Origin of the sequence: Faecalimicrobium dakarense, from assembly GCF_000499525.1 — a bacterium.
In the GTDB taxonomy this organism is placed as follows: domain Bacteria; phylum Bacillota; class Clostridia; order Peptostreptococcales; family Peptostreptococcaceae; genus Faecalimicrobium; species Faecalimicrobium dakarense.
Genome location: NZ_HG529233.1, coordinates 1 through 85,074 on the forward strand (window position 1 = coordinate 1; position 85,074 = coordinate 85,074).

At 27.9% G+C, this 85,074-nt stretch carries 90 protein-coding genes and 4 pseudogenes; 91 read left to right on the top strand and 3 right to left on the bottom strand.

What is annotated here, in order from left to right:
* Nucleotides 1-189 precede the first annotated feature (189 nt).
* The 5 genes from rsgA (at nucleotide 190) to BN899_RS01175 (ending at nucleotide 3,363) form a co-directional block, all read left to right on the top strand.
* The gene (gene rsgA, locus BN899_RS01155; RefSeq protein ID WP_042271766.1) at nucleotides 190-1,071 is read left to right on the top strand and encodes a ribosome small subunit-dependent GTPase A; all 882 of its coding nucleotides are present in this window, start codon (nucleotides 190-192) and stop codon (nucleotides 1,069-1,071) included.
* 1 nt (nucleotide 1,072) lies between these two features.
* The gene (rpe, locus tag BN899_RS01160) at nucleotides 1,073-1,729 is read left to right on the top strand and encodes a ribulose-phosphate 3-epimerase (RefSeq protein WP_042271769.1); all 657 of its coding nucleotides are present in this window, start codon (nucleotides 1,073-1,075) and stop codon (nucleotides 1,727-1,729) included.
* A 9-nt stretch (nucleotides 1,730-1,738) separates the two neighbouring features.
* Nucleotides 1,739-2,380 (top strand): thiamine diphosphokinase, encoded by a 642-nt coding sequence (locus BN899_RS01165; protein WP_042271773.1) that lies wholly within the window; start codon nucleotides 1,739-1,741, stop codon nucleotides 2,378-2,380.
* Between the two features lie 147 nt (nucleotides 2,381-2,527).
* Nucleotides 2,528-3,070, top strand: a complete 543-nt coding sequence (locus BN899_RS01170; protein WP_042271775.1) for a flavodoxin domain-containing protein — start codon at nucleotides 2,528-2,530, stop codon at nucleotides 3,068-3,070.
* A 143-nt stretch (nucleotides 3,071-3,213) separates the two neighbouring features.
* Nucleotides 3,214-3,363: a hypothetical protein gene (locus BN899_RS01175; RefSeq protein WP_042271777.1), complete on the top strand. Its 150-nt coding sequence runs from the start codon at nucleotides 3,214-3,216 to the stop codon at nucleotides 3,361-3,363.
* Between the two features lie 235 nt (nucleotides 3,364-3,598).
* On the opposite strand, the gene rpmB is transcribed toward BN899_RS01175, so the two are convergent.
* Nucleotides 3,599-3,787 (bottom strand): 50S ribosomal protein L28, encoded by a 189-nt coding sequence (gene rpmB, locus BN899_RS01180; RefSeq protein WP_042271781.1) that lies wholly within the window; start codon nucleotides 3,785-3,787, stop codon nucleotides 3,599-3,601.
* A 366-nt stretch (nucleotides 3,788-4,153) separates the two neighbouring features.
* Between rpmB and BN899_RS01185 the strand changes: the two genes are divergently transcribed.
* From BN899_RS01185 to BN899_RS01210, 6 genes and pseudogenes are all read left to right on the top strand, one after another.
* Complete coding sequence (locus BN899_RS01185) at nucleotides 4,154-4,504, top strand: Asp23/Gls24 family envelope stress response protein (RefSeq protein ID WP_042271783.1); 351 nt, start codon at nucleotides 4,154-4,156, stop codon at nucleotides 4,502-4,504.
* Between the two features lie 14 nt (nucleotides 4,505-4,518).
* Nucleotides 4,519-6,144, top strand: coding sequence for a DAK2 domain-containing protein (locus tag BN899_RS01190; RefSeq protein ID WP_042271786.1), 1,626 nt, complete (start codon nucleotides 4,519-4,521; stop codon nucleotides 6,142-6,144).
* Nucleotides 6,145-6,283: 139 nt separating this feature from the next.
* Complete coding sequence (gene recG, locus BN899_RS01195; RefSeq protein ID WP_042271789.1) at nucleotides 6,284-8,344, top strand: ATP-dependent DNA helicase RecG; 2,061 nt, start codon at nucleotides 6,284-6,286, stop codon at nucleotides 8,342-8,344.
* A gap of 39 nt (nucleotides 8,345-8,383) precedes the next feature.
* Nucleotides 8,384-8,937: pseudogene (gene rsmD, locus BN899_RS20735) on the top strand (16S rRNA (guanine(966)-N(2))-methyltransferase RsmD).
* A gap of 7 nt (nucleotides 8,938-8,944) precedes the next feature.
* On the top strand, nucleotides 8,945-9,454 hold the full coding sequence (gene coaD, locus BN899_RS01205) for a pantetheine-phosphate adenylyltransferase (protein WP_042271793.1): 510 nt from the start codon (nucleotides 8,945-8,947) through the stop codon (nucleotides 9,452-9,454).
* Nucleotides 9,445-9,969 (top strand): hypothetical protein, encoded by a 525-nt coding sequence (locus tag BN899_RS01210; protein WP_042271797.1) that lies wholly within the window; start codon nucleotides 9,445-9,447, stop codon nucleotides 9,967-9,969. Before coaD ends, BN899_RS01210 begins: the two co-directional genes overlap by 10 nt.
* Before the next feature lie 69 nt (nucleotides 9,970-10,038).
* Here BN899_RS01210 and BN899_RS01215 read toward each other — a convergent pair whose 3' ends face one another.
* Nucleotides 10,039-11,244 (bottom strand): nucleoside recognition domain-containing protein, encoded by a 1,206-nt coding sequence (locus BN899_RS01215; RefSeq protein WP_042271800.1) that lies wholly within the window; start codon nucleotides 11,242-11,244, stop codon nucleotides 10,039-10,041.
* Between the two features lie 108 nt (nucleotides 11,245-11,352).
* Complete coding sequence (locus BN899_RS01220; protein WP_042271803.1) at nucleotides 11,353-12,621, bottom strand: nucleotidyltransferase; 1,269 nt, start codon at nucleotides 12,619-12,621, stop codon at nucleotides 11,353-11,355.
* 309 nt (nucleotides 12,622-12,930) lie between these two features.
* Here BN899_RS01220 and BN899_RS01225 point away from each other — a divergent pair, with 309 nt between their 5' ends.
* From BN899_RS01225 to BN899_RS01610, 80 genes and pseudogenes are all read left to right on the top strand, one after another.
* Nucleotides 12,931-14,127 carry an acetate/propionate family kinase gene (locus BN899_RS01225; protein WP_042271807.1) on the top strand — a complete coding sequence of 399 codons (1,197 nt, stop codon included), beginning with the start codon at nucleotides 12,931-12,933 and terminating at the stop codon, nucleotides 14,125-14,127.
* A gap of 189 nt (nucleotides 14,128-14,316) precedes the next feature.
* Complete coding sequence (locus tag BN899_RS01230; RefSeq protein ID WP_042271810.1) at nucleotides 14,317-14,844, top strand: YceD family protein; 528 nt, start codon at nucleotides 14,317-14,319, stop codon at nucleotides 14,842-14,844.
* Between the two features lie 13 nt (nucleotides 14,845-14,857).
* Nucleotides 14,858-15,034, top strand: a complete 177-nt coding sequence (rpmF, locus tag BN899_RS01235; RefSeq protein ID WP_042271813.1) for a 50S ribosomal protein L32 — start codon at nucleotides 14,858-14,860, stop codon at nucleotides 15,032-15,034.
* Nucleotides 15,035-15,246: 212 nt separating this feature from the next.
* The gene (gene fapR, locus BN899_RS01240) at nucleotides 15,247-15,804 is read left to right on the top strand and encodes a transcription factor FapR (RefSeq protein ID WP_042271817.1); all 558 of its coding nucleotides are present in this window, start codon (nucleotides 15,247-15,249) and stop codon (nucleotides 15,802-15,804) included.
* Between the two features lie 11 nt (nucleotides 15,805-15,815).
* Nucleotides 15,816-16,826 (top strand): phosphate acyltransferase PlsX, encoded by a 1,011-nt coding sequence (gene plsX / locus BN899_RS01245; RefSeq protein ID WP_042271819.1) that lies wholly within the window; start codon nucleotides 15,816-15,818, stop codon nucleotides 16,824-16,826.
* A gap of 34 nt (nucleotides 16,827-16,860) precedes the next feature.
* A complete protein-coding gene (locus BN899_RS01250) occupies nucleotides 16,861-17,865 on the top strand; it encodes a beta-ketoacyl-ACP synthase III (RefSeq protein WP_042271821.1) in 1,005 nt (334 codons plus the stop codon).
* Nucleotides 17,858-18,787 (top strand): enoyl-[acyl-carrier-protein] reductase FabK, encoded by a 930-nt coding sequence (gene fabK, locus BN899_RS01255; RefSeq protein WP_042271823.1) that lies wholly within the window; start codon nucleotides 17,858-17,860, stop codon nucleotides 18,785-18,787. Before BN899_RS01250 ends, fabK begins: the two co-directional genes overlap by 8 nt.
* A 15-nt stretch (nucleotides 18,788-18,802) precedes the next feature.
* Nucleotides 18,803-19,753, top strand: coding sequence for an ACP S-malonyltransferase (gene fabD / locus BN899_RS01260; protein WP_042271825.1), 951 nt, complete (start codon nucleotides 18,803-18,805; stop codon nucleotides 19,751-19,753).
* Entirely contained in the window at nucleotides 19,753-20,502 is a 750-nt protein-coding gene (fabG, locus tag BN899_RS01265) for a 3-oxoacyl-[acyl-carrier-protein] reductase (protein WP_042271827.1), read from the top strand. The genes fabD and fabG overlap by 1 nt, the downstream gene beginning before the upstream one ends.
* Before the next feature lie 85 nt (nucleotides 20,503-20,587).
* On the top strand, nucleotides 20,588-20,812 hold the full coding sequence (acpP, locus tag BN899_RS01270; protein ID WP_042271830.1) for an acyl carrier protein: 225 nt from the start codon (nucleotides 20,588-20,590) through the stop codon (nucleotides 20,810-20,812).
* Nucleotides 20,813-20,827: 15 nt separating this feature from the next.
* The gene (gene fabF, locus BN899_RS01275) at nucleotides 20,828-22,063 is read left to right on the top strand and encodes a beta-ketoacyl-ACP synthase II (RefSeq protein WP_042271833.1); all 1,236 of its coding nucleotides are present in this window, start codon (nucleotides 20,828-20,830) and stop codon (nucleotides 22,061-22,063) included.
* A 216-nt stretch (nucleotides 22,064-22,279) separates the two neighbouring features.
* Nucleotides 22,280-23,263, top strand: a complete 984-nt coding sequence (locus tag BN899_RS01280; RefSeq protein WP_042271836.1) for a LacI family DNA-binding transcriptional regulator — start codon at nucleotides 22,280-22,282, stop codon at nucleotides 23,261-23,263.
* Nucleotides 23,264-23,474: 211 nt separating this feature from the next.
* Complete coding sequence (locus tag BN899_RS01285; protein WP_052356486.1) at nucleotides 23,475-24,857, top strand: PTS transporter subunit EIIC; 1,383 nt, start codon at nucleotides 23,475-23,477, stop codon at nucleotides 24,855-24,857.
* Nucleotides 24,858-24,960: 103 nt separating this feature from the next.
* Entirely contained in the window at nucleotides 24,961-26,436 is a 1,476-nt protein-coding gene (locus BN899_RS01290; protein ID WP_042271839.1) for a glycoside hydrolase family 32 protein, read from the top strand.
* Entirely contained in the window at nucleotides 26,429-27,409 is a 981-nt protein-coding gene (locus BN899_RS01295) for a carbohydrate kinase family protein (protein ID WP_042271842.1), read from the top strand. Before BN899_RS01290 ends, BN899_RS01295 begins: the two co-directional genes overlap by 8 nt.
* 16 nt (nucleotides 27,410-27,425) lie before the next feature.
* The gene (locus BN899_RS01300; protein ID WP_081712125.1) at nucleotides 27,426-27,935 is read left to right on the top strand and encodes a PTS sugar transporter subunit IIA; all 510 of its coding nucleotides are present in this window, start codon (nucleotides 27,426-27,428) and stop codon (nucleotides 27,933-27,935) included.
* A 126-nt stretch (nucleotides 27,936-28,061) separates the two neighbouring features.
* Nucleotides 28,062-29,030 carry a stage III sporulation protein AA gene (spoIIIAA, locus tag BN899_RS01305; RefSeq protein ID WP_042271844.1) on the top strand — a complete coding sequence of 323 codons (969 nt, stop codon included), beginning with the start codon at nucleotides 28,062-28,064 and terminating at the stop codon, nucleotides 29,028-29,030.
* On the top strand, nucleotides 29,020-29,541 hold the full coding sequence (locus tag BN899_RS01310) for a stage III sporulation protein AB (RefSeq protein ID WP_042271846.1): 522 nt from the start codon (nucleotides 29,020-29,022) through the stop codon (nucleotides 29,539-29,541). Before spoIIIAA ends, BN899_RS01310 begins: the two co-directional genes overlap by 11 nt.
* A gap of 9 nt (nucleotides 29,542-29,550) precedes the next feature.
* Nucleotides 29,551-29,748, top strand: coding sequence for a stage III sporulation protein AC (spoIIIAC, locus tag BN899_RS01315; protein ID WP_042271848.1), 198 nt, complete (start codon nucleotides 29,551-29,553; stop codon nucleotides 29,746-29,748).
* 24 nt (nucleotides 29,749-29,772) lie between these two features.
* Nucleotides 29,773-30,150 (top strand): stage III sporulation protein AD, encoded by a 378-nt coding sequence (gene spoIIIAD / locus BN899_RS01320; RefSeq protein ID WP_242824042.1) that lies wholly within the window; start codon nucleotides 29,773-29,775, stop codon nucleotides 30,148-30,150.
* A gap of 14 nt (nucleotides 30,151-30,164) precedes the next feature.
* Nucleotides 30,165-31,349 carry a stage III sporulation protein AE gene (gene spoIIIAE, locus BN899_RS01325; protein WP_042271854.1) on the top strand — a complete coding sequence of 395 codons (1,185 nt, stop codon included), beginning with the start codon at nucleotides 30,165-30,167 and terminating at the stop codon, nucleotides 31,347-31,349.
* Nucleotides 31,350-31,361: 12 nt separating this feature from the next.
* Nucleotides 31,362-31,946, top strand: coding sequence for a stage III sporulation protein AF (locus BN899_RS01330; protein WP_042271858.1), 585 nt, complete (start codon nucleotides 31,362-31,364; stop codon nucleotides 31,944-31,946).
* Nucleotides 31,947-31,960: 14 nt separating this feature from the next.
* On the top strand, nucleotides 31,961-32,506 hold the full coding sequence (locus BN899_RS01335) for a stage III sporulation protein AG (protein ID WP_042271861.1): 546 nt from the start codon (nucleotides 31,961-31,963) through the stop codon (nucleotides 32,504-32,506).
* A gap of 29 nt (nucleotides 32,507-32,535) precedes the next feature.
* The gene (locus BN899_RS01340) at nucleotides 32,536-33,204 is read left to right on the top strand and encodes a SpoIIIAH-like family protein (RefSeq protein WP_042271863.1); all 669 of its coding nucleotides are present in this window, start codon (nucleotides 32,536-32,538) and stop codon (nucleotides 33,202-33,204) included.
* A gap of 140 nt (nucleotides 33,205-33,344) precedes the next feature.
* Nucleotides 33,345-33,707, top strand: a complete 363-nt coding sequence (locus tag BN899_RS01345; protein WP_042271866.1) for an Asp23/Gls24 family envelope stress response protein — start codon at nucleotides 33,345-33,347, stop codon at nucleotides 33,705-33,707.
* A 78-nt stretch (nucleotides 33,708-33,785) separates the two neighbouring features.
* The gene (gene nusB, locus BN899_RS01350) at nucleotides 33,786-34,289 is read left to right on the top strand and encodes a transcription antitermination factor NusB (protein ID WP_042271869.1); all 504 of its coding nucleotides are present in this window, start codon (nucleotides 33,786-33,788) and stop codon (nucleotides 34,287-34,289) included.
* Nucleotides 34,270-35,250: a Kae1-like domain-containing protein gene (locus BN899_RS01355; protein WP_042271872.1), complete on the top strand. Its 981-nt coding sequence runs from the start codon at nucleotides 34,270-34,272 to the stop codon at nucleotides 35,248-35,250. Before nusB ends, BN899_RS01355 begins: the two co-directional genes overlap by 20 nt.
* Before the next feature lie 2 nt (nucleotides 35,251-35,252).
* Complete coding sequence (gene xseA / locus BN899_RS01360; RefSeq protein ID WP_042271875.1) at nucleotides 35,253-36,458, top strand: exodeoxyribonuclease VII large subunit; 1,206 nt, start codon at nucleotides 35,253-35,255, stop codon at nucleotides 36,456-36,458.
* 2 nt (nucleotides 36,459-36,460) lie between these two features.
* Nucleotides 36,461-36,676, top strand: a complete 216-nt coding sequence (gene xseB, locus BN899_RS01365; RefSeq protein ID WP_042271876.1) for an exodeoxyribonuclease VII small subunit — start codon at nucleotides 36,461-36,463, stop codon at nucleotides 36,674-36,676.
* A 2-nt stretch (nucleotides 36,677-36,678) separates the two neighbouring features.
* On the top strand, nucleotides 36,679-37,566 hold the full coding sequence (locus BN899_RS01370; RefSeq protein ID WP_042271879.1) for a polyprenyl synthetase family protein: 888 nt from the start codon (nucleotides 36,679-36,681) through the stop codon (nucleotides 37,564-37,566).
* A gap of 9 nt (nucleotides 37,567-37,575) precedes the next feature.
* Nucleotides 37,576-38,013: a divergent PAP2 family protein gene (locus BN899_RS01375; RefSeq protein WP_042271882.1), complete on the top strand. Its 438-nt coding sequence runs from the start codon at nucleotides 37,576-37,578 to the stop codon at nucleotides 38,011-38,013.
* A gap of 185 nt (nucleotides 38,014-38,198) precedes the next feature.
* Nucleotides 38,199-40,055, top strand: a complete 1,857-nt coding sequence (gene dxs / locus BN899_RS01380) for a 1-deoxy-D-xylulose-5-phosphate synthase (protein ID WP_042271885.1) — start codon at nucleotides 38,199-38,201, stop codon at nucleotides 40,053-40,055.
* 17 nt (nucleotides 40,056-40,072) lie between these two features.
* Entirely contained in the window at nucleotides 40,073-40,882 is an 810-nt protein-coding gene (locus BN899_RS01385) for a TlyA family RNA methyltransferase (RefSeq protein ID WP_042271888.1), read from the top strand.
* Between the two features lie 95 nt (nucleotides 40,883-40,977).
* Nucleotides 40,978-42,641, top strand: a pseudogene (recN, locus tag BN899_RS01390) (DNA repair protein RecN).
* A 107-nt stretch (nucleotides 42,642-42,748) separates the two neighbouring features.
* On the top strand, nucleotides 42,749-43,165 hold the full coding sequence (locus BN899_RS19470) for a PDZ domain-containing protein (protein WP_242824038.1): 417 nt from the start codon (nucleotides 42,749-42,751) through the stop codon (nucleotides 43,163-43,165).
* 29 nt (nucleotides 43,166-43,194) lie between these two features.
* Nucleotides 43,195-43,788, top strand: a complete 594-nt coding sequence (locus BN899_RS19475; protein ID WP_242824043.1) for a SpoIVB peptidase S55 domain-containing protein — start codon at nucleotides 43,195-43,197, stop codon at nucleotides 43,786-43,788.
* A 115-nt stretch (nucleotides 43,789-43,903) separates the two neighbouring features.
* Nucleotides 43,904-44,731 (top strand): sporulation transcription factor Spo0A, encoded by an 828-nt coding sequence (spo0A, locus tag BN899_RS01400; RefSeq protein ID WP_042271891.1) that lies wholly within the window; start codon nucleotides 43,904-43,906, stop codon nucleotides 44,729-44,731.
* Nucleotides 44,732-44,860: 129 nt separating this feature from the next.
* Nucleotides 44,861-45,925 carry a CCA tRNA nucleotidyltransferase gene (locus BN899_RS01405; protein WP_052356488.1) on the top strand — a complete coding sequence of 355 codons (1,065 nt, stop codon included), beginning with the start codon at nucleotides 44,861-44,863 and terminating at the stop codon, nucleotides 45,923-45,925.
* Nucleotides 45,926-45,987: 62 nt separating this feature from the next.
* Nucleotides 45,988-46,134 carry a hypothetical protein gene (locus BN899_RS18850; protein ID WP_154658870.1) on the top strand — a complete coding sequence of 49 codons (147 nt, stop codon included), beginning with the start codon at nucleotides 45,988-45,990 and terminating at the stop codon, nucleotides 46,132-46,134.
* A gap of 183 nt (nucleotides 46,135-46,317) precedes the next feature.
* Nucleotides 46,318-47,439: a putative cytokinetic ring protein SteA gene (steA, locus tag BN899_RS01410; RefSeq protein ID WP_042271894.1), complete on the top strand. Its 1,122-nt coding sequence runs from the start codon at nucleotides 46,318-46,320 to the stop codon at nucleotides 47,437-47,439.
* A 27-nt stretch (nucleotides 47,440-47,466) separates the two neighbouring features.
* Nucleotides 47,467-48,329: pseudogene (locus tag BN899_RS01415) on the top strand (copper transporter).
* A 13-nt stretch (nucleotides 48,330-48,342) separates the two neighbouring features.
* Nucleotides 48,343-49,035, top strand: coding sequence for a glycosyltransferase family 2 protein (locus tag BN899_RS01420; protein WP_042271993.1), 693 nt, complete (start codon nucleotides 48,343-48,345; stop codon nucleotides 49,033-49,035).
* Nucleotides 49,036-49,039: 4 nt separating this feature from the next.
* On the top strand, nucleotides 49,040-49,864 hold the full coding sequence (locus BN899_RS01425; protein WP_042271897.1) for a glycosyl transferase: 825 nt from the start codon (nucleotides 49,040-49,042) through the stop codon (nucleotides 49,862-49,864).
* 4 nt (nucleotides 49,865-49,868) lie between these two features.
* Complete coding sequence (locus tag BN899_RS01430; RefSeq protein WP_042271900.1) at nucleotides 49,869-50,969, top strand: DUF3866 family protein; 1,101 nt, start codon at nucleotides 49,869-49,871, stop codon at nucleotides 50,967-50,969.
* A complete protein-coding gene (locus tag BN899_RS01435; RefSeq protein WP_042271903.1) occupies nucleotides 50,938-51,471 on the top strand; it encodes an NUDIX hydrolase in 534 nt (177 codons plus the stop codon). The genes BN899_RS01430 and BN899_RS01435 overlap by 32 nt, the downstream gene beginning before the upstream one ends.
* 61 nt (nucleotides 51,472-51,532) lie before the next feature.
* Nucleotides 51,533-52,138 (top strand): stage II sporulation protein M, encoded by a 606-nt coding sequence (locus BN899_RS01440; protein WP_042271905.1) that lies wholly within the window; start codon nucleotides 51,533-51,535, stop codon nucleotides 52,136-52,138.
* Between the two features lie 11 nt (nucleotides 52,139-52,149).
* Nucleotides 52,150-53,025 (top strand): tyrosine-type recombinase/integrase, encoded by an 876-nt coding sequence (locus BN899_RS01445; protein ID WP_042271908.1) that lies wholly within the window; start codon nucleotides 52,150-52,152, stop codon nucleotides 53,023-53,025.
* Nucleotides 53,026-53,049: 24 nt separating this feature from the next.
* The gene (locus BN899_RS01450) at nucleotides 53,050-54,222 is read left to right on the top strand and encodes a phosphopentomutase (protein WP_042271910.1); all 1,173 of its coding nucleotides are present in this window, start codon (nucleotides 53,050-53,052) and stop codon (nucleotides 54,220-54,222) included.
* A gap of 19 nt (nucleotides 54,223-54,241) precedes the next feature.
* Complete coding sequence (locus BN899_RS01455) at nucleotides 54,242-55,063, top strand: purine-nucleoside phosphorylase (protein WP_042271913.1); 822 nt, start codon at nucleotides 54,242-54,244, stop codon at nucleotides 55,061-55,063.
* 100 nt (nucleotides 55,064-55,163) lie between these two features.
* A complete protein-coding gene (locus BN899_RS01460) occupies nucleotides 55,164-56,489 on the top strand; it encodes a pyrimidine-nucleoside phosphorylase (protein ID WP_042271916.1) in 1,326 nt (441 codons plus the stop codon).
* 227 nt (nucleotides 56,490-56,716) lie between these two features.
* Nucleotides 56,717-57,775 (top strand): endolytic transglycosylase MltG, encoded by a 1,059-nt coding sequence (gene mltG / locus BN899_RS01465; RefSeq protein WP_042271919.1) that lies wholly within the window; start codon nucleotides 56,717-56,719, stop codon nucleotides 57,773-57,775.
* 103 nt (nucleotides 57,776-57,878) lie between these two features.
* A complete protein-coding gene (locus tag BN899_RS01470) occupies nucleotides 57,879-58,547 on the top strand; it encodes an O-methyltransferase (RefSeq protein WP_042271921.1) in 669 nt (222 codons plus the stop codon).
* On the top strand, nucleotides 58,540-59,766 hold the full coding sequence (locus tag BN899_RS01475) for a peptidase U32 family protein (protein ID WP_042271924.1): 1,227 nt from the start codon (nucleotides 58,540-58,542) through the stop codon (nucleotides 59,764-59,766). The genes BN899_RS01470 and BN899_RS01475 overlap by 8 nt, the downstream gene beginning before the upstream one ends.
* Nucleotides 59,756-60,385 carry a uridine kinase gene (gene udk, locus BN899_RS01480; RefSeq protein WP_042271926.1) on the top strand — a complete coding sequence of 210 codons (630 nt, stop codon included), beginning with the start codon at nucleotides 59,756-59,758 and terminating at the stop codon, nucleotides 60,383-60,385. Before BN899_RS01475 ends, udk begins: the two co-directional genes overlap by 11 nt.
* 61 nt (nucleotides 60,386-60,446) lie before the next feature.
* Nucleotides 60,447-62,117 carry a peptidoglycan D,D-transpeptidase FtsI family protein gene (locus BN899_RS01485; protein ID WP_042271929.1) on the top strand — a complete coding sequence of 557 codons (1,671 nt, stop codon included), beginning with the start codon at nucleotides 60,447-60,449 and terminating at the stop codon, nucleotides 62,115-62,117.
* Nucleotides 62,118-62,201: 84 nt separating this feature from the next.
* The gene (locus BN899_RS20040) at nucleotides 62,202-62,546 is read left to right on the top strand and encodes a sigma-70 family RNA polymerase sigma factor (RefSeq protein ID WP_278244939.1); all 345 of its coding nucleotides are present in this window, start codon (nucleotides 62,202-62,204) and stop codon (nucleotides 62,544-62,546) included.
* Between the two features lie 2 nt (nucleotides 62,547-62,548).
* Entirely contained in the window at nucleotides 62,549-62,851 is a 303-nt protein-coding gene (locus BN899_RS20045; RefSeq protein WP_278244940.1) for a sigma-70 family RNA polymerase sigma factor, read from the top strand.
* Nucleotides 62,852-63,102: 251 nt separating this feature from the next.
* Nucleotides 63,103-65,337, top strand: a complete 2,235-nt coding sequence (locus tag BN899_RS01495; RefSeq protein ID WP_052356489.1) for a PAS domain-containing sensor histidine kinase — start codon at nucleotides 63,103-63,105, stop codon at nucleotides 65,335-65,337.
* Nucleotides 65,338-65,887: 550 nt separating this feature from the next.
* The gene (locus BN899_RS01505; protein WP_278244941.1) at nucleotides 65,888-67,657 is read left to right on the top strand and encodes a PAS domain-containing sensor histidine kinase; all 1,770 of its coding nucleotides are present in this window, start codon (nucleotides 65,888-65,890) and stop codon (nucleotides 67,655-67,657) included.
* Between the two features lie 56 nt (nucleotides 67,658-67,713).
* The gene (gene aroE / locus BN899_RS01510) at nucleotides 67,714-68,574 is read left to right on the top strand and encodes a shikimate dehydrogenase (RefSeq protein WP_042271938.1); all 861 of its coding nucleotides are present in this window, start codon (nucleotides 67,714-67,716) and stop codon (nucleotides 68,572-68,574) included.
* Nucleotides 68,575-68,597: 23 nt separating this feature from the next.
* A complete protein-coding gene (locus BN899_RS01515) occupies nucleotides 68,598-68,957 on the top strand; it encodes a hypothetical protein (protein WP_042271941.1) in 360 nt (119 codons plus the stop codon).
* Nucleotides 68,941-69,540 (top strand): hypothetical protein, encoded by a 600-nt coding sequence (locus BN899_RS01520; RefSeq protein ID WP_052356492.1) that lies wholly within the window; start codon nucleotides 68,941-68,943, stop codon nucleotides 69,538-69,540. The genes BN899_RS01515 and BN899_RS01520 overlap by 17 nt, the downstream gene beginning before the upstream one ends.
* A gap of 20 nt (nucleotides 69,541-69,560) precedes the next feature.
* Nucleotides 69,561-69,983 (top strand): hypothetical protein, encoded by a 423-nt coding sequence (locus tag BN899_RS01525; protein WP_042271944.1) that lies wholly within the window; start codon nucleotides 69,561-69,563, stop codon nucleotides 69,981-69,983.
* The gene (locus BN899_RS01530) at nucleotides 69,973-70,515 is read left to right on the top strand and encodes a hypothetical protein (RefSeq protein WP_042271947.1); all 543 of its coding nucleotides are present in this window, start codon (nucleotides 69,973-69,975) and stop codon (nucleotides 70,513-70,515) included. The genes BN899_RS01525 and BN899_RS01530 overlap by 11 nt, the downstream gene beginning before the upstream one ends.
* Complete coding sequence (locus BN899_RS01535; RefSeq protein ID WP_042271949.1) at nucleotides 70,512-71,018, top strand: shikimate kinase; 507 nt, start codon at nucleotides 70,512-70,514, stop codon at nucleotides 71,016-71,018. Before BN899_RS01530 ends, BN899_RS01535 begins: the two co-directional genes overlap by 4 nt.
* A gap of 55 nt (nucleotides 71,019-71,073) precedes the next feature.
* Entirely contained in the window at nucleotides 71,074-71,499 is a 426-nt protein-coding gene (aroQ, locus tag BN899_RS01540; protein WP_042271951.1) for a type II 3-dehydroquinate dehydratase, read from the top strand.
* A 204-nt stretch (nucleotides 71,500-71,703) separates the two neighbouring features.
* Nucleotides 71,704-72,261, top strand: coding sequence for an elongation factor P (gene efp, locus BN899_RS01545; RefSeq protein ID WP_042271953.1), 558 nt, complete (start codon nucleotides 71,704-71,706; stop codon nucleotides 72,259-72,261).
* Nucleotides 72,262-72,347: 86 nt separating this feature from the next.
* Entirely contained in the window at nucleotides 72,348-72,770 is a 423-nt protein-coding gene (locus BN899_RS01550) for a CD1247 N-terminal domain-containing protein (protein WP_042271955.1), read from the top strand.
* 248 nt (nucleotides 72,771-73,018) lie between these two features.
* Nucleotides 73,019-73,720: a ribonuclease III gene (gene rnc, locus BN899_RS01555; protein WP_042271958.1), complete on the top strand. Its 702-nt coding sequence runs from the start codon at nucleotides 73,019-73,021 to the stop codon at nucleotides 73,718-73,720.
* A 33-nt stretch (nucleotides 73,721-73,753) separates the two neighbouring features.
* On the top strand, nucleotides 73,754-74,824 hold the full coding sequence (locus BN899_RS01560) for an elongator complex protein 3 (protein ID WP_042271961.1): 1,071 nt from the start codon (nucleotides 73,754-73,756) through the stop codon (nucleotides 74,822-74,824).
* Between the two features lie 26 nt (nucleotides 74,825-74,850).
* Nucleotides 74,851-78,404: pseudogene (smc, locus tag BN899_RS01565) on the top strand (chromosome segregation protein SMC).
* 33 nt (nucleotides 78,405-78,437) lie between these two features.
* Nucleotides 78,438-79,736 (top strand): signal recognition particle-docking protein FtsY, encoded by a 1,299-nt coding sequence (gene ftsY, locus BN899_RS01570; protein ID WP_081712127.1) that lies wholly within the window; start codon nucleotides 78,438-78,440, stop codon nucleotides 79,734-79,736.
* 101 nt (nucleotides 79,737-79,837) lie between these two features.
* Nucleotides 79,838-80,206, top strand: a complete 369-nt coding sequence (gene ylxM / locus BN899_RS01575; protein ID WP_042271964.1) for a YlxM family DNA-binding protein — start codon at nucleotides 79,838-79,840, stop codon at nucleotides 80,204-80,206.
* On the top strand, nucleotides 80,203-81,555 hold the full coding sequence (ffh, locus tag BN899_RS01580; protein ID WP_042271967.1) for a signal recognition particle protein: 1,353 nt from the start codon (nucleotides 80,203-80,205) through the stop codon (nucleotides 81,553-81,555). The genes ylxM and ffh overlap by 4 nt, the downstream gene beginning before the upstream one ends.
* A 33-nt stretch (nucleotides 81,556-81,588) precedes the next feature.
* Nucleotides 81,589-81,855 carry a 30S ribosomal protein S16 gene (rpsP, locus tag BN899_RS01585; RefSeq protein WP_042271969.1) on the top strand — a complete coding sequence of 89 codons (267 nt, stop codon included), beginning with the start codon at nucleotides 81,589-81,591 and terminating at the stop codon, nucleotides 81,853-81,855.
* Nucleotides 81,856-81,878: 23 nt separating this feature from the next.
* On the top strand, nucleotides 81,879-82,106 hold the full coding sequence (locus BN899_RS01590; RefSeq protein ID WP_042271972.1) for a KH domain-containing protein: 228 nt from the start codon (nucleotides 81,879-81,881) through the stop codon (nucleotides 82,104-82,106).
* Nucleotides 82,107-82,227: 121 nt separating this feature from the next.
* Nucleotides 82,228-82,743 carry a ribosome maturation factor RimM gene (gene rimM, locus BN899_RS01595; RefSeq protein WP_042271975.1) on the top strand — a complete coding sequence of 172 codons (516 nt, stop codon included), beginning with the start codon at nucleotides 82,228-82,230 and terminating at the stop codon, nucleotides 82,741-82,743.
* Between the two features lie 8 nt (nucleotides 82,744-82,751).
* Nucleotides 82,752-83,444, top strand: a complete 693-nt coding sequence (trmD, locus tag BN899_RS01600) for a tRNA (guanosine(37)-N1)-methyltransferase TrmD (RefSeq protein WP_042271978.1) — start codon at nucleotides 82,752-82,754, stop codon at nucleotides 83,442-83,444.
* 104 nt (nucleotides 83,445-83,548) lie between these two features.
* Complete coding sequence (gene rplS / locus BN899_RS01605; RefSeq protein WP_042271981.1) at nucleotides 83,549-83,893, top strand: 50S ribosomal protein L19; 345 nt, start codon at nucleotides 83,549-83,551, stop codon at nucleotides 83,891-83,893.
* Nucleotides 83,894-84,088: 195 nt separating this feature from the next.
* The gene (locus BN899_RS01610) at nucleotides 84,089-85,018 is read left to right on the top strand and encodes a DMT family transporter (RefSeq protein ID WP_042271985.1); all 930 of its coding nucleotides are present in this window, start codon (nucleotides 84,089-84,091) and stop codon (nucleotides 85,016-85,018) included.
* Nucleotides 85,019-85,074: the final 56 nt, after the last annotated feature.

Genomic DNA, 85,074 nt, shown 5'->3' on the forward strand with positions numbered 1-85,074 from the left:
AACTTAATAAGTGAGCTTTTTTTATATTATTAATGAAATTAAAACTTTTATTTTGTAAAAGCTATATACTATAAAAGCAATTTATTATATTTAATACAAATAAATAATAATAAATTTTAATCTTATTTATGATATTATATAAAAATAGGATACAATATTTATATGAGTTAGAATTTAAGGAGGAAATAAATGATAAATGGAAAAATTATAAAAGGAATAGGGGGATTTTACTACGTAGATACAGAAAATGGGCTTTATGAATGTAGAGCTAGAGGTATATTTAGAAAAGAAAAAATCACGCCTTTAGTTGGAGATAGAGTTGGTATAAGTGTAGTTGATGAAGAGAATAAAAAGGGTGTAGTTGAGGAAATAGATAAAAGGGATACAGAACTTGTAAGACCGCCTATAGCTAATGTAGATAAGGCTCTTATAGTATTTGCTATAAAAAACCCTAAGCCAAACTTATCCTTATTAGATAGATTTATAGTTTTAGCTGAAAAGGAAAATTTAGAGATAGTTATAGTGCTTACAAAGGCTGACTTAGATGATGATAATACATTAGATGAACTAAAAAGTGTGTATGAACTTAGCGGATATAAAGTGATACCTGTAAGTAATAAAACTAAGCTAAATATAGATAAAATAAGAGAAGAACTAAGTGGAAATGTAGTAGTATTTGCAGGTCCATCTGGAGTTGGAAAATCTAGTTTACTAAATGAAATAGATAGTAATTTTAAATTACAAACAGGAGAAGTAAGTGACAAAATAAAAAGAGGAAAGCATACTACACGACATGCAGAACTTTTAAAGTTAGACTGTGGTGCTATGGTTGCTGATACTCCAGGATTTAGTTCATTAACTTTAGATGATATAAGTGAAACTGAGCTTAAGGATTATTTTATAGAGTTTGATGAATTTGATAATTGTAGATTTGGATCAAGATGTGTACATGAAAATGAGCCTAGTTGTGCTATAAAAGAGGCTGCCCAAAATGGTAAAATATCTAAACAAAGATATGATAGTTATATACAATTACTAAATGAAATAAGACAAGGGAAAAGGAGATACTAAAATGATTAAATTAGCACCATCTATATTATCAGCAGACTTTGCTAGATTATTAGAAGACGTAAAAAAGGTAGAAAATGCAGGATGTGAATACTTACACATAGATGTAATGGATGGTCATTTTGTACCAAATATTACTTTAGGTCCAGGAATTGTAAAATCACTAAGAAAAGATGTAAATATGGTATTTGATGCACATCTTATGATAGAAAATCCAGATCTTTATATAAAAGATTTTGTAGATGCAGGATGTGATTTGATAGTTGTTCATCAAGAAGCATGTACTCACTTACATAGAACTATACAAAATATAAAGTCTTATGGTATAAAAGCAGGAGTTGCCCTAAATCCAGCTACTCCAATAGAATCAATAAAACATGTATTGTCTGAAGTAGATATGGTACTTATAATGACAGTTAATCCAGGATTTGGAGGTCAATCATTTATAGAAGGTATGGTACCTAAAATAGAAGAGTTAAAAGAGCTTATAGATAGTAAAGGACTAAGTGTGGATATACAGGTTGATGGTGGTATAAAACCTAGTAATGTAGACAAGGTAGTTAAAGCAGGAGCTAATATAATAGTTGCAGGTTCAGCTATATTTAATAGTGAAGATATACCTACTACAGTTAAATTATTTAGAGAGAATGCATCTAAATAGGAAATATATATGAAAATTTGTATTGTTTTAAATGGAGAAATACAAGATTATAAAAATACAAAAAAAATAATATATGAAAATAAGTATGATTATATAATTTGTGCAGATGGGGGAGCTAATCATACCTATAATATGGAAATAAAACCACATTATATAATAGGCGATTTAGATTCTGTGTCAAATGATATTGTAAATTATTATAAAAAATGTGGAGTTAAATTTGAGAAGTTTCCATCTAAGAAAAATGAAACTGATACAGAGTTATGTATTTATCTAGCAAAACAACTTGGCGCTAAAGAAATAGATTTTTTAGGTGCATTAGGTGGTAGGATAGATCATATGCTTGCAAATATCAATTTACTTTATTATGTAAGAAGCATGAATATAAGTACTAAAATAATATCTGATAAAGAAGATATATATATAGCAATAGATGAAGAAAAAATTATAAATGGAAATAAGGGAGATACAATTTCTGTAATACCTATAAAAGGTGATGCAATAGGTGTTACTCTTAAAGAATTAGAATATCCCTTAACTGATTATAATATGAAGTACTCATTACCACTTGGTATATCTAACGTTATGGTAAAATCTAAATGCAGTGTAAAAGTTAATAAAGGAAATTTACTTATAATAAGAAATAAATAAAAAAGATGGTTTTTAACCATCTTTTTTACATGTGATTTATAACCTAGTAAATTTGAGCAAAGCGAATTTTATTTAAAAATATTAAAGGGAAAAGGTGAATTTAGTCATATAATTATAATTATAAGTTTATAAATAAGGAGGTATATTATGGGGGATAAGATAGCAGTTATATACAAAAGTAAATACGGCACTACAAAACGCTACGCAGGGTGGATAGCACTTAAATTAGGAGCTGACTTATATGAACTATCAGATATAAGAACTAAGGATTTAGATAAATATAATACTGTAATATATGGAGGTCCTTTATATGTAGGTAAAATAAAGGGTGTAGATTTTATAATTAAAAATTATGAAAAATTATTAAATAAAAACCTTATAGTATTTACTGTTGGAATGGAATCATATAGTGAGGAATGCAGAAATAAAATTATTAAGAATAACTTTGAAGGTGAGAGAATAGATAAAATTGATTTATATCACTTTAAAGGAGCATTTAGCTATAAAGAACTAGGTATAATACATAAAGCTATGATGAAATTTATGAAAAAAAATTTAGAAGCAAAAGGTATAAGAGATTTAACTGAAGATGATAAAAACTTATTAAAGGGATTTGAAAGTTCAGTTGACCTATCAGATAAGAAGTATATAAATAATTTAATAGACCATGTATATAGCATAAACAAATAAAAGAAGTGCATCTTGCACTTCTTTTATTATGCAAAGTATTAAATTTTTAAATTAAAAAGTAGGACAGGTCTAATTTTATAATATTTTGCATAAATTTAACTATATAAAGTAACTAATAGATTTAAAAGCCATAGGAGGCGATTATGAGAAATCAATCAAAGGGGTTATTGGGGATTGTATGTTTAGCAACTGGAGCTGCTGTAATACTGTCTATGATACTACCTAATTGGATATGGACGGCACTTACGGCATTTGTACTTATTGGATGTGGAGTATTATTATTCTTATATTAATTAAAAAGCAATTATATAGGTAAATAACTAGTAATAATTAAAAAAACTAAGAATAATCTTTAAAGTCTAGACAAATAGGTTAAAAATTAAATTACAGGGGGAATAGATTATGAAAATGGTAACAATCAAATTACCAAAATGGATTTCAAATATTGTATTAAAATTTATGAGAGGTGGTAAAAAAGATTAAAACATAAAAAAGGCCTACTAAAATTAGTAGGCTTTTAAAGAATTATTAAGCTCTTTCAACTTTACCAGAACGTAAACATCTAGTACAAACTTTTACTCTCTTAGGAGTACCATCTATTATAGCTCTAACGCTTCTTAAGTTCGCTGACCACGTTCTTCTGCTGTGTCTATTTGAATGTGATACTTGGTTTCCAGAAACCTTACCTTTACCACATACGCTACATATCTTTGCCATTTTTCGTACACCTCCTTAAAATGATAACTATTTAAAGACTAAAAACATATTTATATTAACATAAATATTGAAAACGTGCAACAGAAATATATATTTGCTCTACACATATTGAAGAATTTGCTGTTATCATATAAAATTATATATATAGTTTTGTATAAAGTAAATATTAAAAAAGAAATACTAATATTTTCTTTATTTAAATATCCTAACATTTTACAAAAATATTTTCAAAATAATATGGCTAGGTTTAAATTATACCATATTTATAGTATTATAGGATATATAATTTTCTATGAGCTATAAAAAATAGAAAATTTTAATATATTTGAAAAAATAAAAATAAAAATGAACTTAAGGGGGTCAACCATGAGTGCAAAAGTAATGAATCAATATGGATGTATAGAAATAGATAAGCAAGTTATATCACAAATAGCATATAGATCTGCTATGGAAAGTTACGGTTTAGTAGGTTTAGCATATAAATCTAAGGGTATAGTAGAATTATTAAAAGGTGAAAATGCCTTTAAAGGTGTTTTAGTAGAAGAACTTGAAGATAATACAATAGCAATAGAGCTTTATGTTATACTACAATATGGAACTAATATATCTACTGTTGCAAACAATATAATAGATAGAGTAAAATATACAGTTGAGAAATTAACGTCAATAAAAGTAAGTAAAATAGATATTAATGTGCAAGGAATTAGAGTCAAGTAATTAGGAGGAAGAAAATGATTCAATATATAGACGGTAAAATTTTAAGAGATATGTTTGTCTCTGGTGCAAATAATCTTCAAAATCATAAAGATTTGGTAGACAAGCTAAATGTGTTTCCTGTTCCAGATGGAGACACAGGAACTAATATGTCGCTTACAATATCTTATGCAATGAAGGAATTGTCAAAGTTAGAAAATAATAATATAACAGATATAGGCAAGGCATTATCAAAAGGTTCTTTAATGGGAGCTAGAGGAAACTCTGGAGTTATATTATCACAAATAATAAGAGGATTTGCAAAATCAATAGAAGGTAAAGATAAAATATCAACTGAAGATTTAGCAAAGGCGTTTAAAAATGGTTCTGACACTGCATACAAGGCAGTTATAAAGCCTATAGAAGGTACAATACTGACAGTAGTTAGAGAAAGTGGAGAATTCGCTATAAAGTCATATAGAAAAGAAAATGATCTATTAAAGTTCTTAGAAATGGTTATAAAAGAAGCTAACGAATCACTTAATAGAACACCAGAACTTTTAAAAGCTTTAAAAGAAGCTGGAGTAGTTGACTCTGGAGGAAAAGGTCTAGTTCTTATATATGAAGGAATGCACGCGGCTCTAAAAGGTAATCCTATAAAAATAAAAGACTCAAGTTCAAATAATGTACAAACTATAAACACTTCAGCAGGAACAATAAGTACTGAAGATATAAAGTTCGGTTATTGTACAGAGTTTATATTAGAAAGCGATAAAATAGAAGATACTGGCATAAGAGATATGATGTTAAAGTATGGAGATAGTTTAGCTGTTGTTGGAGATGAAGGTGTAATAAAAGTACATGTTCATACTAATGACCCCGGGCTAGTAATTCAAGATGCTTTAAAATACGGTCAATTAATAACTATAAAAATAGAAAATATGAGAGTGCAGCATGAAAATATAGTTTTAGATGCACAATCTGAGACTGCTTCTTCAGTAGAAGAAAAAGAGTTTGGATTTATAGCAACATCTATGGGTGACGGGCTTGCTAAAATATTTAAAGACTTTGGGGTAGATCACATAATAGAAGGTGGTCAAACAATGAACCCAAGTACAGAAGATTTCGTAAAAGCAATAGATACTATAAATGCTAAAAATATATTTATATTCCCAAATAACAGTAATATAATAATGGCTGCAAATCAAGCTAAAGAAATAAGTGAAAAAAATATTGTGGTTATACCAACTAAAAATACACCACAAGGATTTACAGCTTTAGTAAACTTCAATGGTGATGCAACTGTAGAAGAAAATGAAGAAGCTATGATGGAATCCCTTGGATTAGTTAAATCAGGTCAAGTAACTTATGCTGTTAGAGATACAGTTATGAATGACATTGAAGTTAAAGAAGGAAATATAATAGGAATTGCAGAAGGAACATTACTATCTGCAGGAGAAAAGGTAGATGAAATAACTACAGCTCTTGTTGAAAAATTAGTAGATGAAGATACTGCAATAATAACTTTATTCTTTGGAGAAGATGTATCAGAAGAAGATGCTTCAAAACTTCGTGATGAATTAGAAGAAAAGTTTGAAGATATAGATGTAGAGTTATATTACGGAGGACAGCCTCTTTATTATTACTTAATATCAGTTGAATAGATTAAAAAGTCCTGTATAATCATAATACTTAGTAAAAGTGATTATACAGGATTTTTTTTAGCAACTGTGTTGGCAACATGAAGTGTAGCGCCCACGCAGTGGCTTAAGATAAGCTAATTTTGTGTAATAGGTGATAAATATGATTGATTTAAGAAAAGATGTACAATATGTAAAAGGAATAGGCCCTAAAAGGGCAGAGAAACTTAATAAGTTAGGAATATTTACACTTAAGGACTTAGTGTACTATTTTCCAAGACAATTTGAAGATAGAAATAATTTAAAGAAAATAATTCAATTAGAAAATGAAGAAAAAGCAACTATAAAAGTTATAATAGTAGGAATATCAACATCTAGCCCAAGAAAAGGGATGAATATAACTAAGGTTGATGTAAGGGATGAAACTGGATATGCAAAGCTAGTATTTTTTAATCAAGATTATGTAAAAAATACTTTTAGACCAGGAGATACAATATTAGTATTTGGGAAAGTAAAAAAAGAGTTCAAAACTATAGAAATAAGCTCTTGTGAAGTAGAACACCTTACAAATTCACCTAAAAATACTTGTAAGGTTATGCCTATATATCCACTTACATATGGTGTAACTAATAAGGAAATTATAAGTATAATAAAAAATGTTTTAAGTGATAAAGAGCTTAAAATAAAAGAATATTTACCACAAAGGATAATTGAAAAATATAAACTATGTAGCATAGATTATGCTATAAGAAATATCCATTCACCAAGTAGTAAAGAAGCTTTAAAAATTGCTCTTTACAGAATTGTATTTGAAGAATTTTTAATTTTACAGTTGGGATTATTCATATTTAAAAATGGCGTAGACGAAGCCTGTGGTATAAAATTTGAAGAAAATGAAAAATTAGAAGATATACTGAATTCTCTACCATTTAAATTAACTGGAGCTCAGGATAGAGCATTAAATGAAATTACACAAGATATGAATTCAGATAAGCTTATGAATAGATTAGTTCAAGGCGATGTTGGTAGTGGTAAAACTGTAGTAGCACTTTTAGCGCTAGCTAATTGTGTTTTAAATGGATATCAAGGTGCATTAATGGCACCAACTGAAATTCTTGCAGAACAGCACTTTATTTCTCTTACAGAGACTTTATCTGAGTTTGGAATGAAAGTTGAACTATTGGTTGGAAGTCTTACTAAAAAACAAAAAGAAAATGTATTAGAAAAAGTTAAAAATAATGAAGTTGATATATTAATTGGAACCCATGCTTTAATAGAAGATAAGGTTGAGTTTAGTAACTTAGGACTTGTTATAACTGATGAACAACATAGATTTGGAGTAAGGCAAAGAAATAAGCTATCATCTAAAGGATTTAATCCAGACATACTTGTAATGACAGCGACTCCAATTCCAAGAACACTAGCTCTTATACTATATGGGGATTTAGATATATCTATAATAGATGAACTTCCTCCAGGTAGACAGCCTATAGAAACTATTGCGGTTGATAAAGGGAAGAGAGATAGAGCGTATAATTCTTTAGTTAGAGCCGAAGTTGAAAAAGGGAGACAAGTTTATATTGTATGCCCTTTAGTAGAAGAAAGTGAAGCAATAGAAGCAAAGGCAGCAGTAGAACTTGTTGAAGAATTAAAATTAGAATACTTTAGTGACTTAAGGGTAGGTCTATTACATGGAAAAATGAAAGCAAGTGAAAAAGATTCTATAATGAAAAGTTTTAAAAATAAAGAAATAGATATACTAGTATCAACAACAGTTATAGAAGTAGGAGTAAATGTTCCAAATGCAACTTTGATGATAATAGAAAATGCTGAAAGATTTGGACTAGCTCAGCTTCATCAGCTTAGGGGAAGGGTAGGAAGAGGTAGTCATAAATCATATTGTATTTTAATATATGCCTCAAAATCAGATGTCTGTAAGCAAAGAATGTCAATTATGGAAGAAACTAATGATGGATTCAAAATTTCAGAAAAGGATTTAGAAATAAGAGGCCCTGGAGAATTCTTTGGAACGAGACAACATGGGCTTCCAGAGCTTAAAGTAGCTAATATATTTAAACATATGAAAATATTAAAAATAGCACAGCAAGAGGCTAGATATATTTTAGGAAATGATCATAAATTACAAAATTTTGAAAATAAATATATAAAAAACGAAATAATTGACAAATTTGAACATTCATTAGAAGAAATTTCGTTAAATTAAATTAAAATTATGTTAAAATATACAATGAGGTGAAGACTGTTGAGAGTAATATCAGGAAAAGTAAGAGGATTAAAGTTAAATACGCCTAAAAATGAAGATGTAAGACCTACTACAGATAGAGTCAAAGAATCTTTATTTAATATGATAAATCCATATATAATGGAAAGTAATGTACTAGATTTATTTGCAGGAACAGGTTCTTTAGGTATAGAGTGCTTATCTAGAGGTGCTAATAGATGTGTTTTTGTAGATATAAGTAAAGAAAGTATTTCTATAATAAAGTCTAATATAAAAAAGCTAGAGTTGAAAATGAAAGTATAGTTTTAAATTCAGACTTTAAAGATGCTATAAGCAAGCTAAAAATACAAGGAAATAAATTTGATGTAATATTTATGGACCCTCCATATTATAAAAATATGTTTATAGATGCATTACAAAAAATAGATAATGCAAGTTTATTAAATGAAGATGGAATAATAATTATAGAACATGATAGTAAGGATGTATTTCCAGAAAATATAGGAAGATTAGAAAAAACTAGAAATAAAAAGTATGGAAATACTACTATAACATTTTATAAACCGGAGGAATAAGCATAAAATGGAAAAGAAAATAAGAAAAGCTATTTTTGCAGGTAGCTTTGATCCAATAACAAATGGTCATTTAGACGTTATTTGCAGAGCATCAAAACTATTTGATGAGCTACAAATAGGGGTTCTTTACAACCCTAATAAAAAAGGATTATTTAACTTTGACGAAAGAGTTAAGCTTATTGAGGAATGTACGAGCCATTTAGGTAATATCAAAGTTGTAAGTTTTAATGGTCTTTTAGTAGATTATTGTGGAGACAATGGGATTGATACTTTAGTTAGAGGCATAAGAAGTGGGGCAGATGTTGAATATGAGTTACAAATGGCTCATATGAACAAAGAGTTAAATCCAAACATAGAAACAATTATATTACCAACAAGTACTAAATACTCTTTTATAAGTTCATCTTTAATAAAAGAAGTATTAGCATTTAATGCAGATATAAAAAATTTAGTACCTGATATTGTTTTGAAAGAATTAAAAAGAAAAGCTAATAGGGGAGAAAAGATATGTATGTAGATTTAGAAATGATGGAATTATTTGAAGAATTAGAGAGTGTTATAAAAAATGCTTCTTCAATACCTTTCTCACATAAAAGTGGTATAGATAAAGATGAAGTATTAGGAATAATCAGTGAAATAAAGACACTAATTCCAGAAGAAGTTAAACAAGCAGATTGGATAAATAAGGAAAGGCATAAGCTTATAAATGATGCAAAGCAAGAGGCTACTGAATTAGTAGAACAAGCTAATAAAGAAGCGGAGAGAATAAGAGCAGAGTACACTAACAATATTGAAGAGTTAAAGAAAAATTCAGAAGAAGTTGTAAAAGCATATGTTGAATCTAGTGAACCAGTAGCACTAGCAGAAGAAAAAGCAAATGAAATAGTAAAAAGAGCAGAAAACATAGCTAGTGAAATAAAATTAGGATCTATTGAATATGCAGAGAATGTACTTACAACAATAGAATATAATTTAAAAGATATATTACAAGAAGTAGCAAGAGATAAAGCTGAATTAAATCCAAATAGATAAAATTCATTTCATTCATATCGCCAACGACCTTGAAAGACAGGTCCGTTGCTAAAAATAAAAAAGAAAGCATTAGCTTTCTTTTTTATTTTTATAACTAGTTTTTTCTAAAATTATAAGAGCTGCAAGTATGTATACTATTACAAATATAGGAAGTATTGTCTTGTAATTAATAATATAATAATTCCATATAGGGTTATTATAAAATACATTGTATATGTTTGAAAAATTAGATACAATAGATGATGATTGGAATATCGGATATAGTAAAAATGTAAACACACCAGCTAGCATTCCGTGTAAAAATTTACTTAATATGTATAGATTAGTATTTATATCTGTTTTGGCTAAAAAGTTGCAACATTGAGCTAATATAGATAATCCACTAAAACCTATTAAGAAACTAGCTAGAGAGGCTCTGAGAACTTCAGGAGTAGATATTATACTAGCTACTTTACTACAACCTATTGTCATCTCAAACAGACCACTTATAAGGGCATGGCAAAGCTTCGGAGTAACACCAAACAATGACAACGGAATATATAATATAGAAGACATTAATGAAATTATATTAAATAAAGATAATATCTTAAATACAACAGAAAATACTATTACAAATCCTCCTACCATAAGTAATGTATTTATTCCACTGAATACTGCATTTCCAAATAAAACGAAAAATCCCTTCCCATCTGATACTTTAGTATCAATTACATTTTTTATATTTCTTCTTAATGGATACTTAGAACTAGTTAGCAGCTCTTTACCGTAGTTTCTAAAGAGTATACCTACAGATATTGAGCCTAGATAGTGACAAACCATCATAAGATATCCTAAAGATGAATTTTGAAACATACCTGTTGCTACTGCACCTATTATAAATAAAGGTCCAGAAGTTGAGCAAAATGATACTAACCTTTGAGCTTCAAATTTAGATATTTCATTGTTATTTCTAAGTTCAGATGCTAGCTTAGAACCAACTGGATATCCAGAAACAGTTGATATAGCAAATACTAGAGCACTTTTTCCTGAAACATTAAATATAAATTTAGTTATAGGGTTTATTATAAATCCTATTATATCTACTATTTTTAAATCTACAATTAGGTTTGCACCAATTACAAATGGTAAAAGAGAGGGTATTAAAACAGTTGTCCATATATTTAACCCTTCTTTAGCTGCAACTATAGATTCGTTTGGAAAAATAATAATACCTAAAATTAAAAGTATAACAATTGATACAGGAGTAAAAAACGTTATAAGATTACTTTTTTTCATAAAATCACCTATTGAGTTATTGAATATATGACTATTATATTAATTTAATAATCAAAAAAGACTTAAGAGAATTATCTGAAATTTTCTTAAGTCTTTTGATATAAAATATTATCTTACATATATTGGTGAAGTATAAAAATCCATGGGACCTTTTAGTAAATTTTTGTTTTTATCATAATAAATAATATTATACATATTACTAGCTTTTACATCGTAATGTATTAAAGTTTTAAAAACATCATCATCCATAGAAAAAGATATATTTGAAAATTTATTTATTATATTTATTTCGGAATTCTTTTTTATAGCTTTTAAAATCTCGCGCCCCTTATCATTAAAGGCTAATACCCTAACATAAGGAATAGAATTGATATTTTTTACCTTATTCATATCTTCTTTAGTAATTCCAAGAAGGATATTATTAAGAGTACGTTTAATTTTAGTTAAAGTATATCTTTTTGACTTTACAGATTGTTGTAAATCATAAAGGGATTTTGAAGTGAAAACACTTTGGTATATTTTATTTTCAATACCTTCATTAACTTCAAAATAGTTATCTAGTGTATTATAATCTCTAAGTATTATTGAAGATAATAAATCAAAGTACTTATCATCAAACATAGGGGTGAAATTATTTATTAACTTACTATCTAAAATGCCGTAAGTAGGTTTTGGAACAACATTAGATATTAGTGATAAGTTATTATTATCCTTTAGTGATTTTCTAATAGCAGTAGCAGAACAAATATTACTTTCTATATTTTCTGAGTTATAAGACGTAGAAATTCTAGAAATAGTATAAGGTTTTATATTACTTTCTAATTTTAGTAGACTTTTTATATATTCTAGTCCTAAAATGTTATTAGAGGAGTTTAAAACAGATAAAAGGTCTTCTTTAGAAATATCTACTAAATTATATTTATTAATATAGTCAAATAAAGCAAAACTTCTAGCTGTAGGAAACAGTAGTCCTTCGTCTAAATATTTTTTTAAGTAAGATTTAAATTCATCAGGTTCATCCACTAATATTTTAGAAATAGTATATAGTATATCAACATTTCCTTCTTCGCTACCAAAGCAAATAGAATTGATACAATTTAAAGAATTAAGAGTAGCTAGTGCCCCGTGAGCAAAAATTTCTGCACTTTGGCAAGCAAACATAGTTGGAAGCTCAATAACCAAATCAACACCATTTTTAACAGCCGCTTCTGCTCTAGTATACTTATCAAACAAAGCAGGCTCTCCTCTTTGTAAGAAGTTGCCGCTCATTATAGCAACGCTATGAGTAGCATTAGTTATTTCTAATGATTTAGATAGATGATATAAATGCCCATTGTGAAAAGGATTGTATTCAACTACAAGTCCAAGTATATTCATAAAAAATCTCCTTTGTTAAATATAAATAAGTTTTAATTTAAAAAAAATTAAATTTATATTTAATGTATAATTTAAAAAATAATTAAAAAAAATAATTATATTATAATATTATAACAAATGGAGAAAAATAATCTATGTTAAGTAAAATATATTAAACAAATTAATACAATAAAGACTATACTTTTACATTGAAAAGTGTTATATTATTTATGGCGAAATGTTTAATGTATACAACGATAAAAAATTTGTGAATAATAAGCCTGAGAAGGTTTTTTTACATATTAATTATAAACTTAAGGAGGTATACTAATGAAAGTATTAGTATTAAACTGTGGTAGTTCTTCATTAAAATATCAATTAATAGACATGTCAAATGAAGAAGTTTTATGTATAGGATTAGTTGAAAGAATAGGTATAGAAGGTTCTATACTTAAGCAAGAAAAAGATGGTGTAGAAGGTAAATTAGTTATAGAACAACCTATGAAAAACCATCAAGATGCTATAAAGTTAGTATTAGAAGGTGTTGTTGACGCTAAATTCGGTGGAGTTAAAGAAATAAGTGAAGTTGAAGCTGTAGGACACAGAGTTGTTCACGGTGGAGAAAAATTCGCTGGTTCAGTTAAAATAACTGACGAAGTTATGGCTGCATTAGAAGAGTGTATAGAATTAGCACCACTTCACAACCCAGCTAACATAATGGGTATAAAAGCTTGTGAAGAAATACTTCCAGGTGTTCCAATGGTAGGAGTATTCGATACTGCTTTCCACCAAACTATGCCTAAAAAATCTTACTTATACGGATTACCTCATGAATTATACACTAAGTACGGTGTAAGAAGATACGGATTCCACGGAACTTCTCACAAGTATGTATCTCAAAGAGCTGCTGCAATGCTTGGAAAGAACATAGAAGACGTTAAGATAATAACTTGTCACTTAGGAAACGGAGCTTCTATAGCTGCTGTTGATGGTGGTAAGTGTGTAGATACATCTATGGGATTCACTCCACTTGAAGGATTAATAATGGGTACTAGATGTGGAGATATAGATGCTGCTATATTACCATTCTTAATGGAAAAAGAAGGATTAGATGCTAAAGGATTATCTGACTTAATGAATAAAAAGTCTGGGGTATACGGAATGACTGGTATATCAAGTGACTTTAGAGATATAGAAGGAGCTGCTGAAAAAGGTGACGAAAAAGCTCAAGTTGCTTTAGATGCTTATGTTCAAAAAGTTAAGAAATACATAGGATCTTACGCTGCAGAAATGAACGGAGCAGACGCTGTTGTATTTACTGCTGGTGTTGGTGAAAATGGTATAGAAATAAGAGAAGCTATAGCTTCTAACATGGAATTCTTAGGAATGAAGTTAGATGCAGAAGCTAACAAGGTTAGAGGAAAAGAAAGAGTAATATCTACAGAAGATTCAAAAGTTAAGATATTATTAATACCAACTAACGAAGAATTAATGATAGCTAGAGATACTGTTGCTTTAGTAAAATAATTATAAATGGATATAATAATTTAAGGTAGGGTAAAACCTACCTTAAGTTTTGTCTTGTGGTATAATATTAAAAGTAGCTAGATTATAAAATAATTTATATACTGCCAAAAATATCTATCAAGTAAAAATACTTGACAAACAAATGCTAGATTTGTATAATAAATTTGGTAATGTATTGAGGTGAATTTAATGCAAATTAGTTTGGATAGATTAATTAGAAGAGAAACTGATAAAATAGACTTGAATTTTTCTCAAAAAGTTGATACTATTAATTATTGTGAAGAAAGTTATAAACTAGCTTCTCCGATAAGTGTAGATGGTAAAATTTCAAATACTAATAAGGGATTATACCTTGATGTAGATGTAAGTTTTATAATCGTTGATAAATGTTCAAGATGCTTAGAAGAAGTAGAAGTTCCTATAGAATATTCTATACAAGGATTTTTAGTTAAAGAAAATTTTGATGAAGACATTTTCGAAGATGATGATGCGTTTATATATGATGGACAAGCTATAAATCTTGTAGATCTAATAGAACAAACATTAGACTTTAAATTACCAGCAAGAGTTCTGTGTAATGAAGACTGCGAAGGTCTTTGTCAAGGATGCGGAGCAAACTTAAATAAAGAAGAATGCTCTTGCAATGAAATCGCGAACGACGAGGAGATTATAGATCCCCGTTTTGCTAAATTAAAAGATATATTTAAAAATGACTAAGGAGGTGGCGTAAATGGCAGTACCAAAGCGTAAGACATCTAAATCAAAGAGAGATATGAGAAGAGCAGCTAACTCAAAAATGGAAGCAACAGGATTTGTAAGTTGCCCACAATGTCATGAGCCAAAATTACCACATAGAGTGTGTCCAGATTGTGGATATTATAAAGGTAAAGAAGTTGTATCTAAGTAATAACTTCTAAAAAAAACATGTAGATTAGTCTACGTGTTTTTTTAAAAATGTCGAATAATGGAAATTTTATATATAAATGATATAATAAAAATATATTCTTATTTAAAGTTAATAATAAAAATAATAATAAAAGTGTTGATAAATTTAATGCAATATTATATACTACTATTAGTAGCTGGTACTAATTACAGCTATAAAAACTTGGAGGTAATATGAAAAAGAAAAGCAAAGCCCAAAGACAAAAAGAACTTGTTGAAATGCTACAGGCTGACCCTTTTTATACGGATGAAGAATTAGCAGCGTTATTTGAAGTTAGTATTCAGACTATACGATTAGATAGAATGAGTCTAAATATACCGGAATTAAGAGAAAGAGTTAAGACAATAGCTGAATCGGAAAGTTCAAAAGTTAAAACTTTAGGAATTAAAGAGATTACAGGTGAAATAATTGACTTATCTGTAGGGCAACTAGGAATATCTATGTTAGAAGTTACAGAAGACATGCTTTACTCTAAAACTAATACTTTAAAAGACACATATATATTCTCTCTAGCAGACTCATTAGCAATGGCCATAATAGATGCGCCAAAAGTTATTATGAGGTTTGCAAATGTAAAATGCTTGAAATTAATAGAACAAAAGGATAGGCTTATAGCGAAGGCTGAAATTTATAAAAAAGCTGATAAAAAGCACTATGTAAAAGTTATTGTTAATAATAAAGCACAAGAACAAATATTTAGAGGGAAATTCATATTTGAAGAATTAGACTAGGAGGAAAAGTTATGAAAATAGTAATAGATGGAATGGGTGGAGATAATGCACCTAAATCTAATGTAGAGGGCGTAGTTAATGCTATAAAAGAATACAATGTTGATCTAATAATAACTGGAGATAAAGAAATATTAGAAAAGGAATTTTCTAATTATGAATTTGATAGAAGTAAGTTAGAAATAGTTCATACTACCGAAATTATAGAAAATGAAGATAAGCCAGTAAAGGCTATTAGAGCGAAAAAAGACTCTTCTATGGTTGTTGCACTTAAAATGGTTAAAGAAGGCAAGGCAGACGCAATTATATCGGCAGGAAGCACAGGAGCACTTCTTGCAGGTGGTTTATTTGTAGTAGGGAGAATAAAAGGTATAGATAGACCTTGTTTATGCCCTGCACTACCAAATGCAAAAAGAGGAATGACAATAATAGCAGATGGTGGAGCAAATGTAGATTGTAAGCCTAGAAACTTAGTTGACTTTGCAGCAATGAGCAACATATATGCTAAAAAAGTTTTAGGGATGGATAATCCTAAGGTAGCATTAGCTAATGTAGGTTCAGAAGAAGGAAAAGGAAATGACTTAGTAAAGAAAGCTTATGAAGAGCTTAAAAATATAGATATAAACTTTATTGGAAATGTAGAGGCAAGAGATGTTATAAATGCTTATACAGACATAATAGTTTGTGATGGATTTACAGGAAACATATTACTAAAATCAGCAGAAGGTGTAGCGATGTCTGTTATGAAGCTTATAAAGGAAACCTTATTAAGTAGCACTAAAGGAAAAATAGGAGCTATGTTTATAAAAGATGACCTTAAAAAATTAAAAAGCTTTATGGACTATTCAGAGTATGGAGGTGCACCACTACTTGGAGTTAATGGTGGAGTTATAAAGGCTCATGGAAGTTCAAATTCAACAGCTATAAAAAATGCTATAAACCAAGGAATAAAATTTGCTAAAGGAAATGTTGTTGAAGATATAAAAGAGTTTATAAAAGATATGGAAGATAAACAAATGGAATAATAAAATAAACTCATCTTGGAGGTTTAAATTAAATATGAACAAAAAAGCTGGTATTTTAGGAGTTGGAAGTTATGTTCCAGAAACTATTATTGACAACTTCTATTTTGAAAAGATAATGGATACATCGGACGAATGGATAAAAACAAGAACTGGAATAAGTGAAAGAAGACATGCAAGCGAAAATGAAGCAACTTCAGACTTATCTACAAAAGCAGCACTAAAGGCAATTGAATGTGCAAATTTAACTCCTAAGGATATAGACTTAATAATTGTAGCGACTGCAACTCCTGATATGATTTTTCCTTCAACTGCATGTTTAGTACAAGAAAATATAGGAGCAAGTAATGCAGCTGCATTTGATATATCAGTAGCATGCTCAGGGTTCTTATATGGAATGACTATAGCTAAGCAATTTGTTGACACTAAAATGTATAAAAATGTTTTAGTAATAGGTGCTGAAACTCTTTCTAGATTTTTAGATTATAGTGATAGAACTACATCTATATTATTTGGGGATGGAGCAGGAGCTGTAGTAATAGGAAATGTTGAGTGTGGAGGAATATTATCTACGTATCTAGGATCTGATGGAAGCGGAGCAGACGCCTTAAATATACCAGCTGGAGGTTCAAAACTTCCAGCAGCTCAAGACACTATAGATAATAAATTACACAGTATAAAAATGGCTGGAAACAGCGTTTATAAGTTTGCAGTGAGAATAATGGGAGAAGCATCCCTGAAGGCTCTTGAAATGGCAAATTTAACTACTGAAGATATAGATTGCCTTATACCGCATCAGGCAAACACTAGAATAATAGATGCATCTGCTAAAAAATTAAAATTAGATAAAGATAAAGTTTTTGTGAATTTAGATAAATATGGAAATATGTCTGCTGCATCAGTTCCTGTAGCAATGGATGAAGCTTATAGACAAGGTAAAATAAAAAAAGGTGATAATGTTGTTTTAGTAGGCTTCGGTGGTGGTTTAACTTGGGGAGCTTCAGTAATTAATTGGAGTATACAAGGAGGAAATAATGAATAAAGTTTGTGAGTTATTAAATATAGAATATCCTATAATTCAAGGTGGGATGGCTTGGGTTGCAGATGCTTATTTAGCAAGTGCAGTTTCAAATGCAGGAGGCTTAGGACTTATAGCAGGAGGTAATGCTCCTAAAGAAGTTATAAAAGAAGAAATACGTAAATGTAGAGAGTTAACTGATAAACCATTTGGGGTTAATGTTATGTTACTATCTCCGTTTGTAGATGAAATAATAGAATTGATAATAGAAGAAAAAGTACCTGTAATAACTACAGGAGCAGGAAATCCTGCAAAATATATAGATTCGTTAAAAGAAATAGGAACAAAGATAATACCTGTAGTTCCAAGTATAGCACTTGCTCAAAGAATGGAAAAACTAGGAGCAGATGCTGTAATAGTAGAAGGAACAGAAGCTGGTGGTCATATAGGAGAGTTAACTACAATGGTATTGACTCCTCAAGTTGCAGACTCTGTTAAAATACCTGTAATAGCAGCTGGAGGAATAGCTGATGGAAGAGGTATTGCTGCGGCTTTTGCACTAGGAGCTAGTGGAGTACAGGTTGGAACTAGATTTATATGCAGTGATGAATGTAGTGTACATGAAAATTATAAAAATATGGTATTAAAGTCAAGAGATAGAGATGCTATTGTAACAGGTAGAAGTACAGGACATCCAGTCAGAGCTCTAAAAAATAAGTTAGCTAAAGAAATTTTAAATATGGAAAAACAAGGTGTTGATTCACAAGAGATAGATAAAAAAGGTATAGGTTCTTTAAGGGTAGCTACAAAAGAAGGCGATGTACATAATGGTTCTTTTATGGCAGGTCAAATAGCATCCATAATAAAAGATGTAAGGCCTTGTAAAGAAATTATTGATAGTATGGTTAACGAGGCAAGAAATATTATGCCAAACATCAATCTATAAACTAGGAGGTAAGCTATGGGAAAAATAGCATTAGTATTTCCAGGTCAAGGTGCTCAGTATGTAGGAATGGCAAAAGATATATATGAAAAAAATAGCAAAGCTAAAAGTATAATAGATGATGCTTGTAGTGTTCTTGATATGGATTTAAAAAATATTATGTTTGAAGGTAGTGATGAAGAACTATCAAAAACAGAAAATACTCAGCCTGCAATAGTAGCTCACAGTATAGCTGTTTTAGAAGCTATAAAAGAAGAAGTAGATTTAAATTATGATGCGTGCTTAGGATTATCTTTAGGAGAATATAGTGCATTAGTTGCAGCCGATGCTATTGACTTTAAAGATGCCGTATCTTTGGTTAAAAAAAGAGGAAGATATATGCAAGACACAGTTCCAAAGGGGCAAGGTGCTATGGCTGCAATACTTGGCTTAGATAGAAGTAAGGTAGAAGATGTTATAAAGAGTATAGATAATGGAATTGTTGAAGTTGCAAATTATAACTCTCCAGGCCAAATAGTTATATCAGGAGAATTTGATAAAATAGATGAGGCTATTGTAAGGTTTAAGGAAAATGGTGCAAAAAGAGCAGTTAAGCTAAATGTTAGTGGACCATTCCATTCATCAATGTTAAAAGAAGCTGGAAAAAAATTATCTAAAGAATTAGATAAAGTTAATATTATGAAACCTAAAGTATCTGTACTTTCTAATGTAAATGCAGATTACTATGAAGATGAAGGTAAGGATTTACTTATAAAGCAAGTTAGTTCTTCAGTACTTTGGGAAGATTCAATAGAAAAATTATTAGATGAAGGTTATGATACTTTCATAGAAATAGGGCCAGGAAAAACATTAAAAGCTTTCATAAAAAAAATATCTTCTAGTAAGGGCGCTAATGTAAACATTTATAATGTAGATGGTGTAGAATCTTTAAATGAATTTATACAAATTTGCAGGAATGGAGAGATATAATGATAAATTTAAAAGGGCAAGTGGCTATAGTTACTGGGGGCTCAAGAGGTATAGGAAAAGAAGTTGCTAAAAAATTAGCTACATTTGGAGCTGATTTATTAATAAACTATACTTCGAAAGAAGAAGAAGCCCTAAAAACTAAAGAAGAAATAGAAGCTTTAGGAGTGAAGTGTATAACAGCTAAGTGTGATGTTTCTAAATCTGAAGAAGTTAATGGCATGGTAGAGAAGGCTATAAAGGAATTTGGGCAAGTAGATATATTAGTCAATAATGCTGGTATAACTAAAGATGGATTACTTATGAGAATGAAAGAAGATGATTTTGATAAGGTTATAGAAATAAATTTAAAAGGTGTATTTAACTGTACTAAAGCAGTTACTAAGCCTATGATGAAAAGAAAGTATGGAAAAATAATAAATATGGCTTCTGTAGTAGGAGTTATAGGAAATGCTGGTCAAGCAAATTACTGCGCTTCAAAAGCTGGTGTAATAGGTTTTACTAAATCAACGGCTAGAGAATTAGCATCAAGAAATATAAATATAAATGCAGTGGCACCAGGATTTATAGATACAGATATGACAAAAATACTAAGTGATGATTTAAAACAAAATATGTTAAATAACATTCCTAAAAATACATTTGGAAAGCCTGAAGATGTTGCTAATGTTGTAGCATTTTTAGCTAGTGATATGTCAAATTATGTTACTGGCCAAGTTATAAATGTAGATGGTGGAATGGTAATGCAATAATAGATAAAATTTATAAACAAGTTTTAAAGTTAAATAATTGAAAATTTCAAAAATAAAATTAATTTAAATTTCAGGAGGAAAAAATATGTTTAATAAGGTTGTAGAAATAATAAGAGAGCAATTAAGTGTTGAGGATAAAGAAATAACTATGGAAACTTCTTTAATGAAGGATTTAGAAGCAGATTCATTAGATGCAGTAGAAATAATAATGGCACTTGAAGATGAATTTGATGTTGAAATACCAGATACAGAAGCAGAAAAATTCCAATCTATAGGAGATATAGTTAAATTTATAGAAGCTAATAAATAGTTGGAGGTATTCTCTATGAAAAAGAGAGTTGTAATAACAGGTCTTGGATGTATTACACCTGTAGGAAATGGAAAAGAAACATTTTGGAATAATATAAAATCTGGAGTATGTGGAATTGATACAGTAACTAGATTTGATGCTAGTACTTTTCAAACACAAGTTGCAGGTGAAGTTAAAGATTTCAATGGAGAAGAATATATAAATAAAAAAGAACTTAGAAGATTAGATAGATTTACTCAGTTTGCCATAGCATCTGCAAAAATGGCAGTAGAAGATTCAAAGCTTGATTTAGATAAAGTAGAAAGAAATCGTATGGGAGTTATAATAGGTTCTGGTATAGGTGGAGTTGAAACTATAGAAGAACAACATAAGATTCTTTTAAATAAAGGTAATAAAAGAGTAAGTCCATTCTTTGTTCCTATGATGATAGGAAATATGGCAGCAGGTCAAGTTTCTATATACTTAGGAGCTAAAGGGCCAAATACTAACGTATGTACAGCATGTGCATCAGGAACTCACTCAATAGGAGATGCTTTTAAGCTTATTCAAAGAGGGGATGCTGATATTATGGTAGCTGGAGGAAGTGAAGCGCCAGTAACAGCTCTTGCATTTTCAGGGTTCTGTAATATGAAGGCTATGTCTACTAGAAACGATGACCCTAAAACTTCATCAAGACCATTTGACAAAGACAGAGATGGATTTGTAATGGGTGAAGGTGCAGGAATACTTATACTAGAAGAATTAGATCATGCTATAAAAAGAAACGCTAAAATATACGCAGAAGTTGTTGGGTATGGATTAACAGCAGATGCTTATCATATGACTACACCAGCAGAAGGTGGAGAAGGAGCAACTCGTGCTATGCAAATGGCGTTACAAGATGGAAATGTTCCATTAGATGAAGTTGATTATATAAATGCTCATGGTACGTCAACTCCTTACAACGATAGACTTGAAACTCAAGCTATAAAAAATATATTCAAAGATAAGTCATATGATATATGTGTTTCATCAACAAAATCTATGACGGGACATCTATTAGGAGCAGCAGGAGCAGTTGAGGCTGTTATATGTGCAATGAGTATAAATGATAGTTTTGTACCTCCTACGATAAACGTTCAAAATGTAGATGAAGAACTTGATTTAGATTATGTATTAGACAAAGGAAGAGAAAAAGAAGTTAGATATGCAATGTCAAACTCTCTAGGATTTGGTGGGCATAATGCAACTTTAGTATTTAAAAAATATTAAGCTTATAAAAAGTCGTACTGTATAATATCAGTACGACTTTTTAAATACTATGGACATAATATAAAAAATAATATAAACTTTAATTTATAAAAAAGCCTTTTATAAATTATTGTAAATGACGGCTTTTTTGAAGCACATATACGAAAATTATACTTATTAATAAATTTAAAATGAATATAATTTCCTATTACTATAAAAATATTTAGGAGAAAATATATGAATATTATTGATATAGCTAAACTTGCAGGTGTATCTAAATCCACTGTATCAAGATTTTTAAATAATGGATATGTAAGTGAAGAAAATAGAAGTAAAATTCAAACGGTTATTGATGAGACAGGATTTATTCCATCAAGTCATGCAAAAACTTTAAGAACTAAAAAAACAAATTTAATAGGTGTTATACTGCCTAAAATAAGTTCTGAAACTATAGGTAAAGTAGTTAGTGGTATAAGTGAAGAAACTTCTAATAGTGGATATAATATAATACTTGGAAATACAGATTTAAATATAGAAAAAGAAATAGAGTATTTACAGATATTTAAAAATAAAAATGTTGATGGAGTAATATTTGTAGCAACAATAATTACTAAAAAGCATTTAGATATCATAAAGGATATGAAGATACCTATTGTTATAGTAGGTCAAAATGTAGATGGATATCCATGTGTATATCATAGTGATTATGAATCAGCATATGATATGACAAAATATTTAATTAAAAAAGGTCATAGAAAAATTTCATACATAGGTGTAACTAAAGATGATATATCAGCAGGGTTAAATAGAGAATTAGGATATAAAGATTGTTTAAAAAATAATAATTTAAAAATAAATAAAAATCTAATAAAAATTGGGGAGTTTTCTCAAGAATCAGGATATAAAAATGCAAAAGAATTAATTGAAAATAATAAAGGTATAGATGCTATATTTTGTGCAACGTATAACATCGCATTAGGAGCTATGGAATACTTAAAAGAAAATAATATAAATATCCCATATGATATAAGTGTATGTTCAATAGGTGATTCTAAAATTTCAAATATAATATCTCCAAGACTCACAACTATTAACTACCACTATGAACAAAGTGGAGTAGAAAGTGCTAAAATGATTTTAGATATGATAAGTGCTAAAAATAACATAAATAATATTAAGTTAGGCTATGAACTTAAAATCAGAGAAAGTGTTAAATTATAAAAATAGTCTATATAAATAGATGAGGTAAAAACTTTATTAATTTATATAGACTATTTTTATGTTAAAGTATTTTTTATAACATAAGAAAATGTTTACAAATTATAAAAAAAAATATATAATTTAATAAAAAAGGGAACGGTTTCATACAGAACGTATGGGAACGATACCTTAAAAAATGAAAGCATAATAAAGTATATAAAGGAGAAAGCGTATGAATTATAAAAATGTAGCAAAAGAAATTTTAAGTAACATAGGCAATAATAGCAATATAGACTCAGCAGCTCATTGTGCTACAAGGCTACGTATAGTTTTAAAAAATGAAGAATTAATTGATAAATCAGCAATACAAAATATTGAAGGAGTAAAAGGTGTATTTATAACAGCAGGTCAACTTCAAATAATATTTGGTACTGGTATTGTGAATAAGGTTTATGAAGAATTTTCAAAAATTGCAGATATAAAAATTTCTACTAAAGATGAAGTAAAAAAAGCAGCAATTAAAAAATCAAATCCATTTCAAAGGTTAATAAGAACTTTAGGAGATATATTTGTACCTATATTACCAGCTATAGTTTCATGTGGTTTAATGATGGGGCTTACAGAAGCTTTAAGTTTTATATCAGCAAATGGATATGTAAATATAGATATGAATAATTCATTCTTTGTAATGCTAAAGTTATTTAGTAACGCAGCATATGTATTTTTACCAATCCTTATAGGGTATAGTTCAGCTAAGGTATTTGGTGGAAACGTATACTTAGGTGCGGTAATTGCAATGATTATGATTCATCCAGATTTGCAAAATGCTTGGACTGTTGCAACAGAAGGTTATAAATCTACGTTAAGTGTATGGGGTGGATTATATGAGATTCCATTAGTTGGATATCAAGGTCATGTAATCCCTATAATGATAGCAGTTTACTTAATGAGTTTTATAGAAAATAAACTTCATAAAATTGTTCCGGCAATGTTAGATTTATTCTTAACTCCATTATTAACAGTCTTTATAACGGGATATTTAACATTAACAATAATAGGACCTATATTTGTAGGTCTGGAAAATACTTTAATAGATGGAGTTCAGAAACTAATACAAATACCTTATGGAATAGGCGGATTCTTAATGGGTGGTATATATAGTACTACAGTTGTCGGTGGAATACATCATATGTACACAATAATAGACTTTGGTCAAATATCACAATTTGGAATGACATATTTTTTACCAATAGCATCTGCTGCAAATATAGCGCAAGGTGGAGCTGCACTTGCAGTTGCACTTAAATCAAAAAATAAAAATACAAAAGCATTAGCTCTTCCGGCGGGTATAAGTGCTCTTTTAGGTATAACAGAACCAGCGATATTTGGTGTTAACTTAAGATTTGTTAAACCATTTATAGCAGCTTCTATTGGTGCAGCTGTAGCAGCCTTATATGCTGCAATTGTTGGTCTTGGAGCTACAGGAACAGGGGTAACAGGAATATTTGGAATACTTCTTACTCTACATGCTCCACTACAATATATAATAATGTTTGCTATAGCGCTTGGAGTTTCATTTGGATTAACAATGATATTAGGTATTAAAGAAGATTAGTTTTATAAATTTAGATTACAATAATTCGCTAGTTACTTATATTTAAGATGAAATTAAAATATAGGTAACCTGGCGAATTTTTAAAAATACAAGGAGATAGAGGATGAGTATTTTAAAAAGAGAATTTTCTAAGCTTATAGATATGTATAAAGAAGTAGAAAAAGATAAGGTAAATGATGATGAATTTAGATTGAAATATCACTTAATGCCACCAATTGGTTGGTTAAATGATCCTAATGGATTATGTCAATTCAATGGAGAGTACCATATTTTCTATCAATATTCACCATTTGATGCTAAGGGTGGATTAAAATTCTGGGGGCAATATAAATCAAAGGATTTGATTAATTGGAATGATATGGGGGCTCAAGTTTACCCAGATAACTTAAATGATTGTCACGGTGTTTATTCAGGTTCTGCTTTTGTTGAAAATAATCAAATGTATTTTTATTACACGGGAAATGTTAAAGAAGTTGGAGATTTTGATTATATAAATAAAGGTAGGCAACATAATACAATAATGTTTAAAAGTAATGATGGAATAAACTTTACTAATAAAAAGTTAATATTTAAAAATATTGATTACCCTGAAAATATGACATGTCATGTTAGAGATCCTAAAGTATTTAAAAAAGACAATAATTACTATATGGTATTAGGTGCAAGAGATAAAAACGACAAAGGATGCGTACTTTTATATAAAAGCTCAAATCTTGAAGATTGGAGTTTTATAAATATAATAACTAGTGATGAAAAATTTGGATATATGTGGGAATGTCCAGATATGTTTGAACTAACTGACAAAGTTAGTAAAAATACAAAAACAATTTTATGCATATCTCCACAAGGAATAGAAAAAAACGGGTATAAGTACAATAATATATATCAAAGTGGATATTTCTTAGGAAATATGAATTTAAATGATGGAAAATATGATTTTAAAGAATTTACAGAATTAGATAGAGGATTTGATTTTTATGCACCACAAACATTTTTAGATGAAAAAAACAGAAATATACTAATTGGATGGATGGGGTTACCTGATATAGATGATGATTATTATACAAATCCTACAGTTGAATTAGGATGGCAACATGCACTTACAATTCCTAGAGTACTAGAGCTTGTAGATAATAAGATATACCAAAAGCCAATTGAAGAATTAAAAGAGTTGAGAAAAAATCAAATAACGAAAAGATTAAATAATATTAGTATATATGATGAGTTAAAAGCTGAAGTTTTCGAATTAGATATAGAGTTTAATAATGCAGTAAATAACTTTGAATTAGAGCTAAAGGAAGATTGTAAAATAACATTCAATAAATATAAGAAATTGATAAAATTAACTTTAGGAAATAGTGGTTATGGTAGAGGATGTAGAGCTGTGGATTTAAATGAATTAAGTCGATTACAAATTTTTAGTGATACATCATCTCTTGAAATATTTGTAAATGGTGGAGAAGAAGTATTTACAACACGTGTTTATCCAAAAAATAATAAAGATAAAATAGTGTTAAAAGGAAACTTAGATAATGCAAAAATAAATTTATATGAACTTGGAGAATATAGATATGTATAAAATAATTACTATAGGAGAGGCATTAATAGATTTTATACCCAATAAAAAGGGTTGTATGCTTAAAGAAGTAGATGGGTTTGAGAGGGTTGCAGGAGGTGCACCTGCAAATGTAGCAGCAGCTATAGCTAAGCTATCGGGTGATGCTTATTTTATATCTCAACTTGGAAATGATTCATTTGGAGACCATATAATAGATATTTTAAACGATGCAAATGTAAATACAGAATATTTACTTAGAACTAACAAAGCAAATACAGGGCTTGCATTTGTATCATTAAAAGAAGATGGAAATAGGGATTTTTCATTCTATAGAAATCCAAGTGCAGATATGTTACTTAGTAAAGATGAAATAAAAGAAAGTTGGTTTGAAGATTGTAAAATTCTACATTTTTGTTCAGTAGATTTAGTAGAGTCACCTATGAAATATGCTCATAAAAAAGCTATAGAATATGCAGTTAAAAATAATGCTATTATAAGTTTTGATCCTAATGTAAGGTTACCACTTTGGAACAACCCACAAGATTGTAAAGATGTAATAAAAGAATTTTTACCACTTTCAAATATATTAAAAATATCTGATGAGGAATTAGAATTTATAACAGGTATAAAAGATGAAAAATTAGCCTTAGAAAGCCTGTTTGTTGGAAATATAAAGATAATAATATACACAAAAGGACCAGAAGGTGCGTGTTTTATCACTAAAAAGGATAATATAATGAAAGTTGTTGAAAAAGAAGGAATTAATGTTAATGCTATAGATACAACAGGTGCTGGAGATTCTTTTATAGGATCATTTTTATATCAATTAGGTGAAAATAATATTGAATTAGATGAAATAGAAAATATAAGTGACGAAAAAATAAAAGATATGTTATTATTTAGTAATAAGTATGCAGCAGACACTACAACTAAAAAAGGGGCTATTGCTGCTATGTGTACTATCGAAGAATTTAAAAATATTAAACTAGCATAAAGAGGAGAATAAGATTATGGGATTTTTTGATATGTTTAAAAAATCAAAGCAAGAAGATATAGCATCAGTAAAAAACAAAGGAATCGTATCGCCTACTAATGGGGAAATATTAGATATATCTGTAGTACCAGATGAAGTTTTTTCACAAAAAATGATGGGAGATGGATTTGCTGTAAAATCTAGTGATGGAAATATAGTATCTCCTATAAATGGAAGTGTTGAAATGGTATTTGAAACCAAGCATGCTATAGGTTTAAAAAGTAATGATGGAATGGAAATGTTAATTCATCTTGGAATAGATACTGTAAATTTAAAAGGTGAAGGTTTTACAACTTTTGTAAAAGCTGGAGATAAAGTAAAAGCTGGAGATAAATTAATACAAATGGATGTTGATTTTATAAAAAATAATGCTAAGTCAGATATAAGTCCAGTTATATTTACTAACTTAAAGGAAAATGAATCAATTAAAGTAGTTACAGGTAAAGTTAGTGTCTTAGAAGAAAATAGAATAGAAATATGCAAGTAATATAAGATAAAAAATACCTCTTAAAGATGAAATATTCTCTAAGGGGTATTTTTTATTTTATTTTTGTAATATTTTTATGAGTTTATAAATAGAATTATATAAACAAACAAGAGAGGAGGACAAGGTATGAAAAAACTTTGTGATGAGATAATAAACTCACTTTCAATGAACTTAAGAGAAAAAATAAAAAATATTTCAAATGATAATGTAAGCATAGAAGAAATTAGACTTAGGTCTAATAAGCCATTAATAGTAAATGCAAATAATAAAGACTACTTCTATAATCTAAATTCAAATAAGTTAGATTTAAATATGGACAACCCATATATAGTAAGTAAAGAAGATGTAGAACAAACATTTCAAATAATATGTAAATACTCAATCCATTCTTTTATGGATGATATTAAGAAAGGATTTATAACACTTAGAGGAGGTCATAGAGTAGGACTAGTAGGAAAAGCAATAGTTGAAGATGGACAAGTTAAAAATATAAAACATATATCTTCACTTAATATAAGGGTTTCTAGAGAAGTAATTGGGTGTTCAGATAAAATTTTATCTCATATTATAAGGGGAGAAAATCAAGTAAATAATACGCTGATAATATCACCACCTCAATGTGGTAAAACAACTTTAGTTAGAGATATAGTAAGAAATTTAAGTAACGGAAATGAAAATTATGGTTTTAAAGGAATAAAGGTAGCATTAATAGATGAGCGTAATGAAATATCAGGGTCATACCTAGGACAACCTCAGATGGATATAGGTATTAGAACCGATATAATAGAAACCTGTCCAAAAGATTTAGGCATTACTATGCTACTTAGATCAATGTCTCCAAATCTTATAGTAACAGATGAAATAGGAAATATGGATGAAATAAAGGCTTTATATACTGCTCTAAATGGAGGAGTAAGCTTAATTACTACAGTCCATGGAGATTCTATAGAAGATATCAAAAGTAGAAAAGAGCTAAGTTGTTTATTAGATAAAGAACTATTTACAAAAGTAATCATATTATCGGCTAAAAGGGGTCCAGGAACCATAGAAAAAATATATGATTTAGAAGAAAAGAGATGGTATTTTGCAAATTAAAATAATTATTATAGGCGTTTTAGTTGGATGCAGTTATTTAATAGGAGAACATATTTATAAAGCTTATACAAATAGGCATAAACAGCTAAATGACCTCATAAGAATATTAGAGATAATAAGAATGGATTTATCTTTTGGGTTATATACATTAGAGGAAATATTTAAAAGAATTGGGGAGAAAACAGAGTATTGCACATCAAAATTTTTTAAGACTATGGAATATGAACTACATAATAATCAAAGCAAAGTATTAGATGAGATTTTAAATGACAATATAGGAATTTTAATAAAAGAGACTTACCTACAGAATAAGGAGGTTGATGAATTAAAAAAACTTATACTTACTCTAGGACAAAGTGATATAGAATCTCAAACAAGGATGATAGATTTATCTATTGAAAACTTCAAGGACTTAACTAAAGAGACTAAAGAAGATGTAGAAAAAAAAGGTACAGTCTATCGAAAATTATCTACCGTAATAGGATTAATAATAGGAATAATTTTAATATAGGAGGGAGCTATGGATATATCTTTAATAATAAAGGTTGCAGGAATTGGTTTATTAATATCAGTCCTTAATATGCTTTTAGAAAAAACAGATAGAAAAGATTGGGCATCATTTACAACATTAGCGGGAGTAATAATTGTATTAAGTATGGTACTAGGAGAGATAGGTAATTTATTTAATGCAGTTAAGACAATGTTTCAACTTTACTAAAGAGGAGGAGATATCTTGGAAGTTATGCAATTAGTAGGGATTGCAATAATATCAACAACACTCTGTTTAGTAATAAAAAAGGACAGACCAGAAATAGCAATGTTTATAGCAATACTTACAGGAATAACAATATTATTATCAGTAATATTTAAGCTTAATTTTATAGTAGAAAGTATACAAGATTTGGCACAGAGAGCCAATATTCCTACTATGTACATATCTTTAATAATAAAATTAATTGGGATAGCATATCTTATGGAGTTTGCCATACAACTTTGCAAAGATTGTGGGGAAGGAAATATTGCCTCTAAACTAGAGTTTGGAGGGAAAATAATAGTTATGACAATGTCATTTCCCATACTTTTATCAATTGTAGAAATGGTACTAAATATTATCCCATAGGAGAATGGTTACTTATGAAAAAAATATTTTCGAGCATGGTATTAGTCATATTTTTAGTATTTGGATCTTTTATGATTTGCTTTGCAAATGATAAGGGGGAAGAAAACTATGGTGAGACTAAAAAAAGTATAGATAAATATATTGATGGGCAGCTAGAAAAAATAAATTTAGATGAAATACAAGGTTATATAAAAGAATCTACAGCTTTAGAAAATGTAAGCCTAAAAACATTTATAAAAGAGCTTGTCAGTGGAGATAAAACAATGTTGGACTTATTTAACAAAGAAGGAATCAAGTTAATGATATTTGACGAAGTTAAGTCTAGCATAAAGGTAGCAACAATAATTTTAGTTTTAGCATTATTATCATCAGTTTTAAAAAGTCTGGATAATTCTTTCTCATCAGGGGCAGTGAGTCAGATAACTACATACATAGTATTTATCACAATGGTTTCACTTACATTAATAGGATTTAAAGATGTACTTGAAATATGTAATAACACCATAGATTCAACTGTTGGACTTATGCAAGTCATAATGCCAGTGCTAATAACACTATTAGTATTAATTGGATTTCCAATCACATCGACAGTATTAAATCCAATATTTATAGGTGGAGTAACATTTATAAATGTTGTATTTAAAAACTTTTTATTCGTGTCAATTGCAGTTGCTTTTGCAATTTTAGTCGTAAATAACTTATCTAAAAATATTAAACTAAAAAAACTATCATCATTTATAAAACAAATAAACCTAGTGTCTTTAGGAGCAATGTTTACCATATATTTAGGGCTTGTATCCATGCAAGGTTTATATGTAACAAACATTGATAACTTTACAGTAAAGACAGCTAAATATGCTATAGGAAATTTTATACCAGTTGTAGGTGGATTTGTATCAGACTCAGTTGATATATTATTATCTTCATCTCAACTTATAAAAGGTGTATTTGGTGGATTAGGGCTTGTTTTATTAGTTGGTATTTGCTTAGTACCTGTAATAAAAATATTATCAATAATAGTTGTATATAAGGTTTCTGCAATAGTAGTAGAACCTATAGGAGAAGAAGGTATATCAAGTTTTTTAAATGAAGTTGCAAACTTAATGGTAATAATGCTTGCATGTATAATAGCTATAACAATAATGTTTTTTGTAACAGTAGCAGTATTAACTTCAATAAGTGTAGTAGCTCAAGGATAGAGGAGGGGCTATATGATAGATAACATAAAAATGTGGATTATAACTATTTTAATAGGAGCATTTATAGTAAATATAGTAAATATGATTTTGCCTGAATCTAAAATAAAGCCATATATAAACTTAGTACTTAATTTTATATTTGTGTTTATTGTACTAACTCCGATAATAGGCTTCTTTTCAAAGGATATTAGCTTAGAAGATAAAATATTGCAATCTATGAGCCACTATAATAAAGAATACGTAGATAGTATAAATACATTGGCTGATAAAACAGGCAACAATAGCTTATCAAAAGGATATGAAAATGGATTAAAAGATGTATTAAAACTTAAATTAGATGAATATGGTTATGAGCTTGATGATATAGAATTTAACGGGTCAGAAATAGGAAATATTAAAGTAAAAGAAAAAAATAATAGTAATAAAAGTAAAAATGAGGACATACAATCTAATGAAAAAGAAAAATCTAAACAAGTATTTAAAGATAAGGATGCACCAAAAGATAAGGAGCATGAACTTGATCTAAATGAAAATAAGTTAAAAAAAGATCTAGTAAAAATACTTGATGTATCAATTGAAACTATAGAAATTGATTAATAGGGGTTGGGTGAATGTTTAAAAACTTAAATGAAAAAGATAAGAAAAAGATATACTCACTATTATCTTTAGGGGTTATATGTGCAATAGCGCTTATAGTATTGCCAAGCTTTTCTAATGATAAAAAAGGTGAAGAAGAAAAAAATGCTAAAGCTGATAAGCAGACAGAAGTATCCAAGGAAAATGAACATGACGCTATAGAATCAAAGTTAAAAAATATACTATCAAAAATAGAGGGAGTTGGAGATGTTCATGTAATGATAACATTTGAATCTAGTGAGGAGATTCAACCGGCATTTAACTCTAATTCAAGTACAGAAAAAACACAAGAAACAGATGCAAAAGGTGGGGAAAGAACAGTAACAACATCTAATGAAAATAAAACAATGATAACATCTAGTTCAAATAATCCTGTAGTATTAAAAACCAATGAAGCTAAAATAAAAGGAGTTGTAATAGTATCAAGTGGAGCTAGTGATCCAAAGATTAAAGAAACTATTTATAGTGTAGCACAAACAGCATTACAAGTATCAGGTCATCAAATAGAAGTAACATACTAAATAATTATATTAAACTTGGGGGGATAAAAATGAAATTTAATTATAAGGGAAGAGGATTTGTAGTAGTGAGTTTAGCAGCAATGCTAGTTGTAGTAGGAACAGTTAATTATAAGTTAAGCCAAAAGTCTGTACTTGAGACATCTAAAGAGATGAAAGCATATGAACAAGCTCAAATGAAAAAAAATGAAGATAATGAAAATAATAAAGAAGCTAAAAAAGAAGCAAGTAAAGAAGATGTAGAAGTTGAAGTGGTAGATAGTAAAACTAACAAAATAAATGAAAAAGCTACAGAAACTAGTAAGGAAATAAAAAACCAATTAACATCAGAAAAAAATATGAAAAAAGCTACATATATATTAGATATGAAAATGACTAGAGAAAAACAAAGAAATGAGTTAACTCAAGATTTAAATGAAATGATAAATAACCCATCTACAACTGAAGAATCTAGAAAAGAAGCTTCATCAATGAAACTTCAATTAGTTAAAGATCAAGAAACAGAATTAAAAATAGAAAATTTATTAAGTGCTAAAGGATTTGAGGATGCACTAGTGTACATAAGCAATGAAAATGTAAACGTTGTTGTAAATGAAGAAAAATTAGAAAAAGCAGATGCAGCTAAAGTGTTCGACTTAGTAGCACAACAAGCAAGTGTAAAATATGAAAATATAAAATTAATGAATAATAATCAAAATTAGAAATAAAATAACCACAAATATCTTAAGAAAATATATAAACCTCAGAATATAACTGAGGTTATTTTCTTGCAAAGTTCATTTGTATTTGGTATTATTATACTTATAAAATAGTTCCTTAAAATAAGGGGGTAGTCTTTATCATGGAAAATAACAATTTTGGACAAGTGAAAATATCTAACGAAGTTATTGCTACTATAGCAGGACTTGCAGCTTTAGAGGTTGAAGGCGTAGAAACGAATACAACATTCACAGATAAATTACTTAAAAATAATGGCGTAAAAATACAAATAGAAGAAGAGGAAGTTAACTTAGATGTAATGGTTATGATAGACTATGGTGTATCTATACCTGACATAGCTTTTAAGATTCAAGAAAATGTAGCTAATACTGTTGAAACAATGACAGGATTAAAAGTTTCTCAAGTGAATATACATGTTCAAGGAATCAGCTTTAAAAGAGAAAAGGCTGAGAAAGAAGAAGCTAAGCAGATCAAAAAAAGTTAATACATACCCTCTGAAAAATCAGAGGGTTTTTTCTTGCTTAATGTGCGCATAATAGGAATTGAAGGAGGATTACAACCAATGAGAAACGATAAGGCAAAGAAAGTAACAAGTAGAGAATATATGATGAAATTAATATATCAAGCGGATTTAACTAAAGAAGATATGAGTGATATATTAGATAGTTTTTTAAATAATAACTTTGAATATATAGTTAATAGATATGAAGAACTTAGATTACAATACTCTAATAATCCAGAAATAGAACTTGGAACATTAGAATTAGAAGGTGTAATAGATAAAGATTATATGAAAAATATGTGCGGTTACTTAAAAGAAAACAATGATAAGATAAATGAATTAATAAACAAATACGCTAAGAACTGGACAGTAGATAGAATGCCAAAGGTAGATGCATCGATATTAAAATTAGCGGTATGTGAGATTTTATTTGCAAAAGAAATACCAAATAAAGTTTCTATAAATGAAGCAGTAGAAATTTCAAAAATATACTGTGATGACAAAGCTCCTAAGTTTGTAAACGGAATACTAGGAAGTGTTGTTGATGAACTTTCAGGAAAATAATATAATAATCGGAATAGATACTAGCTGCTATACAACTTCTATAGCAGCTATATCTTTAGGTAAAAAAGAAATTTTTAATAAAAAAATTATGCTGAAGGTAAAAGAAAATGGAAATGGGCTTAGACAAAGTGAAGCTGTATTTCAGCACATTAATAACTTAGGAGCACTTAGTGAAGATATAAAAGAACTTACTAAAGACTACAATATAGTAGGTATATGTGTATCAAATAAACCAAGGCCAGTAAAAGATTCTTATATGCCAGTATTTATGGCAGGGTATAATTTTGCAAAATTATCATCTAGTATGATGAAATGTCCATTATACGTAACTAGTCATCAAGAAAATCATATAGAATCAAGTCTTTTGACAAATGAAATAAAAAATAAAGAAAAGTTCTTATCTGTTCATATGTCTGGAGGTACTACGGAAATACTTTTGATAAATGAAAACAAAGATAAAATTAATTCAAAATACAGTATCGATATAGTCGGGGGAAGTAAAGATATAAGTTTTGGACAATTTATAGATAGAGTAGGTGTAAAGCTTGGATATAAATTTCCAGCGGGAAAATATATAGACGAATCTGCTATGAAATGCAAAGAAAAAATAAAACAAGGGCTAAAAACTTCTGTAAAAGAAGGTTACATGAATTTATCAGGTCTTGAAAATCAAATATATAAAATTATAAATGATGAAAGCAAAGAATATATATCTAAATTAGTACTAGATTCAGTTGTTAGAAATATGTATAAGTCTATATTATATTTAAGTGAAAAATATAATGTAAATGAGGTTGTATTTGCAGGAGGAGTGTCAGCAAGTAAATATATATCAAAAGAATTAAGCTTAAAGCTAAAAAAGCATAAAGTAGATACATATTTTACAAAGCCGGAGTATGCAACAGATAATGGTATAGGATGTGCTATAATAGGCTTAGATAAGCAAATTTTAGGAGAATAAAAATGAAACTAAGAGCTTTAGATATAAGTGAAGCAAACTCATATATAAAAAGAATTTTAAGTAATGATCCAATATTATATAATTTAAAAGTTAAAGGAGAAATATCAAACTTTAAAGTACACACTAGTGGTAATGTTTATTTATCATTAAAAGATGAAAATTCTAAATTAAACTGTGTAATATTTAAAAGTAACTATGATTCTACATTGCAGCTAAATAATGGGGTAAAGGTTATAGCTAACGGGTATATATCTGTTTATGAAAGGGATGGTTCATACCAATTATATATAAATAGTGTAGAAATAGAAGGAATTGGAAACTTATATATAGAGTTTAATAAGCTAAAAGAAAAGTTAAGTAAAGAAGGATTATTTGATGCAAAGTATAAAAAATCTATACCTAAAATTCCAAACTCAATAGGCGTTGTAACATCACAAACAGGAGCAGTTATAAGAGATATAATAAATGTTATAAAAAGGAGATATCCTAAAGTTAACATTAAACTTTACCCAGTAAATGTTCAAGGCGATAAATCAAAGTATGATATATGTGAAGGTATTAAATTTTTCAACGAAAGAAATAATGTAGATACTATAATTGTTGGAAGAGGTGGAGGTTCTATAGAAGAACTTTGGTCATTTAATGAAGAAATTGTAGCTAGGGCAGTATTTGAATCAAAAATACCAATAATATCGGCAGTAGGTCATGAAACAGATTTTACTATATGCGATTTTGTATCTGACATGAGATCACCAACACCTTCTGCAGCGGCAGAAATAGCAACTCCATCATTAGATGATATAAACTATAAACTTGAGAATATAAAAAATAGAATGAATAAATCATTAATAAATAATATTCAAGTTAATGAGTATAAATTAAACTCAACATTTGATAAAATAAATGGTTACCTAGAATCATACATCATAAGAGATAAAATTATACAATTAGACAAAATATATGATAAAATAAGTTCTGAGATAGAAAATAATATATATACCAAAACGGAAAAACTTTCAAATATGGGAGCTATGCTTCATAACCTAAGTCCACTTGCAACAATAGACAGAGGTTATAGTATAGTCCAAAAAGATGGAGAAGTTATAAATAGCGTACAAGAATTAAAATTCAAAGATAATATAGATATAGTATTAAAAGATGGAAATATAGAGTGTATTGTAGAGAAAATTAAAAATAAAGAGGTATAAATATGAATTTAACATATGAACAGGCCTATAAAAAATTGGAAGAAATATTAGAAAAATTAGAATCTAAAGGTGCTAGCCTAGATGAATCATTAAGTTTATATGAAGAAGGTATCAGTCTTTATAAACATTGCAATAAACTTTTAGAAGATGCACAACTTAAAATAAGTAAATTTACTCAATTAGGAATAGAAGAAGATTTAGATATGAGGGAGGAATAAAAGTGCAATTTAAACAATCTCTAAAGGAAAGAGCTAATTATATAGAAGCGTTATTAAATAGATATATGCCTAAAGAAGAAGGGTATCAAAAGACTATTATGGAGTCTATGAATTATAGCTTAAGGGCAGGTGGAAAAAGGTTAAGACCTATTTTAACACTAGAAGCATGCAAAGTTGTAGGAGGTAATGAGGAAGATGTAATACCTTTTGCAGTAGCTATAGAAATGATACATACATATTCATTAATACATGATGATTTACCAGCACTTGATAATGATGAATTAAGAAGAGGAAGAAAAACTAATCATATAGTATACGGAGAAGATATGGCAATACTTGCAGGAGATGCCCTTTTAAATTATGCTTTTGAAATTATGCTTTCAAATTCGGTAGAAAAGGAAAATCCTAAAAAGTATTTAAAAGCTATAAATGAAATAGCAAAGTCATCAGGAATACACGGTATGATTGGTGGTCAAGTAGTTGATGTTCAAAGCGAAAATAAACAAATACCTAAGGAAAAGTTAGATTATATACACAATAATAAAACAGCGGCAATAATAATTGGATGTATGAGAGCGGGAGCTATAATCGGTGATGCTAGCGAAGAAAATTTAGATAAGATAACAAAATATGCAAAAAATATAGGATTATCATTCCAAATCGTAGATGACATATTAGATATAGTAGGTGACGAGGCAAAACTAGGTAAAAAAGTTGGAAGTGATATAGACAATCATAAATCAACATATCCTTCTTTATTAGGTTTAGAAGAATCTAAAATAATTGCACATAAGTTAATAGAAGAAGCTAAAGATAGTATAAAAGATATAGGAACTAGTTCAGAGTTTCTAATTGGCTTAGCAGACTATATAATAGATAGAGAGTATTAAGGAGGATAAATGGACGTTTTTTCGGAGATTTTTAGCAACAAGGTTTTAGGAATAAGTATATATGCTTGTTTCTTGGCACAATTTTTCAAAATATTTACTGGAGAAGGTAAAAGAATTGATTTTGCAAGAATTTTTACTTCAGGAGGTATGCCGAGTTCTCATAGTTCCTTTGTAACAAGTCTAGCTACACTAGTAGGAATAGAACGAGGATTTAGTTCAACGGACTTTGCAATAGTAGCAGTATTTGCACTTATAATAATGTATGATGCATCAGGTGTTAGAAGATCGGTAGGAAAGCAAGCTGCTATTTTAAATCAAATATTAGATGATTTACATCATAAAAAACATATAGAACAAAATAGATTAAAGGAATTAGTAGGGCATACTCCAAAAGAGGTTTTATTTGGAGCGATACTAGGAATTGTAACTGCCATAGTAATGTCTTAGTTTGAAAGAGCATATACAATATGATATGATTTTTATATTTTAATATAGTTATAAAATGAATATAACTTAGTCAATACTAAGATATATTCATTTTGCGATTATGTAAAACTATGTAAAGAAAAAGTCTTCTCATAGAAGGCTTTTTTAAGTTAATAAAAATTTGATCAGTAAAAGGTGAGGATAGCATGTATAAATATTTAGATAAAGTAAATTCTCCAAACGATATAAAAGCTATGAGCATAGATGAAATGGATTTTTTAGCAAAGGATATAAGAAAATTTCTAGTAAGATCTGTTTCTCAAACAGGAGGTCATCTTGCATCTAATTTAGGTGTAGTAGAGTTAACCTTAGCACTTCATAAAGTATTTAATAGTCCAAAAGATAAAATAGTTTGGGATGTAGGTCACCAATCTTATGTACATAAGATTGTTACAGGAAGAAAAAATGACTTTGTATCCTTAAGACAATTTAATGGATTAAGTGGATTTCCAAAGGAGAATGAAAGTCCTCATGATATATTCGATACTGGGCATAGCTCTACATCAATTTCAGTAGCTGAAGGTATCGCATGTGCTAGAGATATAAAAAATGAAGACAACAGTGTAATAGCAGTAATAGGAGATGGATCTATAACTGGTGGTATGGCTCTTGAAGGGCTTAATCATTTAGGATATACAAATACAGATATGATAGTTATTTTAAATGATAATGAAATGTCTATAGATAAAAATGTTGGTGGTATGTCAAAACACCTATCAAGCTTAATAAGAAATTCAACAATGAATAAAGTAAAAGATGAAGTTGAAAAAATATTAAGTGTAGCTCCAGGAGGGAACTTAATATCTAAGACTGCAAATAAAGTAAAAGACAGTATTATAGATAAGTTTACACCTCAAGAATGTGCGTTCTTTGAGTCTATAGGTATAAAATATTACGGCCCAGTTGATGGTCATAATACTAAAGAATTAATAGAAATATTAAAAAAGGTAAAAAATCGCAAAGGCCCGACTTTAATTCATGTAATAACTAAAAAAGGTAAGGGATATAGATACGCAGAGGAAGCACCTGATAAATATCATGGTGTATCAAAATTTGATATAAAAGAAGGAATAAAAAGTTCAGGTACTAAGTCAATATCTTCACAAGTAGGTGATAAATTAGTACAAATGGCAGCTAATAATGATAATATTGTTGCAATAACTGCAGCTATGCCGTCTGGAACAGGGCTTAATATATTTGAAAAGGCGTATCCAAAAAGATTCTTTGATGTAGGTATAGCCGAACAACATGCAGCTACATTTGCAGCTGGACTTGCAAAAAATGGAATGAAGCCATACTTTGCAGTGTATTCTTCTTTCTTACAAAGAGGCTATGACCAACTTATACATGATGTATGTATAACGAAAAAACCTGTGACCTTCCTTATAGATAGAGCGGGAATTGTAGGTAATGATGGAGAAACACATCATGGTATGTTTGATTTAAGTTATTTAAATATAGTTCCAAATATTATAGTAATGGCACCGAAAGATAGCAGGGAATTAAGTCTAATGATGGATTTATCTTTAGAATTAGATTCACCTTTAGCTATTAGATATCCAAGAGGAAATGCATATGATCTAGATTTAGGAGATTATAAGCCCATAAAATTAGGAAGTTATGAAGTTTTATCACAAGGTAAGGATATAGCAATATTATCAATAGGAACTATGGTTAAGCATAGTATAGAAGCTAAGAAAATATTATTAGAATCAGATGTAAATCCTACTATAGTAAATGCAAGGTTTTTAAAACCTATGGATGAAGAAATGCTACATTCTTTATTTAAAGAGCATAAGACTATAGTTACAATAGAAGATAATGTAGTTGTTGGAGGATTTGGAAGTAGAGTAAATAAATTTGCTGTTGATAATGGATATAAATCTAAGATAGTAAATATAGGACTTCCAGAGGAATTTGTACCGCATGGAAATGCAGATGACATCTATGAAAGTATAAATTTATCACCAAGTAAAATAGCAGATAAAATAAAAAGTTTATAAACAAGAAAGGTAACTTCATGAAAAAAAGAATAGATGTATTATTAGTAGAACAAGGTCATTTTGAAAGTAGAGAAAGAGCAAAAAGAGCTATAATGGCAGGTCTTGTATTTGTTAATGATCAAAGATGTGACAAAGCGGGAGTAGATGTAAGTGATGATGCAAAGATAGAAGTTAAAGGCAATCCAATACCATATGCAAGTAGAGGTGGATTAAAGTTAGAAAAAGCTATGAAAAACTTTAATTTAAACTTAGAAGGTAAGGTATGTATGGATATAGGTGCATCAACAGGAGGATTTACTGATTGTATGCTTCAAAATGGAGCTGTAAAAGTATTTTCTATAGATGTGGGATATGGACAACTTGCTTGGAAATTAAGACAAGATCAAAGAGTTGTTTGCATGGAAAGAACTAATATAAGACATGTAACGATAGAGGACACAAAAGAGTTTGCAGATTTTGCATCAATAGATGTTTCATTTATATCTCTAAAACTAGTTCTTCCAAAGGCAAAAGAACTTACATGTCCTGGCGGAGAAGTAGTAGCATTAATAAAGCCTCAATTTGAAGCAGGAAGAGAAAAAGTAGGTAAAAAAGGTGTAGTTAGAGAAAAATCTACTCATATTGAAGTTATAGAAATGGTATCTAATTTTGCAGTAAAAAATGGATTTGAAATATTAGGATTAGATTATTCTCCTATAAAAGGTCCAGAAGGCAATATAGAATACTTAATTCATTTAAGAAATGGAAATGAAGGATATAATTTTGATGGAGAAATGCATAGCAAAAAGATATTAGAAGTTGTAGAAGCTTCTCATACTTTAGACTAGACAAATTAAAAATAAATAGATACTAACATACAAATTATAATAATTATAAATTGTATATAAAAAGAGGGGGATTTAATTTGATCCTTGAACTATATATGAAAAATTGTGCTTTAGTCGAAGAATTAAGACTAAGCATTGATGAAAATTTAAATATATTAACAGGAGAAACAGGTTCAGGAAAATCTATAATAATAGATGCATTAGGACTTTGCTTAGGTGAAAAATACGATAGATCTTTCCTAAGAAAAGGAACGGAAAAGGGATTAGTAGAAGCTATATTTCAATGTCAAAATGTTAACCTAAAACAAGTTTTAAATGGAAATGATATAGAATTAGAAGATGATAATTTACTAGTAATAACAAGAGTTATATATTCAGATGGAAAAAGTGTTGCAAGAGTAAATGGAAGAACTGTTAAAATGTCTGTACTTAAGGATATATCAAAAACACTAATAGATGTTCATGGACAACATCAAACTCAAGCATTATTTAATAAAGAAACACATTTAGAATTTTTAGATTTATTTGGAGAAAATGAATTAGAAGAATTTAAAGTTGATTATAAAGAAATATACAGTAAGTATAGTGAAGTTAAAAGAGCATTAAATACATTAACTGAAAATAAAGATGATATGCAAATTCAAAGAGAAATTGATTTGTTAAAATTTCAAATAAATGAAATTGAAGCTGCAAATTTAAGTAAAAATGAATATGAAGAATTACTAAAGCAAAGAGAAGTTTATAGAAATAGTGAAAAAATATATAGCAACTTAAACTTAACGTATCAAAATTTATATGAAGGTAGTGTAAATGCAGTTGACTTAATAGGAAACGCAGTTAGCGAATTAAGCTCTATATCTCAATATGATAAAGCATTAAGTGATTACAATAATGATATAGAAAGAATAATGTATGAACTTCAAGATATATCTAGAGATATAAGAAATTATAAAGATAGTATAGACTTTGAACCATATGAATTAGAACAGATAGAAACTAGAGTTGATGAAATCAATAACCTAAGAAGAAAGTATGGGGAAGATATAGAAGAAATCTTTGAATATTATAATAAAACTAAAGCTAGATTAGATGAGATATTAAATAGAGACGAAAAAGTAGAGCAATTAAAGTCTGAAATAATAAAATTAGAAAAAGTTCTTGCAGAAAAAGCGAATAACCTAACAAATGAAAGATTAAAAGTAGCATCAAGATTAGAAGAAGTTTTATTAGATGAATTAAAAAGCTTAAATATGAAAAATGTAGTTTTAAAGTTAACTTTAAAGATTGTTCATTTACTGCAAATGGAAAAGATGATATTGAATTTATGATATCATTTAACTTAGGTGAAGATATTAAACCAATATACAAAGTTGCATCAGGTGGAGAGATGTCTAGATTTATGCTTGCATTTAAGACAATACTAGCAGATATAGATCAAATAGATACCTTAGTATTTGATGAAATAGATACAGGTATAAGTGGAATAGCAGCTCAAATCGTAGGTGAGAAGCTTAGTAATATAGGTAAGAAAAAACAAATTATATGTATAACTCATTTACCTCAGATTGCAGCAAATGCAGATACTCATTATTGTATAGAAAAAAGTACTTCAAATGATAGAACTTTTACTACTATAAAAAAATTAAACCATGATCAAAAACGTGATGAAATAGCAAGACTTATAGCAGGAAGCAATATAACAGAAAAAACAATGGAACATGCTAGTGAGATAATAGAATTAGCAAAAAGAAGCCTTTAAGGCTTCTTTTTTATAATAATGTATAAAAAATAATACTAACAAAGGGAATAAATTTTTCATACCAAGGAATGATAAATACATAAAATAGAAAGCAGGGAGCGGGTAAAATGAAAAATATTAAAAGTAATAAATTAGTATTATTTATCGCATTATTTAGTTTTATATTTCTAGGATTTAAGATATTAAATGAAAAATATATACAATCTAGTGTTGAAACACTAAATTTAAGTGAAAGTAATAAAAAAAAATATGTGTATCCATTTGGAAAGGTAGTAGGGGTTAAGGCTGACACAGATGGAGTGTTAGTAGTAGGGTATGAAGAAGATGATGTTGAGTATATAGGTAACCTTAAAAGAGGAGACAATATAATAAAAATAAATGGACAGAAAATAAAAAACACTAAACAAGTAAAAGAAATTTTAAAAGAAACTAAAAAAGATAAAATAGAAGTAGTATTTGAAAGAGATAATAAATATTTGACAGAAAATTTAAAATTAAAAAAGAAAATGGAAAATCTAAATTAGGTTTATGGGTAAGAGACAAAATATCTGGAATAGGAACAGTAACATTTTATGACCCAGAAAATGATAAATTTAAGGCAATAGGACATGCTATTACAGATGTAGACACAAATGAATTATTAAGAATAAAACAAGGATACATATATAATCCTACAAGTATTGAAATAATAAAGGGAAATGACAATAAAGTTGGACAAATAAAAGGTGAATTTAGTACAGAAAGTCCAATAGGAAAGTTTTCTGAAAACTCTAATTTTGGAATAAGCGGAAGTATGATAGGAAAAAAAAATAAATTTAATCAATTAATAGAAGTAGGAAACCCTAAGGATGTAAAATTAGGAAAAGCATATATTTTATTTGAAGATGAAAATAGAAATATAACAAGTTATGATATAGAAATAAAGAGTATATTAAGGGATAAAAATAGTGATAGAGATATGGTAATCCAAGTAATAGACCCAAAGTTGATTGATTATACGGGTGGAATTGTACAAGGTATGAGTGGTTCACCTATAATACAAGATAATAAAATAATTGGTGCAGTAACTCATGTTTTTAAAGATAATCCTAAAAAAGGATATGGTATTTTTATAAATGAGATGATAGAATTAGATAAGAGATATTAAAAAAAACAAAACTTGTAGAAGGAATATAATTTTAGTATGTCGAATATGCTTAATAGTGAAAAACTTTTGATATTATTATATATAAAAAATATAAAAAAGATAATATGTTTTATTAATGGGGGGAATTTTAGTGAACGAAAAAATTAAAATAGTTTTAGCAGATGATAATAAGGATTTCTGTCAAGTCCTAAAGGAGTACTTATCTAATGAAAATGATATAGAAATATTAGGTATTGCAAAAGACGGGATAGAGGCGTTAGACTTAGTACAAAGAACGCAACCAGATTTACTAGTACTAGATGTTATAATGCCACACTTAGATGGCTTAGGGGTTATAGAAAAATTAAATGCTATGAACATACCTAAAATGCCAAAAATAATAGTTTTATCAGCAGTAGGTCAAGATAAAATAACACAAAGTGCGATAAACTTAGGGGCAGACTACTATATAGTTAAACCTTTTGATTTTGTAATATTTATTAACAGAATAAGAGAATTAGTGTCAAATAGAGTAAGCCATATAGAAACAAAACCTAAAAGCCATGCTGATATACAAATGACAAGAAGTGACTTTGTTAAAAATGTAGGAAATATAGAAACAGAAATAACTAACATAATACATGAAATAGGGGTACCAGCTCATATAAAAGGATATTTATATTTAAGAGAAGCTATAAAAATGGTTATAGAAAATGTTGAACTTTTAGGAGCTGTAACAAAAGAATTATATCCTAGTATAGCTAAGAAGTTTAATACTACTCCAAGTAGAGTAGAAAGAGCTATAAGACATGCAATAGAAGTTGCATGGAGTAGAGGTAAAGTTGATACAATAAACCAATTATTTGGATATACAGTTCATAATACTAAAGGAAAACCAACTAACTCTGAATTCATCGCAATGATAGCGGATAAATTAAGATTAGAACACAGTATGGTAAAATAATTATATAAAGAAAAAAAGCCTTCTAGATAAAAGAAGGCTTTATTTATGCCTAAGTATATAAATAGTAAAATTACATAAAATTTATATAAAAATACAATATATTTATTACTGTATGTAAGGAGAAGTAATATGAAAATAAATCTACCTAAAAAAGTTGAATTTATAATTAATAAAATATATGAAAATGGATATGAAGCTTTTATAGTTGGTGGATGTGTAAGGGATTACATTTTAGGTTTAGAGCCTAATGATTATGATATAACTACTAGTGCGACGCCAAATGAAATATTAGAAATATTTAAAGATTATAAGACTATAGAAATAGGAATAAAGCATGGGACTGTAAGCGTTATGATTGATAACGAACTATATGAAATAACTACATATAGACTTGAGAGTGAATACGAGGGCAATAGAAGGCCTAAAAGCGTAGAATTTACATCAAATATTTATCATGATTTAAAAAGAAGAGATTTTACCATAAATGCAATGGCGTATAACGACAAAGTAGGATTAATTGATAAATTTGATGGAGTAAATGATGTAAAAAGAAAGGTTATAAAAACAGTAGGAAATCCAGATGAAAGATTTAATGAAGATGGATTAAGAATAGTAAGAGCTATTAGGTTTAGCGCAAAATTAGGATTTGAAATTGAAGAAGATACTTTAAAAAGTATATATAAAAATGCAAATATAATTAAAAATATAAGCATAGAGAGAATAACAGATGAATTTAATAAAATAATACTTAGTAAAAATTCTAAAAAGATTATTACTTTATATGAAACTAAAATTTTAAAATACATAGGTATGAAACTTGATTTAGATGAAGATGAAAAATATATATTTGAAAAAGAGCTAGATATATTATCTGAGTGTGATAAAAACTTAGAAGAACGTTTAGTTATGTTAGAATATTTAATTATAAATAGAAGCGAAAAAGAACTTAGATATGAAGAAGGTAAAGGCATAATTAATTTACTTAGATACTCTAAAAAAACTACAGATAATTGTAATAAATTAATTGAAAATATGTTTTTAGATGAGAATAATATAGATAAAATAAAAATTAAAGAAAGGCTAAGAAAAATAGGCTATAGTAATTTAATTAAAGTTTTAAAATTAAAAAGAATTTATTATAACTATATTTTAAAAGATGATAATTGTAAATTAAAAGAAAAAATAAAGTATTAGATACATATGTTAACACAATAATAAAAATAGAAAGAAATAAAGAGTGCTACACTATAAAAGATTTGAAAATAGATGGAAAATTATTGAATAATATTGGATATAGAGGAAAAGAAATTGGTGAAAAATTAGAAGAATTACTTTATGAAGTTATAAAAAATCCAGATTTAAATAAAAGCGAAATACTAATAGAACTAGCTAAAATACAATAAAATTATGTCGTAAAAGTTAATCTAAAGTATAAAAAAATTTTAAAATAAAATAAAAATTTTTATTAATATAGGAAAATCAATAAAGATAAGTAAAATAGCAAAACAACCTTAAAACATTTCTTTTATTGTTAAATAATGCTATAATGTTATGTGATTTTAAAAATGATATCGGAGGTTTTAAATATGAGAGTCGAAGCCCCTATTAAGGTAGACCGAAAAACAAAAAGGCTTGCGAAGAGACTTACAGGTGGAGAAATAGCAGTAATAAATCATATAGATATTGATGAAGTAGCTGCAAACTCTTTAGTAGAAGGTAAAGTCAAACTTATAATAAATGCATCACAATCCATAAGCGGAAGGTACCCTAATAAAGGTCCAGGAATATTGACTGAAAAAAATATCCTGATAATTGATAATGTAGGAGAAGAGTTATTTAATGAACTAAAAGAAGGACAAATTATTGAAGTTATAGATGGAAAGATATATAGAGACGGTGAAATTTTAGGACAAGGTGAAGTTTTAGATAAACAAGAAGTATCAATTAAACTAAAAAAAGCGTATGAAAACTTATCTGTTGAATTAGATAGATTTATAGATAATACAATAGATTATGCAAAAAAAGAAAAAGGATTCATACTAGGAGAAGTTGAGATACCACATGTTACAACAAACTATGCTAACAGGCACGTTCTAATTGTTGTAAGGGGTCAGGATTACAAGCAAGACTTAAGTACAATATTATCTTACATAGAAGAAATGAAACCAATACTAGTTGGTGTTGATGGTGGAGCCGATGCACTTTTAGAATTTGGATATACTCCAGATGTTATAGTTGGAGATATGGATAGTGTAAGTGATGAAGCACTAAAGAAAGCTAATGAAATAATAGTACATGCATATACAGACGGAAGAGCACCAGGACTTAAGAGAGTACAGGATTTAGGATTAGATGCAATAGTATTTCCAGCGCCAGGAACTAGTGAGGATATAGCTATGCTTATAGCTTATGAGTATAAGGCTGAACTTATAGTTGCTCTTGGAACGCATTCTAATATGATTGACTTCTTAGAAAAAGGAAGAAAAGGTATGGCAAGTACATTCTTAGTTAGATTAAAAATAGGTTCTAAGCTTATAGATGCAAAAGGAGTTAATTTACTATACAGAAGTAAATTAAAAATGAAATACATTTGGGCACTTATAGCTACTGCGTTATTCCCAATATTAGTTCTTATTTTGATATTGCCAGGCGCGCAACAATTTATACACTTAATGCAACTTAAGCTTAGATTATTATTACAGATGTAAATTAGGAGGAAAAAAATGCATATAAATATGAAATATTATATAGTAACTATAGGTGCTATATTTATAGCTCTAGGAATAGGTATATTAGTTGGATTTAACTTAAACTATGACCAAGAACTGGGCAAACAACAAGCTGAAATTATAAAGGACTTAGATACTAAATTTGAAGACTTAAAAAATACAAATGATAATTTAGAAAAAACTTTAGCTAGCGTAACTACAGATTACGATAAAGCAATAGAATTTATCAACCAAAATGTAGAAAAAGTAATAGTTGGTGAATTACAAGAAAAAATATAGGTATAATATCAACTAATGAAAATAATGACTATACAAAAGAAATAGGAGAAACAATAACTAAAGCGAATGGCTCTTTAGCATTTGATATTGTCCTAAAACATAATATATATGATGATGCTAAATTAAAGGAAGTATCAGAAAAGTTAAATATAGAAATGAAAAGTACGCAAGACTTAATAAACTATATAGTAGAGGCACTAAAAGGTGAAGATGCTAGTGATAAATTAACATATCTTCAAGAATTAGGAGTAATAAAAGTAAATACTTTAAATAGTAACTATATAAATTATGATTCTGTTGTTTTAGTTGGAGGAAATGATCCTAAAACTGGTAAAGAACAATTTGAAAAAATAGATAAAATATTAATTTCTAAGTTAAAAGAAGAAAATAAGTATATGGTAGGTGTTCAAAAATCTGATGCCAAATTCTCAAATATAGACCTATATGCTAAAGATAAAATTACAACTATAGATAATATAAATGAAGGTGTAGGAAAATTATCTTTAGTTATATCTTTAAAAGAAGGTAGAACAGGTGAAAACTTTGGGAGATTAGAAGGTTCAGATGCATTATTACCATATAAGAAATAAAGGGGAGATAAAAATGAATCCTTATATAAGTATAATAATACCAGCTTATAACGAAGAAGATAAAATAAAAGATACGTTAGAAAATATAAAAAATATAAAAGAGATAAATGAAGTAATAGTCGTAGATGATGGTTCTAGCGATAATACAAGTTTGGTAGCATCAAATGTTAAAGATGATAAAATTAAAGTATTTACGCTAGATAAAAATAGAGGTAAGGGATATGCATTAAACTATGGACTTAAAATAGCTATGAAAAATGCAGATATTATAGGTTTTTTAGATGGAGATTTAGGAAGTTCATCAAGTGAGATTGAAAAGCTTATAAAACCTATATTAAATAATGAAGCAGATGTAATAATAGCAAAATTCCCGCCTGCTAAGAAAAAAGGTGGATTAGGTTTTGTAAAAAGTTTAGCCAAAGAATCTGTTTTAGAAATGACAGGTAAAGAGTTAGATGCAACTTTATCTGGACAAAGAATTTTCAAAAAAGAAGTTTTAGAAAAATTTGATGAAATACCATTTGGATATGGTGTAGAAGTTGGAATGACAATAGATATATTAAAGTATGGATATACAATAAAAGAAGTGCTAGTTAATATGACTCATAGTGAAACTGGAAGAGATTTAAAAGGATTTATTCATAGAGGGAAGCAGTTCTATCATATTAAGAGAGTTTTAAAACAAAAAAGAAAAGAATGGAGGTAGTATTTTGGAAACTTATATACTTTATACCATTTTATTAATATTAGGTATAGTTGGAACATATTCTATAATACCTTTATTTAAAAACTTATTAGTTGATAGTAATGTTGTTAGACCAAATTATAAAGGAGATATGATACCTGTAAGTATGGGTATTGTATTTCTTCCAATGGTAGTAATAAATAGTGCAATAATTGCAGTTTCAACAACAAATTTTGAAAATTTATTATACCTATTTATGTACATATTTGGAATGATATCTATGTTTTTTGCAGGAATACTAGATGATATTGTAGGAAACAGAGATGTAAGTGGGTTAAAAGGTCACTTTAAAAGTTTATTAAAAGGTAGTCTTACTACTGGTGGGTTTAAAGCGTTATTTGGAGGATTTATAGGTATTGTAATATCTTTAGGAGTATCTAAAAGTATGGGAGATTTGATTATAAATACTTTAATAATAGCTTTATCTACAAACTTAATGAATTTACTAGATTTAAGACCAGGAAGAGCTATAAAAGTATACTTAATTATAATGGTATCAATATTTATAACATTAACTGGATTTACAAAAGTACTTCCTCTTTTAATACTTCCAAATGTATTAGCGTATTTTGGTTATGATTTGAAAGCTAAAGCTATGATGGGAGATACTGGATCTAACGTACTTGGGATATCAATAGGAATATTATTTGTACTTGGATATTCGTTAAAAGTTAGATTACTATGGTTAGCATTTTTAATTTTTATACATATACTTACAGAAAAATATTCACTAACAAAAATAATTGAAAAAAACAAGGTATTAAATTTCATAGATAAGTTAGGAAGGTAATCTAATGATAAGTAAAAGAGTAGCGATAGTAGAATCCATAGTGGATAGAACTAATGGATTAGATGATATAAGAGTTAACTTAAATGGAGATATTCAAAGGGCCTATAATTACTCTAAGATGACAGGTGATGTAAATATAGGAGATGAGGTTGTTTTAAATACAACAGCAGTGGAACTTAGTTTAGGAACTGGAGGATACCACTTTATTATAGCAAATTTAAATAATTTAGAATCTAACCTTACTGAAGGCGGACATATAATGAAATTAAGATATACTCCATTTCAAGTAAAGGTCGATTCAGTAGAAGAACAAGAAAGTCCTTATCATGATAACATTGAAAACTTTTCAAGTTTGGACAATATGCCAGTGGTAGTAGGTACTCTTCATAGTATGCTAACTCCATTTGTTGCATCATATAAAAAGAATAATCCTAATAAAAAATTAGTGTACATAATGACTGATGGAGCAGCACTTCCTATATTTTTAAGCAAAAATGTATCTACACTTAAAGAAAAAGGACTAATAGATAATACAATAACAATAGGCAATGCATTTGGTGCAGATTATGATTGCATAAATATATATACAGCTTTAATTACAGCAAAAGAAGTTTTAAAAGCAGATGCAGTATTTGTAAGTATGGGACCAGGAATTGCAGGAACAGGAACTAAATACGGATTTACAGGTATAGAACAAGGTCCTATATTAGATGCGATTAAAAAGCTTGGGGGATTTCCAATAGCTATACCTCGAATAAGTTTTGCAGATAAAAGAGATAGACATAGAGGAATATCTCATCATAGTTTAACAGTATTTAAAGATATTGTTAATGTAGATGTAAACATACCGATAACAACTTATGATGAAGAAAAATTAAGTTTAATAAAAGAACAAATAATAAATAATAAATTAAAAGATAAACATAATGTAGTATATATTAAAAATGATAATACACAAAATGATTTAAATCATTTTGGCCTTAAAGTTAGAAGTATGGGTAGAAATTACGAACAAGATAAGGAATTTTTTGATGCTGCAAGTAGTGCAGCGTATTACTTAATGGAGGTTTGTGATGAGAGAAGAAGAAAAGACCATAAGCAGTGATAGAATATATACTGGTAAAGTAATTAGTCTAAAAGTTGATACTGTTGAGATTGAAAAAAAGGGATATCAAAAAAGAGAAATTGTAGAACATGGTGGAGCTGTAGCGATAGTTGCAATTAATGATAATAATGAGGTTATACTAGTTAAACAATTTAGAAAAGCAATAGAAAAAGTTATCTGGGAGATTCCTGCAGGAAAGTTAGAAATAGGAGAAAATCCTAAAGATTGTGCTATAAGAGAATTAAAAGAAGAGACAGGTTATAGTGCAGATAATATGAAGTTAATACATAAATTTTATACATCAGCAGGTTTTTCTAATCAAAAGGTATATATTTTCTTAGCTACAGGACTTACAGCTGGAGATAATAACTTTGATGATGATGAAGATTTAGAAGTTCATAAAATAGACTTAGAAGAAGCTTATAATATGATATCTAGAAATGAAATTGAAGATGCAAAAACTTCAATAGGTCTTTTATTATTTAATAAAGATTTAATATAAAATGCATAACCTCCTCTTTACTTACATAGTATTTTGTAAGGTAGTAGAGGAGGTTATAAATTTGAGAAAAACATATAGAAAAGGGAATTTTAGAGAAATAAACGAACAGATAATAGTTGTAGGATTTATATTTGTAGTATTTGTTATACTAGGTTCATTTTTAAATAAAATATGGCCAGTTCATCAAAATAATATAATGGATAATATCAATCCGGTTATAGAATACTATAATTTAAGTCCAGGTACAAAGGATGCAGTAATATCTAATTTAAAGAATGATTTTATATTTATGAGTTCAATAAGTATATTTACTTTATTAGTTATAACTTTTCCTATAATACTTATAATATTTATGCTAAAAGGTTTATCAATAGGCTATACTATAAATAGTGCTATACTAGCATTAAAGCTAAAAGGTAGTAAGATGATTTTAATAGTTTTACTTAAAAATTTAATTATCATACCAGGTGCAATCATACTAATATTAATTTCACTTAATTACCTAAAAGAAGTTATTTATGAGTTGAAAAAGGGAAAAAGAGATAATATACTATTTTTAGGAAAAAGATATTTACTAAACGCCATAATTGTACTAGCTATAACAGTTAGTTTACAATTAATATTAAATACTATAAGTATTGGTATTATTAAGTTCCTAGTCAGATAAAGGAGTTTACTATGGAAGTTATAAAGGAATATATAGCTTATATAAAAGATAAAAAAAGATTATCAGATAATACTGTATCATCTTATTTTACAGACATTAAAAAATACTTAGATTATCTAAAAGAAAAAACAATAAAATTAAATGATGTAGTAGAAAATGATATTATAGGGTATATAATAAAACTAGAAAAAGACAATATATCAGTAGCAACAATATCAAGAATGATATCTTCAATAAAATCTTTTCATGATTATCTATTTTTAAATCATGTTAGTGAAAGCAATCCGGCAAAAAGTATAAAAAAGCCTAAAATAGAAAAAAGTGATTTAGATATATTGACAGAAGAAGAAATAGAAAGATTACTAGATTTTCCGAAATTAACAACTCCTAAATTAGTAAGAGATAAAGCTATATTTGAAGTCTTATATGGGACAGGTATAAAAGTATCCGAATTAGTTGAGATGGATATAGATGATGTAGATTTAGAGATAGATTATATATATTGTAATATTACTAAAAACCAAAGAGTAATACCTCTTTCTGAAATAACTAAAATATATTTAGAAAAATATATAAAAGAAGCAAGACCAGAATTAGCATTAAAAGGAGAAAAAGCATTGTTTGTAAGCTCTCTAGGGCAAAGGTTTACAAGACAAGGTCTTTGGAAACTTATAAAAAAGCATGCTAGCTCTGTTAATATAAATAAAAATATAAACCCAAGTATGCTTAGACATTCATTTGCAATTCATTTATTAAATGAAGGTGCAAATATAGCTGTAGTTAGTAAAATATTAGGAAATGCTAACTTATCTAGTTTACAGTCATACTTAAACCACATAAATAAAAATGTAAGAAGAGAAATAAAAGAAAAACATCCTAGAAAGTAAACCATAATAAGGAGGACAAAACAAATGAGTAGAGTAGTATGGGTTATAATCGACAGTGTAGGAATAGGTGCACTTCCAGATTCTAAGGAATTTGGCGATATAGGTGTTAATACTTTAGGAAACATAGTTAAAGAACATAAAGATATAAAAATACCAAACCTAATAAAATTAGGAGTTGGAAATATAGATGGTGTTGATTTTTTAGAAAAAACAGAAAGCCCAATTGGGGTATTTGGTAAGTGTAGCGAAGTATCTCAAGGAAAAGATACAACTACAGGACATTGGGAGATGACAGGAATATTAGTTGAAACACCTTTTAAAACTTTTGAAAATGGATTCCCTAAAGAAATAATAGATGAATTTGAAAAAAGAACAGGAAGAAAAGTAGTAGCAAATAAACCAGCTTCTGGAACAGCAATATTAGATGAGTATGGAGAACATCAAATGAAAACAGGAGATGTAATAGTATACACTTCAGCTGATAGTGTATTCCAAATAGCTGCACATGAAGAAATAATACCGTTAGATGAATTATATAAAATGTGTGAAATAGCAAGAGAAATAATGATGGGAGATAATGCTGTAGCAAGAATAATAGCAAGACCATATATAGGAACAGGCGTTGGGAAGTTTGAGAGAACTTCTAATAGACGTGACTATTCATTAAACCCATTTGAACCTACAGTACTTGATAACATTAAAGAAAGTGGTCTTGATGTTATAGCAGTTGGTAAAATAGAAGATATATTTAATGGACAAGGTATAACTGAAGCTATACACACTAAAGACAATATGCATGGTGTAGATGAAACTATAAACTACATTAAAAAAGAAAATAATGGATTAATATTTACAAACTTAGTTGATTTTGATTCAAAGTATGGACACAGAAGAGATTCTTTAGGATACAGAAAAGCATTAGAAGAGTTTGATGCAAGAATACCCGAAATAATAGAATCATTAAATGGTGATGATATACTTATAATAAATGCAGACCATGGTAACGACCCAACTTATAAGGGGACAGACCATACAAGAGAATATATACCTGTATTAGTTTATGGAAAATCATTAAAAGAAGGTGTAAACTTAGGTATAAGAAATAGCTTTGCAGATATAGGAGCAACAGTTGCAGATATATTAAATGTTAAGATGCCAAAACATGGTACTAGCTTTAAAAATGAGATGACAAAATAATTTGTGGAGGACAAAATTTATGGATAATATATTTGATAGAATACAAGAAAGTGCAGAATTTATAAAATTAAAGAGTAGTGTAAAACCTAAAATAGGACTTATATTAGGATCAGGATTAGGTGTACTAGGTGATGAAATACAAAACCCAGTAAAGATTAAATATAATGATATACCAAACTTCCCAGTATCAACAGTAGAAGGACATGCTGGATGCCTTGTTATAGGAGAACTTGAAGGTAAAGAAGTTATAGCTATGCAAGGAAGATTCCATTACTATGAAGGATACACTCAAAAAGAAATAACTTTCCCTGTTAGAGTTATGAAAGCATTAGGTGTAGAGACAATAATAGTAACTAATGCAGCAGGTGGAGCGAATGAAAATTATAAGCCAGGAGATTTAATGGTTATTAAGGATCATATAAACTTAAGTGGAAGCAACCCATTACTAGGGCCAAATGATGATAGATTAGGTGCAAGATTCCCAGATATGTCAACAGCTTATAAGCCAGAGTATATAAACTTAGTTAAAGAGTGTGCAAAAGAATTAAATATGGAAATACAAGAAGGCGTTTATGCGTTCTTTAGTGGACCAACATATGAAACTCCAGCAGAAGTTAAAATGGCAAGAATATTAGGCGCAGACGCAGTGGGTATGTCTACAGCCCCAGAGGTTATAGTTGCATCTCATTCTAATATGGATGTTATAGGAATATCATGTATAACTAATATGGCTGCGGGAATACTTGACCAACCTCTTGATCATGAAGAAGTTATAGAAACTACTCAAAAGGTAAAAGCTGAGTTCTTAAGCTTAGTAAAAACTGTAGTTAATAAAATATAGCTTTATATAGTAAGCTTAATACTAATTCTCAAATTAGTATTAAGCTTATTGTGATTAACATAAATAATAAATTAATATAGGTGTATTAAGGAGAATTATTATGAGAATGTACGATATAATAAGAAAAAAAAGAGATAATCATGAATTAAGTAAAGCTGAAATAGAATTCTTTGTAGATAAATACTCAAAAGGGGAAATACCAGATTATCAAGCATCAGCTTTGTTAATGTCAATATACTTAAATAAAATGAATAAAGAAGAAACTGTATATCTTACAGAAGCAATGATGAAATCTGGAGATGTAATAGATTTATCAGATATAGATGGTATAAAGGTAGATAAGCATAGTACAGGAGGAGTAGGAGATAAAACTACAATAGCATTAGCTCCACTTGTAGCAGCATGTGGTGGGCCTGTAGCAAAAATGTCAGGTAGAGGTTTAGGACACACAGGAGGGACTCTAGATAAGCTAGAAGCTATACCAGGATTTTCAATAGAAATGGAAGCTGATAAGTTTATAAAGTCAGTAAACGAGCATAAAATAGCTGTATGCGGACAAACAGCATCTATAGCAGTAGCAGATAAGAAAATGTATGCACTAAGAGATGTTACAGCAACAGTTGATAATATATCTTTAATAGCAGCAAGTATAATGTGTAAAAAATTAGCTTCAGGCGCTGATGCTATATTACTTGATGTAAAAACTGGAGATGGGGCATTTATGAAAACATTAGATGACTCATTTGAATTGGCAAAGGCAATGGTTGATATTGGTTGTGGAATGAATAGAGAAACTATAGGTATGATAACAGATATGGATGAGCCACTAGGATTTGCAGTAGGAAACTCTTTAGAGGTTATAGAAGCTATAGAAACATTAAAGGGAAATGGTCCTAAAGACTTTGTTCTTCTATGTGAAACTCTAGGAGCTTATATGCTAGTTTTAGCTAAAGTTTGTGATGATTTTGAAGATGGAGTACAAAAAATAAGAGAGGCTATAAATTCAGGAGCAGCACTTGATAAATTAAGAGTATTTATAGAAAATCAAGGTGGAGACAAAAACATAGTTGATGATTACTCATTACTTCCAACTGCTAAAAATATAGTGCCTGTGAAAGCTTTAAAATCTGGATATATAAGCAAAATAGAGGCAGAAGAGGTTGGAATGGCAGCTATGATTTTAGGTGCAGGAAGAGAGACTAAAGAAGATATACTTGATATGGCAGCAGGAATAGTTTTAGAAAAGAAAGTTGGAGAATATGTTAATGAAGGTGATATATTAGCATATATTCACTACGATAGAGAAGATAAATTTGAAGCATCTAAAGAAAGGTTTATGGGAGCTTATTCAATAGTAGAGGAAGAAGTAGTACCTAAAAAATTAATTTATGGTGTTGTAACTAAAAATGAAATGAAAAAATTCTAAAAAGTGATTATAAAAAGCCTAACGTGTAAACAATAACGTTAGGCTTTTTAATTGTAAGAAATTAAAAAATTCAATATAAATAAGCTTTGAAAACCATGAGCCTAGCAAAATTTTTTATATTATAAATATATATTAAACAAATTTGTTCGACAATTTTATTGAAAATTTTCATGCTTAGATTTATAATATAAAGGATATAAATATATGTATAAGGAGTAGAAAACTCTATGGATTTTAGTAAGAATAAATGGAAAGTAGTAGGATTAACTGCCATTATATTAATAGTTTTGATCGGAATATTTGTATTTATGCAAATGGGAGCAGTTGATAAAAATAATAAAGAAAATATAGTTATAGAGATACCTCAAGGTGCAAGTGTTAGCACTATGTCTAATATATTATATGAAAATAATCTTATAAAAAATAAGACTTTATTTAAAGTGATAGTTAAATTAAGTAATAAAGCTCCATCAATAAAGGCTGGAAAATATTTACTTAATAAAACGTATTCAAACAATGATATATTAAATATATTAGCTTCGGGTAAGACGTATAATGATGGAATCAAAGTAACTATTCCAGAAGGAGCGACATCAAAAGAAATAGTTTCATTATTAGTAGATAAAAAGTTGGGGACTAAAGAAAATTATGAAAAGTTAATAAAAAACCCAAAGGATTTTTATAAAGAAGCTAGCTTTTTAAAAGAGGATGATATAATTTCTTTAGAAGGATTTTTATATCCAGAAACATATTATTTTGACAAAAATGTATCGGAAAAAGAAGTACTAAACACGATGTTATTAGGATTTAAAAATGTTTATAGCGACAAACTAAAAGATAGACAAAAAGAGCTAAAAATGACTCTTGCACAAGTTGTAAACTTAGCATCAATCGTGGAAAAAGAAGCAGTTTTAGATGAAGATAGACCAACAATTGCAAGTGTATTTTATAATAGACTTGATATAAACATGCCTCTTCAATCAGATGCAACAGTACAATATATTTTTGAAGAAAGAAAAAAGATAGTAACATATAATGATTTAAAAATAAACTCTCCATATAATAGCTATAAAAATAGAGGTCTTCCACCTACACCTATAGCTAATCCAGGAATCAAATCTATAGAGGCTACATTGTATCCAGAAGACACAGAATATTTATACTTTGTGGCTAAGATGAATGGTGGAAACAATTATAGTACAAACTACGAGGACCATTTGAAATACGTTAAAGAATATAAAGATGAAAGAGATAAGTTAAGTAAAAATAAAGCTAATGAGAAATAGACTAAAAATTATTTAATGATAAGATTTTAAATTATGGATTATGCTTTAGAATATTAAGGTGTAATCCTATATTAATTTTTTTGTCACTTAAGGAGTGAGTGTTATGAGTAATATAGTAAATGATTTAGTAGAAGGTTATATAAGAAATACATTACAAGATAAAAGTGGACTTTTAAGAGACTTAGAAGTTTATGCAGAGGAAAATAATGTACCTATAGTTCACAAAGAAGTATCTGATTTATTAAAGGTATTATTAAAGGTACAAAAGCCTAAAAGAATATTAGAAGTTGGATGTGCAATCGGATACTCATCTATATTATTTGCATCTACATTAGGTGAAGATGTAGAGATAATAACTGTAGAGAGAAATGAAAAGATGATAGAAAAGGCTAAAGAAAATATAAAATTAGCTGGATTTGAAAAAAACATAACTATATTAGAAGGAGATGCTGAAGAACTATTAAACGGAGTTTCAGGTGAGTTTGATATGATCTTTTTAGACGCTGCTAAAGGTCAATATCAATTATTCTATGATATGGTTATAGATAAATTAAAAATAGATGGTTTATTAATATCTGATAACATACTTTATAAAGGTATGGTAGCCCATGATGATTTTGTAATAAGAAGAAAAAAAACAATAGTAAAAAGAATGAGAAATTATTTAGATTATATATGCAAGTGTGATTATTTAGATACATCTCTAATACCTATAGGAGACGGTGTAGCTCTTAGTTACAAAAAAGAAGAAAGAGGTGATATAAATGCATAAAATTGAGCTTTTAGCGCCAGTATCAAACTTAGAAGAATTAAAAATAGCACTAAAGTATGGAGCAGATGCAGTTTATACAGGTGGAGAAATCTTTGGTTCTGAAACAACTTCAAGAAACTTTACAAAAGAAGAAATAAAAGAAGGTAGTGAATTTGCTCATAAATTAGGAAAGAAACTTTATGTAACAGTAAACGTAATTCCTCATAATGATGATTTTAGACAATTAGATGAATATCTACTAGAACTTCAAGAAGCTAAAGTAGATGCAATTATAATCGCTGACCCAGGAGTATTAAGTATAGTTAGAAATGTAGTTCCTAATATGGAAGTACATTTAAGTAGCCAGGCTAATATTGCCAATTATGTAACTGCTGATTTTTGGTATAATCAAGGTGTAAAAAGAGTAACTGTAGCTAGAGAATTATCATTTAAAGAGATATCTCAAATTAGAGCCAAGACATCTTTTGATATGGATATAGAAGCATTTATGCACGGAGCTATATGTATATCTTATTCAGGTAGACGTTTAATAAGTAACTACCTAAATGGAAGAGGAGACGCTAATAATTCGCATGATTACTCAGGAAAATTAGAATATAATCTAATAGAAGAGAAAAGACAAGGTGAATATTATCCTGTTTATGAAGATAAGAGAGGAACATTTTTCTATAACTCTAAAGATTTATGCATGATAGAGTATATACCAGATTTAATAAAGACTGGTATAAACAGTTTAAAAATTGAAGGAAGAACAAAAAATATTTATAATTTAGCTTCAATAGTTAGAGCATATAAAATGGCCATAGATGAGTTTTATAAAAATCCTGATGAATGGAAGTTTAATCCTACATGGTTAGAAGAAATAAAAAAAGGAACTAGCAGAGATTTTACAACAGGGTTTTATTTAGATGAAACTAGAGAATATGATAATGAAGACGAACAATATTTTAATATTAATAAATATGAATTTGTTGGTTTAGTAAAAAATATTGAAAATGAGCTAGCTTTAATAAAATTAGAAGATAAAATAAATATTGGAGATGAAGTTGAAGTAATATCTCCGCTTAAAGAAACTATACCTTCTAAAATAGAACAAATATATAACGCTAATGATGAAGAAATAGAGTCAGCAGAAAAAGGACAAATTGTAAAAATCAAATTATCACAAAATGTGGATAAGGACTGTATGTTAAGGAGAGAATCAAAAGATGAAGAATAAGAAAAGACCGCTTATAATAGGGATAACAGGAGGAACTGGATCTGGAAAAAGTACTGTCTGTAAGGCTATAATAGAGAATATACCAGAAGAAAATATAGCAATATTAGAACAAGATGCTTACTACAAAGATCAAACTCATTTAAGTTTTGAAGATAGATTAAAAACTAATTATGATCACCCTCTTGCATTTGATAACAAGCTTCTTATAAAACATATAGAAGATTTATGCGAAGGAGAAACTGTTGAAAAACCAATATATGACTACGAACTTCACACAAGAAAGAAAAATGAGACAATAAGTATATGCCCTAAGGATATAATTATTGTTGAAGGTATAATGATATTAGAGGATGAAGAACTAAGAGATAAATTAGATATAAAAGTATATGTAGATACTGAAGATGATATAAGAATACTTAGAAGAATTCAAAGAGATATAAAAGAAAGAGGAAGAACTGTAGACTCTGTTATAGAACAATATTTAACTACAGTAAAGCCTGCACACGATCAATTTATAGAGCCATATAAAAAATATGCAGATATTATAATGCCAGAAGGTGGGCAAAACGAAGTAGCCATAGATATAGTTATAACTAAAATAAGAACACAATTAAATTAATATATATAGTATTAACCCCTTAGAAATTGTCAAAAATGACAAGTATCTAAGGGGTGATTTTATGTCAAGAAAAAAGGGTGTAATAGATAAAAAACTTATAAGAAGAGCTTGGAGTATGTTTTTTATAAGTGCTATGGTGTATATATTTTTAATTTATAGATTATATGATATACAACTTAGAGATGCTAATATCTATAAAGAAAGAGTCGATAACCAAAGCTTACAAAAAGTAGATTTAAATAGTGGAAGAGGAACAATATATGATAGAAATAATAAGCCACTAACAGATGTTGAAAAAAAGCAAATAATAATAGCTGAAAAAGAAAGAATTATTAAAGACTATAATATTCGTGAACTAATAAAAGAAGTCACTAAAATGGATGAAGCAAGTATATATAAAAATATAGAAAAGCAAATTGATTCATCAGTAGTTCAAATTGAAGTAGATAAAATGGACAGCAAAACAAAAAATAAATTAGAAGATAATGGATTAATAGTTGAAGAAAAGACATTAAGATATTCAGCAGATAAACTACTATCTCATACAATAGGATATATAAAAAGCTCAGATAAAATGGGTCAGTCAGGAGTAGAAAAAAGTATGAATGATGTACTTAGTGGGTCTAATGAAAAGTATGTGTCTGCATTTAAAGCTGGAGATTCAGGTAATACAGGTAATATAAATATATTAAAAGGTAGCATAAAAACAGTAAATGAAAATAAAGATGCTAAGCACATTAAATTAACAATAGATAAAGATATTCAAAAAAAAGTTGAAAGTGTGTTAGACAAAGAAGAGAACCCAACAGCTGCAGTAATATCAGATGTAAATACTGGAGAAATACTATCTATGAGTTCAAGGCCAACTTTTGATCTAAATAATATATCTAAAGATAATAAAAGTGATGATGGTGAATTTATAAATAGAGCTATACAAGCTACATATCCACCAGGATCTGTATTTAAAATAGTAGTTCTTTATGCGGCTTTTGAAAATAATATCATAGATGAAAATTATACCTATACTTGTACTGGGCATGCAAAAATTGGAGTAAAAGGAGAGGTTTTAAATTGTAATAAGCTTGATGGCCATGGTCCTCAAACATTACAACAAGCCTTTTCTAATTCGTGTAATACAGCATTTTTAGATATAGCATTAAAAGTAGGTGAAAAGAACATAATAAAAGCTTTAAAGCAGCTTCATTTAGATGAGAAAGTAGATATAGGACTAGATGAAGAAAAGAAAAAAGATATACCTACAGATATAGCTATACGTAATTTAGCAATAGGACAAGGTGATATAGAGTTTACACCTTTACAGATAAATCAAATGACTCAAATAGTTGCCAACAATGGTACATATAAACCTTTATATATGTATGATAGCATTATAGATAATAAGAAGAATATTATCAAGGGATTTAGAGGTTCTAAGTCAGAAGAAATTATATCTCCTTATACACTAACTAGAATAAAAGAGATGATGAAAGACGTATCAAAAAATGGTACAGGTAAGATATTAAAAGATTTAAATGGAGGGTGTGGAGTTAAAACAGGAACAGCACAAAGTAGGTCAAATGGAAAAGATATAAACCATGGATGGATAACAGGATACTATCCAGAAAATAGACCTAAGTACGCAATTACAGTATTAGTAGAAGGAAAACCTGATAAAAGTAAGTCTGCAACACCGCTATTTAAAGAGATATGCCAAAAATTAAATGAAAAATAAAAAATAAATATTTATGAAACAAGCAATTTAAGCACTCCCTCATCATATAATTTACAATGAGACGTCAAAAAGAGGGGGTGCTTTGTGACTATTCTTAAATCATTTGAAAAACCATTAACCCCTGAAGAAGAAGTTAATTATCTAACAAAATTTAAAGACGAAAAAGATGAATCTGCTAAAGAAATTTTAATTGAAAGAAACATGAGACTAGTAGCGCATATTGCAAAAAAGTATAACAATTCTAGTGAAGATCAGGATGACCTTATATCCATAGGCACAATAGGCCTTATAAAGGCTATAGAAACGTATAAAGTTGATAAGGGAACTAGACTTGCAACGTATGCTTCTAAGTGTATTGAAAATGAGATATTAATGAGCATTAGAACAAATAAAAAAATAAAGTTCAAGTATCTCTTCAGGATCCTATAGGCATGGATAAAGAGGGTAATGAAATTAGTTTAATTGATGTATTAGGAACAGATATTGATGATATAATAGATCAAGTAGAACTAAAGGTTCAAATATCCAAACTGTATGAACAGTTGGAAAAAATACTTACTAAGAGAGAAAAAGAAATAGTTCTCTTACGATATGGATTAACTACAAGTGGATATAAGACACAAAGAGAAATTGCGCAAAAATTAGACATATCCAGATCTTATGTATCTAGAATTGAAAAAAGAGCCCTTAAGAAGCTTAGAAAAGAGTTAAAATCAGAAAAAAGCCTTATTTAAGGCTTTTTTTTGTATGTTAATATACCTTATTTAGAGTGTATTAAAGTGTTAAAAAAGAGAATTTTTTGTTGAACAAATTTGTTTTTTCTAATCAAGAAGTGACAAAATATTCTAACGCCATGTGCTATTATAACTTATATAGTAGCAAAAACGAGTATTATCAAGACATATAAATATATATATCGTATTTAGTTAAAAATCAATTAAATTTATACTAAGCAGTAATAAATTAGAAAAGGATGGTGACTATTATGATAACTTTATATAAACATAGAGATATATTGGAAATTATAAATATAGCTATAGTTATATCAGTTCCATTGATATCTCTTATACTCTATAGAACATCTAAAATCACATCATTTCTTATTATATCTTTAATCTTCACTATAGAGTTAATATTTATAATATATTTATCAGAACAAGGGTACAAATATCCTATTGTAGCTAATATATTAATAAACGTTATTATAATCAAATCGACAATAATAAATCACATAAAATCAAATACCCTAGACATAAAAGAAGTTAAGCACAAGTTAAGAAAGAACAAAAAAATTATTTCTAAATATATTAATGAAATAAATGTAGAATGTAACTTACAAAATAAGTATGAAGATAAAATCTTAAAATTAAATAAGGAAATAGAGAAAGCTATAGAGGAGTCAGAAACTCCTATATTTGTTATAGGAAGTAAAAAAGAAAACTTTTATAGCAATGAAGCATTTAAAGAATTTATAAAAGAAGATAATGTTAGTAATGCAGAAAAAGATATATTTGCATATCTAAATTATAAGTTCATAAATAGCAATGAAATCATAGAAAGTATAAAATCTAAAAAACAAAACAGTATAAATCTTAATGCCTATGATGGTAAAATATACAGATTTGTAAGCTTTGCTAATAAAATTGACAATAAAAACATTCAGATATGCATGCTAAGTGATATAACTCAAAGCACATTAATCCAACATAAGTTAATGGAAAGTGAAGAAAGATATAAAAAACTAATGGATATATTAAATGATGGAGTAATAATCCATAATATGAATACTGTAAGTTATGCAAATAACAAGGCTATAGAATTATTTAATCTAGATAATGAATCATTAGATAACATATTAGTAGACGATATGAAATTAAATATAAATAAAAAATTTAAACAAGAATTTCTTAAGAATATGAGTATAGTTAAATTAAATAAGCAAGATAAAACAACAATGAAATTAGAGACAAAGAAAGGTAGAGTTATTGAATTTATAACAACGAGTATTACATTAAATAACGAACGTATGTTACTTAGCATAGCTATAGATATAACTGATTCTGAAAAAGTAATAACTTATTTAGAACAAAGTGAAAAAACATATAAATTATTATTAAAGACACTGCCTGAAGGGATAATGATAATTGATAAAAAAAGTAATAATTATATATACAGAAATAAGGTTATGATGAAGCTATTAAAAGATATTGGTGTTGAAAATTTAAATGAAGTAATAAAAGATTACATTGATAAATGTGAATATGGAGTATTTAAAAAGTTCACTTTAAATCTAGAAGAGAAAACTAATATATCTGTTGCAATAATAGACAGAATAGAAGATGAAACTTTTGTAGTAGTAGTTAGAACTTTAGATGATCAATGTAAGATAGAAAAAATGGAAGAAGAATTAAATGAAATAAGCGATAAAAATAAGTTTAAAACAGAATTTTTAGCGAACTTAACAAATGATATAAGAAAGCCAATAGATACCATATTTACAGTTAATAATATGTTAAATATTAATAAAGATAAGTATAACTCTAAGTACATAAGCAACTACACTAAATTAGTTAAACAAAACTGCTATAGATTAATGAGGTTATTAAATAATGTGGAAGAGATTGAAAAAGTAGACAATAGAATCTATAGTATGAATTTAAAGAAATATGATGTAGTAAAATTAATTAAAGACATAGTTGAAAAGTCAAAATATTATATTTATGAAAAAGGCTTAGATGTTTATTTTGAATCTAATGTAGAAGAAAAAGTAATGATTATGGACAAAGAAAAAATAGAAAAAATAGTGCTAAATTTATTATCAAACTCAATTAAATTTACAGAAAAAGATGGAAATATAAAAGTATCTATAAGCGCTAAAGATGACAAAGTTAAAATTAAAGTTTCAGATACAGGTGTTGGAATACCAGAGGATAAAATGGAAGTTATATTTAATAACTTCGAACAAGTAGACACAACATTATCAAGAGGGGCAGAAGGCTCAGGAATAGGATTATCTTTAGTTAAGAAATTAGTAACTGTTCACAAAGGAGAGATAGCTGTTGAAAGTAAACTAGGACAAGGGAGCCAATTTGAAATCACGCTAGACAATAATGAAATATATGATACCTTAAACAAAGATATAGAGTTAGGCTATAACTTTAGCGATAATGAAAAAATAGATATAGAGTTTTCAGATATATATTTTGATGTAAGTTCTTAAAATACAAGTCAACATGAGGGGGGATTAAAATGTATAAATATATAAGTATATTAAGCATCTCGATTTTTCTCATGAGTTTATACATAATATATTCAAATTTTACCGTAAATAAAAGCAAAAAAAATTTTAGTTTATTAGTATCAATGAGTATTATAACAATTAGTAAGGTTATTTTTTTAATAGATAATAATCTTATGACGATTGATTTTTTATATAAACTTATAATTGTGCTAACTGTAATACAGCTAAATTTAGTAAAAAAGAAAAGACAATATATATTACTTTTAGGGATATATTTTATATATATAATAATGAGTTTAGCATTTAAGGATAAGTTTATAAATATTAAAGACACATTAGATTTAATATTATCAACATATATTTTTTATACTGTATATATACTAGATATTAAAAAAATTTTCAAAAAGAATTAACTCTAAATAGTAAATTAAATAAAGCGGAATATAAAAAGAAAGTAAGTAATGAAAAATTAATCCATACTAAGTCTATAACTAAAGGTATAAATGATAATTTAGAAATAAAAGAAACAATTTTAGAAACTATTTTAAATGAATCTAAAAAATGCATAATGATAATAGATAAAGATGGATACATAGTAAGTGATGAAAATAATTTTATAAAAATGTGGAAAGAGTATGAAGGTTTCAAAGGTAAGATAAATATAAATTTATTTTTAATGGAAAGTATAAAAAATTCAGATGAGTTTTTACATAATTTAAGAAAAGCTAGAGAATTTGAAAAAGAAATAAAAGGAGAATTAGAAGGCAAAGATGGAAGATATTTTGAAATAGACTATGCTCCTTTTATAATTAGTAATGAAAATATAGGAGTTATCTGTTCAGTAACAGATATTACATACGAAAAGAAAAGTAAATTAAAAATAAAAGAAAATGATGCTAAATATAAAAAGGTAGTTGATAATATACCTTATTCAGTGCTTATTACTGATGAAAATAATATACTATACGACAATGATAAGAATGAAAATATAAACTTTAATAAAGAAAATATAAAAAATATAATACTAGAGCCATGTATAAAAGGAGAGATATATTATACAGATGAAAACTCTAAACAAACATGTTTAAATATTGATAGGACAAGCTTTAAAGATAGAGAAAATACTAAAAATGTAATTACTATAAGAGATATAACACAATATAAAAAATTACTACAAGAGTTAGAATATAGTAAGAAAAAATATGAGTCTTTGGTAAACATAATTCCTGAAGGTATATGCATATTAGATTTACCTAAAAAGAAAATGACTTATTCAAATAAAGCAATGGAAAGTATGGTAAATAGTGTTGATATGAAAGAAATTCAAAATAGTATGAATGAAAATATTATAATACCATCAGAAAAGGATAATGATGTAGTTAAATTTGAAAGAAAAGTTATAAAAAATAAATTTGGAGAAGATGTATACTTAGAATGTGGATCTATGGTTATAGATGTAAATGAAAAATTGAAAATGATTGGTATAACAAGAGATGTAACAGATCAAGTTAAAGCTGAATTAATGGAGAAAGAGATAGAAGAAAAGAAAAAAGAAAATAAAATAAAAAATGAATTCTTCATAAATATGTCTCATGAATTAAAGACTCCATTAAATGTAATAACATCATCAAATCAATTACTAGAAGTTATGCACAAAGATTATATAGAAAAAAATCCAGAAGGTGAAATATCTAAAGCCGTAGGAGTAGTCAAGAAGCACTCTTATATGCTAATGGGGTTAATTGACAATATTATAAATTTATCTAAATTAGAATCAGATTTTCATGAGTCTAAAAGGGACTATTATAATATAGTAAGTATTGTAGAAGATGTATGTTCTGAGTTTGATAAATATGTTAAAGTAAATAATGTGAGTATACTATTTGATACAGATGAAGAAGAAAAAGTAGCAAAAATTGATCCTCAAGATATAGAAAAAGTTATACTAACTTTACTATCTATGATAATAAGATACTTAGATAATGATAGTGTAGTTTGCGTTGATTTAAATGTATTAGATGATAAAACTACTATACATATAAGTAGTAAAGGGCAATTTAGTTATCAAAGATATATAAATGATAAAGAAAGAAAAAGTTTAGATATGGGAATAGAAGTAGCTAAATCTATAGTAAGACTATATAACGGAGAAGTAGATATAAAAATAGGATTAAATAACGATATAGATATAAAAGTAGATTTTAAATCAGATGAAGAATCTGAAATTTATAAAAAAAGAGTTAAAAATAAAGGCGATGACTTTATTTATGAAGAGTACTTAAGAATATGTAAAAATTAACAATTTAATTGTATAAATTAAGAACTGAATGACAATAAAGCTAGATAGGAGAACATATGAGTATAAAATCAACAACTAAAACAATATGTTTATTGGGTCATCCAGTTAAACATAGCTTTTCACCTGTAATACATAATTATTTGTTTGATAAATACAATGAAAATAAAATATATACATGTTTTGATGTAGAACCAGATGAGTTAAAAAATAGTGTAAATGGTATAAAAGCATTAAAAATAGAAGGATGTAATGTTACCATACCGCATAAAGTAGATATAATAAAATACCTAGATAGTATTGATTCAAATGCAAAATTAATAGGTGCAGTAAATACTATAAAAAATAATGATAATGTATTAAAAGGATATAATACTGATGGAATGGGATTTGTTAAATCTATATTAGATAAAGGTTATGATTTATGCGGTAAAAATATAATGATAATAGGTGCTGGTGGTGCATGTAGAAGTATAGCTATTGAGTTATGCTCAAATAATGTTAAATCTATAGAAATTAGAAATAGAAGTATAAATAGTTCTATAGAAATATCAGATGTAGTTAAATCAAATTTTAATACAGTTATATCATATTCAAGTGAGCCTATAATAGAAAGTGATTTAGATAATATAGATATATTGATAAATACAACTCCTATAGGAATGGAAAGTGAATTATGTCCGGTAGATGAAAATTTAATTCCTAAAAATAACTTATTAGTATGTGATATAGTTTACAAGCCACATGAAACAGCTTTTATCAGGTGGGCAAAAAAACATAACTTAGATGTAGTATATGGAATAGATATGTTGATAAATCAAGCAATAGAGGCTTTTTATATATGGACAGGTATTAAAGCTAATAATGAAGATATAAAACATATAAACATGCTTTATAAAGAAAGTATAAAAACTAAGTAAAACCTTTAATTAAAGGAGAAAAAATGAAGTATAAAAAAGATGGATTTGTATCTATTGAATGTATAATTAGTTTATCTATAATAAGTTTGGCCGTATATATAATATCAACATCACTTTATAGTAACTACGTTATAGTTAATACCAATAAAGAGCAGGTAGAAATGTTAAACCTAGCTAAATCTAACTTAGAACTTACTAAACATCAAATTAAGAAAAGTTCAAGTGAAATTATAGAAAATACCAAGAATACAAAAATAGTAAACTCATACGAAATAAGTACAATAATAGAAAAAGATATCTACTACGAATGTCATAAAGTAAATGTTAAAGTTAAAAATGATAAAAATAATATAAGTCTTTATAGTTATGTATTTAAACAATAAAGGTTCAGTTTTAATAACTACATTAATGATATTTTCTATTATAAGTACGGTATGTATGATGTGTATAGGTTTAAATTATAGTAATAAAAGTATTTTTAATTTAGAATACAAAAGTATACAGCTAAAGGAATTATCACTTGGAGCAATAGAAATTGTACATAGCAATATTGTAAAAGAAGTAGAAATTGCAGTAGAAAGTAGTACAAATGAGGAAGCGTTTAAACAATATTTCTTGGAAAGTAATTTTATACATAATATAAAAGATATATCAAAGAGTGACCTAGATAATGTATTAGTAAATACATCTAAAAAAATATTATATGATAAAGAGGGATTTATATACTTTGATATTATATGCAATTCATCAAAAGATACCTATACAAAAAAGATTCAAGCTAGTGTTAAAATATTAAATCCTTATTTAGGAATAAAAGAAAATACAAAAGATGAAGAAAACATAATAGATAAACCAGAAATTGATGATTCGAATTTAAATGATATAAAAGATTACTATGAAGAAAATGAACAAGATAGTATAGACTCTAAAAATTTAGTAATTATATATGATTACAAGGAGATATAACTTATGAAAAGAGAAGGAATGTGACCTTAGTAGAAGTAGTCATAACGATTAGTATAATGCTAATAATATCAAGTTTATGCTTTCCAAAAGATAGTGTCAATAAACATCAAATAAACTTGTTTACAAAGCAATTGTGTTCAGATATAAGATATGTAAGAAAGGCAAATATGCTTGGTAATTTAAAAACATACATATATTACTTTGAAGATAATAAATCAACTAGCTATATAGTAAGAGAAAATGGAAAAGATTTAAAGAAAGTTCATTTGCCAAGTGGTGCAAATATTCAATATGGAAATAGTAAGGTTAAATTTAAGCCTGATGGATCTCCAGATCCGAAAGGGCAAACTATAAATATTTATAAAGATAATCTGAAAATAGAATTAACAATAGTACCCGTTAGTGGAAGAGTACTTTTGAAAGAAGGTAAGTATGAAACGTAGAAAAGGGTACTTACTATTAGAAAGTGTGATATCACTTTCTATAATAATGATTTTAATTGGAGTATCATACTATTTGCTATTTTTCTGCATTGACACAAAAACCAGAATTGAAGATAAAATAGAGTTGCAGCAACAAGCGAATGAAATAAGTAAATATATAGAAGAAGTTATAGGTAATTCTAAAGGAATTATATCTATAAGCTCAAAATCAAATGAAGAGAGTAATAAATTATTAGAAACAAATTCTATTAAATGTAAATATAAAAACGAAAGTTCTAGTGATAAAAGTATAAAAGATAAAGAAATTAGTCTAAAAGAAGATAAAAGTAAACTATTTATAAATACTCTCAATTACTTAGGTAATAGCGAAAGTGGAGGCTATGAAATAGGTGATTACATTGACAAAATGTATGCATCTGTTTATGAAAATGGAAATTTTGTTAAGGTAAAACTGAAGTTATCAAAAAATAATCAAATCTATGAAACTGAGTTTGATGTATTTATAAGAAACTTTGATGGAGATAGTGTATGAGAATAATATTAGTTGGATTTATGGGGTCAGGAAAAACAGTAGTAGGAAAAAAGTTATCTAAAAAACTAAAATTAAAGTTTGTAGATATGGATGAAGAAATAGAAATAAAAAGTAATTCTTCTGTAGAAAAAATATTTGAGGAAAAAGGAGAAGAATACTTTAGAGAAAAAGAGAGTAACTTACTTAAAGAACTATTAAGCAAAGAAAATGTAGTTATATCAACTGGTGGAGGTATAATTAAGGAAAATAAAAACTGTGAACTATTAAAAAAAGAAAAATGTGTAATCTTTTTAGATGCAAATGAGCAAACTATAATAAATAATGTATCATATGATTTGAATAAAAGACCATTACTGAAAGATAGCTACAATTTACATGAAACTATAAATAATCTTTTATCACAAAGATATAAAAGGTATAATAAAATAGCTAAAATAAAAGTTAATGTTAATAATAAAAATGTAGATGAAGTAGTTAGTCAAATACTTGTTTACACTAGATAATATGTGATATTATTATATTGGTAAAAGTTTGTAGTCACACAGCCAGGGGGTATTTATGAAGATTATAGTTATAAATGGACCTAATTTAAATATGTTAGGTAAGAGAGAGCCAGGAATTTATGGAAATGAAACTTTAGATGACTTAAGAAAATATGTTAAGGATGAATTTAAAGATGATGTAGATATAGAATTTTTCCAAAGTAATCATGAAGGGTATATAATAGATAAACTTCATGAAGCTAACGAAGAGTTTGACGGAGTAGTTATAAATCCAGGTGCTTTTACACATTATAGCTATGCAATTCATGATGCTATAAAATCTATATCTACTAAAGTGGTAGAAGTTCATATATCTAATATTCATCAAAGAGAAGAATTTAGACAAAAAAGTGTAACTGCTAGCGCTTGTATAGGTCAAATATCAGGTTTTGGTTTTGAAAGTTATATCTTAGGAATAAAATCATTACTTAAGCAGATATAAATATAGATTTATATAACTTGACAAGATTACAATAGTATATATAATTGAAAAAGGATACGATGATATAATACATATATAGTAGCAGATATACAAATTGATTGAATTATTTGCCTAAGATTAAAATTAAAGTTTTGATTATAATAATAAAGAAATAAACTTAATTATTAGTATCATCGAAAATAAACTTGATATGGAGGGACAAAAATGGTATCAGCAAGTGATTTTAGAAAAGGTGTTACATTCGAAAAGGATGGACAACCATGTTTAATAGTTGATTTCCAACACGTTAAACCAGGAAAAGGTGCAGCGTTTGTTAGAACTAAATACAAAAACTTAAAAACTGGAGCAATAAGAGAGGAAGCTTTTAACCCAAGTGATAAATTCCCTAAAGCTCATATAGAAACAAGACAAATGCAATACTTATACAATGACGGAGAATTATACTACTTCATGGATGAAGAGACATTTGATCAAGTGCCTCTAGATTATGAAAAAGTTGAAGATGCTATAAAATTCTTAAAAGAAAATGAAGTTGCTACAATAAGATTCTACCAAGGGCAAGCTTTCCAAGTTGAAGCTCCAAACTTTGCAGAATTAGAAGTTGTTGAAACTGAGCCAGGAATAAAGGGAGATACTGCAAGTAACGTAACAAAAGCTGCTACAGTTGAAACAGGAGCTGTTGTTCAAGTGCCTTTATTCATAAACCAAGGAGACAAAGTTAAAATAGATACTAGAACTGGAGATTATTTATCAAGAGTTTAAGAATTAATGTATATAAAAGCTTGTATATCTTAATAATAAAGATGTACGGGCTTTTAATTATATAATAAAGAAAGAGAGGGCTACTCATGAAATACTTATATGAAGAAGTTGCATATCTAAAAGGATTAGCAGAAGGATTAGAAATAAGTAATGAAACAAAAGAAGGTAAGATCATACATAAAATAGTAGAGACTTTAGAAAGTTTTGCTGATGCTATAGTAGAACTAGAAGAAGAACAGGCTGATCTTGTAGAGTATGTAGAGTCTATAGATGAAGATTTAGCTGATATAGAAGATGATATCTATGAAGATGGCGAAGAAGATGAAGATGATGATAATGAACTTAGCTTTATAGAAATGGAATGCCCAAGTTGTTCTGATTTAGTAGAAATAGATGAAGAACTTTTATATGATGATGAAATAGACATTGTTTGTCCAAACTGTCAAGCTATTATACTATCATCAGAAGATGATGAATGTATATGTGATGATTGTGATGATCATGAATAAAATCAAATAAATAAAAGGCCTATGGGATATATCTCATAGGCTTTTTGTTTACTAAGAGATTATAGGTTATCTGGTTTATAGATAAGTTATAATCTCAACATATAAACTTGAGCGACTGTGTCGGCGACATGAGCAAAGCGAATTTTTGTTTATTATATAAAAACCGACTAAATACATATTTTATTTTGCAATACTTCTAGAAAAATAGTACACTATAATCTAGAGAGAATTAACTCGGAGGTAGTAGTATGAAATTAAATAAAAAAATATTAGAAAATATAGATAAATTCGAAGATATTATAGATTATAAATTTGAAAATAAAGAATATATACTTGAAGCACTTACTCATAGTTCTTATTCTAATGAAAATAAAAATTATGATTTTAATGAAAGATTAGAATTCTTAGGAGACTCTGTACTTAGTGTAGTTGTAAGTGACTATTTATTTAAGAAAGAAAAAGATTTGCCTGAAGGAGAACTTACTAAGCTAAGAGCGAATATAGTTTGTGAGGAATCTCTAAGTGAAGTGGCTAATGAAATAAACCTAGGAGAGCATATACTATTAGGAAAAGGCGAAGAAGCTACTGGTGGTAGACAAAGAATATCAATATTAGCAGATGCATTTGAAGCGGTAATAGCAGCTATATACCTAGATGGCGGAATAGATAGTGCTAGAACATTTATTTTAAAATATATGGAAAATATAATCTGCGACTCTAGAAAAGGTAAAATATTCAGAGATTATAAGACTCATCTTCAAGAAGTATTACAAGGTAGAGGTGAGAGTAATATATGGTATAAATTAGTAGACGAAAAGGGGCCAGACCATAACAAGAGATTTGTTATGCAAGTAGGAAGCAATGAAGATGTTTTAGGAACAGGCGAAGGAAAAAGTAAAAAAGAAGCAGAGCAACTTGCTGCAAGAGTAGCATTAAAAAGAATAATATAGAATTTATAAAATACAGAAAGAGGATAATACTACATGAAAAAAAGAATAATTCCTATATTTGTACCTCATAGAGGCTGTCCTCACGACTGTATATTTTGCAATCAAAAAAAGATAACGGGCGTAAGCACAGATATGACAAGTGATGATGTAAGAAATATTGTTGAAGAATATTTAACTACTATAGATAAAGATGCAAGTGTTGAAATAGCATTTTTTGGAGGTAGTTTTACAGCTATAGATGAAGATATACAAAAGAGTTTATTATCAGTAGCAAAAGAATACGTAGATAAAGGTGTTGTTCAAGATATAAGAATGTCTACAAGACCGGATTGCATAAGCCAAGATATATTAACTATGTTAAAAGAATATAAGACAAGTATAATAGAACTAGGTGTACAATCTTTAGATGAAGATGTCCTAAGAGAGAGTATAAGGGGTCATCACACAGATGAAGTATTTGAAAGCGCAAAATTAATAAAAGATAATGGTATACAATTAGGACTACAAATGATGGTAGGTCTTCCATCTGATACGGAAGAAAAATGTATAAAGACAGCTAGAGAATTTATCAAGCTTGCCCCTGATTGTGTTAGAATATATCCTACATTAGTAGTAAAAGAAACAGGACTTGAAAACTTACTATCTAAAAAAGAGTATAATCCATTTACTTTAGATGAAAGTATACAAATAGTTAAGAAACTATTAGCTATGTATTATGTTAATAATATAAATGTAATAAGAGTTGGATTACAAGCAACTGATGATATACAATTAGGAAAAGCTATAGTTGATGGTCCATATCATCCAGCTTTTAGAGAATTAGTTGAAGGTGAAATGATAAAAGACTATTTAAAATCTGTTGTAATAGATTTTAAAACAGTAGATAGTATAGTAGTAAAAACTAATAAAAAAAATGTATCTAAGATAATAGGAAATAAAAAATGTAATAGTTTATATATGAAAAATGAATTAGGTATAACTTTAAAAACACAGGAAGAAGATATTGATATAGATAGATTAGAAATTGTACTAGATAATCAAAAGAATATAAACGTTGATATGAAAGACATTTACAAAAGATTATATAATATTTACAACCTTTAGTTTTATCATTGAAGGGGGAGAAAAAATTGTATTTAAAACGATTAGAATTAAAAGGATTTAAATCCTTTCCTATAAAAACAGACATTATATTTAAAGAAGGTATAACTTCAATAGTAGGACCAAATGGTAGTGGTAAAAGTAATATTTCTGATGCTGTTAGATGGGTATTAGGTGAACAAAGTATAAAAAGTCTTAGAGGAGACAAGTTAGAAGATGTAATTTTTGCAGGAACAGATACAAAAAAACCTATGAATTACTGTGAAGTTGCACTTACTATTGACAATGAAGATAATAAATTAGAGTTAGACTTTAGTGAAGTAACTATAAAAAGAAGAGCTTATAGAAATGGAGAAAGTGAGTTTTTCTTAAATAATAAAAGTTGTAGGTTAAAAGATATAAAAGAAATACTACTAGATACAGGTATAGGGAAAGATGGATACTCTATAATAGAACAAGGTAAGGTAGATGAGATACTTAGTAATAACCCTGTAAATAGAAGAAAAGTATTTGATGAAGCTTGTGGAATATCTAAATTTAGATATAAAAAGCAAGAAGCGGAAAGAAACCTAAAAAATACAAAAGAAAATTTAGAAAGAATAAATGATATATATGTAGAGATTGAAAATCAACTTAAGCCTCTTTTTAGTCAACAAGAAAAAGCTAAAAAATATATAGATCTTAGTGAAAAACTAAAAACTATAGAGGTTAATAGCTACGTAAAAGAAATAGAAGAATTAGAAAGAGAATTAAATGAAATAACTAAACATAGTGATTTATTAGAAAAAGAATCTAGCGAAGTTGATAAGCAAAAGTCTTTAATAGAAAAAAGTTTTAATGAAACTAATAAAGAAATCGAAGAGATAGATGAAAGTATCAATAAATCTCAAGAGTATATTAATACAATAAAGTCAGTAATATCTCAAAAAGATGCTCAAGTAAATCTTATTAACGAAAGAATAAAAAACTGCAAAAATGAGATAGAAAGAAAATCTAGAGAAATAAGTGATATAAAAGAAAAATTAAGCAATAATAAATTATTTATAAACGAACTAAAAGAAAAACAAACTAAAAAAGAAGAAAAATAAAAGCTTTGAGAGAAGATATAAAGCTTATAGAAGAAAAAAATAGCGATAAGAAAAATAAACTTGAAGATATAGGAACTAATATTGAAAATTTAAAAGATGATATAATAAATCTTTTAAATAAAAGGCAAGAATCAACTAGTAAATTATCAACATTAGTTGCAAATACAGAAAATATAAATTCTAGAACTAAAAATATTGATTTAGATATAAATGAAATAAACCTTAGTTTAAAAAATAAAAATGAAGAATTAAACAAGTTAGAATCTTTATTTAAAGCTAAAAATGAAGAATTAAAAAGCTTAAAAATTAAAAATGAAGATGTAAATAAAGAACTAAACAACCTAATTCAAAATAATAATGATTTAGATAGAAAAATCCAAAACAATAAATATAACTTAAATGATTATAATTCAAAGCTTAATATTTATGTTGAAATGGAAAATCATAATGAAGGATTTAATAAAGGTGTAAAAGAAGTTCTTAAAAATAAAAGTTTACAAGGTATACATGGAGCGTTAGGACAAGTTGTAAACGTAGAATCAAAATATGAAAAAGCTATAGAGTCAGCATTAGGTGCGTATATGCAAAATATAATAACTGACAATGAAAATAGCGCTAAATTTGCTATAAGTTATTTAAAGAAAAATAATTTAGGAAGAGTTACGTTTTTACCTTTAAATATTATTAAATCAAATAAAATAGATGTTAGGAATATAAGATGTAGTACTAAATTTATAGGGGTTGCCAGTGACTTAATATCATTTGATGAAAAGTATAGAAATATATTTGAAAGTATACTGGGAAGAACTATTATAATAAGTACTATAGACGACGGTATAAAATTTGCTAAAGAAACAGGTCATAAGTTTAAGGTTGTAACTTTAGATGGCGAAATATTAAATCCAGGTGGATCTTTAACTGGAGGAAGTTTTAGAACTAATGGGAATATATTATCTAGAAGAAGACTTATAAATGAATATAGTGAAAAGATAGAATTAGTAAAAAAAGATATTTTATCATTAAATAACAAAAAAGAAGAATGCATAAAAGCTATAACTATAACTAAAGAAAAAGCACTTGATTTGGAAAAGAATATAAAAGAACTTGATAAATCTATAATAATAGAAAACTCTAATATAAATAGAGTAGATGCAGAAAAAAGTTCATTACAAATGAGCATAGATAAATTAGAAAAAGAAAAAAGCGGATTAGATTCTAACTTAAACTATACATTAGAAAAATCAGAATTAGTTAAAGCTGAAATACTAGATATAGACAATAAGCATAGAGAACATAAAGAAAAAATAGAAATACTAAGTAAAGAACATAAGGAAGCAAGTGGTTTATATGAAAATGATAAACTTAAATATGATGAACTAAACTTAGAGTTAGTAAAATACAAGCAAATACATGAATCTTTGATAAATGATATACAAAGAATTAATAATGAAGATAAAGAGCTTGAAGAAAAGTCTAAAAATTTAGATGAGTCTCTAAAACAAGGAGAAAAAGAAACTTCTAAATTAGAAGAAGAGATAGTTATTGAAGAAACTGAAAAAGTAAGCTTAAATAAACAGCTATCTGATAATAATAGAAGTTTAGAGAATAAAAAACTTTCTAAAGAAGGTTTAAAAAATAAGTTAGAAGAATTAAATAAAGAGCTTAAATCTACAGATAGAACATATATAGAGTTAAAAGAAAGTTTATTTAAAGTTCAAGGAAGGCTTGAAAGGCTTAAATCAAGTCAAGAAACTTATATAAATAAATTATTTGAAAAATATGAGATGACTGTAGTTCAGGCTAAAGAAATTAAAGACGAGAGCATAGAAATAGATAAAAAATTACTTGAAAGCCTAAAAAGAGAAATAAGAAATTTAGGTAATGTAAATATAGATTCTATTAAAGAGTATGAAGAAGTTAAAGAAAGATATGATTTCTATAGTGAACAAAAACAAGACTTAGAACAGTCTATAGAGGCAATAGAAATATTAATATCTGACTTAGAAGAAAATATGAAGTCAGAATTTGAAGTTAAGTTTAATGAGATTAATGAAAACTTTAAATATGTGTACAAAAGACTATTTGGTGGAGGTTATGGAGAACTTACTATTATAGATAAAGAAAATATATTAGAAAGTGATATAGAAATAACTGCACAACCGCCAGGAAAGAAAATGAAAAATCTAAATCTATTATCAGGTGGAGAAAAGGCACTTACTGCAATAAGTATATTATTCTCAATACTTTTAGCTAAGCCAACTCCGTTTTGTATATTAGATGAGATAGAGGCACCATTAGATGATGCAAATATATATAGATTTGGAGAGTTTTTAAAAGAACTAGCTAAAGATACTCAGTTTATATCTGTGACTCATAGAAGAGGTACAATGGAAGCATCTGATTATATATATGGTGTAACAATGCAAGAAAAAGCAATTTCGAAAGTATTAAGTCTAAAGCTTAAAGAAGCTCAAGAAATGACTGATGTTATATAAAACATAATAGTAAATCTATTAGGAGGAAAATAAGTGTTAAAAAAATTATTTAACTTTGGAAAGAAAAAAGAAGAAAAACAAGAAGAAGTAAAAGAAGTAGAAGTTGTAACTAATGAAGATGAACAACCTCAAACTAGTAATGAAGAAAATGATACTAAAGAAGAAAAAATAGATTTAAAAGAAGAAGCAGATACTGAACTTAATGAAACTGAAATAACTTATGAAGAGGAAGTAATTGAACCGGAAAGTATAGAAGAAGAAAAAGAAACTTTAAATGAAGAAATAGCAGTAGAAGAAATGGATGTTACTAAAGAATTAGATATATTAGATACAATTGAAGCTATTAATGAAGAAAAAATAGAAGAAGAGGTATCTGAAAAAGAAGAACTAGAAATAGTAGAAGAACCAAAAGAAAAGAAAGTAAACTTATTTGATAGATTAAAACAAGGTTTAACTAAAGCTAAACAAGGGATAACTGATAGAATAGATGATGTATTAAAATCATATACAAAAGTAGATGAAGAATTATTAGAAGAATTAGAAGAAATACTAATAACTGCTGACGTTGGTGTAAACACTACTATGGACATAATAGATTCCCTAAGAGATAAAATAAAGTCAAAAGGTATTACAAACCCAATGGATGTAAGAGAAGAACTAAAAAATGTAGTAGAAGAAATATTAACTAACGAAAACTCTACATTAGATGTTACAAACTCTCCAACTATAATACTTATGGTAGGTGTAAATGGAGTTGGTAAGACAACTACAATAGGAAAATTAGCAAACAGATATAAAAGAGAAGGTAAGAAAGTTTTATTAGCAGCAGGAGATACATTTAGAGCAGCAGCCATAGAACAGTTAGAAGTTTGGGCAGGAAGAAGTAATGTAGATATAATAAAGCATCAAGAAGGAGCAGATCCAGGAGCAGTAATATTTGATGCTATAAAAGCTGCAAAAGCTAGAAATGTTGACTTATTAATTTGTGATACAGCAGGAAGATTACATAATAAGACTAATCTTATGAACGAACTTGGAAAAGTATTTAAAATAGTAGATAGAGAGTTCCCAGAAGCTAAAAGAGAAGTTTTACTTGTAGTAGATGCTACAACAGGTCAAAATGCAGTATCTCAAGCTAAAACATTTAAAGAAGTTGCAGATATAACAGGTATAGTTTTAACTAAACTTGATGGAACAGCAAAAGGTGGAGTAGTTCTTGCAGTTAAGAGTGAAGTAGATGTTCCAGTTAAGCTTATAGGAGTAGGAGAAAGTGTAGAAGATTTACAAGATTTTGATGCAAAAGCATTTTCTGATGCTTTGTTTGGGAAGTAATTAGCTTTTAAAAATTAAATGTTGACAAGATTGTCTATATGATATAAAATACAATGTGTAAAGTAAATAACCTTTACAGTATATCACTGGGAAGTGTAGCGATGAATATAGAAAAAATGGTTGAAATTGGATTATTATTTGAACAATATAAAGAGTTATTAACTGATAAGCAAAGAGAAATAGTATCTTTATACTATGAAGAAGATTATTCTTTAGGTGAAATTAGTGAAAACTTAAATGTATCAAGACAAGGTGTATATGATACATTAAAGCGTTCAGAGAAAATACTAAAAGATTATGAATCAAAATTACAATTAGTATATAAAATTCAAGAGCAGGAAAAATTCGTCAAAATTATCGTAGATAAAATTGTTGACATTAAACAAGATTTATTGCAAAATAGAGATTGTGCTAATTTAATCCCTAAGCTAGAAAATATAGAAGATGTATGTAGGGAGATGTTAAAATGATATTTGAAGGATTATCTGATAAACTACAAGGAGCACTTGGTAAGTTAAAGTCTAAAGGAAAACTTACTGAAAAAGATGTAAAGGATGCTATGAGAGAAGTTAAGCTTGCTCTTTTAGAAGCAGACGTTAACTTTAAAGTAGTTAAAGATTTTATAAAGAAAGTTCAAGAAAGATGTGTTGGACAAGAAGTTATGGAAAGTTTAACTCCTGCACAACATGTAATTAAAATAGTTAATGAAGAGCTAATTAGCTTAATGGGTGATGTAGCAAGTAAAGTCATGATATCTCCTAAGCCACCAACAGTTATAATGATGGTTGGTCTTCAAGGGGCAGGGAAAACTACAACATCAGGTAAGCTTGGAGCATACTTTAAAAAACAAGGTAAAAGACCATTACTTGTTGCATGTGACGTTTATAGACCAGCCGCTATAAAGCAGTTACAAGTTGTTGGAGAAAAATTAGATATACCAGTATTCAACATGGGTGACAAGGAAAGTCCGATAAATATAGCTAAAGCAGGATTAAGTCATGCGATTAAATACAATAATGACTTAGTTATTATAGATACAGCAGGTAGACTTCATATAGATGAAACTTTAATGGATGAGTTAAAATCTATAAAATCAGAAGTTAAACCTCATGAAATACTTTTAGTTGTAGACTCAATGACAGGTCAAGATGCAGTAAATGTTGCTGAAAGCTTCAATGAAGCTCTTGGTGTTGACGGAGTAATACTTACTAAACTAGATGGAGATACAAGAGGTGGGGCAGCACTTTCAATAAGAGCTGTAACACAAAAACCTATAAAGTTTATAGGTATGGGTGAAAAGCTAGATGATTTAGAACCATTCCATCCAGATAGAATGGCATCTAGAATATTAGGTATGGGAGATATTCTAAGCTTAATAGAAAAAGCTCAAGAAAATATGGACTTAGATAAAGCTAGGGAATTAGAACAAAAAATTAAGAAACAAGATCTTGATTTTGAAGATTTCCTACAACAAATGGAACAAATCCAAAATATGGGTCCTCTTGATAAAATACTAGGTATGATGCCTGGTATGGGAAATATCAAAGACCAACTTGGTGATGTAGATTTAAATGGTAAAGAAATGAAAAGGACTAAAGCCATTGTACAATCTATGACAGTAGAAGAAAGAAGAAATCCAAGTATATTAAATGCTTCTAGAAAGAAAAGAATAGCTAGAGGTAGTGGATGTAGTGTTCAAGATGTAAACAGGCTGATAAAACAATTCAACGAGATGAAGAAAATGATGAAGATGTTTACAGGCTCACAAAAAAGTATGAAGAAAAGGGGCGGTTTTGCCGGACTTCCTTTCTTTAAATAAATAATAGACAAAAAAATTTCGGAGGTGACTGTAATGGCAGTTAAAATAAGATTAAAAAGAATGGGATCAAACAAGAAGCCTTTCTACAGAATAGTAGTAGCTGATTCAAGATCTCCAAGAGATGGAAAATTCATAGAAGAAATAGGATTCTACAATCCAGTTTCTCAACCAAAGCAAGTTAAAATAAACGACGAGAAAGCTGTAAAGTGGTTATCAAATGGTGCTCAACCAACTGATACTGTTAAAACTTTATTAGTTAACAACGGAGTAATGGAAAAATTCGAAGCTTCTAAAAAATAATAATTTAATTAGGAGATGAGTATATGAAAGAGCTAGTGTTAGATATAGCGAAGGCTCTAGTCGATGATCCTGAATCTGTAGTAGTTGAAGAGACTAAAGAAAATGATGAAATAATCTTAAAACTTAAAGTTTCTCAAGATGATATGGGGAAGGTTATCGGAAAGCAAGGCAGAATAGCTAAAGCTATAAGAACTGTCGTAAAATCTGCTGCAAATAGAGAAAAAGTTAAAGTTTCTCTTGAGATAGTATAAAAGGATTAGGTATATACCTAGTCCTTTTTGTTTATAGTATAATTATAGATAAAATATTTTTTGACGCTAAAATTGAGCTACATATTGTTCAATCTGAGCGAATTTTAACTAAGGAGACATACTGATGGAGAAGTTAACACATTTTAAAGTTGGACAAATAGTTAATACTCAAGGCTTAAAAGGAGAAGTAAGAGTTTATCCTTTTACAGATGATATAAATAGATTTGATGATTTAAAAGAATTTTACCTAGGAAAAGACCTAAATGCTACTTGGGAAGTTGAAAGAGTAAGATATAAAGGTAATATGGTAATAATGAAGATAAAAAATATAGATACAGTAGAAATGGCAGAAAAATTAAAAAATAAATTTATGTATGTATCTAGAGAAAATGGTAGAGAGTTAGAAGAAGATGAATACTTTATATCTGATATGATAGGTATAGATGTATATACAGTTGAAGGAAACTTAGTAGGTAAACTAGATGATGTATTACAATATTCAGCAAATGATGTTTATGTCGTAAAAGGTCTTGAAGGCCAAGAGTACATGATACCTGCTATAATGAAGTTTGTACCTACGATAGATATGAACGAAAGAAAAATGATAATAGACCCTATTAAGGGAATGTTAGACTAGGAGTTACTATGAGATTTCACATAATGACACTTTTTCCAGAGATTTTCAACTCTTATATGAATGAAAGTATAATGAAAAGAGCTGTAGAAAAAGGAATAATAGAAGTTAATATATATAATATTAGAGATTTCTCTAATAATAAGCACAAAAAAGTAGATGACTATCCATTTGGAGGAGGAGCAGGAATGGTTATGACTCCTCAGCCTATATATGATACATATAAGCATATTATAGATACTCATAATATAAAAGAGCCTAGAGTTGTATATTTAACTCCTAAAGGTAAAACGCATAATCAAACTATAGCGAGCGATATGTCTAAGCTTGATGATGTAATTCTTTTATGTGGACATTATGAAGGAATAGATCAAAGAATTATAGATTTAATAGTAACAGATGAAATATCTATAGGAGATTATGTATTAACAGGAGGAGAACTTCCTGCACTTATACTAATAGACTCTATATCAAGGCTTATATCAGGCGTTTTAAATCAAGATGAGTCATTTGAAGAGGAATCATTTAGTAATGATTTATTAGAATACCCACACTATACAAGACCAAGAGAGTTTATGGAAATGACAGTTCCAGATGTTTTACTATCTGGAAACCATAAAAAAATAGAAGAGTGGAGAAATGACGAATCTGTTAGAATTACTAAAGAAAGAAGACCTGATTTGTATAAAAAAGCTTGTAAATAATTAAGATATATAGTATAATTTTAGATGCTGAAAATAAACGGGCATTCCTCTGTTTACACAAAAGAGGTAATTAAGAATGTCTATGATACTAGGAGGACTTAGAAATGAACGAAATATTAAAATCATTAAACCAAGAACAATTAAAGAGCGAAGTACCTAACTTTGGACCTGGGGACACAGTAAGAGTACACGTTAAAATAGTTGAAGGTAAGAGAGAAAGAATACAAGTATTCGAAGGATTTGTTTTAAAGAGACAAGGTGGAGGAATACAAGAAACTTTCACTGTTAGAAAAATATCTTTCAACGTTGGTGTAGAAAGAACTTTCCCAGTTCATTCTCCAAGAATAGAAAAGATAGAAGTAACTAGAAAAGGTAAAGTAAGAAGAGCGAAGTTAACTTACTTAAGAGGTAGAGTAGGTAAAGCTGCTAAGATAAAACAAGCTAGATAATTAAATAACTTTACTATAAATTAAAAGAGCTGATTATATCAGCTCTTTTTTTATGTAAAAAATAATATAAAAATATTTGATAATAAATATAATTGAAATAAAATTTCATAAAACTAATAATTTAGTTGATATAAAGGTAGAAGTCTGTTACATTTATAATAAATATGAAAAAAAATTCTAAAATGAGAGGTATTTATGAAAAGTAATCAAAAAATGGCATTATCATATATAGGACTTATGGGGTTTGGCTTTCCTATAATGCGATATATGAGTATGAACTTTGATACTATTAACAATAATGCAGTTAGATTCTTATCAGGAGGAATTCTAATTCTTATTATTTGTTTATTTAAGTTTAAGGATGAATTAAAAAAGATAGTAGAGGAACCTAAAATTATTTTTAAATTGTTAATTTTAGCCGCATTTATGACTGGGAATATGTATTGCTTTATAACAGGATTAAAATATACATCAGCTTTAACAGGAAGTATTTTTAGCATTTTAGCTATGCCACTAGCAATTAGCATGGCAGCCATTTTTTTTAAAGATGAGAGGGACAGAGTAAAGCAAAAGAAATTTTATATAGGAAGTTTAATTGCAATAATAGGATCTTTAATTTTTGTTATAAATGGAGGGACCGGTGGTCAAAGTTCTGATTTTTTTAAGGGAGCATTATTTTTAGCTATAGCTATTTTTATTCAATCAATTCAGAACCTAGTTGTAAAAAATGTTTCCAAGAAGCTGCATTCAGTTGTAATAAGTGCATCCACAGCTACGTTATCAGGTATTGTATTTCTAACTATAGCTATATATACTGGAAAAATCATAGAATTAAAAACTGTATCTTTAGGCATGTTAACAGGATTAAGTTTAGCAGGAATGTATGGAATGCTAACGGGAATGTTAATGGCTTTTTATATTCTTCAAAAACAAGGAGTTGTTGTTTTTAATATTATACAATTAATAGTTCCACTTTCTACAGCAATTGTTGGATATTTCACTTTACATGAAAAAATAAATTTAATACAAGGCTTAGGAGCTATTCTTGTAATTGCTGGATGTGTTGTTTCATTAAGAAAGAAACAAACAAATGAAGAAAATCAATGTATAGAGCTAAAATCATAGATGTTAAGAAAATGGTTTTAAGATTATAGTTATAAAAATAAATAGTATATAATTAT

Excerpts from the sequence above, each read along its gene's own strand:
- BN899_RS01355 (WP_042271872.1), top strand. The coding sequence starts at position 34,270 with ATGAACTTTCAGGAAAATAATATAATAATCGGAATAGATACTAGCTGC.
- rsgA (WP_042271766.1), top strand. The coding sequence starts at position 190 with ATGATAAATGGAAAAATTATAAAAGGAATAGGGGGATTTTACTACGTA.
- BN899_RS01550 (WP_042271955.1), top strand. The coding sequence starts at position 72,348 with ATGAAATACTTATATGAAGAAGTTGCATATCTAAAAGGATTAGCAGAA.
- BN899_RS01495 (WP_052356489.1), top strand. The coding sequence starts at position 63,103 with ATGATAACTTTATATAAACATAGAGATATATTGGAAATTATAAATATA.
- BN899_RS01450 (WP_042271910.1), top strand. The coding sequence starts at position 53,050 with ATGAGTAGAGTAGTATGGGTTATAATCGACAGTGTAGGAATAGGTGCA.
- BN899_RS01250 (WP_042271821.1), top strand. The coding sequence starts at position 16,861 with ATGAACAAAAAAGCTGGTATTTTAGGAGTTGGAAGTTATGTTCCAGAA.
- BN899_RS01220 (WP_042271803.1), bottom strand. The coding sequence starts at position 12,621 with ATGAATATACTTGGACTTGTAGTTGAATACAATCCTTTTCACAATGGG.
- BN899_RS01215 (WP_042271800.1), bottom strand. The coding sequence starts at position 11,244 with ATGAAAAAAAGTAATCTTATAACGTTTTTTACTCCTGTATCAATTGTT.
- spoIIIAC (WP_042271848.1), top strand. The coding sequence starts at position 29,551 with ATGGATATATCTTTAATAATAAAGGTTGCAGGAATTGGTTTATTAATA.
- acpP (WP_042271830.1), top strand. The coding sequence starts at position 20,588 with ATGTTTAATAAGGTTGTAGAAATAATAAGAGAGCAATTAAGTGTTGAG.
- fabG (WP_042271827.1), top strand. The coding sequence starts at position 19,753 with ATGATAAATTTAAAAGGGCAAGTGGCTATAGTTACTGGGGGCTCAAGA.
- ffh (WP_042271967.1), top strand. The coding sequence starts at position 80,203 with ATGATATTTGAAGGATTATCTGATAAACTACAAGGAGCACTTGGTAAG.
- BN899_RS01385 (WP_042271888.1), top strand. The coding sequence starts at position 40,073 with ATGAAAAAAAGAATAGATGTATTATTAGTAGAACAAGGTCATTTTGAA.
- mltG (WP_042271919.1), top strand. The coding sequence starts at position 56,717 with ATGGATTTTAGTAAGAATAAATGGAAAGTAGTAGGATTAACTGCCATT.
- BN899_RS01290 (WP_042271839.1), top strand. The coding sequence starts at position 24,961 with ATGAGTATTTTAAAAAGAGAATTTTCTAAGCTTATAGATATGTATAAA.
- BN899_RS01230 (WP_042271810.1), top strand. The coding sequence starts at position 14,317 with ATGCAAATTAGTTTGGATAGATTAATTAGAAGAGAAACTGATAAAATA.
- rplS (WP_042271981.1), top strand. The coding sequence starts at position 83,549 with ATGAACGAAATATTAAAATCATTAAACCAAGAACAATTAAAGAGCGAA.
- fabD (WP_042271825.1), top strand. The coding sequence starts at position 18,803 with ATGGGAAAAATAGCATTAGTATTTCCAGGTCAAGGTGCTCAGTATGTA.
- BN899_RS01210 (WP_042271797.1), top strand. The coding sequence starts at position 9,445 with ATGTATGTAGATTTAGAAATGATGGAATTATTTGAAGAATTAGAGAGT.
- BN899_RS01515 (WP_042271941.1), top strand. The coding sequence starts at position 68,598 with ATGAAGTATAAAAAAGATGGATTTGTATCTATTGAATGTATAATTAGT.
- BN899_RS01345 (WP_042271866.1), top strand. The coding sequence starts at position 33,345 with ATGGAAAATAACAATTTTGGACAAGTGAAAATATCTAACGAAGTTATT.
- udk (WP_042271926.1), top strand. The coding sequence starts at position 59,756 with ATGAAGAATAAGAAAAGACCGCTTATAATAGGGATAACAGGAGGAACT.
- BN899_RS01485 (WP_042271929.1), top strand. The coding sequence starts at position 60,447 with ATGTCAAGAAAAAAGGGTGTAATAGATAAAAAACTTATAAGAAGAGCT.
- BN899_RS01475 (WP_042271924.1), top strand. The coding sequence starts at position 58,540 with ATGCATAAAATTGAGCTTTTAGCGCCAGTATCAAACTTAGAAGAATTA.
- BN899_RS01190 (WP_042271786.1), top strand. The coding sequence starts at position 4,519 with ATGATTCAATATATAGACGGTAAAATTTTAAGAGATATGTTTGTCTCT.
- plsX (WP_042271819.1), top strand. The coding sequence starts at position 15,816 with ATGAAAATAGTAATAGATGGAATGGGTGGAGATAATGCACCTAAATCT.
- BN899_RS01300 (WP_081712125.1), top strand. The coding sequence starts at position 27,426 with ATGGGATTTTTTGATATGTTTAAAAAATCAAAGCAAGAAGATATAGCA.
- BN899_RS01335 (WP_042271861.1), top strand. The coding sequence starts at position 31,961 with ATGTTTAAAAACTTAAATGAAAAAGATAAGAAAAAGATATACTCACTA.
- fabK (WP_042271823.1), top strand. The coding sequence starts at position 17,858 with ATGAATAAAGTTTGTGAGTTATTAAATATAGAATATCCTATAATTCAA.
- aroQ (WP_042271951.1), top strand. The coding sequence starts at position 71,074 with ATGAAGATTATAGTTATAAATGGACCTAATTTAAATATGTTAGGTAAG.
- BN899_RS01285 (WP_052356486.1), top strand. The coding sequence starts at position 23,475 with ATGAATTATAAAAATGTAGCAAAAGAAATTTTAAGTAACATAGGCAAT.
- fabF (WP_042271833.1), top strand. The coding sequence starts at position 20,828 with ATGAAAAAGAGAGTTGTAATAACAGGTCTTGGATGTATTACACCTGTA.
- BN899_RS01375 (WP_042271882.1), top strand. The coding sequence starts at position 37,576 with ATGGACGTTTTTTCGGAGATTTTTAGCAACAAGGTTTTAGGAATAAGT.
- BN899_RS01170 (WP_042271775.1), top strand. The coding sequence starts at position 2,528 with ATGGGGGATAAGATAGCAGTTATATACAAAAGTAAATACGGCACTACA.
- spoIIIAE (WP_042271854.1), top strand. The coding sequence starts at position 30,165 with ATGAAAAAAATATTTTCGAGCATGGTATTAGTCATATTTTTAGTATTT.
- rpsP (WP_042271969.1), top strand. The coding sequence starts at position 81,589 with ATGGCAGTTAAAATAAGATTAAAAAGAATGGGATCAAACAAGAAGCCT.
- coaD (WP_042271793.1), top strand. The coding sequence starts at position 8,945 with ATGGAAAAGAAAATAAGAAAAGCTATTTTTGCAGGTAGCTTTGATCCA.
- BN899_RS01460 (WP_042271916.1), top strand. The coding sequence starts at position 55,164 with ATGAGAATGTACGATATAATAAGAAAAAAAAGAGATAATCATGAATTA.
- BN899_RS01560 (WP_042271961.1), top strand. The coding sequence starts at position 73,754 with ATGAAAAAAAGAATAATTCCTATATTTGTACCTCATAGAGGCTGTCCT.
- BN899_RS01610 (WP_042271985.1), top strand. The coding sequence starts at position 84,089 with ATGAAAAGTAATCAAAAAATGGCATTATCATATATAGGACTTATGGGG.
- BN899_RS20045 (WP_278244940.1), top strand. The coding sequence starts at position 62,549 with ATGGATAAAGAGGGTAATGAAATTAGTTTAATTGATGTATTAGGAACA.
- xseB (WP_042271876.1), top strand. The coding sequence starts at position 36,461 with ATGAATTTAACATATGAACAGGCCTATAAAAAATTGGAAGAAATATTA.
- BN899_RS01470 (WP_042271921.1), top strand. The coding sequence starts at position 57,879 with ATGAGTAATATAGTAAATGATTTAGTAGAAGGTTATATAAGAAATACA.
- xseA (WP_042271875.1), top strand. The coding sequence starts at position 35,253 with ATGAAACTAAGAGCTTTAGATATAAGTGAAGCAAACTCATATATAAAA.
- fapR (WP_042271817.1), top strand. The coding sequence starts at position 15,247 with ATGAAAAAGAAAAGCAAAGCCCAAAGACAAAAAGAACTTGTTGAAATG.
- BN899_RS01435 (WP_042271903.1), top strand. The coding sequence starts at position 50,938 with ATGAGAGAAGAAGAAAAGACCATAAGCAGTGATAGAATATATACTGGT.
- BN899_RS19470 (WP_242824038.1), top strand. The coding sequence starts at position 42,749 with ATGAAAAATATTAAAAGTAATAAATTAGTATTATTTATCGCATTATTT.
- rnc (WP_042271958.1), top strand. The coding sequence starts at position 73,019 with ATGAAATTAAATAAAAAAATATTAGAAAATATAGATAAATTCGAAGAT.
- BN899_RS01185 (WP_042271783.1), top strand. The coding sequence starts at position 4,154 with ATGAGTGCAAAAGTAATGAATCAATATGGATGTATAGAAATAGATAAG.
- BN899_RS01455 (WP_042271913.1), top strand. The coding sequence starts at position 54,242 with ATGGATAATATATTTGATAGAATACAAGAAAGTGCAGAATTTATAAAA.
- dxs (WP_042271885.1), top strand. The coding sequence starts at position 38,199 with ATGTATAAATATTTAGATAAAGTAAATTCTCCAAACGATATAAAAGCT.
- BN899_RS01340 (WP_042271863.1), top strand. The coding sequence starts at position 32,536 with ATGAAATTTAATTATAAGGGAAGAGGATTTGTAGTAGTGAGTTTAGCA.
- rpmB (WP_042271781.1), bottom strand. The coding sequence starts at position 3,787 with ATGGCAAAGATATGTAGCGTATGTGGTAAAGGTAAGGTTTCTGGAAAC.
- efp (WP_042271953.1), top strand. The coding sequence starts at position 71,704 with ATGGTATCAGCAAGTGATTTTAGAAAAGGTGTTACATTCGAAAAGGAT.
- rpmF (WP_042271813.1), top strand. The coding sequence starts at position 14,858 with ATGGCAGTACCAAAGCGTAAGACATCTAAATCAAAGAGAGATATGAGA.
- spoIIIAA (WP_042271844.1), top strand. The coding sequence starts at position 28,062 with ATGAAAAAACTTTGTGATGAGATAATAAACTCACTTTCAATGAACTTA.
- rpe (WP_042271769.1), top strand. The coding sequence starts at position 1,073 with ATGATTAAATTAGCACCATCTATATTATCAGCAGACTTTGCTAGATTA.
- steA (WP_042271894.1), top strand. The coding sequence starts at position 46,318 with ATGAGAGTCGAAGCCCCTATTAAGGTAGACCGAAAAACAAAAAGGCTT.
- BN899_RS01520 (WP_052356492.1), top strand. The coding sequence starts at position 68,941 with ATGTATTTAAACAATAAAGGTTCAGTTTTAATAACTACATTAATGATA.
- BN899_RS01535 (WP_042271949.1), top strand. The coding sequence starts at position 70,512 with ATGAGAATAATATTAGTTGGATTTATGGGGTCAGGAAAAACAGTAGTA.
- spo0A (WP_042271891.1), top strand. The coding sequence starts at position 43,904 with ATGGGGGGAATTTTAGTGAACGAAAAAATTAAAATAGTTTTAGCAGAT.
- BN899_RS01530 (WP_042271947.1), top strand. The coding sequence starts at position 69,973 with ATGAAACGTAGAAAAGGGTACTTACTATTAGAAAGTGTGATATCACTT.
- BN899_RS01430 (WP_042271900.1), top strand. The coding sequence starts at position 49,869 with ATGATAAGTAAAAGAGTAGCGATAGTAGAATCCATAGTGGATAGAACT.
- BN899_RS01295 (WP_042271842.1), top strand. The coding sequence starts at position 26,429 with ATGTATAAAATAATTACTATAGGAGAGGCATTAATAGATTTTATACCC.
- BN899_RS01420 (WP_042271993.1), top strand. The coding sequence starts at position 48,343 with ATGAATCCTTATATAAGTATAATAATACCAGCTTATAACGAAGAAGAT.
- nusB (WP_042271869.1), top strand. The coding sequence starts at position 33,786 with ATGAGAAACGATAAGGCAAAGAAAGTAACAAGTAGAGAATATATGATG.
- BN899_RS01165 (WP_042271773.1), top strand. The coding sequence starts at position 1,739 with ATGAAAATTTGTATTGTTTTAAATGGAGAAATACAAGATTATAAAAAT.
- BN899_RS01225 (WP_042271807.1), top strand. The coding sequence starts at position 12,931 with ATGAAAGTATTAGTATTAAACTGTGGTAGTTCTTCATTAAAATATCAA.
- BN899_RS01590 (WP_042271972.1), top strand. The coding sequence starts at position 81,879 with ATGAAAGAGCTAGTGTTAGATATAGCGAAGGCTCTAGTCGATGATCCT.
- recG (WP_042271789.1), top strand. The coding sequence starts at position 6,284 with ATGATTGATTTAAGAAAAGATGTACAATATGTAAAAGGAATAGGCCCT.
- trmD (WP_042271978.1), top strand. The coding sequence starts at position 82,752 with ATGAGATTTCACATAATGACACTTTTTCCAGAGATTTTCAACTCTTAT.
- BN899_RS01330 (WP_042271858.1), top strand. The coding sequence starts at position 31,362 with ATGATAGATAACATAAAAATGTGGATTATAACTATTTTAATAGGAGCA.
- BN899_RS01175 (WP_042271777.1), top strand. The coding sequence starts at position 3,214 with ATGAGAAATCAATCAAAGGGGTTATTGGGGATTGTATGTTTAGCAACT.
- ylxM (WP_042271964.1), top strand. The coding sequence starts at position 79,838 with ATGAATATAGAAAAAATGGTTGAAATTGGATTATTATTTGAACAATAT.
- spoIIIAD (WP_242824042.1), top strand. The coding sequence starts at position 29,773 with ATGCAATTAGTAGGGATTGCAATAATATCAACAACACTCTGTTTAGTA.
- aroE (WP_042271938.1), top strand. The coding sequence starts at position 67,714 with ATGAGTATAAAATCAACAACTAAAACAATATGTTTATTGGGTCATCCA.
- BN899_RS01280 (WP_042271836.1), top strand. The coding sequence starts at position 22,280 with ATGAATATTATTGATATAGCTAAACTTGCAGGTGTATCTAAATCCACT.
- BN899_RS01445 (WP_042271908.1), top strand. The coding sequence starts at position 52,150 with ATGGAAGTTATAAAGGAATATATAGCTTATATAAAAGATAAAAAAAGA.
- BN899_RS01405 (WP_052356488.1), top strand. The coding sequence starts at position 44,861 with ATGAAAATAAATCTACCTAAAAAAGTTGAATTTATAATTAATAAAATA.